The sequence below is a fragment of the Erwinia sp. S38 genome (assembly GCF_016624545.1).
GTDB classification, from domain to species: Bacteria; Pseudomonadota; Gammaproteobacteria; order Enterobacterales; family Enterobacteriaceae; genus Erwinia; species Erwinia coffeiphila.
The window spans coordinates 1-82418 of the sequence record NZ_JACVTS010000028.1; the positions used below are offsets into that span (position 1 = coordinate 1).

The window sequence follows — 82418 nt, forward strand, 5'->3', positions numbered from 1 at the left end:
GCGCAGGCGGCCAAAATACGTTATCGTTCATACGGATCGGGGCGGGCAATATTGCTCAGCGGACTATCAGGCGCTACTGAAGCGGCACAATCTGCACGGGAGCATGAGTGCCAGAGGGAACTGCTTTGATAACGCCTGCGCGGAGAGCTTCTTCCACTCGCTGAAGGTGGAATGCATCCATGGAGAACGTTTTACCAGCCGTGAAATGATGCGGGCAACGGTGTTTAATTATATAGAGTGTGATTACAATCGCTGGCGTCGTCACAGTGCCTGCGGCGGCCTCAGCCCGGAACAGTTCGAAAACCAGACCCTCGCTTAGGGATGTGTCCACATTACGTGGGTAGGATCACTTTCGGGGTCGAACTAAAAGGTACAAAGATCGAATTTTCGAATTGGGAGATACATATGCGTAAATATTTTCTGGCCTGTTTTTTTGCTCTGTGCACTTTTTCTGTGAGTGCCGGGCATGGTGGGGCTGGCGGTAAAGGTGGAGCCGCCGGTGATATGGGTAGGCAAGGTACAGACGGTGCTGACGGCGGAAATGGTTCGGATGGCGGCAGCGCAAGCAATACCCCCGGCAGGCCTGGTTGTCCGGGCGGAACAGACCCTGATTCTACTGGTAAATTTTATCTTCCGGGAACGAAACAGCAATGTAATCCGGGCAGGCAGGACTCGATGAAAAAACATCAGCCTGTGGTTGTCGGCGTCTGATTCGCAACAGACCGCCTTATGTTAAATCTATAAGTCCATAGGCGAGGATATTCCAATGACCAAAACTGTCGAAATCACCAATGCAATCGAACTTAGAAAAAAAGGATTTTTTGAAAAAAGTAGGAATGTCCTGTTGTCTTTGATCAGCAAAGGACAAGACTGCGGGATAATTTATCTCAATATCGCATGGGCATACGATAACCAAGGCTTAGAAGAAGAAGCTTTGGGTTATTATATGAAAGCCTTAAATGAGCCTTTATCAACAGACGATTATTTCGAGTCTAAATTTGGCCTTGCTTGTACTTATCGATGCTTAGGTGAGTTCAACAAAGCTAAGCTAATTTTCGAGGAACTTACTATTGAGTATCCCTCGAAAATAGAAATCATCCCTTTTTTTTCACTCTGCTTAATGTCTTTAGGTGAGAAAGATTCTGCATTCAAAATGCTATTGGAACTCTTGATAAAGTATCCGCCTACAGATGCTGTATCTAGCTATAGAAAAGCCCTTACAGGGTACGTCAATGAAATCTAAGAACTATTATGTTAAATACATTCGGGAAATTCCCGCGGAGATTAGTATTTTTAAATCACTCGGAAAATAAAGGATTTAATTCATGACATTAAGCATACGAGAAGCTGGCCTGACGGATTCAGTACTACTAAATGAACTTGGCTACAACATCTATCGCTCGAATTTCAGTCATATGTGGATCTCAGAATCCGAAATGGACGAATTTTTGGATGCTGAGTACTCATACCCAGTGCTTGAAAAAAGTTTGCAAGAAAGCGGTACATCCTGGTTTCTGGCAGAAGCAAACTACCCTGTCGGCTTTGCAAAAGTTACATGGGAAAGCCCCTGAGTCTGAACTGACCCCCGAGACTTACATTTCGGGTGTCTTGCTTAACAAGTTGTATCTGGCTCCGACAGAGACGGGTAAGAACTATGGGAAGATTATGTTTAAAAAATTTATAGAGCTTGCTCAGAGCCGTGGGAAAAAATATCTGTGGCTAGAAGTGCTTGAGCAGAACGAACGGGCTTACAGATTCTATGAAAAACAGGGGATGGTACACATCAAAGACACAGTCCTCAGAACTGCTTCACAAGAGAGCATTCTGAAGGTAATGGGAATGACCATTTGAGTTCGCTGCCGGGATGTTATGGTAAATCAGGTTGGGTTTCTTCCCAGTGCTTCATTTCTTCTGCGATAAACCAGTTAACAAGGTCTCTATAGATTTTTTCTATAAGGTCTGAGCTTAACCCCTGTTCTTCAGCCCAAGTTCTGCGCTCTTTCAGCATTGTGTCAAAGCGGGATTGAGCTTTGACCTGATCTGGTGATTTTTTGAATTGGGATGCCGCTTTAACAAATTCATACCGCTCACCAAGTAATGAGATCACCTCATGGTCGATACGATCTATTTCAGTTCTGATCTCTGACATGTCCATGCATTGGGTAGCTTTTTTCTCGCAAATTTTCTGAACCATGGTTGTCCTGTTGAGGTTTAGCTTATCGGTCTCGATAAGCTAACACAGCGATTTTGGTCAGAGTACGGGAAGTAGTGTTATGGTTAATGAGATAGCGTTCTTAAATTTCAGATTTTAGTAGGAATATAGTGGCCACTATAAACTGTGAAAAACGATAATTTATTTCTGTTGTTCCAGAGTTATTATATAATGCCACTTCACTGTTCAGTTAGGATATATCCTTCCATTGATACATTTTTTTTGTGGCAATCGAAAGTATTGAATCGCCACGGGTTTAACAGACACCTCGGAGTCATTTAAGATGGCTTAAAGAGAGGTGCCCATGAGCGGTAAGCGTTATCCCGAAGAGTTTAAAATTGAAGCAGTCAAACAGGTTGTTGATCGTGGTTATTCTGTTTCCAGCGTTGCAACACGTCTCGATATCACCACCCACAGCCTTTACGCCTGGATAAAGAAATACGGCCCGGATTCTTCCAATAATAAAGAACAGTCAGATGCTCAGGCCGAGATTCGCCGTCTCCAGAAAGAGCTGAAGCGTGTTACCGACGAACGGGACATATTAAAAAAAGCCGCGGCGTACTTCGCAAAGCTGTCCGACTGAGGTACGCTTTTATCCGTGACAACACCTGTTGTTGGCCTGTTCGCCTGCTCTGTCGGGTGCTGGATGTTCATCCCAGTGGCTTTTACGCCTGGCTTCAGCAGCCGCATTCACAACGCCATCAGACAGACCTGAGACTGACAGGACAGATTAAACAGTTCTGGCTGGAGTCGGGATGCGTCTATGGTTATCGCAAGATCCATCTGGATCTGCGGGACACCGGGCAACAGTGCGGAGTCAACAGAGTCTGGCGACTGATGAAACGTGCCGGGATAAAGGCTCAGGTCGGATACCGGAGCCCGCGGGCACGTAAAGGCGAGGCCTGTATCGTGTCGCCCAACAGGCTCCAGCGACAGTTCAATCCGAATGCTCCGGATGAGCGTTGGGTAACGGACATCACCTACATCAGGATCCACGAAGGCTGGCTGTATCTTGCCGTGGTTGTTGATCTGTTCTCACGCAAAATTATCGGCTGGTCGATGCAATCCCGGATGACAAAGGACATTGTCCTGAACGCATTGCTGATGGCTGTATGGCGGCGTAATCCCCAAAAACAGGTGCTGGTTCACTCTGATCAGGGCAGTCAGTACACAAGCCATGAGTGGCAGTCGTTCCTGAAATCACACGGCCTGGAGGGGAGCATGAGCCGTCGCGGTAACTGCCACGATAATGCGGTTGCAGAAAGCTTTTTCCAGTTGTTGAAGCGTGAACGGATAAAGAAAAAGATCTATGGAACGCGGGAAGAAGCCCGCAGCGATATTTTTGATTACATCGAAATGTTTTATAACAGTAAGCGCCGGCATGGTTCGAGTGATCAGATGCCACCGACGGAATATGAAAATCAATATTATCGACGGCTCAGAAGTGTCTAGATTATCCGTGGCGATTCATACAGTTATGATTACTATTATGACAACCACCGAAACAGCGCCTCTAACGAACATACCAGCCTGCACGTAAACGATAAATTCGTTCCCTACGGCGGCCTGCTATGGGATTTTTCCACTAACTACACCTGGTATCTCAGCTACGCCGATATCTACAAGCCGCAAAGCGAGCGGGACAACAACAACAATATTCTTCCGGCCATCACCGGCGTCAATTATGAAACAGGAGTAAAAGGCGAATTTCTGAATGGCGATCTGAACGCCTCACTGGCGTTGTTCCGCATCATTCAGTCCAACCGCGCCCTTTCCGAGCCTGACAGCTCGGTATGTATAGATGCCGACAGCGGCTGCTACAGCTCTGAGGGTAAGGTGCGCAGTCAGGGCGTCGAGCTTGAAATAGCAGGTCAGCTCACCGAAGGCTGGCAGATACAGGCAGGCTACACGCTAACTAACAGCAAATATCTGGAGGCAACTGAGAGTCAAAAAGCGGCTGGATTCAGCCCGCGCACTCCTAAGCACATGTTCAAACTTTACAGCAGCTACACGCTGCCCGGGGATTTGAGCAAGTGGACTATCGGTGCAGGTCTGACGGCGCAGACTGCTACAGCAACCTACATCAATCGTACCTATGGATTGTCTCAGGGTGGTTACACTCTGTTGAACGCCAACGTGAGCTACCGTTACAACGATAACCTGAGCTTCAACTTGGTGGGTAACAACCTGACTGACAAGATTTATTACCGCAATCTGGTTAACCGCCATCTTGGGGGCAACAACTTCTATGGTGATCCGCGCAACTTTTTACTGACCGCGAAATATACCTTTTAATTACCTCCTTACACCTGATGGAATGCGATCTGCTGCTGGCAGATCGCTGGTTTGATGCCTGATGCAATCACTTAAACGTTTTTATTATCTCATTTCCCCTTTCTGGGGGACCCGAAGAGCTGCTCTTAACTGGCTTTTACTACTGATGATTGTTGTCCTGACGTTATCGGTGGTGGCCATCAGCGTTTTGTATAATAACTGGAGCAAAGATTTTTATGATGCGTTGGCTGATTATTTTCAGCATGCATCTGTTGCTACCTTAGCTCAGCGCTATGCGGGCTATACAGGGCTGTTTGTTCTTACTATCGTCTGCGGAAACTGGCTGAAAAAGTTGCTAATCATACGTTGCCGCCATGAAATGACGCAGCATTTTGAAAAAATGTGGTTGACAGGCAGTGCCCACTATCGGCTCAGTATGACCAGTGAGCCCGACAATCCGGATCAGCGAATTGCTGAAGACATAAATCTGTTAATTGAACAAAGTCTGGGGTTGTTACTTTCGCTGGTAAAAAATACTGCTCGTCTGTTTTCATTCATCACTATTCTCTGGCAGCTTTCCGGCGTGCATACACTGCACGTCAGCGAGCATCTGATCATAACCATCCACGGATATCTGGTATGGATTGCGCTGGGATATGCCATTGTGAGCAGTGCACTTACTCATCTCTTCGGTCGTCGTTTGCACAGGCTTAACGTGGAACAACAACATGCTGAAGCAGACTACCGCGCTACGCTTCTGCGCGTGCGGGAACATGGCGAACAGATCGCTTTCTATCGCGGGGAAAAGGCAGAGAAAAAACGAATGCAGCAACGTTTTATGACCATTACGAAAAACTGGCGGAGCCTTATGGCTCAGGAATTCCGACTGGAGACTTTCACAACTTTTTACTTCCGGTTTAGTCTGATGATCCCGGTTTTCGCTGTACTACCATTGTACCTGTCGCGTCTGGTCTCGCTGGGTGCGATTATGCAGGCTCGGGCAGCTTTCGGCTATGTGCTGGATGCCTTTGGCTGGTTTATCGACTCTTATCGCCAGTTAGCACGATGGTCTGCCACCGTTGAACGTCTGTGGGAATTCCAGCACAGCCTGCAAGATTTACCGACTTTTCCGACAATTCCCTGTGCAGGTAAAGAGCTGAACATCTCAGGTCTGACGGTAATCAAGCCCGGCGGCACAACTTTGTTTTCGTCCTTTACAGCCAAACTAATGCCTGGTGAATGGGCCTTACTCTCAGCTCCCAGCGGTAGCGGCAAGACAACACTTTTGCGAACACTGGCCGGTCTTTGCCCTGCCGCATCGGGCAAGTGGTGTATTCCTGCAGGGGGCATGATGTGTCTGCCACAAAAAAACTATTTACCGCAGGATACGCTGAGTCGTGTGCTGAGCTATCCGCTGGCGCAAACCCCAGATAAATCGCAACTGTACCGGGTTTTAACCAGGGTTGGACTGGAATCACTCTGCCTTCGGTTGGATGATGTATGTGACTGGGACCGGGTTTTATCTGGCGGCGAGCAACAACGTCTGGCTCTGGCCCGCGCCCTGTTATTGCGCCCTGCTCTGTTGTGTCTGGACGAGGCAACCAGCAATCTGGAAGACGCAACTGCCATTAGACTGCTCAAACTGCTACGACAAGAAATGCCAGAAACGATAGTACTGGCCATCAGCCATCAGCCTGCCGTCCACGCACAATTTGAACATCACTGGCTGTTATCATCGCAGTACTGACAGCGGGAAAAAAGATGGTGCCCATGTGGATTCAGGCCCTCTGCCATCGTCTGTTGGCAAATGCTCAGGTCTCTGCAGGCAGGCTTGGCTGCTGGCTGCTGCATTGTTGATTTTTCGCAACCTCGGTTGGAGAAGCTGGATCCTTTGACAAATACAATTCATTTAATTATATTGAAAAATTCATTAAATTGAGCTTGCTGTTAATTTTGGCTCATAAATGAAATGCTTGAATAATAAATAACATGGAAATTTTTAGATGAAAAGAAAAATTATTTTAAAAGCGTTACTTGTCTCCACTATGTTATCTGGGTGTGGAATGGTTGATAATGCTATCAGAGGAGATGAAAACCTTAAAGAAAAAGCTGCATTTGCTTTGGGAACCACCTCAGATAAAATAACGATAAGCAACAGAAAGGCTGATATAGACTCGGTTAAATTCAATGCAACCACGAAAGGTAAAGTATATCAATGCTATTATACCACCGCAGGTATAAGTAGCGATGCATTATGTTCTCCAACGGACGGTTCCAGTTTGCCGGCTGGATCGCAATGTAATGCTTTACTTAAAGCAGCCAATAAGTGTTGATTTGTTTGTTGTTATAAATTTTAACATGAGCATACATTTCAGATGTTGGTAATGCATGCTCATATTAAAAATCCTGTTCTTTGAACTCCTATGAAAGGCCAGCTTCAGCCATAACAATATGTGTTTGTTATTTTTGCAACCCATTTAAAAAACAATCATCAATAGAAGTGTCCAGGATTTATCGTAGCAATGTACTTCAGGGTGTAAAATAAATAGTTGGCCCGAGGGGAATCCGGTACAGGTAACACACCCAAATAATTCATATATTTGTTCCTTACATGATTTAATTCTGCCATCCAGGTTTCATATCATGAAAATAAGATATGATTGCAGGGAATACAAAGACCTTTCATTGAAGTCAAATACCGTCAAGCAAAGCTCGTGGGACTGCTGCAGATGGCGCCCACAGAGAAATCACAACTGGAAGATCCTTTACAACGCCGCTGATGAGCGTAAGGGATAGTGCGCTGCAGTTATACCAGATTGCATGGTTATTCCATAATCAACTTCAGTTTTCTCACAACTGTAGCGCTTAGGCTGCATGGTTTCAAAATCGCTTCAAGTACAGGAAATTTTCAAAATCACAGTTCCTTGAGTGGAAAAGACAATTTTTGACGCGCAAAGACATTCATTATTCTGATGAACTTAAATAAGATGATTAAATCACTACCATGAACAGGTGCAACCAACCCTAAAAATATCTATCTTAATGCATACAAGCCCCCCTGTTTTTATAAATAAAAAAACCAATAAATGCATTCAACATTTCATAGTTGATGCTCGATAAACTGATGCACAGCAGGTCTGGTAATGAACGACTTTATTTTGTTGATTTCAGCAATAATTCTTGTTTTCATTTCTTTCTACAGTCTCTTTTCATATAGAAGAGATTTAAAACTCACCAGGTTCCCCAAAAGAAGAAGATAAGAAGTTACGAGGCATGATATCCAACAGGTCTTAATTTAAATGATCACCTTAATTGATTTTCTATTTTAATTTATTTATCTGACTTTTACTGAGGCGGGCTTTGGGATGAAATTTTCACCCAAAGCCTTTCAGTTCTGATCGCTAAATTAGAATTCTGAAAAAGTCAGTTATCTTGATGTATAAATATTCCAGAAAGTAAGAATTTAATCAACAACTATGGATTGTCGGTATTTTAAGAAAAAAAGGATATTTTTTTAATCAAATAACCCGAAATGAGTAGTAAACCTTCCATCCACATAACCCTCTAAAAGCAGTAACGAATTGGTTTCTAATATCGCTTATATCTGATAGTATTATCAGGATAAATATTCTCAACTTGTGGTATCCACGGAGATGCGGGAATTTACGATCTTCGGATCAGTTCACCATTACAGTCAGATCATTCGTCCGGCAATGACAAATGGCTTTTTCAGTGCAGGTGTCAATATTTCAGGGGACTATTACGTCATTCCAAAAGGACCTACCAGATATTTTACATCGTATGCAATCTGTTATGCGGTTCATGCCACTGCCACACTGTATAAAAAGTCAGTCATATTCCCTCGCTTCCGGTCTCATCACGCCACTTAGAGCTCGTTTTTACAGTAATATAAGGCTCAGCTCGTTCTTACCGACAGTGCCTTTAGAATTCATTAGTAACTCGTATTGTGGGAGAGAATCCACCGGAGTACTGTAAACCCATTCTGCTGTAACCAAACTGACATCCGGTGCATAAAGCTGTTTCAGACACGATGGTCTCGGAACGAGACTCTCGTTATGTAAAATTATTTGCTCGGATTTGTCGTAAAAAATACGGCCAGGGAATCAGTCAGGCATTGGAGAAGAACCGGGTTTAAGAGCAGACCACAAGTCTGTACAGAGCATTATCAGTCCGTTCAACAGCCTCAACAAAAGCCTTATGGGGTGACTCTGCAAGTCTGAACTCTCTTACCGGCGACGTACAACTCGTTTATTATATCATTTGTACTGAATGCTGAGAAAACAGAGTTGCTCGTAACAACTCTGTTTTCAGGAACTGAGGAGGGTCAGACCGTACCGGTGCCACCATCGGAGCACCAAATCTGACCAGAAGTGAAGCTGTTACTGGTTTCTGCGAAAGTGACATAGAGCGGTGCAATTTCCACCGGCTGGCCTGGACGGCCCAGCGGTGCCGTTGCACCAAACTGCTCAACTTTATCCTGAGGCTGCCCCCCGCATATCTGAAGTGGAGTCCAGTATGGGCCCGGTGCTACAGCATTAACGCGGATCTGCTGCTCACCCAGTTGCTTGGCGAGAGCTTTAGTAAATGCTGCTATCGCGGCTTTTGTCTGAGCGTAGTCCAGTAAAATAGCGCTCGGTTCATAAGCCTGTACTGAGGTAGTGTTGATGATTGAAGAACCTGCGGGCAGGTATTCGAGTGCTGCTTTAGTTATCCAGAACATGGCATAGACGTTGGTCTTGAAGGTCGCGTCAAAATCTTCTGAGGAGAGCGTAAGAATTGATTCGTTAAATTGCTGACGTCCGGCATTATTTACCAGAATATCAAGGCCGTTTAGTTGGCTGACAGCTTCTTTGACCAGTTTATTGCAAAAATCTTCGGACTGAATATCGCCAGGAATAGCGACAGCTTTTCGACCTTCTGCTTCGATTAGTTTCACAACCTCTGCTGCATCCTGCTCTTCATCTGGCAGATAGTTAATAGCTACATCAGCACCTTCACGGGCATAAGCAATGGCTACCGCACGACCAATCCCCGAATCTCCACCTGTAATCAGCGCTTTTCGGCCAGTCAGGCGCCCTGTTCCTCGGTAGCTGACCTCACCATGATCCGGACGTGGCTCCATTTTGCTGGACAGGCCAGGAAATGGCTGAATTTGTTTTGTAAATGGAGGGACTGCAAATTCCTGTGTGATGAGCGTTTTATTAGGGGTTAGTTTGGATATCGAAAATTATTGTACGTTAAGGTTGTTTTTTGACCTTTCTACTTTAGCGGGCCTCAGCCGACGGAATTTACCGGAAGCCGGTATCCGGTTGCTTTTCCAGATATAATCGCCTGTCAGATTGATGTGCTACCAGCCTAACGGCGACAAATGCGACAGCAGTTGTTCGTTGATCTTTAGTCCCTTACGCTTCAGGGCATCGATCGCCCTTTCCATATACACCGTACCCTCGGTGAGGCGCTGGTCATCTTCTCTTTAATGATGAGTATGACTGCCAGCGGGAACTGTCTGTAAGTACGGGGGACAGGTTGAGCATAAAAACCGGTTTTCCCGAACTTTTGTTAATTCTCATAAATTCCTCTACAAGCCAGAGTATCTCCGCATGCGTGATTCTGGAAAAAGCTTTCTGCTTTTGCGCCGTATACAGCCAGTTGATGATAAATCTTTTTCTCTGCGATTCCGTTTCAATAGGGATACAATTTTTGCGTAGCCGCAATGCTACAATCAGGCAGTAATAAAAATGGTTAATATCCCGCAAATCTTTTGTCAGGTTCATCACTGTTTCATCAATTGCCCCCCGAGGGAGGCAGTTAAAAGGTTACAGGAGCGATACCGCCGCATTAAACACGCGGTCCGCCGTGATACCAAAGATCCCAAACAGCTGTTCGGCCGGCGCCGACTCGCCGAAAGTGGTCATACCAACCACAACGCCGTTCAGGCCAACATATTTATACCAGTAGTCTGCAATTCCGGCTTCAACAGCGACGCGAGCAGTCACTCCTTTTGGCAGCACGGATTCGCGATACGCGGCATCCTGTTTATCAAACGTATCCGTCGATGGCAGGGAAACCACGCGGGCCCGCACGCCTTCCGCTGTCAGTTTTTCCCAGGCAGTGACGGCCAGTTCGACTTCCGAGCCTGTCGCAATGAGGATAACGTCCGGATCACGGTTACTGTCTTTGAGGACATACCCGCCACGTGCAATATTCGCCAGCTGTTCTGGTGTACGCTCCTGCTGTGCCAGGTTCTGACGGGAAAGGATCAGCGCGGTCGGGCCGTCCTGACGCTCAACACCGTATTTCCATGCCACCGCGGACTCCACCTGGTCACACGGTCGCCAGGTGCTCATGTTCGGTGTCAGGCGCAGAGAAGCTACCTGTTCGACCGGCTGGTGCGTCGGACCGTCTTCACCCAGACCGATTGAGTCGTGGGTATACACCAAAACCTGACGTTGCTTCATCAGAGCCGCCATACGTACCGCATTACGGGCATATTCCACAAACATCAGGAAGGTGGACGTATAGGGCAGGAAGCCGTCGTGCAGCGCAATGCCGTTAGCCATCGCGGTCATGCCGAATTCCCGCACGCCATAGTGGATGTAGTTCCCGCCAGTATCTTCGTTGATGGGTTTAGAACCGCTCCACAACGTTAGGTTGCTGGGGGCCAGATCCGCAGAGCCGCCGAGAAACTCCGGCAGGAGCGGGCCAAATGCTTCAATGGCGTTTTGTGACGCTTTACGGCTGGCGATCTTCGCCGGGTTTGCCTGCAGACTGGCGATAAAATCCGTCGCTTTCGCGCTGAAATCGGCCGGCAGGTCACCTTTAATGCGGCGTGAGAACTCTGCTGCCTCTTGCGGGAACGCCTTTGCGTAGGCAGTGAAGCGATCGTTCCAGGCCGCTTCTTTTGCCAGTCCGGCTTCTTTCGCATCCCACTGTGCGTAAATGTCTGACGGGATTTCGAACGGTGCGTGTGGCCAGCCAAGATGTTCACGCGCAGCAGCGATTTCGCTGTCCCCAAGAGGGGCTCCGTGAACATCATGGGTACCGGCTTTATTTGGCGAACCGAAGCCAATCACGGTTTTACAAAGGATAAGCGTTGGCATGGTCGTGATTGATTTGGCCACATTGATGGCTGCATGAATGGAATCTGCATCATGACCGTCCACGCCACGAACGACGTGCCAGCCATAGGCTTCAAACCGCTTCGCCGTGTCATCCGTGAACCAGCCCTCTACATGGCCATCAATGGATATACCGTTGTCATCATAGAACGCGATCAGCTTGCCGAGTTTCAGGGTACCGGCCAGGGAGCATGCTTCATGGGAGATCCCTTCCATCATGCAGCCATCCCCCATGAACGCATAGGTATGGTGATCAACGATGTCATGACCCGGGCGATTGAACTGCGCCGCCAGCGTTTTTTCCGCAATGGCCATGCCTACCGCATTGGCAATCCCCTGGCCCAACGGACCTGTCGTGGTTTCCACGCCTGCGGTATACCCCACTTCCGGATGTCCCGGGGTCTTCGAGTGCAGCTGGCGGAAGTTTTTAAGTTCGCCGATCGGCAGATCATAACCGGTGAGATGCAGCAGGCTGTAAATCAGCATGGATCCGTGCCCGTTAGACAGGACAAAACGGTCACGGTCAGCCCAGGACGGGTTCTGCGGGTTATGATTCAGGAAATCACGCCACAGAACTTCGGCAATGTCAGCCATCCCCATCGGGGCGCCCGGGTGACCGGATTTGGCTTTCTGTACGGCATCCATGCTCAGAAATCTGATTGCATTTGCCAGCGTTTTTCTGTCTTTCATAACCAACCTCTGTCATTTAAGGGATCATAATTATTCAAAATAATCGTTGTGCGCACGCCAGCCAGTCGCCTTTAAAGGGGCGTTTAAGGGTGGTCACCGCTTCGGTGATATCGTGATGAACGAGCTGCTCGTTGCAGATACCAATGCACCGTCCGCCGTAGCCCTGTAATAACAGGTCAACGGCATAGGCCCCCATTCGTGAGGCGAGAATGCGATCGTAGGGAACCGGTGCCCCGCCTCGCTGGACATGACCCAGAACGGTGGCTTTTGTTTCCCGGCCGGTTTTATCCTGAATGTACGTCGCTAGCGCATTCACATCACACATATGCTCCGTGACGACAACCAGCGCATGTTTCTTCCCTTTTGAAATCCCCAGCTGGATTTGTGTCAGCAAATCGTCCGGTTTAAATTCAATTTCGGGAACGGCAACAAATTCGCAGCCGCCAGCAATGGCAGCAGAAAGGGTCAGGTCACCGCAGTATCTGCCCATAATTTCAATGACATAAATACGCTGATGAGAGCTTGAGGTATCACGTATGCGGTCTATCGCTTCCACGGCTGTGCTCAGTGCCGTCATATAACCGATCGTGTAATCGGTACCCGCAACATCATTATCGATGGTACCGGGCAGGCCAATGCAGGGAAAACCCATTTGCGTCAGGCAATGGGCTCCCATGTACGAACCGTCACCGCCAATAACCACCAGGGCATTAATACCACGCGCTTCGAGATTCTGGATGGCGACCTGGCGGACAGACTCATCACGAAATTCCGGAAAACGGGCAGAGCCCAGGAATGTCCCGCCACGATTAATCACATCGGAAACACTGTATCGGTCCAGCGGGACCATTTTGTTTTCGTGCAGTCCCAGGTAACCGTCATAGATACCGAACACCTCCAGTCCTTCTGACAAAGCTGAACGGGTGACGCTGCGGATGGCCGCATTCATGCCGGGGGCATCGCCACCGCTGGTCAGAATCCCAATCTTTTTAATCACGGTCCCTCCTGAATCATTGTGTGTACTCAACTGATGGCAGCGTCTTCAGAAAAAGCTTCCTGCCTGTCACCTTGCAGAGACCGGTTCTCCTGACAATCAGGACTGCTCAGTCCAGAAAAAAACGATCCGAAGACGCTGATATCAGTCTGGTACGGCCGGTAGATTCTCTACCGGCCTGATTGCGTGTTACTGACGATGCAGACCATACGCATCGGCGGCCCGTAATGCTGCCAGAATACGTTCCGGAGTCACTGTATAAGGCTCATTGTGCATGGTCTCTCCTTCCTGGCAGGAAGCCGTTGCCACAGCCAGCAGCTGCGCATCACTGACATTCCCTAGACCAATCTGGGCCAAAGTGGTTGGCAGCCCGACGGATTCACAAAAGGTGTATACGGTGTCAATGAGCGCTGGTTCACGATCGGTCAGCATCAGCATGGCGAGCGTACCAAACGCCACTTTCTCTCCGTGCCAGTAACCGTGCGTTTCCGGTAAGACGGTCAGTCCGTTATGAATGGCATGCGCTGCGGCCAGGCCTCCACTTTCAAACCCGAGGCCCGACAGCAGCGTGTTAGCTTCAACAACATGCTCGAGGGCAGGGGTGACCATCTTCTGTTCACAGGCCGCTTTGGCGAGCACCCCGTACTTCAGCAGCACGTCAAAACACATGCGCGCCAGGCCAAATGCAGTCATCGGGCCAGGACGGGTTGTCATATTCCCCGCGCCCTTGATGCGGCAGTCTTCAGCTTCGAACCAGGTTGCCAGAGCATCGCCCATACCCGACACCAGGAAGCGTGCAGGCGCATTGGCGATAATCTGGGTATCGACCAGGACCAGCATAGGGTTTTGCGGGATCATCAGGTAGCGCTTGAATTTACCTTCACGGGTGTAGATCACCACCAGTGAGCTGCACGGGGCATCGGTTGAGGCCAGTGTCGGCACGATAACAATCGGGAGTCCCAGCGCGGCCCCGGTGGCTTTAGCCGTATCGAGGGTTTTCCCGCCACCAATCCCGACAATCACATCCGCTTCAAACGCTTTGGTTAAGCCTGAAATCCGCTCAATCTCTTCATCGCAGCATTCACTGCAAAAAACCTCTGATTGCGTGGCAATTTTGTTGGCCAGCAAGGCATCGATACGAGGCCCGATGAGTTTATTTACCGTTGGATCCTGAACAATAAATGCCCGCTTGCCCAGGCGTAAAAGCTCCTCTGCAATGCATTCATCAAGCGCGTTTGCGCCCTGTACATAACGTCCTGGGAAAATCGCTGTAGTTACCATAATAATTTCCTTAAGTAATCACTTGTTGGATTGTTTAAAAAATTTTGCGATGACGTTCAGCTCCGCATTGTTTACCACCACTGAATATTTCTCACACAGTGGCATGACATGATTCATCAGTATGCGATTGACGGGCGAGTCAGGTTCTTCCATTTTTTCAGGAGAGTTATTATTGTGCGTAGAAGACAGGCGGTCGATCAGACATGCCATGTGCATGCAGATACCGATAATCATATTACTTGTAACACTGATATTCAGATTTTCTGCGCATTGCTGAATAAAATGGCGTATCTCCGGAATAATTTCGACCGGAGAAATAGTATTAAGCATGCTGCGCAGAGGGTCGATCATCAGTTGTGCGGTGGTTTCCGTATCAATTAACTGCTGCAACTGACTGATTCCGGCATCGGTCGATGCGATATTGACATTAAAAACCGGAACCGATAAAGAAAGCTCTAATGGTGAGATGGCGGCGATAACAATATGCGTTGAGGCTATCTGGTCATATTCACGCATAAATTGATTTGCGTCGGTAAATTCCACCGGGATGACATCAAGATAGTTTTTCCGATATGAAAAGGATTCCTCAATAATATTCTGGAGCACTTTCGCGGCCCCTTCACCGGACGTACAAATCGTCAGAATGGCCAGCTTTCGTTCAGCCGCCGCAGCCGTTGCCACTGCGTCAGCAGGCTGCTCCAGAATGCTAAATACATTCAACACTTCGTTATACAGATCATCAGCTTTCAGACCGGAAATCGATTTTTGAACAGCCTCGATGACGTGCAGCGTACTGACAAGCTGAAGGGTTCTTGTTCGGATGCCTGTGTGTTCTTCGATGACTTTTCCAATGTGAGTTAACGATCCCATATCCACAAGAAGCAGCACATCAGAGATATGCTCTTCGCTGTTAATAAAGTCAATAATGTTATCCGTAATGAGCTGGGGTTTAACATCCAGCGGCAGATTAAATCCGTGGGCAATGTTTACTCCCATCAGATGATTTGCTGTTTCGGCGATGGAAGACGCAGCCGCTTCTCCGTGCATGACTACAATCACTTTCGTATGAGTATTTTTCCGGTTGCTGACTTCATCATACATCAGGATCATGGCCAGGAACCCTGCCTCGTCAATGGGCAGAGTGACTTCAAGCTGACGTTCAATCAGCCGTAAGGAATCCAGTGCAAGATTAAATAAGCGAGGCAATTCGACGCGAATTTTATTAAGATTTGGATGATATATTTTTTTATTCGCCTTCACCCTGTCAAGGGTGCTTTCAATATGCTTGGCGAGTGCATACTTGAATTCAGTGCGAAAACTTTTGTGTAGCTCCGCTTCACAGAGGGTGATGATATCATCAGCCAGTGAAAGAATATTTCCGCTGATCAGATTTTCAATTTTGTAGTTCGAATGTTTATTTGCATGATTATAGTTTTCCCGGAAGAAAGTCGTAATCGCGTTCTCCACATCAACCAGTTCAGGCATGTTCTCCGGAGAAGAGCTTTCAAATAATTCATGCAAAGCATCATATACGGAATTATCATCCAGTTCGGCAGCATAATCATAGGCCTGATCGGGGTAATAAACCGACACAGCCGTTTTGGCTGGCATATACCCATTCCAGACTTTCCGGTGCTCGACATTCTCAAGCAATGCGGCTTTCACATGCTCAGGAAGAATACGGCTGACAACTGAAATATTTGGTTTTTTACCTGATATATATTCAGCGTAGGCATTAGCACAGGCAAATTTAATGTCTGTGCGAAGCTGCCCAATGTTGCTTTCACACTCATAACTCATGAACGCATTCAGACTGTTTGCTGAAACATGAACAGGGGCATTCAGGTGCTGAGCTTCCGAATTTATGAAAAAATTAACGAGATTATTTTTTTCCTGAAAGGTTCTTTCCTTAAGGGAAGGCAACCGGATGATCATCGGGAAGCGACGGGTAAAGGTGCGCAGGAGATGGGATTCTGGTTTTTCCGTGGTCGCCGCGAAAATACGCACATCGGCCTGGCGCAAGGTATCCGTTTCCCCCATGCGACGAAAGGTGCCTTTATCAATAAAGGTAAAGAACATCTCCTGTCCTTCCGGAGGCAGGCGATGGACTTCATCAAGAAAAAGGATCCCGCCATGCGCCTTTTCAATTAGCCCCACCCGATTCTCATCCAGACCGGTATAGGCCCCTTTTTTACTGCCAAACAGCTGGGAAACCAGTAGCTGAGGGTTGTTGGCGTAATCAGCGCAGTTGAATACAATAAGATTAGAATTATTCTTAACCAGCTGATTATCTTTTGCAAAATCGTATAGTAATTCCGCAAACATAGATTTCCCGACCCCGGTTTCACCCAGAATGAGAATGTTCATACCATTCGGGGGATACAAAACAGCCGCTTTGGCCTGTTCAATCGCGGCGTACAGACTGGGATTATCTTCACTAAATTTACCCAGCACGGACTTTTTCTGCGTGTCGTTCGTGACTGCTTTCAGGGGGGCTGGGGCGGGTTTACGTTCATCATGAGGCTGTTCAACAGGGTAGAAGCGCACGGGTTTACCATGTACTTTCTTAACCTTACCGGACAACGTCAGTTTATTCAGCTCATGGCTGACATTTGCTCTTGAATAACCGAGTAAATCAGCAAGATCCTGGGCTGTCACTCCACCAGGTTCCTGCATCGACTGAAGTTTTTTAAAAATGCGGTCAATTCTCATCACAAATGTTCCATCCAACGTATAGATAACTCACTAAAACATAACCTAATTTTAATTGTTTTAATGTCAGGTTGGTAAAGCTTTCAGCATGTTTATGTCATTAACATTTGGCATGAGAATCCGGAGGAGATGATGGCCTCTCCTCCAGTAATGCTTACTCCAGATTGGCGTGTCGGGAGAACATTTCCTCATCCGTCATGTTTTTATGTACCTTGATAGTCAGGATGACGCTTTCACAGGCAAGCAGAAGCAACTGTTCGAACAACGAGCCCAGGGGTTGGATTGTTTTCACTATGCCTGTCCCAAGCGCGCTCTTTTGTGTGGAGCCCGGCAGGACAATGGTGGTGGAAGACAATTTACCGATGGTGGAGTCAGGATAAATTGTGATCAGTGCAATATTTGCCTGTTTATCAGCCGCTTTGCGGGCCATGGTGACAAGACTGCCCGTTTCACCCGATCCGGAACCGATAATTAACAGATCCCCTTTCTGTATGGATGGTGTGGTGGGCTCACCCACGAAAAAGGCCGTGTATCCCAGGTGCATCAGGCGGTTGACGAAGGCTCGAACCATAAAACCTGAACGACCCGCTCCGGCTACAAAAATGCGGTTCGACTTTTCAATCAGATCGGCAAGATTATCAACGTCTTCCTGTTTCACCAGCTTTACTGACTGCTGCAGTTCTTCAATAATCGATAACAGTACGGTGTCAGCCATCTTATTTAGCCCCCATCATAATCTGTTTGATTGCTGCAGCTTCAGCGCGCGGATCTTTCTGATGGGTGATACCGGTACCGACAATCAGAATGGACGGTTTAAGATCAACGTATTTCTGTGCAGTACGTGAGCTGATGCCACCGGCAACAGACATCTGAGCTGATTTAACATGCTGAGCCATCACGCGAAGATCGTCAATTGGCTCGCGTCCTGCGGCCTGCTGGTCAGCCCCGGTGTGAACGGCCAGAATATGGGCGCCAGTGGCTTCCATCTGGGCAATTCTTCCAGGCATGTCTTCGACGCAGATCATATCGACGACGATTTTGCGATTATATTTTTCGGCAACCTCGACGCAGCCTTTTACCGTCAGAACGTCGGTCACACCCAGTACAGTGGCGTACTCAGCGCCAGCTTCGAATGCCAGTTCAGCTTCATAATAGCCAGCATCCATGATTTTCAGGTCGGCAAGGACTTCTTTTTCTGGGAAGAAGCGCTTGATTTCGCGAACAGCCCGCATCCCCTCATCGATCACAAATGGCGTACCAACTTCAATAATGTCGATGGAGTCATGAACCAGCTCGATCATACGCAGAGCTTTAACCAAATCCAGGTCATCTAAGGCAAGTTGTAATTTCATGATTTTCTATCCTTCTATTCAATGATTAAATTTTTTGAATTCAGCCAGTACTTTGTTGAAAATGGAAGAACCATTTTCCAGCCCGGTGAAATGAGAAATTGCGTTTTCAATCCCATGTGCAGAAATATAATCCTGCAGCTCTACCGCCTGAACATCTTCACTGTTCTTAAACATGAATACTGCGGCAATCGCTTTTGGTAAATATTTTACTTCGCCGACCAGCGACTCATAGGATTCGCAAGGTGCGACCAGTCTGTCGGTTTTATCAAGTTTACGGACTGGTGAGCGACAGACACGCTTAATATCATCCTGCACCACATCCATTGTGAAACGTTTAATGTTCTTCTTAATAAAATAATCAAGCTCATCAAACTCAAAGCCGAATTTTCTGATTAATGCATCGGCTGATTCGTACATCATCCCTTTGACATCTTCAAAGATTGCTTTATCGGCAAATGCCTGTTGTACATACTGATAACCTTTAATAAACCCTAAATACCCGGCCGCAGCATGTCCGCAGTTGCAGATATAAAGTTTTCTTTCCAGGTACATTGTCAGATTATCTGTGTAATCAGCGCCTTTAATAGGTTCGGCTTTGGTATCGACCAGACGATTCTGCTCAATGACCAGCTCGAACATGGTATCAATATCGAGATATTCCACACCCTCTCTGACATTCGTCAGCGCCAGACGGTCAACCGAAACGTTGGCGAAGCAGGCGATTGCATCCAGTTCTGCTTCTGTGATGATATCTGTATGTTTCAGAACTTCGTTCCGTAAGCGATCAGAAGCGTAGAGGGCATTTTCACAGGCCAGTACGTTGACCTTCGGCATACCTTTCAGTTTTCTCGCTTTCAGCCCTTTAGCAAGAATGGCTGAAATTTTCGGCAGATTATCTGCCCAGACAGAAGTGGTAATCAGATCCGCGGCCACGACGGAGGCTACGACGTCTTCAGGATTCGTGACCGGAGAAACGGCATTAACGTTAGTGATCGTTTTTTTCTCATATCCTTTATCGAGAAAATAAATATCGTAGGAGTTAGTTGCGTTCAGGCTGTCAACGACTTTCTGACCAACTTCAACAAATGTAATATGGTAGCCGCTGTTGTGAAGCAAGTCGCCAATAAACCCACGCCCGATATTTCCTGCTCCGAAATGTACTGCTTTCATTCTTCATACTCCTCGAAAATTTTCACGATTTCTTCAGCTGATTCTGCGCTCAGTAATTTCTCGACATTATCTTCGTCGGAGCACACCATGGCGATTTTCCCGAGAATATCCATATGTGTTCCATCTTTACCTGCAATGCCGATAACGATTCTGGCCTCATCATCATCACTCCACTTAATAGTCTTAGGAAGACGAATCAGAGAGATGCCGGATTTGTTAATCAATCCTTCGGACCCTGCGATGCCGTGAGGAACAGCAACGCCGTTGCCAACATATGTCGAGATAACACCCTCACGTTTTAGCATTGCATCAATATATTTCACATCGACATAGCCATTGTCGGAGAGTAATTTACCAGCGACAATGATTGCATCTTTTACTGTATCAGCGTCGGTGATCAGATTGATGTTTTCGGCGTTGAAAATCGTCATACTTTCCTCGTCAATTATCCGTTTTTCTGTACGTGTTCTAAAACACGGTCATATTGCTTAGCTTCAATGAAATTCTTTATGGAAATAAACTGAGTTTCCGGGTTTTTATTATTTTGACGCGCCCGATTTAGAAGGTCTGCGTGTGTCACAACTAGATCCGTGTCCTCCGGAATGCTGCTGACTGACGCGTTAGCGACGGTAACGTTCAGCATGGCTTTTTTGGCGCGCGTTCTCAGGACTGAGGCCCCCATGGCACTCGAACCCATACCAGCATCGCAGGCGACGATGATCTTGTTGATTTTGCGTTCTGTCAGATGCTCACCACCCGCAGTCACCCCATTTTCACTGGCTGCCGCGACAGAAACGGGAGCTGAAGCGAGGTGTGGTGCGTTAGATTCTTCCTGATATTCTTCACCGTCATCGACAGGTGACTTATCCAGTTTCAACAGGATCCCGGCCACAATGGCAGAGACAATCAACCCTGCAAAATAGCCAGCCAGGTTAACCGTGAAATAACCTTTTGGCGTCATCATGGCAAATGCAATCACACTACCTGGCGAAGGTACGGCGACAGTACCCCCGTCAAAGGTCTGGAAGATAAACAGGGAGACCATACTGCCCAGAATCGGAGCAAGAACCAGCTTCGGTTTCATCAGAACATACGGGAAGTAGACTTCAGCGATCCCGCCAAACATCACGATAATCGTTGCCGCCGGTGCGGTCTTACGCGCCAGGCCTTTCCCAAACAGGCAGTAAGCAACCATCACACCTACTAATGGGCCACTGTTACCTTCCACGAGGAACAGGATAGAGCGACCATGTTCAACCACTTGTTGTATTCCGAGCGGAGCCATAATGCCGTGGTTGATGGCGTTGTTAAGGAAGAGAACCTGTGCGGGTGCAACGAAGATACTCGCCAGCGGGAGCAGACTGTGGCTCAGGGCCCAGTTGACGCCGGCAGATAAAAATCCGAGGATCATGGAGAAGATGGGTTCAACGGCCGCATAGCCAATTATCATCAGGATCCCGCCGATGATACCGATACTAAAGTTATCAACCAGCATTTCAAAGCCGGGCTTGACGCGTCCAACCAACCAGCCATCAAACTTCTTCATGATCCATGCCGCCAGTGGCCCCATCACCATACCGCCAATCAGCATGGTTACAGATGAACCGATTACAACTCCCATGGTTGCCAGCGCACCGATGACCCCACCCCGGCGGCCATGAACTGCATGACCACCGGTGTAACCAATCAGAACGGGTAACAGATAAGTGATGGTTGGACCAACGAGCTTGGCCAGATATTCATTCGGATACCAGCCGGTTGGAATAAACAGAGCGGTGATGATACCCCAGGCAATGAACACACCGATATTCGGCATGACCATTCCGCTGAGGAATGCACCCAGTTTTTGAATCTTTAATTGTAAGGTATTCGGTGATGAACTCATTGTTTTTTACCTTTTTAAGGTTGGTTTGTATTCTTAAGTCCGTATCAGAGTTATTGGTTGTCAGTTATTAATTGAAGTAACTGATCACCGTCCATAGTTGCGTATATGTAGTACGGGATGACTGTTAGTTTCCCTTTCAGGTGATACCGGGAGGGAAGGTCTTCCTCGAGAAAAGAAAGATGAGGCCCGATTAAAATATGGTCGTAGGTCTCAATATCTTTGGTTAGCGATGTTTCAGGGCATACCGACACTTCAATATGTAGTCCTTTGTCCTTCACAGCAGCCCGCAATTTCACCGCCATAAAACTGCTGGATGCTCCTGTACCACATATTAAAGCGACTTTAGTCATGGTCAGTTCTCAGTCTGGAGAGTTATTCGCCAAGTCCACTATCAATACCTTCACTGATCGCTGCCAGTGCATGCTCAGCATCTTCACCTTCAAGGGTGATAAGAATTTTGTGACCGCATTTAATTCCGCATGTCATCAATTTCATCAGGCTTTTGGCATTGGCTGGTTTGCCCTGTGATGTCAGATTGGTAATAGTAATTTCGCTGTCATATTTTTTTGCGATATTAACCAGTACCGCGCCTGGCCTGGTGTGAAGACCACTTTTGTTTGCGATTACGAATTCTGCTTTCAGCTGCATAGCATTCTCACTCATCTTTAATTTCCAATAAAAATTGAATCAGTTGCTATTCATAAAGCAATTTGCGTGCCAGTTTTTTTAATCTAATAAAATCAATGAAATAAAATGATGTGTTTCATTGTGGTTAGTCTGTGTTTCATTGCGATGAGTGATCTATTTCACAAACAAAACGATTGATTCGATGTGATTAGCGTCACATCTGAAACGCTTATGTCTGTCAACTGTCAGGAATGAAGGACAATAAACATTCACTCCGCATCGACGGCAAGAAAAGAGAGAATCGAATGTTTGTCCAAAGTGCTGGGCTGCGTTTGGGAAACGTACAATATTGTACGGCTGCATTATCGCAGTAGGGGCTACTCCCACGCTACACGCAGCGTGGCTAGTATTTTGAACTAGATTGGTTAAATTATGCTCTTAACGTACAATAATTTTCGATATTCAAACTGCCCCCAGTAATGACACTTAGTTCTCAGCTGGACGGTCCGCTGTGTGCCAAGAGCGGACGTTGCTAGCAGTACCGTATATTATTCAAGAGAGGGTAGATTGGTCATTGCCAGCCCAGCCCAGTCCAGCCCAAACCAATGCCATACCTTCGCTTGCTGGGCGAACGTTTTTAAAACCGAATTTTTCATACAGCTCCGGGACGTCGGCTACGAGAGTAATATAGGCACCTGGTGACACATGCTTTTCAAACCAAGACATTAAATTCTGCATAATCTTGCGACCAAGACCGTTTCCTTGGTGATCCGGATCAACAGCAATATCGACAATCTCAAAGTTCAAGGCTCCATCGCCGATGATGCGCCCCATTCCGACAATTAGCCCAGCATACTCAATATGAACCCCGTAACAGCTACCAGGAAGTGCGCGTTTAGCAGCATCCAGAGGACGAGGCGTTAAGCCGGATATGACGCGTAAACGGCAGAAATCTTCTACAGGTGCAACAGTGTTAATGAAAACGTATTTCGTATGCATTCTCTACTTCCAGCACAGTTAGTCATTTTGGTATTTAACAATACACTAACATTGCTGAGTTCTAAATAAGGTAGCTGTCCGTCAGGCCTGCTCAAAAAACAGGCTTAACGTAGGATATTTTCCGTCTTCCAAGCGGACCCCCGTCAGAGCAAGCGGCGAATGGCATGATACCTGGATCAGCAAAAAAGGCCTTAAAGAACGGCTCTGGACTGAAAAAGCGATATCAGAGTTTCTGGGAAAACCAGAGAAAGCTGGCCCGATCATGGCCTGGAAGCGTAAAGATATCTACAGGGTCGAAAGTACGGCGGCGTTTCAGGCCTGGCTGGTAAGGCGCAGGGAATGGCTTGCTGCACGTGGTAAATCACCCGCAACCATTCCACCATCTGAGTAGCCACGAGTTCAGTGGCAGCGACGCGGTGTGGTTTCCCGTGTTTCTCGATGTCCTGGGAAAGAGAATGTTTTAGTTCAGTAAACCACAGGGAGCAGGTCCCACCCGTTTATTGTGTTACGATAAATTTTTATGGAAGGATCATCCTCATGGATTATTTGTTTTAGTTCTTCCGCACGTGAATCTTCCATTCTCGCACCAAATGTAACTGACCTTACAGCCCCTTTCCCGAGAGGCAGATAACGTCCATCTTCACCCGTTCCCTCTTCTTTCCTGAAAGCGATCCTCAACTCTTTTTCATATTTCCAGTCCTCATGTTTTGTGAATATAAACTTATTGGCTAACATCTTCAGTCGCTGAGAAAAAATGACTGCACGGTCACTTTCACCCGAATCCGCTTCGCCGAAAGGATTGATTAAAAAATCACATGCAGCAGAACTTACCAGTTTGTTTGCTTCGTTATCATATCCGTTACCAGTGTAGGATACTTCAAATGGATCGGTTTTACAGAAACGTGGATTTAACTCTACCATGACACCCTTGTGACTGTCAGCATAATGGGACCACATCAGCCTGTTATAAGGATCTGATGTGAGACAGATAACAAAAAGATTACTTATTTCTTTTTTCAGTCCCGTCTCTACATGTTCTATAAGGTTAAAAGTAATGGCTTTTGCTTCTTGCACACGAAATTTAAATTCTTCTTTCGTTGTCCCTGTTGACTTCAGGAAGTCTTCAAACGCAGATAAATCGATTCTGTCTAATTTTAAGGTGCAATCAAACGGGTCATTAAAATCTTTAATTTCAGAACCACGAATGGTTTGTTGCCTGGTTAAACAACAGATGTACGTACTATTCATATATTTAAATAATGAATCAGACCCGTACTGTTTTTTACTCACATTTATCTCCTGAAACGATGATGAAATAAAAAAAACTGAGTTCGAGAAAATCTGACAGCTTTTCATTGGCTGTTATTCTGAGCAGAAATCAGTGTGAAAAAACTCACGGAATCGCCTTTCTATCTTCATTTTAACCATACCCAGATGCACTATCTGCTTTTCGGTAGCACTTAAAAGCGACAGCCACCGACACCAAATCAATCCATTACGTACCTGAGTTGGTTGAAAAATGCGCATGACGAACAAAATTTTCCGATGTCCAAACTCCTACCCACTATTTCATTTTTTCATGATTATCGCACCGGACAGTATATTACGGCAGCGAACAATATCTTTAATCAGTCGTTCACGTGATACATCATCCGTGTCACCTTTCAGCAGTTGCTCAATTGTTCTGTCCAGTGTTCGTATAATACTTTCAGACAAGTCAGGTGAGTTTACTAAGTGAGTTGATACATTACGTTTTTCATGTGATGAAGTTGCTCCCTGCATTTCAGGAACTGACGGCAGTTTTTCTCCAGAAGTTTCAGATTTCGTATCAGTCCGGTCACGTTTCTTGTTCGGATTTAAGTCATCTGCTAAAGCAAGGAAAAAGTATACAACAATCATAGCCATAAATGGGACTATAGACATCGTGATTAAACTATCCATTATATCTCTCCGTCGACCGAAATTTATTACATGTGTGCATGCTGTTCTCTCAGATTAATGTCACGATCACTGTGATTTTTCATCCTGCGGCTCCAGTCCCTGATTCACCTGGCACCTCACCGGCAGGCCCGCTTCAAAACAGGTCTGATACCATTCAGCTACCTGCACGGGATCGCCGTTGAATACCGTTCTCCTGCCGTCACGGTGCCACAGCTGCAGGCAGGTCGTGCCATCGAGGCGGACAACGAAATCGCCCCGCCACACGGCATATTCTCTGCCGTCGAGCATGATGTTATGTACCGGGCGGTAACTGCTCTCCGACCGTTCATGCAGCACACGGACACCGGCTGCGCGAAGCTGTGCCTGCACGGCTTCCAGCTCGCTGTTTAAAAGCGGTAAGGCGACATCAGCTCCGGAATCAGTGAGTTCAACTGCCAGCTGCAGATTAGGAGCACGCAGGATACGCAGCCAGCCTGCGGCGTTCATCCGTTTGCAGGAACCACGCAGGTTATTTGCATAAACGGGCTGAACGGAACCACGTTCCAGCATGTTCTTCAGATCACTGATGGCCACCGGACCCGGCCTTTTCTGGCTCAGGGCGGCCAGCACGATAAGTATCCGTTTCTGTAGGGGCGATGTCCGGCGTGCAGTTTCAGCCGTCTTCGGCAGTCCGCCGTGAATATTCAGTCCGGGCGCTTTGTCTGTCATAGTATTCTTAAGTGTCATTTGTGAATTATCATTGCTGGTATGATTAGTACTTATCTGGAAGTAATCATATCAGGAGTGATTAAGCGCGACTAATTTTAAATCACTTTTCTTTCTCTCTCTTTGCAGCGCAGATCCGAAAACCCCAGGAAGCGGATCTTCCCCTCCCGGCGGCGGTTTTCTGCGCACAACACTGTATGTAGTGGTTCTGTCAGCTGCTTCAGGCACCATATGTAGTGTCAGGCCTGCCGGTGCGGGCTGCCTGCCGGGGCTTTGCTGTGCCCTGACAGCGTGGTACGCTTCCGGAAACCGGTAAATCAGGCAGAAGTCGGATCATGCCAGAACGACGAAACGGTAATTGCGCGGGTAATTATTTACCAGTGTGACTTTTACCGTACTTTCTGTCACTGCGCGGTCAGTTCAGTGCCTGCTGCCGGTTATACAGTTTTTATCCCCCGTTTCTGTGGATAAAACAGTCACGGCCGCAGTAACGTCAATACAGCAGAGGAAGCAGACCATGAATCAGGGCATCAACACCGCACAGCTGCCTGAGCCTCTTCAGGCGGCACTGACCGCCGCCGGTGCAGGCAGGGTGGATTACCCGGAACGCGAGGCGCAGCTGCTGCGCATCAGAAGTTACCTGCAGAACGGTGACTTCTTCACGGCAGAGAGTCAGCTGAACAATCTGATAGGGGTCAGTTTGGATATAGAAAATTATTGTACGTTAAGGGTGTTTTTTGACCTTCTTACTTTAGCTGGTCTTAGCCAACAAAACTTACCGGAAGCCGGTATCCGGTTGTTTTTCGCAATATAGTCTCCTGTCAAATTGATATGCTCCCAGCCTAACCGGGCATGTTGTTCAGTAAAACTGTGAGCACACCTACAACACAAAAGCCATATCGGCTGAGCGCCGGTAAAGCGAAGCTGTTACCGATGCTGCCATAAATGACCTATGACTGAACGGATATAACGTCTCTGTAAGCTCCCGGGCGATCAAACATTTTTCTCTCTCTAACCGGGCCAATAAAAACCATCAGGCCGCAGGCGCGCACCAAATATCGCCTGTCCGACTCGTACGACCGTGGCACCTTCCTCAATGGCAATCTCAAAATCTCCGGACATACCCATCGAAAGTGCCATTGCTCCGTGTGATTCTGAAAGCTCATCGCGAAGTTGACGCAGCCGTTTACAACATGCTCTGACGCGCCCGGCATCACTGGTAAACTCAGCGAGGGTCATCAGTCCCCGAACACGCAGGTTTTCATAAGTTTTAATCTGGCGCATAAAAGCGTCAACATCTTCTGCAGGCAGGCCATATTTGCTGGGCTCGCATGAGGTATTAACCTGGACAAAAACGTCAAGTGCCCGGCTCTCAGTATGAAGCCGGCGATCGAGCACTTCAGCAACATGCAGGCTATCCAGTGCCTGAAACTCAGATGCAAATTTTGCAACCAGCTTTGCTTTATTAGACTGTAGATGTCCGATCACCGACCATCTCAGCCCTGATATATCGGCCAGCGACTGAGCCTTTCTCCATGCTTCCTGAACTTTATTTTCACCCAGTTCAGTACAACCTGCTGCGCAAGCCAGTCTGATGTGAGCAGCGTCCATAGTTTTGCTGACAGGAAGAAGCCTGACTTCGTCTGCTGAGCGCCCTGAGCGCTGGCAGGCTGCCTCGATTCTCAATTTTACTGCGGCAAGATTCTCACGGAAGTCATCTACGCTTTCTGCGCGGGGCCACTGATTGTGCATGTCATGGCGGGGCTGAGTTAAAGGGGATGATAGCGATGCTGCCTGCAAATTTTCTTTTGATTTCATCATATGAATACTTTGACGGTGTTAATTTTTCCGGATGTAAAGTATGCGCAGATAAAGAAAAGCGCTGTGACGGTAACAATCTTTATACAGCTCTGGTTCCGTGCAGCCCGAGAGAGTATTTTATCTGATGATATTACTTCAGATTAAGTTCAGACATTACCAACGCCACTTCATCCCGATCTTCCCGGGTCAATCCTCTCAGCGGGAGGGGTAAACAATCCTCTTTCGTCAACCCCAGCAACGTAGCTGCCGCCGCCATAACACGAATACTTCCACCATGTTTGCTAAACAACGCCCAGAGGGGCGCCAGTCGTTCAGTCAGCTCAGTAACCCGCTTTTTTTCTCCCCGGACAGCCGCATCAGTAATCGCTTTCGCCTCACGGGGAAACAAACCACCACAGACTGAATACCAACATTCACAACCAGCATTAAGCCCAAAACCGGCAAATGCATCACCACTGACGCCAATAGTTATACCGTCGGGCAATTTTTCCCGGAGCCGTTCAACACGGGATATCGCCTGATTCATCTCTGCCGGCACTCCCGGGATCTTTATTGATGCAATACCTCGCAGGGAGGCAATCCTGGCATGTAAGTCATCAGAGAAAGTGAAATGGGTGGTTCCAGGATTGTCATACACACAAACTGGCACCGATGAATGCTGTGTCACGCTCTCGTATAACCCATACACTTCATCATCCGTCAGTTTCTGGTACGACACAGGCGGTAATAACAACGCTTTAGCTCCGGCCTGCTGGGCATCATCCGCCAGATGCAATACCTGTGTGGTGCTTACCGCACCAATGCAAGCCATTACCGGGATCCCTTCAGCGTTTTCAACGGCATGACGTACCACCATGGCACGCTGTTCGCGGGACAAATAAGCATAACTACCTGTTGAACCCAGTACGCCGACAGAATCGACCCCAGCGTCAACCAGTCGTTTCATAATATGCAGAAAGCCCTGCTCATCCACTTTCTCATTATTGACTGGTGTTAACGGAAAAGCACTCAAACCTGTAAACATCATCTGTTTCTCCATTTTACTGTAAAATAAATTTAATATGCTGCTCGCGTTTCTCTGTATTCCCTGATTGGGGACGCAATATCACGTACCGATCCCAGACCATTCACACCACACAGTCCGTGTTTGTTGTAGGAATAAAAAAGCCTGGAATTCCCAACCGGGCGTTCATCAATCTCCACTCCGACTGTTGGCAGCCCTGCTACCTGAAGGGTAAAGTCATACTGATTGCTCCAGAACCAGGGAACCGCATCAAACGGTACCTGCTGGTCCAGTACATTTCTGGCAACCACATCTGCCTGCTCTTCCGCATTACGCCAGTTCTCTGTACGTAAAGGTTGACCATAACGTTCACTGTCATAACAACACACATCACCACAGGCAAAAATATGCGGATCAGGAGTCTGAAGATGGATATTTGTTCTGATACCGTTATCAACAGGCAGTCCTGCTTTACTGGCCAGCCCGGTATTTGGAGTGACTCCCAGGCCATAGATCACAACATCGCAGGGAAGAATTTCACCTGTTGTTAATCTTATGGAATCTACCGAAACTTCACCTTCAAGTTGCGCAACCTGCGTGTTAAAATAAAAACGTACACCTTTTTTCATATGTTCGGTGATAAGTGCAGCCGATACCAGAGATGGCAGACTTCGACTCATCGCCTGAGGTCCTCTCTCAAGTACTTGTACGGAACATCCTTTGGTGATGGCTGCCGCTGCCACCTCCAGACCAATGATACCAGCGCCAATGATCACAATACGTTTACCCGCTTGCAGGCAGGCCGCAACTGCGCGGGCATGGGACAATGTTCTCAGTGGCCAGACATTTTCTAATTCAGCCCCCGGTAAAGAGAGGGGATTTGGTGAAGAACCGGTAGCCAGAATCAACGTGTTATAGGAAACAGTTTTTCCCTGAGTCAGCACAACTTCACATTTTGCGCGATTAATATCCACCACCGGTTCTCCCGGGTGGAGGGCAATATTGTTATTTTCATACCAATCAGCAGGGAAGAAACGGCATGCTTCAACTGATTTGGTTCCCAGCAGAACAGCCTTAGATAGAGGCGGACGGTCATAAGGTATTTCTCCCTCATTACCGAAAATATCAATATTTCCTGACCAACCATGTTTGCGTAATGCTGCTGCGGTTCTGATCCCGCTATGTCCTGCCCCCACAATAACAACCGATGCCATGTTATTACCTCCTATTTCTTTTTATTCCGGCCAGCGACTACTGCCAGCATGGCATCACCGATCAAGTGTGCTCCCCTTTCTTTTAGGCCGTTTCCCGCCCCTTCTACATCCCTGTTTTCTTTGTTCTGACTGAGTTTTGACTTTCCTGTCAGCCGAGTAATTTCAATTTCTATCCCCACAATTGCTTTCAACATCGCATTAATATAATCCCTGGGACCGTCAGTCATTTTCCAGGGATCTGCCTGAAACGCTTCATGTATACGGGTCAGACGGGCTACAAGCCCCCGCACATAGCGCTCATCATCACGAATGGTTACTCGCCCGTACGCATGTACAACCTGATAATTCCAGCTGGGAACCTGTTTATGAAATTCATGTTTACTCGGGAACCATTGCGGAGAGATATAAGCATCACCCGCCCGAAAAACTACATGGGAATTGCCAGAGGAACGGTTATCGGCGCATTTGAACAGTTACATGCTGAGGGGGTACTTGAGACGAAACCGGCTTCAGGTACCTGTGTAGCCCGTTCGTTGGCAGACAGTTCCCACAGCCGTTCCGTCAGGGAATCTGCTTTCTCTGACTTGAATTCTATTCCGCCAGCCCGTGCAACAACCTTTGCGAAGGTATATGACGAGTTTTCTCCGCTACCTCAGGTTCCTTTTGCAGTATCGGTTCCTCAGGGGCTTGCCCTTCCTGAAGATGCCTGGCGTAAACTGGGAAACCGCATCCGGGCACGGGGACCTGGTGCACCTTCAGGATATGATGATCCACAAGGCACATCTGCCCTTCGGGAGGCCGTTGCGGAATACGTCCGGCGATCACGTTCTGTGCGCTGCGAACCTGAGCAGGTCATTATTACCAGCGGGATACAGCAGGCACTTTATCTTTGTTGTCAGCTTTTTCTGGAAAAGGGTGATCAGGTATGGGTTGAGGATCCGGCTTACAGGGGGCTCACTGCCATACTTGAAAGTGCCGGAGACGAGAGTTCCATGGTTCGTGTTCCGGTCGATGCAGAAGGGATCCAGGTCGAAACCGGCATCAGGCTGGCACCGGATGCCAGGGTCGCTTTTGTCACACCATCGCATCAGTATCCCCTGGGAATGCCGATGAGTATGTCCCGACGAAATGCCCTGGTCCGCTGGGCGAATGACCATCATAGCTGGATTGTCGAGGATGATTATGACAGTGAACTGCGCTATGCAGGTCACCCCTTTCCGTCACTACAGGGGCTGGCTCCTTCCCGTGTAATTTACCTCGGTACATTCAGTAAAATCCTGTTCCCCTCATTACGTCTGGGTTACGCTATCGTGCCAAAAGGGCTGGAAACTGCATTTTGTGGCGCAAGAATCCTGATGGATCGCCACCCCCCCAGCGCTGACCAGCATGTACTCGCAGCATTCATCCGTGAAGGCCATCTGGACCGCCATATCCGTCGTATTCGCGGGATCTATGCGGAGCGGCGTGACCAGCTTGTTGAGATGATTCAACGTCATATACCTGCAACACGGGGATGGTTACAACCCGGAGACCAGGGTATGCATATGGTTTTATGGTTGTCGGAAGACATTGATGATCGCAAGACAGCCACCGCTGCGCTGGCTGCAGGTGTAGCGGTCCGGCCCGTTTCCTCTACTTTCTCAATAGCCCGGAAACGACCCGGACTCATCCTGGGGTTGGGCGATTTTTCCCTGGCTGACATGGAGTCAGCGGTGCACGTACTGGCCCGCATTATTACTTCGGTTTAATGGAGAAGTAATGACTTCACCGCAAAATGGCCGGGGGATCAAATTATCTGTGAAAGTTGGCGTATCCCGTCCCACAGTTCCTGTGGGGAATGGTTAGCAAAACCAAGCAGGACCCCTTTGTCGGGCAGGGAACGCTGGCAGTAGCGTTCAAAAGACTGTATTCCCATACCAAGCTGGTTGGCCTTTGCCTCTATCTCTTTTCCACTGATGCCATCATTCAGCCAGCAAACCAGATGAATACCTGAGTCGGAGGAATGTACAGTCATTTTACCCGGTAGATAATGTTCGATTGCTGCAGTGAGTGCGCTCTTACGTTCGTGGCAGGCTTTACGTATCCGCCGTACATGGCAGGCATAATGTCCTTCACTGATGAAACGAGCCAGAACAGCCTGTTCCAGGTAACCCGTGCAAAGAACAGAAAAATACTTGCTGGTAATAAACTGTTCCTGCAATGCCTGAGGAATGATAAGGAAGCCCAATCGAAACTCCGGGTACATCATTTTAGAGAAGGTTCCTGCATAGATGACACGATCGTGCTTATCAAGACCCTGCAACGCCTGTAATGAGCGGGCCGTATACCGAAACTCACTGTTATAGTCATCTTCAAAAATCCATGCCTGATTAGCTTCAGCCCAGTCCAGAAGAGCCAGCCTGCGTGCGAGGCTGAGGGTTCCTCCCAGGGGAAACTGGTGGGACGGCGTTGTGTAAACCAGCCGGGCCTCCGGATAATGTTTGATACCATCATGAATATCCATTCCGTTAATATCGACCTTTACTGGCCTGACAACAGCGCCAGCAGCGGTAAAAGCTCCACGGGCCCCGTTATATCCGGGATCATCAAGCCACACCTCACTCCCCTGTGAAAGTAATGCCTGTGCCGTGATATTAACAGCCTGCTGGATACCGCTGACAATCATGATCTGGTTTTCATGACAAATAACGCCCCGGGTTGTCTGAATATAATCACATATAGCCTTACGCAGTGGTTTATATCCGGCAGGATCGGTGTGTAACCCCAATTCCTGTCGTGACTGTCTCCAGACTCGTCCAAGCAGTCGTCCCCATAGATTATGGGGGAAAAGATCTGTACAACCAACGCCAACACTAAAAAGACGTTTAGCATTGTTCCCTTTCTGGCTCTCAGAGCATAACCGACGCAATGAAGTCACATCAGAATTAAGCCTGCCCACAGCAGGTTTTTCCTTGGGCTGCTTAATCTGCTGATAATATCCACTGACAGTGCTATCAGGAACACAATCGCTCACGAAGGTACCAGATCCCCTGCGGGTCACCAGATATCCTTCATCCATCAGACGATCATAACCCGCAATAACGGAATTTCGGGATATGGACATCATTTCGGCCAGAGTCCGGCTTGAAGGAACACGAACTGCTGCGGGTAAACGCCCCTGGAGAATGGCATCACGGATAACGTTGTATACCTGATTTTTTATGACACCGTCTTGTATGAACAGCTCCTGGAACAAAGGCGGAACGGGTTTGCTCGTTGACAATGACAGTACCTCCGTAACAAAAGTGGATCCTATAAATATACAAGAAGTGTCACTTTTCAGGAACCAGAATAGCAATTAATCTGCTTAAAAGAAAAATGGGTAATATATGAGAAAATGAGGATGTAATATGGATAAGAAAGATACGGCGCTTAAATCACCTGAAATAAGTATTCAGGCAGTAACAGAAGATGATTATTTCCAATGGTTTCCTTTGTGGATAAAATATCAGGAGTTTTATCGCGTAGATATTCCTGATAATGTGACCAGATTAACCTGGGAGAGGTTTTTAAATCCCGTTGAGCCTGTGTTTTGTCTGGTGGCAAAATATCAGGGCGAAATTGTTGGGCTGGTACATTATCTGTTTCATCGTTCTACATGGGCTGAAACGGAGTATTGTTATCTGGAAGATCTCTATGTAGCTCAGGAGATCCGGGGTAAGCATATTGGTAAACGGCTCATCGAGCATGTACAGGTAAAAGCAAGAAAACGTCATGTTTCAAGGCTTTACTGGCACACACACGAAACAAACCTGCGTGGACAACGTCTTTACGACTGGCTGGGTAAGAAAAGCGGGATGATCGAGTATCTGATGCCAGTACAATAGTCAAAACTATGTAAAAAATTAATGAGATATAAGTATCTGGCGGGAACAGGTTCGCCAGATATTTTTGATATATAGCTTTATTTGAAAATACAGTAAACAGATATCGAAGATAAAAATATTTAACTATTTTATTTCCCCATTATTCACCTGTTTCATAGTAGCCAGTTAATTGGCTGTAACATGAATATGTTAAATAAATGCCATTCTAGAAAGAGAATGAATATTAGATTTCATTTATATCCTCTTTTTTATAAATAGATTGTATTCTGCAAACCTGAGAAGTACTGTAACCTGTTGCATCAGCTGTTTCGCGAATGCTCAGTTTCTTGACCTGTCGGTAGTACAGCACTTTCTGGTGACGCTCCAGGTCAGCCTGCTTACCACGGTATTTACCGAGCGAATGTGCCCGCTCAATTCCCTGCTTCTGGCGCTGGCGGCGGCTCAGCCAGTCCTTATGAGACATTGCGGCCATCAGGTCGATAAGCATGTTATTGATGGCAGTTATTACTGCGCGGGTGATCGGGTCGGCCTGCGAAGGGTCTTTATCTGACAGTGCCTGCCATGATGTGGGCACATCAAGACTGACAATCCGCAGCTCATGGTGTTCTATCTGCTTTTTCAGCGTCATCCAGTCGCTGTTACTCAGACGGGTCAGGCGGTCTATCTGCTCGACCAGCAAGATATCATTGCGATGACTGTCCATCAGTAAGCGTCCCAGCTCCGGGCGGTCAAGTTTTGTCCCGCTGATATTCTCCCGGTAGTAGCTGGCGATTTTATGCCCCCGTTTCTGAACGAACCGCTCCAGCATCTCTTTTGCCCGATCGGCGAACTGATCTTCCGTCGATGCCCTCAAATAAGCTCTGATGAACATTTTTCCACCGCGTTATCGCATTTAGGTTATTGCATTTAATCTATCGCATATAGGTTATGTCATTCATCGTGTGCCGTCACGTTTTGATTATGGCGTCAGGGTGTACCCTTATGCGATAACTACTTTTGTTAAAAATACCGCACAAAATAATTTATAAGGAAACTATATGGCACGGAGGCAGATCCTTTCGCTGTCGGAAAGAGAATCATTACTGGCATTACCAGACGATGAGTTAACGCTGACCCGAATGGCGTATTTCAGTGAACATGACCTGGCGCTTATCGGTGCTCACCGTAAACCCGCCAGCCGTTTTGGTTTTGCCGTCCTGCTTTGCTACCTGAAAAATGTCGGCTTTGCCCCGGATAAAAAAATTCCACCCTCTGATGCGCTGCTGAAGCATATCGCCAGCAGGCTAAAACTCACCGTGGATCTCTGGCCAGCTTACCTTTCCGGCAGGGAAACCACGCGACGTGAGCATTTAACCGAGCTGTACCGCTATCTTGGCGTAAAAGCGTTCACCGGCAAAATACAGCAGGACTGTATTACACACCTGCTGCCGATGGCGACGCGTACCGATAAAGGTATTCTCCTGGCCGAAGAACTGCTGGTCTGGCTCCGGCAGAACAACGTGATAACCCCCGCGATTAATGTCGTGGAGCGCACCTGTGCGGAGGCCATGGCTGGCGGCGATAAAATCGTGTTTCAGACCCTGAATGCCCCGTTAACCCCGGCTCACAGGGATGCTCTGGATCGCTTGCTTGAGTCATCAGATAATCTTCCTTCCCGGCTGACATGGCTTCTGCAACCGCCGGGTAAAATCAATGGCAAGAACGTGCTGCAACATCTTGATCGGCTGAACAGTATTGAATCGCTGGCATTACCGGAGGGTATCGATCGTACCATTCACCAGAACCGGTTGCTGAAACTGGCGCGGGAAGGCCGAAATATGAGCAGCCGGGATTTGACCCGATTTTCAGCAGCACGGCGTCATGCGATCCTGGTGTGCGTGCTGGAAGAAGCCAGAGCCACACTGACAGACGAAGTGATTGAGCTGCATGAGCGAATGCTGAACAGCCTGTTCAGTAAAGCCAAAAGAACACAGGCTGAGCGCCTTCAGCAGACCGGCAAGCTTATCCAGTCAAAACTGAGGCAATACATCGATGTCGGTCAGGCTCTGTCTGAAGCCCGTGATTGCGGTGGCGATCCATGGCTCGCAATAGAAAACATACTGCCATGGACTGAATTTGTCGCCAGTCTGGAGGAAACACGCTATCTCGCCAGAAAGAATAATTTTGACCCGCTGCATATTATTACCGAGAAATACAGCACATTACGGAAATATGCCCCGCGCATGTTGTCCGCTTTGCAGTTAGTCGCCACCCCGGCAGCGCAATCTCTGGCCGATGCGCTGGTTGTGATCAAAGACATGTACCGGAAACAGTCCCGCAAAGTACCGGCGACGGCACCGCTTGAGTTTGTCCCTGAAAGCTGGCGCAAGGTGGTGATGACTCCGGCGGGTATTGACCGACAGTACTATGAATTTTGTGCGCTCAGCGAGCTTAAGGGGGCGTTGCGTTCCGGGGATATCTGGGTCAAAGGCTCGCGCCGCTACAAAAATTTTGATGATTACCTCATACCCGAAAAGGACTTTGAGAAACTCACACCGGCGCTGTCACTGCCCGTATCTGCTGATTATCATGAGTACATTGCCAGTCGTATGACCCTGCTTCAGTCCAGACTTGAAGAGGTCAATGACATGGCTGCCCTTGGTGAGCTGCCCGATGTGGAAATATCTGACAAGGGCGTAAAAGTCTCTCCGCTGGATAACTGCGTTCCGGTGCAGGTTTCACCGCTGGCAGAACTGGTTTACAGCATGCTACCGCGACCTAAAATCACGGAAATTCTCGACGAGGTAAACAGCTGGACAACGTTTACCCGTCATTTTTCGCATATAAAAAATGACATTACCCGTCCCGATACCCGCCAGCTCCTCACCACCATTCTTGCGGATGGCATCAATCTTGGCCTGACCAAAATGGCAGAAGCCTGCCCCGGTAGCACCAAATCATCACTCGAAGATATTCAGGCATGGTACATCCGCGACGAAACCTATTCAGCTGCTCTTGCTGAGTTGGTAAATGCGCAGGGAAAAAGGCCACTGGCGGCATTCTGGGGAGACGGAACAACGTCATCATCAGATGGACAGAATTTCAGAACAGGCAGCTCAGGCCGCTACGCAGGGCAGGTTAACCCGAAATATGGGCAGGAGCCCGGACGTCAGTTTTATACCCATATTTCGGATCAATACAGCCCGTTTTATACCTGCATAATCAGTCGGGTCAGGGATTCAACGCATGTTCTCGATGGCTTGCTGTATCACGAAAGCGACCTGGAAATCAGGGAGCATTACACCGATACCGCTGGTTTCACCGATCATGTCTTTGCCCTGATGCATCTGCTAGGCTTTGCGTTCTGTCCGCGAATCAGGGATCTCCACGACAAGAAGCTGTTTATCAAAGGGAAAGCTGACCAATACCCGGCGCTTCAGTCACTGATATCAACAACCAGCCTGAATCTGAAAGAGATCGAAATTCACTGGCGTGAAGTGCTGCGTCTGGCAACCTCGATAAAGCAGGGAACCGTGACGGCATCCCTGATGCTGAAAAAGCTTGCCAGCTACCCCAAGCAAAACGGACTTGCCAAAGCACTGAGAGAAATTGGCCGTATTGAACGAACGCTGTTTATGCTCGACTGGTTCCGCGATCCAGCACTTCGTCGGCGGGTTCAAGCGGGACTGAATAAAGGAGAGGCCCGTAACGCGCTGGCGCGCGCGGTATTCCTGCACCGTCTGGGTGAAATAAGGGATCGTAAACCGGAAAATCAGAGCTACCGCGCCAGCGGTCTGACACTGCTGACGGCAGCTATCTCGCTGTGGAATACCGTCTATATGGAAAGAGCGGTCGATGCCCTGAAGCGTAAAAGGATAAAGATCAACGAGCAACTGCTGTCGCATTTGTCCCCGCTAGGCTGGGAACACATCAATCTGACAGGCGATTATATCTGGAAAAGCAACCGGATACCGCCTTCCGGTAAGTTTCGTCGGCTGAGGCCAGCTAAAGTAGGAAGGTCAAAAAACGACCTTAACGTACAATAATTTTCGATATCCAAACTGACCCCTATTAGTAAATGAGTTCATCTGTATCTCCTTTTTGTCAGTCATAAAAGCCTGGCAAAAATGTGACATTTGTCACGCCGTGTACAAAAAAACTTTGTGATGTTCAGGCACAGGGCCCTGCGTGAGCGATGAAAACATTCTGCATCGGTTAACTTCCTGATTTGAGACCGGGTCTGACAAATAGTTACCTCTGCCCGAAACTGCTTAGAGGTCCTACCTGTGCCACATTTTTGTGAAGACAGTCACATTTACTAAAACCTGACTATACTCCTGACTTTCTTTACCAGGTAGTTACAGTGAGCAAGGCAATCATGGATGTTCAAAAAGAAAACCATACCCAGAACTCATCGAGTGAGAACGATTCTTTAAATTTATCTGTGCAGCAACGCCTTTTTTTCATAGTGTTAGTGGCCACCATGGGGGCGCTGGCGTTTGGTTATGATACCGGGATCATATCAGGTGCTTTGCCCTATATGACATTGCCGGTCTCTCAGGGAGGTCTCAATCTCACCCCCTTTACCGAAGGCATGGTGACTTCTGCACTAACTTTTGGCTCAGCAATCGGAGCTTTTGTCAGCGGATACGCTTCTGACCGCTTTGGCCGCCGGATTACCCTTCGTAGCCTTGCTGTGTTGTTTGTTGCCGGTGCATTAGGAACAACTATTGCTCCTGACGTCGAGATCATGGTGCTGATGCGATTCATTCTCGGTTTCGCAGTAGGTGGCGGGTCGTCAACGGTTCCTGTTTTCATCGCCGAAATCGCCGGTCCCAAGCGTCGCGCACCACTGGTTAGCCGAAATGAGCTTATGATCGTTTCCGGTCAGCTACTGGCTTACATAGTCAGTGCGACAATGAGCCTTCTGCTTGAAAACCCTGGAATGTGGCGTTACATGCTGTCGCTGGCAATGATCCCCGGTGCGTTACTTTTTATCGGTACCTTTTTTGTACCTGCCTCTCCACACTGGATGGTAGCTGAAGGGCGTTTTAACGAGGCGCGTCGTATTATGCGTAAACTTCGTGAAAATCCACGCGAAATTAAAAACGAAATGGCTCAGATGCGCCAGAATGCGCGTGATGCACGTCGGGGGCCGCCTGCGAAAGAACTTTTGAAAGAAAAATGGATACTGCGGCTGGTGATGCTTGGATGTGGTATGGGGATCGTTGCCCAGTTCACTGGCGTTAATGCCTTTATGTATTATACGCCGATCATTCTCAAAAGCACCGGGCTGGGCACCAGCGCATCAATTGCAGCAACGATAGGAAATGGTGTAGTTTCAGTGATTGCTACTTTTGCAGGTATCAGAGCGATTAGCAGGTTCGGCCGGCGTCCAATGCTGATGGCAGGCCTGTCTGTGGTCATTGCAATGCAACTGGCACTGGGAGCCGTTCTGGTGCTTATGCCGTCTGGTATAGAGCAAAGCCTGCTGTCACTGGGATGTATCCTTGTATTCCTCTTCTTTATGCAAATGTGCATCTCTCCCGTGTACTGGCTGCTCATGTCAGAGCTTTTTCCTATGAAGGTTCGCGGTGTATTAACCGGCTCAGCTGTAGCTTTCCAGTGGATATGCAACGCTACCGTAGCACTGGCATTCCCCCCGTTGCTCTCTCAGCTAGGTAATTATACATTTTTCATCTTTGCAGGAATTAATGTGGGATCGCTGATTTTTGTCGCGGTTATGTTGCCCGAAACCCGTGGCAAGTCGCTGGAAGAAATTGAAACGCACATGCGTGCGCATTTCGGTGAAGAATAAGCAGGGACCACAGCAATGTAGTGGTAAAACTGAGTGCCCTTTTTAAAGGGCATTTTCAGTCCTGACGGGGACTCATTTTTACCAGCAGAAGAGATGACTGGTACAGTTTATTAGAAGGACTTGAGATGTCATGGCAGTGAATTTAAAATTGAAGACAACCATTATGAAAAATTAGAGTCGATTACTTCAACGGGGAAAATGACAATAAAAACTTTCCCAACAAAAATATACACCCGAAATAAATATCAGTTCTGGTATACAAGCATGCAATATCAAACATAAATTAAACAGATATAAAACCTATGTTTCGATCATTTTTCATGCCGCATCCTTGCGAGCCGGAACGCGAACTATACATTTTCCTTTACTTCTGGCCAGGCTAAAATGCTCCCATCTTTCAGGAATAACCTTCCCTGAAAATTCGTAACACCGGCAGCTTCCAGCCACATCCACTCTTCAGCTTTTTCTATCCCTGATACAATGACTTTAATTTCCAGAGCAGAACAGCAACGAATAACAGATTGCAAAATGGCTTGTTTAGGGCCACTGCTGTGGATGTCACGTATCATCTTCTCACCAACTCTTATCCTGTCAGGCTGAACATAGGCCAGTAAGGAGAGTCCCGCGGAACCCTCGCCGAAATTATCTATGGATAAACTGATGCCTGCCTGCTTCAAAAGTTTTACTGAGAGAGAAAACTGAGCAAGATTAGAAATGACCTCTTTCTCACTGACTCCAAGCAAAACCTGTTCCGGAACAAGACCTGATTGATAAATACAGTCTACAAGCTGACTGACAGAATCCTCGAAGATCACCAGAGTCATTGGAAGAATACTTACATAAAGAGGCATTCCTGACGGACATGACATGCCGGCACTGCGAAGTGCTTTCTTTACAGATTTGAGATTATAGAGGTGCCTGGTAAAATCGTCCTGCTCTTTACTGTCTGAATTTGGCACTGCCTCAATACCTGTTACGGTACGACCCAGAGGATCTATTATAGCCCTGAAAGTTATTCCCTCTGAACCCCCTGGTTGATGATGTGAGTGAGGCATTTCCTCAGCAACAAAATCCCAGTAATCAGCGGGCAGAACTTCAAAGTAATTTTCCCTCTCCCTGGATTCGACAAAAGTTCTCAGAAATTGTAATCCTCTGTCATCATAGGTAAGACGATATTTAGTCGTTCCTCTGTCAAGAACTTCCTGAAGCAAAGTATCAGTATTATGCTGACGTAAATCAAAGAGCTCCATGCCATGTTTACCAAAACGGCGTGAAGGAGAAAAATCTCGCATCAATTCAACGATGTTGTGGTGTCGCTTATCGTTACATATACGCGAATATATTTCATCGACTCCTGCTTCAGGCCCCTCAAGGATCTGAAAAAAATGTGTTCCATTGAAGAGAAGGATACCCGTAACATTAAGCTGAGCATTTTGAACATTTGCACGAGCTACCATTTCTGGAAGGATGTTTAAGGGAGTATCATCATTAATGTGACTACGGTAAATAATTGTGTTCAGCAATTATATTACTCCGGACTTAGGGGACAGTGACCGCTACACTACCAGCAGTGATGATTTTTTTAAACCTGAAACTCCCTGTAATTTATGAAATCTTAGACGTTCTTCTACCCTTTGAATGGATCAGTTTGTCAGGACTTAGATTCGGACATATCATTGTTCCGCTGATGTTGATGCTTAATTATCACTGGCTTAAATATCTGATTTAGAACGATAATTTAATGAAAGATAGAGTAATAAGCAGAACCAGACCATTTATAATTTAAGTTCTGGTGTTTAGACCTGTGGATGCTGCTTGAATGATAGAAGATAAAGATTCATTTTTTTACAGCTACCACGTCAGTTTTGTCGGTAACGCCCTCATTAACCTGCACACCTCCTGCCAGTCCCTGAGAAAGGGCTGCACGGTACCAGCCTGCTACTGTTGCCGGTGAGCCTTCAAGAGTCCACAACTCACCTGATGCATTATGAAACTGAAGGCAGGTAGAACCGTCTTTACTAATTATAAAATCAGCGCGGCATGCCTTGTAATCTTCTCCTGCAACATGAATCAATCTTTCCGGTTTAAGAAGGGTACCAGTGTTGAAGGGAAGAATTATTGGCTCTTCAGGGTTTCTGTTGATAGATTCCATTCTTTTCATGCCCTGAGGGGACTGGAGGTAATCAAGGCATGCATATCCAGCATCAGTCATGGATATATTGCTGGGAGTGCCGCAGTGATAATCTGATTTGATAAAGCCAGAAGAGTTAAGCCACTGAAGACACTGGCGCACGTTAGATCTGAAAATTCTCTTGTTGTAATCACGCTCAAGTTTATTAAACAGAGGAGTAAGCGTTACGCTTGATAAACCACTTCCCTGAAGCTCTTCAAGAGTAAGCAATATTCGCAAACCCAGACTGGAAACTTTGATTGTTTTAAGATCATTCAAAAGAACCTCCCGTTAAAAAATTAAATTTATTTCTTTATCCACAGTTTATTATAGCACACGAGCTTTATCTGTAATGTTGCCAGCTTAACATTCCTGACGTAGAATCTTATTCCTGCCTGACTCCTTCGCCTCGTAAAGGAGACGGTCAGCTTCAACCAGAGCCTGCATTACATCGTCTTCACTTATCTTCAGGTTAACTATGCCTGCTGAAAATGTAATGTTCTCATTATCTGAAAATTTTAGCTTATACATTTCACCCTGAAGTTTCATAGCCATTGCACACGCTGCGTTGATATCTGTTCCGGGAAGTAGAGCAACAAATTCTTCACCTCCGAAACGAGCAATGAGAGCATTTTTTTTGAAAGAATTTTTTATAAGTGATGAGAAATTCATCAGCACCCGATCACCAGTCTCATGTCCGTAACTGTCGTTTATTTTTTTAAAATGATCTAAATCCATTAAAATCAGAGAGTTTGTTTTACTTTTCGACTGGTTAACAAGCGCGCGAAAAAAGCCTCGTCTGTTCAAAATTCCTGTAAGAGGATCCGTAGCAGACTCCTCTCTGAATTTCTCAGCGCGTTGATTCATATCCATTAAACGATAATATACTGCACTGGTTAATTGATTCGCTTCATAGAACCATGTTCTGACTCTCGGTAATTTTTTCAATAAGGATTTTCCATCTGCACCTTCAGTTATTTTAGCAAGTTTCTCTAACGGTTGGGAAATTTTCACAGAAATAAAGAAAACCACAAAAAACATTGTAAATAATATAAAGAATATCAAAGGAAGCGATTTTTTTACAGAAGCGTAAAGCATGTTGGTCGCTGTTTGTTTGGGTGTTGAAATCAAGACTATCCATTTTAATCTATCTACGCATGCAAATCCTATTGTAAAAGAGGATAAATCCATACTTCCAGATACACCCGAATCGCATAACGAACTGAAATTTTTTCTTATTGATAGAACATGGCTGTCATAATCATTGAATATAACACTATCAGAAGAGTCAAGTATTGTAACCTTGGTATTAGCTCCATAGAAGTGCTGACCTATAATCCGGCTCAAAATACTATCAGTAGTTAAATAAATTGTACCACCGATAAATCCCTGATAATTACCCTGAGAAGAAAAAACTGGCTGGGAAATCATTACAACTAAATTGCCCACAACCGATACAAATGGAGAAGATATAAGAGGTATTTTATTGATAATGTTATTTTTAACATTAAGGGTGTTTATGTATCTACCTTCCATATTTCCTGCCTGGTTGGTTGTTACTTCAACTTGACTTTCTTTGTTAATATAAAAAACAGAATTGAAATAATCTGATTGACCAGAGATGTGTAAAAATTGTTTCTTTACATCATCTTTTTCAAATGTGTTTGAAATAAGGTCAGCGCTCCATTCAAGTTGCTTTTGTGCTGACGCCAGATACTGATCGGTGGTTGATGCTATCTTTTTGGCATAGGCCTCATTACTGAAAGCAATGTAATCCCTGATTTCCTCCCGCTGGTACCAGAAGATGCAAAAAATTATCAGACATGTCGTCAACAGCATGCTACCTGCTGACAAAAAAAGTATAAGCGTCCTGAGTCTGACTTTCATTATGGGCATACCTGCCTGTGATAAAGTAAATCATTAATTAATAATGGTGTTTATTATTATACCTGAGATGATAGATATGCGAAGTTTATTTTTAAACATCGTTAACACTTACGAATTAAGGTCTGCATCATTGGTTTTGACAACTAATTTAATGAGTTCTGGAATGATAATTTCTTAGTCCCGTAAGTGATTAGTAAAGCTGAAGTTTAAGGCGTAGATACAGACCCAATTTTCAGCAGTTAAAACGGTGAACTGAAACGCACTGATTCATAAATTATGGTTACTTATTAACTCACGTAACAGATAGTCAGGTAACTACATATCGCATGAGATCCTTGATTGTGTATATGAATGAAATAACATACTCCACTAAATTTTAGTCTTCCATGCAATATATAAAACTTTAATAAATGAATCAGCGAAGATAAAAAACTAAATTTACATCACTTGAATAGAAATGGAAATGGCAAAAATCACCTCAGCATTTCAGAAATTAACCTTCTTTCCAGTCTTTTTCGACTTCAGGCTTAGTTAATTTTAAAATGACCTTGTTATCATCAACTCTGTCGACCCAGGATAGTGGAATTATGTGATGAATACCGCCAGCTTCAGGTTCATTCCTGACAAGTTTTATACTATCATCCCCTTCTAAGTGGTCCACCACGCCAACATGAATACCATTTTTGTCGGTAACCTGTGCGTGATCCATGATTTCAGCTTTGTTTACCATAATTGACTCCTTGCATAAGATCCTTAACTATAGGAGAGAAAATAAGAATACACAAACCAAACTGGCAGAAATAAACAGAATAACATCACAGTAATATTTCAAACCACAGATGATGTTTCCGAACCAACCTATTGAAAAACAGATTTCAACCATCTGATTTTAAGATAAAAAACCTGGTTTTCTTAAGATTCTTACTGCGTTGATGTTCCAAAAAACACAAATATATTTTGCTGCAGAATTATCTTAAAATACCCCTTGATTTTAATGATTGATGATTTGTTATGTAACACGACCCGGAACTACTTTGTCCCAGCTATAATATCGTAAATCTTTGCACCCAGAACCTGACTACTGTCACGCAGTGATTCATCGGATGTTTTCACTGCTATCCGGCACAAAGCAACGCGCAAATTCCTAAGGTATTCAAGGCTTAAGTCTGAGCCACTGGAATTACAAACATGTTCTGCAAGTAAAATTATGATCTCTGATATCTTCTTCTCATTTTCTGTCATTTTTTTCCATGATTGATGATTCAGGACGTATACAAAGTACAATTATGGATTGCTATACAGTTTAATGTGTGACACAGGATGATTTTTTCAACTTTAGTTCAGGTTTAATGAGTGCTCAGTCATGATGTAAAAAAACTGGTGAATCCTGTTACTATTAAAAATCATCGAATAACAAAAATATTTGAGTCTGTAGCAAAGCTAAGAAACTGGCTGCTCATATTTGTTTGTTGCAGCAGCAACTGAATTACCCTGTATAATCATCAGCATTACCAGTGTCAGTCCCGACGGAGGTTATCTTGTGACGCATGCGTTACGGACTTCCCTCCCATTGCTGCGTGGACAGTTCCGGATTTCACCGTTTTACCCGTAAGGCGAACGTGCCTGAAGGCCTGCTCAGTAGAGTAACAAAATTACGCCATGATAAACGCCCCTTAACGGACATTGTCTTGGTAGAAACTCGCTATTCACCGGCTGCGGATTTTCTCTGTTGTTCACCAGGCCTGCATGCACGGCTCACGAAGGTGCTGTCCGAAGCCTTGCTTTCAGGTGACTATTGGGCGAAAGCACTCGCGACAGATCAGAAGCGCGAAACGTGATGTTGATATCGGATGCGACAGTCTGTCGCATCGTCCTGACTGCAGATTTACAGGTTAATCCCTGTCGGTCTGCTGCTATAACTCTCATCATGCGGCGGCTGGTGCGCTTAAATCAGGACGCATCACTCAGCTGGATGTAGTGTACAGACTTTCTGGCAACGGCCGCACAGGGCAGTCACAGCGCCGTGCATGGTATCATGCTAATCACAACTCGTTTGCTGCTTTAATCATCTGAACGTGTCTGGTGTTAAACGATTACGACGCCATAGAAAGCTGGCAACAATATGTCTGCGTCTGCTGAGCAAGTCGGCGACAAATATGGCATACCGATGGATTTCGTCATGGATGCTCTGGCTACAGGACACAGGTTCAAATGCCTCATCTGCATCGATGATTTTGCAAAGGAGTGCCTGACGTTCACTATTGCCTTCAGGAATTCAGGCGTGCAAGCCACGTGTAATCTGGACAGCATTGCACTGCTTCGTGGCTGTCCGGCAAGGATAAGAACCGATCAGGGCCCGGAGTTTACCTGCCATGCGCTATATCAACAGGCCTTTTAGCATGACGTGGAGCGAGGAGCTGCTGCTTATCCAGCCCGGCAAACCGAAACAAAACGAACTTATTGATTCTCTTACGGCCGCTTTCACGATGAATGCCTGAATGAACACTGGTTCATTGATATCAGTCATGCCAGAAATACCATTTGTGAATGGCGTCAGGTGTGAAGCGACTGTCCCCACATTCCACGCTACATTATAAGACGCGATGTTAATCTGGGGCGGGCTGGGGAAAGGGTGATTCGGATAGTAAAGGATCCGACATTACTAAGTAAGCATTGTATCTGATCCTGCGGGCAGGTAAGGAGAATCCGGCCATCAGCCTGTAATCGGTGACAAAAATTGCAGGTAGCTGAATTGCAATGAAAATAGAAAAATGACATCAGTAGTTAATACAGGCTGACATATGAGTATTGAAAGTTCTTAAGAGGTCACGTTTATTTGGCGGGGGTTATTACTGACAGATGAGCAGATAATATGATGGACACCTGATAATTTTCTAGTATGAACACCCGGGACAGTACACGGGTGTTCATATTAATGAGATTTTTACAAATCTCCAATTCGGAGGTGTTCAGGATTTTGGTGAAACATTCATTTCAAGACAACAACTATCGTTACTTAAGATTCATCGAACATCAAAATCCGATATCGTCGTCTGTACGGCACAAAATCAGTTCCAGCGCATTACGCAGTATATCCTGCTCAACAGCGTCGTTTGAAGTATCTAACATGTTGATTAATTTTATTATTATGGCTTTATTGGTAACGCTACCATTGAGGGTGATCTGTTCTCTGATTATTGCCCCGATGATTTTACGTTCATCTTCAAATTTTACAGTAGAAGAACCAAATAATTCGAGGAAGGCGCTATGTTCGGTATGATGCATGTAATCTCCCGGATAATATAGAGTTAAATGTTCTGATTTAAGTGAAATTGAGTTGCGTGTTCAATTTCATGCTTCAATGTTTTTTATCTTCGGGCTCCTGCCCTGAATACGAATCAGAAAATGTGCTGTGTGATTTTTTTACGTTCTGTCTGGCCACTGAAGTACTGTTCTTCACGTCTTCGATTGCACGGTGGATAGCATGCTGACGTTCCGGATCAGGTTCAGTCCCTGACATAATGTTCAACGTATCCAGAACTGTGCTTATGGATATCCGGGAATCACTGCTAATCAGTTTAACTATAGCCTCCCCGAGCACGGTGTCTACAAGCATTTCTTCTTTATTACTGTACATATTAAATCTCTTGCTGCTTAACGACGTAACTAAAATACAAAAAAACAATTAATTCATATAGATAATAAAAAAATACTTAAGGTAAATTCAGTCACAATCACGGCCGAAAAGCAGAGCAATCAGTTGATGATAATGATTTTCTTCATCACTGCTGGTAACTGTTTCAAGCTTTGATAACAGTGAGGTACAGATTGCCTTACGGCTCAGCGTCTTACCAGAAACCAGAATCTCGGTAACAATCCTGCCAAGTGTCTCCTGCTGGGATGGCATCGTGGCGTTTTTAAAATACTGAGAAATCTGTTCTGCAGCTTTGGAATTGCGTTCGCGATGGCGCATCAAGATACTCCAGGATGATAAGGTTATAGGTTTACACCTCTACAAGTTATACAAAAAAACAATTTCTGTACAGAAAATAATAATCCTACCAGAAGCATTTTAACTAATACCCCTAATAAATCATTTATTTCAACAAGTTAAAAACAAGTCATTGATGCGTGCTTCCGAAAGTTGTACAGGGGGAAATTGCCTAAAAAAACCCATCTGCAACACGGTGAATTCTGCTCAGAAGCTGTTATAGTGACCCTATGGATACCTGCTGGAAAGCTAATTGAAACATGATATTGTACAAATTGATGACGTTGAGACAGTCATCGGAAATGCCATAACCCGTCTGTTAAAAATCGGCGAGAGTCCGGAAGCTGAAAATATCATAAATATGATACAACTGATGAGCATGGTCAGCAGTGATCAGAATCTGAAGGCACGTTGTGAAGAAGCAAAATGTTTGATTTTAAAGCATCTGAAAACTAGCTGAATCTGATTTCTAAAAGAAAGAGCGTCGGGCCATTACTGGCATGGCCCGAAAAATTTACCGGAGTGAACCAAATTAAAACTCCGTTTCTGACTTCGAAGTATCAGAACTGATGACAATCAACTGAGCATCAGAGACATTACTCTGTTCAAGCTCCTGTGATGTTCTGAATCTGGTACTCGATGAGGCTCCTGGTCTTTTATAATCTCTCAGCCAGCGGCAGGTATCATTAATAAGTAGTTCACGGTCAGGATCTTTGACATCAGTGGCCTGTAAATTCAGTTCCTGAATCAGACTGTCAACACTGACCTTTTGCCTTTTAAGGATTAAGTTCATTGCAGCCTCACCAAGCAGTCTGGCTTGTTTGTCTTCATCTGTAATGTTCAACTGAGCCTCCTCAATGGTGAAAGTTTGATTCCACTAAAATATAGCATATACCGATAATAGCTAAGATATCAATAGTTTATTTAATATCAGTTATTACCATTTAACAGTGTACCGGACAGTTTTGTGGCTTTTTACAAGTTAAGTAAATGAATATTGACGTTCAGGAGGGGTAAGCCAATGAATTATATTGATAAATCCAGAAAAAAGGAGTTATTTTCTCAGTGTATAGCTGAAAAATTTCTTCAAATTCTCTCATAACTCCGCTGAAACTCATTAATTTGATAGTTTATTTTACTGATTGAAATCATTAAACCTGTCAATGAGACTCACCTGAAATAAAAAATTTATATTTTCTCAGGGCACCTTGATAATTTATGTTTATTTACTATTGTTGATATGTGTGTCCCTGTTACTCTCTCCTGCGAGCACCCTGCTCATTATATATTTTGCCCGAGAATATCGGGCTTTTTTTATTTTTTTTACAAAAAAAACCAGCCCTACCGGGCTGGCTAATAAATAAAACTTTTTTATTATAAACACAGTCGCGGAATTATCTCCGGACCGGTTTGTTAACGGGATGTCGAGGTTGTAGTGGTAGTTGTGGTCCCGGTATTAGAACCATTACCACCGCCAGCAGAAGCAATGGCAATTCCTGCTAAAGCAGCCACAGCTCCCACACCGATCGCATCAGTTGCACCTTTTGAAATGGCTGCTGCATCAGCGCCCGCCGTCACACCATCACCAGGAGCAGCATGTACTCCAGCAATTAGTGAAGACAGTACCAGTAAAACTGCAAATTTTGCCTTCATGATTGACCTCACATTAAATAAAACCAAACATTCCATCCAGGAAAGTGCAAATCAAATCTAGCACAAGTAATAAAAAACACATCGTTTAATTTTTAAAAATTTTCATAAATTCTGGTTTTAAAATTTACACCTTCTGATTCATTGAGTTAACCAGACGAGCATCAGATAAAATCTCAACTAAATCAATCTTTCACACTTTTCCAAGCTCAACACCTGCAAACTGTCCTTCTCTGCAAAGCAGGACATCTGCATATCAGCTGTCAGAACATCAGCAAATACCTGTGAAAAAAAGCAATCCGGATTATTTCAATCCAGTGAATTCATGCATGCAAGGATGCTGTGATCTGATATTTTAAGGTTTAACGGCGCTTTAATCCGGTAACTAATTCTTATTCATTATTGATGGTGAAAGTTCTGTTGCACTACGTCAGTTCGCCACAGAGTTGCCCGTGAAGTAACAAAAAGGAGTAATTCGAGCCATGAGATATCCTGCGAACGGCTGAATATTCAAAATTCACTTCCTGCCAGGTTGATTTTTTTACAACATTTATTAAGTACTTACATAGGAAATGCGATATCTTTAGTAATTTTCATCCTGCTCATGAGCCGATGCGTCTGCTGGGTGTACCCGGGTTGCTCAGAAGGAAATTCATGGGCGTCCATTTTTCATAAAATCTCTATCTTTAGATTTTCTTGATAAGATTTTTTAAATGCGTGGAGACCTTCGCATGTAAAATTCTCCTGACTGTACGAAAAAAAATCATGGTTGATTATTTTTAAAAAAAATTTCTTTATCATTTTTTTTAATTACTTCAGTATGCGACCATGAGGAAAAATTAATCCAGATCTTTACTAACTTCATACCTAAACAAGTATATAATTATAAAAATAAAATTACGGACGTGAATATTATGGTATGGACGCTCATAATTTTCAACTTTACCGTCTGTAAAAATTAATCTTGACATCAACCCCTGTCGAAAATACTGTATCGATTCGTTCTGGACTTCAACCACAATTTATCAATTTTAAAAACACAAGTAAAATTGATTTTATTATAAAATAACATGAGCAATCAATTAGTTAAACCCTCCTCGCAGGCTAATCTACCTCACATAAATTTGATTTATCCAGTTAATTTTTCTTCACATAGATTTTTATTAATATACGATTTATCGTTATTGAGCCATATGACAGAAATGGATGAAAAATTACTTATTGTCATTTTTACCCTTCCATTATTATATCAATCTGAAGTCAGACAGTACTGACAAAGAAATTTGTCCCGAAAAATTACGTTCAGCTTTTTTTATAATGTGCTGACATTTTTTTCGATTTATCCTCATCACCCGAGCCAACCGGTTGGAGCTGAAACCGTCAGACACCAGGTCCGGGTTTGCTTTACAGGAAAAATCTCTTCACCTTCTCCATCTGGATCACATACAGGCTGTAGCCTGAAACCGGGGAGTATGTTCTTTTACCGACATCTCAGTGTGATGACGGTTCACACTTCGGATCGTATATGCACACACTCACTATGTATAAAAGAACAACTTTCTCTTAAATCTTTAATCATCCAGGTATGCACCCCAGAGTGCCTGGAAGGTCCCTCCCGCGGCCCAGCCGGATTTTTTTACATATAAAACAGTTTATTACATGTCTTCTCATATGCCCTGCCCGTGCAAACAGCCTTCTTTTAATTTATTCCCTGCCAGGTTATTCTCCCCATAACGGGGAAAAGCCGAAAAACAGATCAAGAGAGGATCTGCTGAGGATCGATTTATTGCAGTGGTTTTCTCTGGACAAACCGGGGAAAATACGTTCCATGACCGCAGACAACGGAGAATGAAAAATTGAGTACTTTACCCCTGCTGCCGGCAAAGAATTCACACAGCGACACCGGTGTGCAAATTTCGACCAAGCCGGTTGCCGCACGTTATTTTGACTACGAAAGTGCCGTGGCGTTGAGAAACCTCGCTGCCGCGTACGGTACCGACATGCCGCGCTACCTGCTGGCGCCTGAAGTTGCCGTGCTGCTGTCAAAGGTGACCGATCTCCGTAAACGACTTTTTATTGACACTCTGTGGAACACGGGTGGCCGGCTGAATGAGATCCTGCCACTGAACCGCGATGACTTCGTTCTGGATTCCCCTGTCACAGGTTCACCTCTGGGTTCTCCTTTTGTGGTACTGCGCACCCTCAAGCAGCGCCGGCTGGAAGAGGCCTCTGTGAACCGCAGCCGTCGTCGTGGCAGGCCGACGAAAGACGAACAGCAGGCAGAGCGCGAGGCAGAAGCACTGATCCGTGATAATCCGCCGCGCGCGGTGCCGCTGACCGATACCGGATATGTACAGCGACTCCGGGAATGGTTCGCGACCGTACAGCCAGCACCCGGGACACGGCTGTGGGATATAAAAAGCGAGGACACCGCGCGCAGCTGGATAAGTCAGGCAGTTGCCGCGGCCACGCGTGACGGTGTGACGTTTTCCATCCGGCCGGTGACCCCAAAGACGTTCAGGGACTCATTTGCGATGCATCTGGTTCAGCATCAGGTGCCACAGAAAGTCATTCAGACGCTGATGGGGCATAAAGATGCCAAATCAACCGAGTGGTACACGCGTGTGTTTGCTCTGGACGTCACCCGCCAGCTCGGTGTTCGGTTCTCCATGGATGCAGTTGAAGCCCGTGCACTTCTGGATCATCGCTGATTATGCAAGTACCGGAACGTGTGAAAGATTCGGATAAAAAGATAAGGATATTTCCATCAGAGCCCTTGAAGTCCTGCTCAGTAACGGAACCTGTTCATGAGTGAGGGCTCCGGCACTGGCTTGTACAGGCCAGCGATGTCTTACACATGAAGCTGTAATGACTGTCTTTCGGTACCTCACAGTACAGATGTCAGTTTCACCTTATTTTAAGCAATCAAAGCCGATCATTATCAGCAGGTGCCTCACAATGATCTCATCTTTCCCGCAACGCTCTTCGTCATTTATGTCGAAATAATACCTGGTTACAGAAATATCTAACTGTCATCAGGTTAATACTCATATCTGTTCCAGCTTTGCAAAAGAAAAAGGAAGGAGTGACCTGTAAAACCTGAAATATATAAACTGATCAAGAAAACACTGTGTTAAGTGAACACTTTCAGCAGTCTGTGGCCCGGGAAGAGACAGTACCGGTGAATTTTCGCTTCCTCGTTTATTCCCGGGCTGTACCCGGTCATTCCCTGCGGCGAGCGCTGTGGATACATTACAATAAAAATTTCAGCAATCTCACTCATGTTAATTTATAAATGACAGATGTTTTCTGACTACAGAATACGGTTATTAAAACCACCGTCATGTTCAGATATAAAATCAGGTGGTTGTTCAGATACGCCGGATGTATGGAACGGTATTTATTCCGGATATCCATACAGATTTATCTTTCCAGACAGGTATTCACCAAGGTAAACCTCACTTATTTTATCGAAACCCTGCTCTTTTATTTTTTCGTCTAACCACTCTCTGTCTTTATTAATTATTTCAAGCAGATCATGATTAGCAGAACCATCCACGATTATTGGATAACGGATGTTTTCATCTCCAATCTGGATAATGGTAAGTTGGCCATTCTGTTCAAGAACAACACGTTTAAGCTGTTCAACTTCGTAAATCCCGTTAGACCTTAACTTGAACATCAGATCGTTGGCTGAAACCCCGTTTCTCAGGCACTCTCTTACATTTACGATCCCATTATGTACGAGAGTGACAGGTTTTCCATCTATGACCCTTTTAACTAATCTGTTGTTTTCCTTCATGAATTTAAGCAAGAAAACAAGCAAGGTCCAGATAAGCAATACAAGAACAAACTGCAGAACTGTAATGGACTCATTATAAATAACACCACCTATGATACCGCCAAGAACATAGTTCTGAACCTGGTCCATTGCTGATGTCGGTGCAAGGTTTCCTTTTCCCATCAGATTAATCTGTACTATCAGACACAATATTCCAAGCCCAAGCTTAATGAAAATGGGTGTGTAGATGATCATGGTTATCCTTATTTTTCAGTTACTGAAATATCTGTGGTTAATAACCAGGTTTTATCCAGGCTGTAAGTCTTCTGGTCTGCACTTAAGTTAACACGATAGTAAGAATCATTGATTTTAATGATGACACCATCTGATAACTGCACCGAACTGGAGTAAATTGAATTAATACTTGCATTCTTATCTTTAGATAACAGTTTTACAAAATTTACCATCTGAGATGATTGTGAGTGTACGTTCTGGCTGTTCGTGTAGTCTGAGTACTGAATTCCGGATGTGAGAAGTAAAAAAAGGAGAGCAATGATTGTTAAATCTCTGTATTTTGTTTGCAATCTGTGACGCATATAAAGACTGAAAACCAGTATTAAAACGAAAAGCGAGCTAAAAATAAGAATGTATTTCAGGTAGTCATTGATGCTGGATTGCATTTGCAAATATTCAATCCCGTAAAATTTCATAAAATGATTAGTCCTTATTCAATTAATTCATTTTTCAATTATAGTTAATTATTCAAATTTAGCACGGTTCTATTATTATTCATTATCCGTAAGTTGTCATCTAAAAAATTTTTAGTTAAATAAATGTTGATTATCTATATTAATCCCAGGGATTAATTTTAGTAAATTTGACCGCCGGAACGTATGCAGAATACAGTTCTTCCGGATAATTTTAAACTGCTTCAGCTGTAAAGAACTGCCTTGTGATACCGAGCAGCCTCCAACACTGACAGGTTTTAAGTATTCAGCTGTGAATTAGCAGAGAAATTTAATTTCACTTTTCATCCGGGTACAATTCCCATCAGATCTTTTATAGAATTTTTAACCGGTTAAAAAACATCCTTTCTCTTTTGGCCGCCCTGAAATCAGACTCACAAAAACCCAAATATCTTATTGAAAAAAAACAATAAAATCCAAATTCAGTGCATTTCCTTTCAGTTTTACTGTTATGTCAGATTTGATCCAAATCCATAAGTCATTACTATTTTAGGCAAATGATTTTTTTCTGATTACCCCATCAAAGAATAAATGTCTTCTGTCCACTATCGTGGTCTGTTCTTATTCTCTGCAGACAGAAAGGGGTATTTCAACCTTGTCCAGAGGAAGGGATAACGGAGGCAAAAATAATACAATATGCGCTGTAATTCAGTTTTCTGAACCGGAAAAGTCAGACTTTTCGGTAATGTCTGGCAGTGCATATATCAGTTAAGTAAAGGCATATACTGGTGATATGATCCCTTTATGAGCTCTAACCGGACATTCAGCCTGGTAAGTACGGCTACCCGTAACTCTGCGTTACGTGAACGGGAATATCCTCCTGAACGTTCTTCCGGGAGCCTGGCTTACCCTCACACATCTTCTACGTTACGGCATGATTTAACATTACTGAGATTGATAATTGCATGATATTCAGTCATGCGGGCTTCACATATTGCTAACACTGATTTTGTCAGTTTGCCCGTAGCTCTTTGTGTGAGGGCTGGCAGAGAGCAATGATTATAGTCAGGCTACATAAGCTATAGTGAGCAACAGCACTCTCGCATAAGCTATAGAAAGCAAAATGACGCCCTGCTATTCTTGCGCGCTGACTGAATAAATATATCAATAATAACATATACATAACCATTTTTAATAAGCTGTATCAAGTAGGGTTGTCTGACATTTCTCATTTCCCCATATGCAGGCCATCCCAGTTCTGTTCTGGATATGACTTGCATTCAAAATATAATTTAAACCCATTTTTCAAATGGTTATAATTTTATGGCCTGTGGAAATCAGCTAAAAAACGGACTGTTGCTTAACGTGCCATGCTGCGCCGGTTGGGTGTTAAGGTGTTCCATCAGAGATGACTGATAACCGTAAAGAAACAATGCTACTTAATAATAAAAAAATTAAAAATCAATAAGATAGATATACTACATAAGCTACAGATTGTTCATTACAGGACTGCCCGAATTAAGCACAGACATGCTGTTACTCCGGAGACAGGTGCTGGTTTGTCTTACAATATAAGCTACAGTGAGCACTCGCTGATATGCCATAAGAAAAAAACAATATACGGATCAACAAATTACTTAAAAAACATAAACTACAGCGAGCACAAAACTTCAGCAAATCCTACCGCATACTCACTACAGCTTATTCTCCTCCGTTTTTGAGGAGAGCTGCCAGGTCCTCCATGGTGATACCCAGTTTACTGAGAATTTTCTTCTTTTCCTGAAGAGTCGCATTGACACTGTTTTTATTCACCACGGGCTTCGGATTCTCAGTACTGGCGTTCCCTGGAGCTTTCAGTTTTGGCCTGCGATAATTCACCTGGATGTAAACCGTGTTACCCCGTTTGAATTCGGTGTAATCGAGATAGCCGATTTCCCTCAACTGTTCCAGTGCACGCCTGACTGTCTGGTTTTGCGAGAACACCGGTGACCGAAGATTCAGCCTTGCGCGAAGCCGGGCGAGTGAGATAGGCACAGGGTTCTGGGGCAGGCTTTCAATATAGGTATATAAGGCCTGAGCCGATTCACGCCGTTTAAGGGCATTAATAGCCTTAAGCTGCAACAATACTTTGTGATCGAACTGATACAGCTCAAACAGCTTAGGGTCGGCTTCCAGCACCACAATGTCTTTCTTTGTATCGTAAAGCGCTGACTGTACGAGGTGCGTTATGTACTCCCGTGCGTCTTCACCTTTCTCACTACTGAACGAAATAGTCGTCGCGGCAATACGCTTCAGAGAGGGGCTTATACGCTCTCTGAGCTTCCTGGAAGAGCGGCTGGAAGGAATACCACAAAGTCTTGCGAACTCCACGAAAGACAGTTCTACGCGGTTCCCTGAGACCTTATGCTTGGCAAAGGAATGGATGATGCCAACCCACGTCTTGAAATCATTGTCCATATCGAGCCGGGGCCCGAGGATCTCAATGTTGGTATAACCTTCGGCCTTGGCAAGCGTCAGTTTAGACAATTCCTCTGTCGCATCTGTTCTGGATGTTGCATCTTTGGTGCTGTTTTTCAGGGATTTAAGAGTTGGAACGAAAACCCCCAGTCGCATCAGAGCAACCGGCTGCACCGTTTTATTCTCATTCGGTTTCAGTGTGACTATTTCACCAGTACGTTTGTCAATTTCTTCAAAGAAGGTGTCCGGGTTGAGCGTTTTTTCATCCATCAGCAGTCCAGGTCAGGTTGTTACTATCGTTTTGATCATCGCAATCAGGGATGTGGATGACTGAAATACAACATGTCACGAAAGCACCGAACCAGTTGTACTTTCAGAGGTTTTTTATCCACAAACCAGACGCTCAACATCTTGAATCTCTCACTATAGCTTATATGATTGGCCATCTACAGCTTATGAATTACTTTCTACAGTTTATCGTTCACTCCCTACAGTTTATTTTTTACTGCCTGTAGCTTATTCGCACATGCTTCAAAGCCAGTAGCAGCGCGGCTTGCGAGAATCCTGGATCTCTTTTGATCTTCTAAGGATCTCATCTGGATCTTAATTATTGGGATCTGTTCTGTTGATAAGTGGATAACTATCGAAAACGACAGTTTTTTACTTCTTTCCCGCTAAAGATCGTTACAGACTGCAGTTGATTATGAGTCTTCTGTTCCTGGGTTCGTCGCCTCTCCGTTATGAGAGTATCTGGGAAATTTTGAAGTGATATCTCTTCTGTCTGCCCCGTGGAGATGTGTACATTCATTCTGTAATCCAGAGGCTTTCAATCTCCAGGTTCTGCTGCATACCTGAAATGTATGTCTAAGCGGTGATCCAGTCATTGCAATGGTTGCATGATGCAACTGACCGGCTCACGCAGACTTTTACCAGTTTAAATCGTCGTAAAGCTGAATCCTTATTTCGGGCAGGAACTCTGCCACATACATGCTATTCCTAACGCTTCTTTTACACCTGGCCTAGAAGATTAGCGACCTGGAAGTACCCGAAATAAACTGGCTTAATCCGTCAGAAGACAGGAATGCCCGCCTCAGCAAGCCGTTCACTGAAATCATGCCGGTTGAGGGGGGCTTCAGGTGTCTTCTGCCGAACGTTCTGAAGACAGAACAGATGCAGGAAGCCATGGGAATCACATGTGAGGCCGCAGGTTACCAGTTATGATGTGCCTGCCGGCATTTTTTCCCTTTCAACCTGCGGTTATCCGGCCCAGGCAGGGAACTTACGCACAGCTGGCACCTGAATGCCGTCACTTTTTAACGGCAGTATATGGCAGCTCCTGCATCCGGGGGGCATTAACGCTAACCACAGCTTATGTACCGTATCCTGGTGTTTAGTAGCAATTAACCCAGCTGGCCGGCCAGCGCAGATCTACTGTGAGTTTCGACAGGTTAATTCGGGATGAATCCCTGAGTGATCACTGGTTCAGAGATATTCTTCATACCCGTAAGATAATTAATGCCTTCTGGCAGGATTAAAGCCCTAAAATAAGCACTCCTCTATCCTGTCAATTGGGGTATTTTGCTTTCTTTTTTTATTACGTCTGGATCTTAATCAGGTCATCGCATGAGTGGCCAGCGTATGATGCCAGTGTCATTGAGGCTTGGACGGGAAAACAAGAATCCCTGAAAAAGATGGATACCTGTGGATTCAAGCCAGTACCATTCCTCCATCAGCTCGACCCCCTCGGCGACAAGCGTTATCCCGAGTTCATCACAACATTGAGCAATCGATCGCACGATTGCTTGTTTTACTCCGCTCAGATGTATGTCCTCAATCAAAGCTCTGTCTATCTTAATTTTGTCTGGCTGGAACTTTGTAAGGAGTGCAAGTCCTGAAAAACCGGCGCCAAAATCATCAATGGCAAGGCCAATACCGGCAACCCGAAGTTCTTTCAACGCCTGATGAAAAACATCCTGATCAGTAATTGCCTCGGTCTCAGTGACTTCAACTATGATCTGTTCTGGTCTGAGTCCTGCATCGCTGATTTGTTGAATAAGAATATTTACAGCCCCCGGGATCGAATAAAGTACTCCGGGTAGCAAATTCACTGATAATTTCTCATTATGTTTCAGCAGCTGTTTTGCCAGTTTAAATGCATAGAATTTTGTTTCAATATCGAAAAGATAAAGCCTGTCAGCGGGTATAGACTGAAACATTTTAAATGGCGATCCTCCTGAAGGGCTTCTGATAAGAGCTTCATAGGAAGAAATCTTTCCAGTGAGTGCATCGATGATAGGTTGCAGGGCAAACTGACAGGGTTGTTCCGGGACAGGAGCAGGCCATGAGGATATTTCAAAGTTTTCTCTGCCTTCAAGATACCAGGAAGATGGATTAAACTCTGGCGAAGTTATATGTAACCCAATCCCGCCAAGAAATTTTCTCGTAAGCCTCATTATTCTGTCATCCTGAAGATAGTTTCCTTTAAAATGACTGAAGTTGAGTATGTCCTTGATTATAGACTCTTCAGTATGACTTGAAACATCGAACAGACGCATTCCTGTATCCTGAAATCTTCTGTAAGCGGAGTAATCCTGCATAAGTAATACTACAGAGCTATGCCGCTGGTCAGTTGCTATTCGATTGAAGAGTGCATTGACAACAGCATCCTCTCCCTCAAGTACCTGAAAAAATTCAGTACCATCAAATAGTAAAATCCCCGTAATACTGCTAGCCCTATTTTTGTCAAGAGCATGCTGGACAAGTTTGTGCACATTTTCCTGTCCTGTCTCAGGACTCACCCTACTACGGTATATCAATGTGGTCAGCATACATTAACTCCACTCATGATTTAACCCAAATTGATATATTAAAAACAGCGCATTTCAAATTTTCTGAGGTAGCAATGTTTCTAAAACGAGTATAATAATTTAGTTATAAATTTTTTAAGTTACTCATATCTTATTTCTCAAATCAAACCTTTGTCAAATATATAATTTTCTATTAAATTTTAAAAAAATTCAATAATTCCAGCGCAACTATTCCTGATTGATTAACAAGTTCCAGTTCGCCTGACACGTTTTTTTGTTGCTTAGTTAGATATTAAAACCAGTACCAGGATTTTGCTTAGATCGCGTCCGATAGCTGAACTATGGCGGTATCCCACTGATTTGATGCGCCTTTGGCAGTCCCCGCAGGCGTAACCAGGTCCAAATTAATTGTTGGTAATTTTTACATTTTTATCAGTTGCACCTGCATTAAGAAACTTCTTGAAAAATTATCTCATGAGCCCTGAGGTTCTGCTGATTAATCATCAGAGAAATTTATAATTACATCTCAACCCTGAACGTAGTGGTAAGGATAACTTATTTTGACTTTGGTGGTTGGAAATCCGTGTCTCTACGGCATTATCACGTGGCTAAAAATAACCTATTGCCAGTGACCGCAACTTAATCAGGTTACTTCATGGAGTAAAAAATAACCCGGTTGCATTCCCCTCTGTATCTTCATGGTGCGAGTTATGAAGTATTTCTGAAATCAGCAGGCCTCAAGCGGGTTTAACCCTTTGTACAGCGGAACTGATATCGTACAAGCAGAAAAATATCTGGTTCCAGCAAATATCCTGCAAACCTGCATGTACATCTGTTCTTCACTGACAAAGTGGGGCCAATGTACTGTAATATTTCAACAAAGATTTTACGTCATAGTAACTTGAGGATAAGCAAAATGATTCTGGAAAAACTCAGACTGTTTGAATGCAGTCTTCACGGCGACAGGCGTTACGACAGAGAGTGGCTTGAGCAGCTTCTACATCCTGAATTTCGGGAGATAACCCGATCAGGCGTTATGGTTGATCGTTCATAGACTATCAGTTCGCTGTTAAGCGAGAAAAAAGACTTACCTCTTTTAAGCAGCGAGTTTCGGCTTACTGAAATGGGGAGAGGTTGCTTCATGCTTCACTACCGGACGTGTTGTGTTGACGGCAGTTGCCCTGCATGGCGTTCCTCGTGCTGGCTTTGTTCAGAAGAAGGACTCTGGACTCTGTTTTTTCACCAGGGTACACCAGCGGGAGATATTGCGCAGGTTTGTAGGTAAAATAATCAGTCAGAGAGGATGTTTATATGCGGAAAATTATTGTTGTGCCATACGATCATAGATGGCCTGAGATGTTTGAAGCTGAAAGTTCACTGATAAAGATATTGCTCGGTGGAGTGGCTAGAGATATACATCACATCGGAAGTACGTCAGTTCTTTGCATCTCGGCAGAGTCTGCTCGGCCATAAGAGCACAAAATCAACAGAGGTCTATATGTGGGTGTTTTCGCTGGATGTGGCCGCCCGTCATCAGGTAGGGCTTCATATGTATGGGACTGATGCAGTCGCCATGATTCGGAACCGTTAAGGTAACAACGAGTCCGGCTAATTTCCTGGTCTGCCGTGTTATTTAGTATGCCAATACTGCCGCCATCTTAATACTTTTCCCTCCTCGCTCTGCTGCGGTACGCTCAGTATTAAAATGGTGCTCAGTTTCCTTTAAGGTTGAGGAGCGCAGGCAGACCTGAGTCCATTAATTCCTCTTCTGGAGATGATTGTTCTGGTCGCTTCAAAGTTTGATCCCCGCCGCTGGGCATCGGGAAGCCGTTACGTTCTGTAATCTCTTCTGGGACTCTTATTTGTCTAATAACATACGAGAAAAGTCTCATCACTGCGGCTGCGGCGTAAAATTTAGCATCCGACCGCTCGGGCCAGAGCAATACTGAACAAACCAGATGATTATACAAATCAGTCAGGATGATGCTGCGGATGTTCTTTATCAGTATGGCCTGCGAATCGGCTGAAAAGTCCATCATTTAACAGCTGATTACGCTGGCGCAGCACTGGCCGGGGTAGTCCTGACCGTTGTTGTGGGTATTGGCCTGACAAGGTGGAAAAGCACGCTGGACCTCAGCAATGAATACGACGTCAGCGGTCTGACCTCTGCTATATCAGTACACAACTGATTTTTGTCCTGGAAGAGTTTGCTATGCGGTGTGCTGATGTGGCTGCTGATAAAGGCAGCCATATCAGCAGGCGCGCCCGAATGAGCAGGTTTTACTCGAGGCGGTTTATCCTGTACCGTCTCTCAGCTTCAGCAGTGTTGATGGCAACTGGAAGTCACTGGACGGTCTGGTCATGCTAAGAACGCTTGAACTGCCGGTATTGCTGCAGGATGCAATTACCACCCGTGCCAACAGAAACGCTAATCTGAATCCTGGCCTTGATTGCAAACAAATTTTCCGCAGCCGACAGAAGATGTTCACGCCAGTCGGATTGCGTGCTACCTCTGTAGCAAGCAGACTCAGAAGGGAATGTGGTTTTCCTGAGTCGCCTCAGTCATGCGCAGATTGATCAGCCTGGGCTGTGCCAGTGAAGGTTTGCAGGAGATCGGTAAAAGAGATGGTCAAGTATCAGTCAGCAGAAAATGATGAGATATAGTCTACGAGCATAATGAAGTCAGCAGTATTAGGCTGAAGTTATAGGGAAATAAAAGTAATACTTCATGTTTATTACTTGTGAAGTATTACTTGTTAAGTGTTAATTATTATTTATTGATTTTTAAATACTTCTCCAATGCTGCCCTAATCAGGGCACTCACGTTTTTTGGTTCAATGCCATTGCGCTTATTACTGAGTGCCGTGTCTTCGCACTGGCGAAGCAGCGCTTCAGGTAGCGATATGCTGGTTCTTGCCAGTTTCTCTAACGGTTCTTCCTGACGTTTTTCATCACCATAAGGTTTGTCGGCCAGCTGGCTGGCCAGCCGGTCAGCCTGGTCTTCAGTCACCGCATCAGCTGCACGCAGACTTCTGTTTTTATCACTGGGTTTTTTTAACATCCGAACACCTCATTCAGCAGCGCGAGCACTTCTTCCCTTGCTTTCAGGTTATCTGTCTCAAGTACAGATTTACCCTGCGACATCACGTCCCTGTAAACCTTTCGGTAACAGCCGACGGAGGAAAGAGGTGTAATAGTTTCAAACTCGGTCACGAACTCCAGGAATTCATGGCGTTCATTTCCCTGCAGCAGTGGGTTAGTCGTCGCCATCGTCTGGTAGCAAAATACCTTTAACTCAGAGTTCAGATCACGGATCGCTTCAATTTGCAGGCGCAGCTCTTCCATCGTGTCGAGGTCCAACTGTGAACACTGATGAGGGGCAATTATCTGATGCGCAACCGTCCCGCCAGTGATCAGTTCGCGGCTGTTACGGCCAGCCACGTCTACGATGACGTGTTCATACTTTTCATCAAGATTACGCAGTGTGGCGGAAATATTATCTCTTTTTTCTATCAGGGTGATGCGCGGTTCCAGATCAGAGTCTTCCCTCTCAGCATACCATCTAGAAGCTGAACGCTGTGCATCAGCGTCAACCAGGCATACGTCTCCGCCACGCATTGCCAGTCCAACAGCAACATTGATGGCGGTAGTTGTTTTTGCAGCACCACCTTTGTTACACCCAATAATTGTAATCATTTCAGCACCATAGGGTTGTTTGGTTGTGGGTTTTTTATTCTATATACTCATCATAACTCACGCTTCATACGTAGTAAATATTATGTAATAAGTATTACCATGATAAGTATGAAGTAGTAAGTATGAAATATTGGGTATGAAGTGTTAGGTATGAAGTGTTAGGTATGAAGTGTTAGGTATGGAGTGTTAGGTATGGAGTGTTAGGTATGGAGTGTTAGGTGTGAAGTGTTAGGTGTGAAGTGTTAGGTGTGAAGTGTTAGGTGTGAAGTGGTAAGTATGAGGTATTAAATGTTACTGAGTATGGTTTTTAACTGATGCAGGGTGTCTTCTGTGAGGCATGTCGCTGCTGTAAAGGTGTTTATAGCTTTGCTATCGGTATGTCTTTCCATCGGGTTGTCCAGGATGGCGAGAGCATATCTCGCTTCATCTGCCATTCTGGTCTGATACCCTGGCCTGCAAACCATACGTTCCCCAGCGCTGACCTGTTAATGTTGTCCATGACTTTCATCAGCTGAGCGCTGCAGGGCCGTGGACGGCTTTCGTCAAACAGGCCCAGCTGGGCCTGATCGCTGGTACTGAAGTCGTTCAACATTATCCCGGCTTTAGCGTAGCGATGACCCGGACGCCAGACTTTATCCAGGCCTCTGACCGCAGCGGCGATCACGTCCCGGGTATCCTGTGTAGCCAGCACAAGCTGCTCGCCCGCAGCATTGGCATAATTAGGATTCATGCGGGCTGAATGGGGAAGTCTTGATAAACACGGAGACATGCCGGCAAAACTGCCTTTCCCCACGCAGCTTCTCCGCTGCGCGCTCTGCGTATCTGCAGACCGCCTGGCGCAGCTCGTCATAGGTTTCAATACGTGCACCAAAGCTGCGGCTGCTGACGATTTGCTGCTTGGCCGGTGGGTTCTCTTCAAGTCCGATACATGCCTCACCACGCAGTTCACGCACGGTACGCTCCAGAACGACACTGAAATTCCTCCGTATAAAACGGGTGTCCGCGCGTGACAGATCAAGTGCAGTCACAATACCCATTGTGGCTAGCTTTTTACTGATCCGGCGGCCACATCCTCAGACTTCCTCTACTGGCTGCAGCGAGAGCAGCTTTTCTCTACGTCGGGGATTATCTGGCGTCAGTGCCAGTACACCGCCGAACTGAGGCCATTCCTTTGACGCCCATTGCGCTGATTTTGCTGAAGTTTTTAAAATTCCTATGCCAACACCAACGGTCAGGCCGGTGTGCGCAAAGACGGTCTTTCTGACCTGCTTACCAAAGTCTTCAAAATTCATACAGCTGTCGATTCGGTTTATGTCCAGGAAACACTCATCAATCGAGTAAAGTTCTGTGCGGGGGGCAAGACTTTCCAGCACATTCATCACACGCGCTGACATGCTGGCGTACAGCTCATAATTACTGGAAAAGGAGTAGATCCTGTCCGGGAAGGACTGCTCTTTCAGCTGAAACCAGGGTACACCCATTTTTATGCCGAGCCGCTTCGCGGCTGCACTACGTGCGATCACGCAGTCGTCATTGTTGCTCAATATAATCAATGGCTTACCTTTAAAGGCGGGGCGGAAAACCTGCTAGCAGGAAGCATAAAAACTGTTCACATCGGCAAGAGCGAACAAAACATCACCTCCGCGTCGAATGGACGAAATGCATCACCACGTCGAAAATTTCCAGTGCGTCAGGATCGGGATAAATCGGCGAAAAGGCGGCGTTCATAGGTTTCAGGGCAAGCCGGGGTCTGAGTTGCAGCCGCTTGACGGTAAACTCCCCATCCACTGCCGCTATCACAATATCGCCGTGTTCCGGTGTGATGGATTTATTGATGGATTTATCGACAACAAGTAGTTCACCATCCCTCAAGCCCGCGTCATTCATGCTGTTGCCGGAGGCTCGCAGAAAGTAAGTAGCAGAAGGGTGTCTGATGCAGTATGAGTTCAGGTCCAGTTCTGCTTCCATATAGCCCTGCGCGGGGCTGGGGAACCCTGCAGGGACACTCTCTGCATACAATGGCAGTGACACGTTAAGTGGAGTTGCCGTGGCTGAATGAATGACAAAGTCGCGCATGGGTTACCTGTGGTTGCTGTTTATATATACAGTTGTTTAGTGTAAGCCCGCCGCTGGATAGCACAACTGTTTCCCGCAGCATTTACCCTTCTGGACCTGTCTGCTTAATTAATAATTCTCTGAAAAATCTCTTTTTTTTCTCATTTTTGTCTCGTTGTGTGATTTTTAAATCCCAGGTGTCCACGATTTAACTTTATTTTTCTCTAACTTTTCTCTATTATTTCTCTTGTTCTCATATTTTTCTCTTTTAAATCTCATTTGCGTTCCATTTTGTTCTCAGACAAGCTAAGGTGCAGGTATGAAAATTTTTGTAGATGACGGTTCCACTAACGTAAAAATGAAGTGGTCAGATGCCGAAGGTAATGAACAGACTCTTCTGAGTCCTAACAGCTTTAAGCGGCAGTGGTCCGTTCCCTTCGGTGCTCAGCCGGTTTATAACTATGTGATCAACGGGGAACAGTTCTCATATGATCCTGTTACGCCGGATGCGGTTATCACGACGAACATCGCCTGGCAGTACAGTGATGTTAATGTTGTGGCAGTACATCACGCTCTTCTCCTGACCGGGTTAAAACCCGCAGAGGTGGATATCACGGTTACGCTGCCCCTGAGCGAATACTACGACCGCCAGAACCAGCCAAATGCAGAGGCGATAGAACGCAAGAAGCAAAGCCTTATGAGGCCGGTGGAACTTAATGGCGGGGAGACGTTCACCGTCAAAAGTGTGGAAGTCATGCCGGAGTCGATCCCTGCAGGTTTCAGTATTCTGAACGACCTCGATCCGCTCGAATCACTGCTGATAGTGGACCTGGGCGGAACAACGCTTGATATCTCTCAGGTGATGGGAAAGATGTCCGGGATTTCGCGTATTTTCGGGGATTCTTCGGTCGGCGTGAGCATGATGACAGTGGCCGTTAAAGACGCCCTGAAAATAGCCCGGACGTCAGGAAGCAGTTACCTGGCGGATGATATTATTATTCACCGCCACGATCGTGATTACCTGTCACGCAGGGTGAACGATGTAACCCGAATGGCTGACATTCTGGAGACGCTGGAAAGCTCTGAGAAACTTCTGACCCGCCGGGTGCTGGATGTGGTCAGTACCTTCAGTGGATACACTCATGTGCTGGTTATCGGCGGTGGCAGTGAAATTATCGCGGATGCACTGCGTGTTCACTGCAACCTGAGAAACGAGCGTTTTTACAAATCATCGACGTCCCAGTTTGACCTGGTAAACGGGATGTTCGCAATCGGATAAGCAGATGGATACTCGTCGCAAAATTCTTTTTTATATTAATCCCGCTAACAGCCAGGCCGATCAGTTTGCCAGCCTGGCGCTTGACTCCGTAGTTCAGGGGGAGCGGGGCCGGTTACAGCGCGCATCGATGCTGGCCGGTCTTGCTTTGCACAAAATCGATCCGCGCCTGCCGTTTCTGCTCAGTGAGTTGCTGACTGAAACCACGACAGAGGACGAGATTATGCAGGTCATATCCGTTCTGTTACCAAAGGGTATCCATAAGCCAGATACGCCGGCTCAGGAAACGCAGATACCGGCTCAGGATGTACCGAAGCCAGTAGTGGAGAGCGCGGACGAGGATGAAACCCGCCGGAATGCGAAGGCCATGTTCAGGCCTGGTTAACGGATTGTATAAAATAGAATTTATCTGATTTTCGTTATTGCATGACAGGAGAAGAACATGGACACAGATAAGTTGTGCGCTGTGCTGATACTACCTGCAGCTATAGTGTTTGGCTTTGCCGTGGCCGATATCCTTGAAGTGGGTCAGGCTGAAAAGAGTCCTCAGAAACATGTAGGCGAACTGAAAGAAATAAGGATTGTTTCCGGCGAGAAAAATCAGATTACCCTCGAAAATGGGATGGTTTACCTGGTTAAAGGGGAGATCAGCCAGTACCAGCCCGGTGATGAGGTTTCTGTTCCGGTTGATAATCCGGATAAGTACGTTTGTCTGCGAACCGGTTGCATGCGTCTTTTTTAAATCCTTCCTGAATTGTCTGTCACGGGGAATGAATGTTCCCCTGCAACAGATCTGTATGTACCACGTTTTCCGGGTATTTCAGTAATACGAACTCACTGACCCCCTCCGGCTTCCCGGCGAAGCCCTACTACGCTAACCGGCAGAGCCGGTAAGCTCCGCCGAACCCCGTAAACGGGTTTCGGGCCTGCCGGCTGGGGTCTGAAGGCGAACGTCCAAGGCTCTGCAGCTGGCTGGCGCCAGCGCGTTTCACTGGGCACATAAAGACGTGGCCGCTGAGGGGCACGCTGTGGCGTGCAGGTGTGTTCCTGCTCATCTCCGCTGCCGTGGCCATGTTCCGGCTAGTCCGGCGCGGAGGGCTGGTCGTAACACCCCCGGTCAGCTGCTGCAAGGGGGAAATGCACGCTGCGCGCCCCTGCAGCACCCGCCCGGCGTTGCTCCTTTGCCCTCTGCCGCGACGAACTCACCGAAACATGAAGATAACCACTGAAAGGAGAACCAGCATGAACACACACAACGTCAACACCGCCGCTTCTGAATCTTCCAAAACATGGGTGGAAAATCAAAACAATCAGAACCTGCTTTCTTCATTACTTATCCGCGATGATGCGGGTAATTACGCTATGGCATCCCATTCGCAGATCCTCTCAGAAGCAGCGAAAGTTATCGATCTTCGCTATCCGTCGGGTACCGCATTTACAAAGAATGAGGTGGCTGAAGAGTTTTTCAGGGCCAAACTGGCGGGAAGCGAGCGTGAAGTCTTTGCCGTGGCATTCCTCAACAACCAGAACGAGTTAATCGCATATCGCGAACTCTTCCTCGGCAGCATCAACACGACCTGTATTTATCCACGCGAAGTGATGCGTGCTGCTATGACGTTTAACGCGGCAGCCCTGATCCTTGCTCACAATCACCCGTCTTTTTATCAGGAAGCTTCTAGGCAGGATCTTGAGGTTACGCGAAAGATTGTTGATGTGATGAATGCGGTTGATGTGATGAATGCGGTTGATGTGAGGGTACTGGATCATATCATCGTCGCCGGTAACACCTGCGTATCGATGGACTCCCGGGGGCTGATGTGATCTTTCCGCCGGGTTATCAGCGCTGCCGGGTCGATACCTGGTAGCTTTAACCGGGCGGACGTACTATAATTATACGTAATTTCGTATGTGCGGATATGTAATGAGAAAAAAACTCAGCTTCATCGATACCAGTCTGGATGATCTTCGCGCCTTTCCTCACGATATGCGTACAGAGATGGGGTATCAGCTGGACAGGGTGCAGCAGGGAATGGACCCTGATGACTGGAAACCATTTACCACCGTTGGTGCTGGCGTGCGGGAAATCCGGGTAAAAGACCAGAATGGGATCTACCGCGCGATGTATGTTGCGAAGTTTGAAGAAGCTGTGTATGTCCTCCACTGTTTCCAGAAAAATCACAGGCGACCAGTCAGCATGATGTGCAACTGGCCAGAAAACGTTTTAAGGAACTGACTCGGGAGCGGGATAAATGAAAATTCATGATTTCGAAAACGTATGGGATGCGATCAGTGATACCCACGAAGAAGCGGAAAATATGAAAATCCGCTCTCAGCTGATGACCATCATTAATGCCTGGATTGCTCGCCACGGGTTGAGCCAGGAGGAAGCCGCCAGAGCGCTCGGTGTGACTCAGCCGCGTATTTCAGAACTGGCACGGGGCAAAATCGCCCTTTTCAGCGTAGACAGACTGATCACTATGCTGGCTAATGCGGGTCTGCATATCGTTAATATTGAGATCAGTGAAGCTGCGGCCGCCTGATCAGGTGTCTGCTCCGTGCGTGAAATCCGGTACGGAGCGGGCAAAGCGGGCGGGCCTGCGGCCCGGGGGTGAACAGTGCTGACGCACTGTTTTTCCCCCTTCGCCTGCGCTTCTTCTTCCTCTCTCTGCCGTCTTCTCTTCTCATTCTGTTATGCCGGCTCTCGCTTTTGCGTTTTCCGTTAAGCAGCTGCAGCAGCTTAACGTCCTTCAGAACCGTAAACCACAGTATGGCCCCCTGCGGCTCCCCGGCGTTGCCGGCTCGTCAGCCCCACTATGCTAACCGGCTGTGCCGGTAAGCTCCGCCGAACCCTTGCGGGTTTCGGGCCTGCCGGCTGGGGTCTGATGGCGAACGTCCAGGGCGTGCAGCTGGCTGGCGCCAGCGCGTTCACTGGCCACAAAAGGACGTGGCCGCTGAGGGGCACGCTGTGGCGTGCGGGTGTGTTCCTGCTCATCTCCGCTGCCGTGGCCATGTTCCGGCAAGTCCGGCGCGGAGGGCTGGTCGCAGCACCCCCGGACGGGTGCTCCTTTGCCCTTTACCGCGACGAACTCACCGAAACATGAAGATAACCACTGAGAGGAAAACCAGCATGAACACACATAACGTCAACACCGCCGCTTCTGAATCTTCCAAAACATGGGTGGGACAGATCAACATCCGTAACCTTTCCCCTCGGCTGGCAGAAGAAATGCGTTTTCTGGCGTCACTCTGTGATAAAGAAGAACGCATGTTACACATTGAACGACTGGAACTGATTGACGGTGCCGCACTTCACATCGCTGACCTGGTGTGCGATTCAGTCACTGACTGGTCAGTACCACATCCGTTAATTCCGTCCGCTGTTGTAGCTGCCTGGCTTCTGGCCAAAAAAATGGTGACCTCTGCGTTTGAAGAAGGAGGAGAGGCTGAGTGGGATAGTATCGAGAAGTCTCTGTGCGCGGACCTCATTATGGGGTACTACCATCCCTGACTCTGTGCGGGCAGGTATGCAATAAAGCTACCTGCCTGATATCCGGGAAATGGCATACCCATTGAAAGTGTTTCCCGTTGAGAAACGTATGGTATAATGTTCCTCAGAAGGAAACAGGAGGCAGTACGTGATAAAAAGCTGGAAGCATAAAGGGCTTCAGAAACTGTTTGAGAAAGGCGACGCCAGCGGCGTTCAGGCTCAGGACGTGGATCGTATCCGGCTGCGCCTGCTGGCGATCGATGAGGCCGTGTCGATCGATGATTTTCGTCTCTATCCTGGTTTCCGGTTTCATCCACTCAAGGGTGACAGGAAAAATATCTATTCGATCACCATCCGGGCAAACTGGCGTATCACATTTGAATTTACGGATGGCGATGCCTGGATACTCAATCTGGAGGACTATCACTGATGTCAATGTTTAATCCCCCGCATCCGGGCGGGCTGATTACAGAATACCTGGAAGACTACAATGTCTCGCTGCGTTCTCTGGCGAAAAGTCTCGGTGTTTCACCCGCTGCGTTAAGTAAACTGGCGGCAGGAAAGACGTCTGTCAGCGCGGAGATGGCGGTACGCCTGGAGGCCGGTCTGGGTATTTCAGCGAGGCTCTGGCTGGCGATGCAGGCAGCCTGTGATCTTAATAAAGCGCGGGAAGTCACGGATGTATCCCATGTTGTGCTTCATCCGGGGCAGGGACCGGATCTGGCCGCTAAAGTCTGATGCCGGGCCTTTAAAGGATTTCGTTTATCCCCACCTGGTCTAGGCGGGTTTACGTCCGGCTGGTAACTGCCGCATGCCGTTCCGTCACCGGATAAAGGCAGCGCTGACGCGCAGCTCTGCTCCGTTCGCGTGAGATTATTTCTGTGTGACTGCATCATCTTTACTGTACTGCTTTTACTTCCTCTTCCTCTCCTGCTGTTTATCTCCTTTCTCCCGTCATGCAGCTGCTGCAGCTGAACGTCCTTCAAAACCGTAAACCACAGTATGGCCCCCTCCGGCTCCCCGGCGTAGCCGGCTCGTCAGTCCCCATTGCGCTAACCGGCTGTCCCTGAATGTAACCTCACTCAAACGCATAACGTCAAGCGCAGGCAGTGAATCGGCGCTTTACGATACCGGGATAAATTCGCCTGAGCGTTACATCATCAGCCGCAGCGGCACCATCCATAAACGGCTGGGTAACCTCTTTACTGCGGCAGCCATTCACCGGCGAATGGTGCTCGAGATCCTTACCAGGAATAACACTGTGTTCATGGAAAAACTGCACGAAGCACTGGCGGCCGGGCTGGATCTGTATGTCGCATCGTCGGTTGCAAAGGGGCACATCCCACTGGAGAAGGCTCTGCATCCGGACCGCAATTTTTATGACACATCAGCGCACCCAAAAGACTGTGATATTCCGTTCTGAATAACAGACGGCCCGGTCGGGCCGTTTTATTAAAATTAAAGGAGGGCATTAATAATGAAAAACACTCAGAAAAAGCCTCTGGTAGTCGGCCAGGTTATCAGTACGAATCTCTATAATAAAGGCCGTGGGGCTGTTTTCGCGATTGAGGGTGAACAAAATCCGGAAACAGTCGGTTCCGTCAAAAGAATAATGACGCGTGGCGGAAATGCTAAATTTGATATTGCATTCTTTAATGGCAGCATTTCCCGAAGTCTCCCTGAAAGCATTCTTCACGGTGTGCAGTGGTCTGTGACAGATGAGGTCATATCCGGGAATGAACTGGAGCAGCTGGTATCACACTGCCTTCAGGTAGAAGACAATAAGCGTAAGCAGATTGACAGAGCTAAGGTGATTTTTGAAAACCTTTGTCTTCAGCTGAAAACAGATAAACGATACAGTCATCTTACACAGGAACAGTCCGGCGCGAATCAGGTTACAAAAAACATCAGAAAAGAACTTAAATCACAGTTCCCCGGCGTGAAATTTTCAGTGCGTAAAAATCATTATGACAGCATCACGGTTTCCTGGACTGACGGGCACACTGAGGAAAACGTTAAATCCGTTACTGAAAAATACAGAGACAGCTTTTTTGATTCGTCACAGGATATGTCCGTCTCCTGTCGTTCTGCTTTCAATGTGGTTTACGGCGGCGTGGGGTATATTTCTCTGAAAAGGGAGTTTACCGATGCAATCCTCGATAAAGCACTGTCGGAGATTCATAAGAAATACGGTGCAGAATTTGAAGGGGTTAAAATTGATAAAGAGAATTACAAATTAGGCGCACTGTACAGAACGGGGCAGGCGCTTTTCTGGCACAGTCAGGGTTTTGACGGCGAGATAAGACGAGTTATGGAGGTTACGGAGTGATTTATAAAAGGAGCCGCAAGGCTCCTTTATCGCCTTCTGTTTTTATCCGGCATCGAACCGGATAAAAGCTGAAACGGTTCCAGAGATCGCAGAGCTGTCAGAAGAAAACTAAACCATTCAGACAGTCAGTTTCTCTCAATGACCTTTCGCGGAATTTTTCCAGCCCTGATATCTTTGTAGTGGCCATCGATGAGCATCGCATAGCGGTAACGATTCCTGATGGTAATCTCCCTGTTCTTAACACCTGCATTATACATTCCGACAGCAAGCCACCCGGCTCCGTACTGATTGAAATTTCTTCTCAGCACCATTGCACCGACATAAATGTTGAGGCAGGGATCGGCCCGCATTTTTTCCGGGGTGAGTGCCGGGCATTCTTTCCTGAAGTTTCTGAGCGTGGCGTCATTGATTTGCATGATGCCGTAATCGGTACTGGTTATTTTACCTTTCGCGTCCCGGTTATAATTGATGGCCTTCGGATTGTAGCGGGATTCCTGCTAGGCGATAGCGCGCAGATAGTCGGGATAGATTGAGTACCACTGGCCAGCCTTAATAAAACAGTCAGCAAGAGATTTTGATATATTGAGTCCTGACGCCAGCAGGGCGATTGCAAGAATAATAGATCGCATAAGGCCACCGGTTTTTAAAGGGAAAGGGACGAGATACAAAACTATAATATCACGATGTCGATATTTTGACACACCACTCGCAAAATAAATTTTGCCTGTAAAGCCTTTAGAATCAGATGCATGAAAAAAACAGGTTGTTTTCTGTACAATTGAGAGTTGCCAGATGGCATTCATGTGGTGGCCAGATGGTTGCTTTCCGGGGGCTTTTTGGCATGTATATAAATTTCAGTAGTTTAAATGATTATTGAGCACCTGAGCTACCGGTAAAATGCCTACTGGATGCTTGTGTGGGGCCACAAGGCTGCCATGTGGTTGCCAGATGGTGGCCAGATGTGGCGGAATTCAGCTACCAAGAGGAGAGGGAACCCTAAGTGCCGGAGCATGCTCTTCATCGATAATGCGGAAAAAAGGTAATTAAATATGATTGATAATGAAATGTCTAAAAGAAACAGGGTTTACCTTACCGTGCCTTACTCATTGCTTGAGAAAGTTGATATGCATGTTGAGAAGAGACTGGAAGATGGTGAGTCACGAGATGTAGCTAACCGTTCATCATTCGTTATGGAAATGTTTAAGCTGGGTTTGAGAGTATATGAAAATAAAATCAACAAGGATGAATCAGAGAGAACTCTGGATGACAAACTTGAGCTGATTGCTAAAAATGTCCTAATAAATGGCTTTATGACAGATGCTATATTTGGGATAACAAAAGAAGTGATTGATAAATCTTTAGTTGTCAGGAATGCCAGTCTTTTGGAACCAGACTGGCCAAAAGAAATGAAACAAATGGTAGCGGGAAAACTTCTAGAATACTTTAAGTAATTGAAGGGGGCAGTACGTAAGCCTCCTAGCTCACTGTTTTCTTCAGTGTTGAATTTTATTTTTATTCTGATTTTTTCTCTGATTTCGTCAGTTTATTTTTCAAGTGACTTGCGAATATACCTGCGCAGTGTCAGTGCATTAATGCCGTAGTACGTATATGTCTGCTTTCTGGTATGACCGCCGATCACAACAGCATTGACTGCCTGATCTCTGACGCGTTTTTAAAGAAAGTGCTGGCTGTCATGTTTCATCCGTCTTCATTCACTATCAGAATTGTCCTTGAATTCCCTTTATGCATCCTTAATATACTGGATGTTTACACCAATACTTTCAGCCGTTTCTTCTGTTGTTTACCCATTACCCTGATTCTGACAGTTTTTTAAAAACGACTTGGGAATTGAATTTTGTGAGGGGTTGTCGATATATTTAATCAGTGCTCTGGCTGTTATCTTGTCCTTTTTAAGGATGTCTTTTCTCAGCGCACCCTGAGAAAGCTTTATTTTTATATTTTTAATATCCTGCGATGACGGTTTTCTTCTCTCATTTTTTCAGGAGGTTGATTTTTTTCTTTTCTTCACTTTCCTGATAGCGTGATAAACCTGAGAATGACTGATCTTGCAAGTTTCACTAATTTCTTTCAGCGCTTTTCACGGATTTTCGCTGTAGAGGTTTGATATTAATTTCCAATGCCTTTGTCTGAATTCCATTGCAGATATCCCTGTCTTGTGGAAGACGGCCTTATAAAAAAGATTCCGAGCGCGACTGTTCGGTGGATATGTCACCAACAGGCCAGTCCTGATAAAAATGCGACATGATTATTTAGCATTGCTGTATTTTTTTAGCATTCTTCGGAGAGGAGTCATCGCCTGATGGCTTTTCATGTTCTACATTCTCTTCAGCTACCCCAAGTAAAAAAATAATTTTTCGTATTTTGAAAAAAACTGACTGAGCTTTATTTACCGTTGCTGAGGATTTTTTGAATAATCGGAAATCATGCTGTTCGGGAAGAAATATTTTGGTAGATGATGCTTTTGACTTATACGATAATAATCCCGATGATGGCTTTAACCTACTGGTTTTAAGTTGCGGAAGATCGGTGCTTTTGAAGGGCCGTATTATAATATACCCGTGATCATTGAAAATGCTTGATTTCATGCTGTCAGGGTTTTGTTTAATAAATCGAACTTTTGTTTAGTTGAAGGATCAGATCACGCATCCTCCCGACAACACAGACCTTTCAGTGGCAAAGAAAAAGTTCAGAATTACAAACTGGCCCACCTACAACAAAGCCCTTATCAACCGTGGCTCCCTTACTTTCTGGCTGGATGATGACGTTATTCAGGCCTGGTATGAATCAGCAACGTCTTCACCACGGGGAAGGCCTCAGCGCTATTCTGACCTTGCCATCACCACTGTCCTGGTGATTAAACGCGTATTCCGGCTGACCGGGAGTAATGCGCGGTGGAAATGGACAACAGATTACAACCGTCGTTCGATAGCGGAAACGGCGATGTACAGGGTAAAACAGCTGTTCGGCGGTTCACTGACGCTGCGGGATTATGATGGACAGGTTGCGGAGGCTCTGGCCATGGTACGTGCTCTGAAAAAATGACGAAGTCAGGTATGCCAGAAAGTGTGCGTATCGCCTGAAAACCCAACCCGCTGCAGAGATGCTCGCCCTGAATCTGATTTATTCAACAAAGCCTCAATTAGGTTCAAAATAGTTCAGCTCAAATATTTCCCTGTTATTGCGACAGTACACTTTTCGAAATCAATGCTTAATGGAATACCCAGAGGTAAAGTAAGCATTGGATGTGTATGACAACAGTCAAACCCGTCTATGAGCGGTAAAGGCTTATTTCCCAAAACTTCCTGTAAAACCTCTGCAGGCTGACGTCCGGTATTTGAGCTATCAAAAAGCTCATGTTTTCCTAAAATTATTGCGCTCACTTTATCCAGTATGCCGTTAAGTTTTAACATAGAGAAAGAGCGTTCCACTGTAGCAATATCCTTCAGGCTGTCTTCTATGAACAAGATATCGCCTTCCTGGATTTCAGGCATCCATTGACTGCCCATAATTCCTGAAAGCGTGTTTAAGTTACCACCTATCACTCGCCCTTCAATGATGCCGGCGCCTAAAAATCGACAGTTGTTCTCGTAAAGTATTTTAGGTCTGACTGGTTCAGCGTTGTCCCAGTTCAGACGTTCATCAGTCCATTTTTGTGGCAGACGATAATGATAGGGGCCTGAACGAGGCTGCATCAGTAGTTCGCAGAACGACTGGTAGGTCTCATTAACTAAAGGAGGAAATTCACCAAATGAAGCAACCAGTGCGGGTCCGTAAAATGTAACCAGCCCTGTTCTGGCGTAGATACCTGCAAGCAGTGCAGTAGCATCAGAGTAGCCGATGATTATTTTTGGATTTTCACGAAGCGTTTGATAGTCAAGATATGGCAAAAGTGAGTTGCTGTTACTTCCACCGATAGTAGACATAATACAGCTTACTTCAGGGTCGCGAATGAGCGCATTAAGCTCGTCTGCTCTCTCTTTAATAGTCCCTGAGCGATAGTAATCTGACAGTCCGGTGAGATTACCTGCCTTCAGTATGAACCCTTTTTTTTCAAGGAAGGATTTAGCGCGATTAAAGCGGTTAGGTGCCGTCATGGTTACGGGAGATGATGGTGAAAAGAAACCAATCGTATCACCAGTACTTAATGGAGGAGCGAGCAGCGTCTGCTTTGAATTCATATTTCCTTATCCTCAACTTAGGGGCATTGATACATCCACACGTAGATAAAATTCGAGCTAGCACTACCAATATTTTGATTGCTTACAAACCGTATCATTCGTTGACCTAGCGCTCGAGGCAATAAAAAGAAGCACTTACTGCTCGTAACACTTTTCTCCGCCTTTCTCAATGTCCACTCCTCGCTCAAAGCTGCCTGTCACCGTGATCGATCGCCCTTACCGCGGCCTGGAAGTACAAAAAATGGCCTTAACGTACAATAATTTTCGATATCCAAACTGACCCCTTTAAGGACAAGCTGGTCATGAGCAACAGTCGCGGAGAGAAGGTACATGTAAATCCTGACGCACCACTGTATGCCGACTACGGGTATACGGAATCGTTCGGTGCAACCCGCCGCGCGCAGGGGAGCGTTATCGCCGTACTGAACGGGAGGGACGTCAGTGACGCCACAGTCAACATGCTGAAACGAAGTGGTGACAACGTCACAGCCTTTACGAGTCTTGATGAACACACCATGACGAAACGTCTTGAGGAAAACAAGCCACTGGTCACCATCACCGACAGCCTGAAATCACTGAGCGGTAAGGATGATCTGACAGATGCGCTGCGGGAACTGGGCGCGCGTAAAATGTCACTCAATGAAAGGGGGGGCAGGCTGGCAATAGAAAAGGTGACAGGAACCAGTGTGACCTTCAGTGAAACAGCAGTTCGTGCTGAGATAGCCACCGATAACGTTATTCTGGCGCAAGACCTTTCCCATCATATCGCGCTGCTACAGAACCGGGGAGAAATCATCCCGCTGAGTCCGGAACAGGGTGCTGCCGGTTTGTTTATTTCCCGCGATAACTTCGATAATGAGCTGAGCATTCTTCGTCATGTGGCGGAAGGGAAAAATGCGGTCAGCCCGCTTATACCGGGAGGACTTACCGCAGAACACTCCGGCAGGCTGCCGGAGACGGTAACCGGGTCGTATTGCAGCGCGGTGAAAAACACGGGGAAATACTGGAGGCTGAAGACATCAGGCAGGCGCTGACGCTGATGGAAGCCAATCCCGACAGCCCGGTGGTCCTGACCACCGGACGTACAGAGGAGAGTGAAAGCCGTGCGCCGGAGACAGCGGCCGCATCGGCGGGCGAGGAGCTGCAGGTGAAGGATGAAGAAGCACTGGAAAAGGCCATCCGTAATGCGCTGGGCAAAGAAGAGGTTCAGGAAAGCGATGAACAGCGGAGTGCAGATGAGCGCGAAGGACTGACGGACAGTGATGACGGAGAGAAAGACCGTCACGGACTGAAAGACATTGCAGAACGCGAGCTGGAAGAAAGCAGGCTGGCACGGTACGGGCAGGATAAAACGGATGACGTTCTGCATGACCGTGATTTCCGCAATGATGAGGTGAATATCGTGCGACACGGACGGGTTCATGCCGAACCGGAACCGAAACCTGCACCACAGAAAACGCTGGAGTAATCAATGGGTCTGTTTCTTGTTATGGCCACCGCGGTGGTGGCCCTGCTGATACTGTATTTCGTACGGCCTGAACGGAGTGATGAAGGAAGTCTGCTGAGGCGGTGGAGCCGGGATAACTCCGGTGATACCGACAGTTTGACTGACAGTATCATATCAGAGCACATCCTGCGTTTTACCTGTGAACACGGCCTGTCGGAAAGCGAAAGCAGACTGCTGCAGGGGATGCGCACCAGACCGGCAATGATGCCGGTGACATTACTCCTGCATCCGGGGCTGGTGCAGCGTGAAGGAAAACGGTTTGTCAGGAGTGTCCGGCAGAACACGTTGATCGGAGCGCTGGTGACTGTTGCCGTGATATTCCCGCCGGTTAGCCCCCGCAGTACGTCCCCGCAGCCGCACATGGTGGAAACTGTTCAGCCTGGTGTCGAAGTGGCACTGTGATGTGGTGATCGTGGACCGTGCAACGTTTGAAGTTGTCGCCGCCGTGGAGCTGGACGACCGTTCTCATCTCAAACCGGCCCGTCGCCGGCGCGATATTCTGCTTAAGGAAGTGATGCGTCAGGCAGATATTCCCCTTCTGCAGAGCTATGGCCGGGAAGAGCTGCAGGAACAGATCCTGAGTTTTCTATCATCCCGGCACACAACGGCACCCGCTCCGTTGTAAAAAAGGGCGGAGCAGACACCCTACCGCCCTCTGGTTGGCGGGTCGGGGATCTGCAGGGATTAAAATCCCGACAGTTCCCCGACCTGATACTTAAATGTCTTTTTTCAGTATTAACTATATGAAAAATTTGATGATCTGGAAATGCTCTTCCGGGCACACTATTAAACTCTCAGACAGATAACGTCCCGGTTCAGACCGGAGCTGCACATATCTTCAGACCACGCGCCAACGTGCGTCTCACTTCAAATCCAGGACAGTCGCCGAACATCCAAAACTGTAGTATCCTTCGGAAATGACGAAACAATTTTCTGAAGGAGACGGTATGTCGCAGGCATCAGACACAGAACCTTCTTCAACAGCCAAACGGCTTTACCGTAAAGGTAATCCCCTCTCAGCGGCTGAAAAGCAGCGGCTTTCTGTTGCACGAAAAAAAGATACTCACAAAGAATTGTGCGTTTTTATTCACAACGCGCATAAAGAGGGTTTTCAAAAACTCTGCGAAGAGCACGGTGTAACTCAGGCTCGGATGGTTGAAAGACTTATTGAAGCAGAACTGGCTAAGAAAGCTGATCCCCTCAAAAAGTAATGGAATGACATTCTTGCCAGATTCAGGTGTGAATGATAGATTGCAAGGCGTTAAGACATTCTGGCGGGCCACGCCGAAAGATGGCAGGGACTGAAGTAACTGGCTGACAGGCTTCAGAAAAGCAAAAACCCCGATAATCTTCTCATTTCTTGGCGGAGACGAAAGATTAACGGGGTCCTATAAATCCACATAGAACTGTTGTCCTATGTGGAGGAGTATAGTGCCATGCAAAGGAAAACTCAATACCTGCAACGGCCACTCCTTCTGCGCAACATAAGTGCAGGGGGCTGTGCCTGAATCATCAGCACCAAATCATCAGTATGTATACCGTCCGTCCCGCCGTGGAGAGGCTAACCGTCTTCGCCGTGGCACATCAAAAACACACCGTCACCTGACGCCAGTTTTTACCGGCAGCGTACCGCGCGGAACCGCATCAAAAGTGGTGGCCTGTTTCCGTCAGCATGACTGGTGCCGTAACAGCGATCTGATCGCGCTGCGCCGCACAGGCTACACGCCGTATGGTCGCATTTTCGATCCGTCCTTCCGCCCGAAACCGATGCGCATCACGCCGCGTTCTGAAAGCCGTGAAGCGCTGACCGCGCTGTCGCTGGTACTCGCGGCCAACAGTGATTACAGCCCTGACAGCGACTACATGTTTGAAGTCATGCTTCCCCTGGAAGAAATCGCCAGGCGCATGAACGCGCTGCATGTGTACGAGAGCGGACGGAAGGCGTATGACGTGGCCCTTCATGCGCTGCGGGTGCTGGAAGAACTGGACTATGTCGTTGTGCACCGCGACAGGGATACGGACTCCGGCCAGAACAAACCCGTGCGTATATTCCTGACCGAGCGCTGCTTTACGTCGCGTGGTATCGCCGTGGAAGATATCCGGCAGTGGCTGCACAAATACCGCCAGTGGGCGGTGACAAAAGGTGTCGCGCAGTCACAGCGGGAAAAGTACGAACGCCATCTGTTACGCATGGCGCGGCTGGGCATGGATATTGATAAACACCATTCGCTGAAAAACCGCCTGCGGCAGATAAAACGCTGGGTGGTCAGTCCTGAACTCCGTGCTGAACGTCGCCAGCTGGAGAACGACCTGGGCGCTCAGCTCGATCGTCACAGCGCAAACCTGGTGCAGCTGCGCGCGGCAAAGCGTGATAACACGCCTAACCGTACCGGCTGGATGCGCTGGGTGGCCAGTGGCCAGTGTACGACCGCGCAGCAGCTGCATGCAGAGCATGCGGTGAAGGCACTGCATCCACAGCTGCATCTCTCCGACCCGGAACGCTATTACGCGCTGCTGCTTGAGCAGGCCGGCATACCTCTCTGATACAGGCTCTTTAAATTAACCGCGTATATCGCGGTTTCTGTGCTGGTTTTTTGCCGTAACAGGCTGCCCGGCAGGGACGTTCACGCCTTTTTCCTGCCATCAGTCCCGTATCCGGTGCGCATTTTCCTGATGACCGCCCGGCGGCCGCTTCTGAACGGTGGTTATTCATGCAGTTAAATTCGAAGGAGATATTCCTCACCAGATTAACTTCGAAGTGACTGTTCATCATGGGTTTAACTTCGAACGACTCTGTCTGGAATTGCTTAATTTCGAACGTTACTTCTGAACCAAACATGCCCTTTAAAAAGGGAGTATTCGGAGCAGCTCAACGCTGCATCCGGGATAGCTCCTTTCACTGCGTTCAAGGCAAAAACCGTGCTCCCGAAAAACATCAGAGCCAGTTGCAGGAAACATATTAAGCACGTACCCGCACCAGGTGCGGAGCAGAAGGATTAGTTACAACACTCAAATCCGGAGCCTCAACATCACGACGGAGCGAAACATCAGCGCCGTGCCTCTGTGTTGCCCGCCGGTTTTCCCCGCCCGGGGCCAACGGCCCCGGACAGGAAAAACAGACGGATGCTGTAACTAAAGTGCGTTACCCCCTGTAAGCGGCCGCCATGCGCCCGCTAACACTGCGGAAAAGATTTCCCGGCGAGCTGAAGCTCACCGCCAAATCACCGCAGTTCGAAGGTAAATAATCACAGAGTCGCTGCCGGGCCGGTCGGGTCTGACAGGGAAGGGGCCGGATTGCGGTATATTCGGGCCTGCAACCGCCTCCGGCGGGCTGACGGCGCCAGGTGGCATCAGTGTTGTCCTCAACGGTTTATGGCGCCTCCATGCCGCTGGCGCGGCATTCACAGCGTGGCTGCGCACTGCTCGCCACCCTTCAGCCATAAGGGTGTTCATCTGCCCGGTTCCTGTTTACAATCGCTGCCAGGCTCTCCGGATAACTGAAAGGACGAACAACTGGATAACAGAAACCTCAACGTCAGCCACCTTGCCTGGTGCGGACTTGTGGCACTTCAGAACGCCCGTAATGACGGGCAGGTCAGTTCACCGGCGCAGGAAAACCTCTTCCTGGTGCGCTGGCTGGCGCTGGCCGAAAAACAGCGGCGATTTCACCGTGAATTCGCAGAGGATATCCGCTGGCTGCTCAAAACGGGAAGGAACAAGGGTGTACATGCCGACCTGCCGGGCAAGCTGAACTATCTGTGGCGCGCCGGCAGCGGCAGCCTGAAAGAGCAGAATGACCTGTTCCGGCTGCAGCATGCCCTGCAGGCGGTAAAGCTGACGGGATGGGTGTACAGGGTTCTGTCAGTGTCAGAATGGAGCGGACGCAACAGAGTACGTCTGAATCCTTGCGTGTCGGGTATGTACCTGAACAAGGCTGCCCTCGATAACGGATTTGATGAGACAGGCACGCAGCGCTCCCCGCTGCCGGTGCGTATCACCGGTAACCTCGCCGGTCTGGATGAGCTGCTGAAGCAGTCGGGCTGGCGTCGTGAGCCTGTGGCCGGTGACGACGCGCAGCTGCACCATCTGCTGGCCAGTCAGATGTGAGATTTCGTTCAGACAGGTGCCAGACACTGTTTAATCTCTCCGGGTCTATTTCCCCGGAGCTGGCGGCGATAATCTCTTAATGCTAATGTACGCATACATTAGCATTAAGAGGAATTCGACTTATGCGGAATGAAACGAAAAAGGCCATGCACATGTTTCTCGGCGGCAGATGTTATACAGCAGAAAACCTCGAAAGGGATTATCTGGCAGAAGTGGCCGGGTACAGTAACGACCTGTGGGAAGCTCCGCAGCGTGCTGCGCGTCTGGCGGCGGCGGTAAAGCGCTACAAGACATCAGAAATGCTGCGTTTTATTTTTGCCACGATCGCATACGACCCCGACCCGGACTTAACCCCGCTGGCCGTGAAGCGGCTATGTAATGCCCTGTTCGGCAGAACGGGTAGTCAGTGGCTGGTTGTGGAAATTTTCGGTGAGAAGGGGCGGCTGAGGCGCAGCGACGACAGCAGCCCGGAAGCCGTGGAAAAAATGGCCGCCAGATACCGCCGTTCGGCCGGAGAACACTGGTCGGCAACGCTGGCCGAAATTGAACGGGTAAAGCGGCTTTATCAGGCGGGAACTAAAGCATCCAGAAAAGAAGGGGGCTAAATAGCTGATCCTAATACCGCTACACTTTTGCGAGACCATGTCGGCC

At 46.7% G+C, this 82418-nt stretch carries 78 protein-coding genes and 9 pseudogenes; 41 read left to right on the forward strand and 46 right to left on the reverse strand.

Features of this window, described 5'->3' with window-relative positions; translation table 11 throughout:
• The 5 genes from IBT46_RS23605 to IBT46_RS27445 all read left to right on the forward strand — a co-directional run.
• Positions 1-319, forward strand: a 319-nt coding sequence (locus IBT46_RS23605) for an IS3 family transposase (RefSeq protein WP_200547634.1), incomplete at its 5' end; no start/stop codon positions are given.
• 86 nt (positions 320-405) lie between these two features.
• On the forward strand, positions 406-711 hold the full coding sequence (locus IBT46_RS23610; protein WP_200547635.1) for a hypothetical protein: 306 nt from the start codon (positions 406-408) through the stop codon (positions 709-711).
• 55 nt (positions 712-766) lie between these two features.
• Positions 767-1243 carry a lipopolysaccharide assembly protein LapB gene (locus IBT46_RS23615; protein ID WP_200547636.1) on the forward strand — a complete coding sequence of 159 codons (477 nt, stop codon included), beginning with the start codon at positions 767-769 and terminating at the stop codon, positions 1241-1243.
• 82 nt (positions 1244-1325) lie between these two features.
• Positions 1326-1571, forward strand: coding sequence for a hypothetical protein (locus IBT46_RS27440; RefSeq protein WP_234480264.1), 246 nt, complete (start codon positions 1326-1328; stop codon positions 1569-1571).
• Between the two features lie 94 nt (positions 1572-1665).
• Complete coding sequence (locus tag IBT46_RS27445; RefSeq protein ID WP_234480265.1) at positions 1666-1851, forward strand: N-acetyltransferase; 186 nt, start codon at positions 1666-1668, stop codon at positions 1849-1851.
• A 16-nt stretch (positions 1852-1867) separates the two neighbouring features.
• Here the strand turns inward: IBT46_RS27445 and IBT46_RS23625 are convergent, their stop codons facing one another.
• Positions 1868-2194 carry a chorismate mutase gene (locus IBT46_RS23625; protein ID WP_200547637.1) on the reverse strand — a complete coding sequence of 109 codons (327 nt, stop codon included), beginning with the start codon at positions 2192-2194 and terminating at the stop codon, positions 1868-1870.
• 322 nt (positions 2195-2516) lie between these two features.
• On the opposite strand from IBT46_RS23625, the gene IBT46_RS23630 reads away from it, so the two are divergent.
• From IBT46_RS23630 to IBT46_RS23645, 4 genes are all read left to right on the forward strand, one after another.
• A protein-coding gene (locus IBT46_RS23630) for an IS3 family transposase (RefSeq protein WP_200547638.1) occupies positions 2517-3664 on the forward strand; the annotation gives its coding sequence in 2 pieces (ribosomal slippage) (positions 2517-2754 and positions 2754-3664; 1149 coding nt in all).
• Positions 3665-3667: 3 nt separating this feature from the next.
• A complete protein-coding gene (locus IBT46_RS23635) occupies positions 3668-4507 on the forward strand; it encodes a TonB-dependent siderophore receptor (RefSeq protein WP_370569522.1) in 840 nt (279 codons plus the stop codon).
• 61 nt (positions 4508-4568) lie between these two features.
• Positions 4569-6233 carry an ABC transporter ATP-binding protein/permease gene (locus IBT46_RS23640; RefSeq protein WP_200547639.1) on the forward strand — a complete coding sequence of 555 codons (1665 nt, stop codon included), beginning with the start codon at positions 4569-4571 and terminating at the stop codon, positions 6231-6233.
• Positions 6234-6489: 256 nt separating this feature from the next.
• On the forward strand, positions 6490-6819 hold the full coding sequence (locus IBT46_RS23645) for a hypothetical protein (RefSeq protein ID WP_146114177.1): 330 nt from the start codon (positions 6490-6492) through the stop codon (positions 6817-6819).
• A 2012-nt stretch (positions 6820-8831) separates the two neighbouring features.
• On the opposite strand, the gene IBT46_RS23650 is transcribed toward IBT46_RS23645, so the two are convergent.
• The 18 genes and pseudogenes from IBT46_RS23650 to IBT46_RS23735 form a co-directional block, all read right to left on the reverse strand.
• Positions 8832-9728, reverse strand: coding sequence for an SDR family oxidoreductase (locus IBT46_RS23650; RefSeq protein ID WP_200547694.1), 897 nt, complete (start codon positions 9726-9728; stop codon positions 8832-8834).
• A gap of 16 nt (positions 9729-9744) precedes the next feature.
• A pseudogene (locus IBT46_RS23655) lies at positions 9745-9950 on the reverse strand (Tn3 family transposase); the annotation flags it as partial.
• Between the two features lie 19 nt (positions 9951-9969).
• Positions 9970-10281, reverse strand: a complete 312-nt coding sequence (locus IBT46_RS23660; RefSeq protein WP_200547640.1) for a hypothetical protein — start codon at positions 10279-10281, stop codon at positions 9970-9972.
• 42 nt (positions 10282-10323) lie between these two features.
• Positions 10324-12315 carry a transketolase gene (gene tkt, locus IBT46_RS23665; RefSeq protein WP_200547641.1) on the reverse strand — a complete coding sequence of 664 codons (1992 nt, stop codon included), beginning with the start codon at positions 12313-12315 and terminating at the stop codon, positions 10324-10326.
• Positions 12316-12349: 34 nt separating this feature from the next.
• Positions 12350-13312, reverse strand: a complete 963-nt coding sequence (gene pfkA / locus IBT46_RS23670; protein WP_200547642.1) for a 6-phosphofructokinase — start codon at positions 13310-13312, stop codon at positions 12350-12352.
• A gap of 186 nt (positions 13313-13498) precedes the next feature.
• Positions 13499-14590, reverse strand: coding sequence for a glycerol dehydrogenase (locus IBT46_RS23675; RefSeq protein WP_200547643.1), 1092 nt, complete (start codon positions 14588-14590; stop codon positions 13499-13501).
• 18 nt (positions 14591-14608) lie between these two features.
• A complete protein-coding gene (locus tag IBT46_RS23680) occupies positions 14609-17302 on the reverse strand; it encodes a sigma-54-dependent transcriptional regulator (RefSeq protein ID WP_234480269.1) in 2694 nt (897 codons plus the stop codon).
• 154 nt (positions 17303-17456) lie between these two features.
• Positions 17457-18017, reverse strand: a complete 561-nt coding sequence (gene hxlB, locus IBT46_RS23685) for a 6-phospho-3-hexuloisomerase (protein WP_200547645.1) — start codon at positions 18015-18017, stop codon at positions 17457-17459.
• A 1-nt stretch (position 18018) separates the two neighbouring features.
• Complete coding sequence (hxlA, locus tag IBT46_RS23690; protein WP_047368025.1) at positions 18019-18654, reverse strand: 3-hexulose-6-phosphate synthase; 636 nt, start codon at positions 18652-18654, stop codon at positions 18019-18021.
• Positions 18655-18672: 18 nt separating this feature from the next.
• Positions 18673-19824: a mannitol-1-phosphate 5-dehydrogenase gene (locus IBT46_RS23695; RefSeq protein ID WP_200547646.1), complete on the reverse strand. Its 1152-nt coding sequence runs from the start codon at positions 19822-19824 to the stop codon at positions 18673-18675.
• Entirely contained in the window at positions 19821-20255 is a 435-nt protein-coding gene (locus IBT46_RS23700; RefSeq protein ID WP_200547647.1) for a PTS sugar transporter subunit IIA, read from the reverse strand. The genes IBT46_RS23695 and IBT46_RS23700 overlap by 4 nt, the downstream gene beginning before the upstream one ends.
• A gap of 14 nt (positions 20256-20269) precedes the next feature.
• Entirely contained in the window at positions 20270-21709 is a 1440-nt protein-coding gene (locus IBT46_RS23705) for a PTS mannitol transporter subunit IICB (protein WP_200547648.1), read from the reverse strand.
• A 50-nt stretch (positions 21710-21759) separates the two neighbouring features.
• Positions 21760-22059: a PTS sugar transporter subunit IIB gene (locus tag IBT46_RS23710; protein WP_200547649.1), complete on the reverse strand. Its 300-nt coding sequence runs from the start codon at positions 22057-22059 to the stop codon at positions 21760-21762.
• Between the two features lie 22 nt (positions 22060-22081).
• A complete protein-coding gene (locus tag IBT46_RS23715; protein WP_200547650.1) occupies positions 22082-22372 on the reverse strand; it encodes an HPr family phosphocarrier protein in 291 nt (96 codons plus the stop codon).
• A gap of 516 nt (positions 22373-22888) precedes the next feature.
• A complete protein-coding gene (locus IBT46_RS23720) occupies positions 22889-23335 on the reverse strand; it encodes a GNAT family N-acetyltransferase (RefSeq protein WP_200547651.1) in 447 nt (148 codons plus the stop codon).
• 465 nt (positions 23336-23800) lie between these two features.
• Positions 23801-24625 (reverse strand): DUF2971 domain-containing protein, encoded by an 825-nt coding sequence (locus IBT46_RS27780; RefSeq protein WP_200547652.1) that lies wholly within the window; start codon positions 24623-24625, stop codon positions 23801-23803.
• 279 nt (positions 24626-24904) lie between these two features.
• On the reverse strand, positions 24905-25276 hold the full coding sequence (locus IBT46_RS23730; RefSeq protein WP_200547653.1) for a hypothetical protein: 372 nt from the start codon (positions 25274-25276) through the stop codon (positions 24905-24907).
• Positions 25277-25342: 66 nt separating this feature from the next.
• Positions 25343-25984 (reverse strand): hypothetical protein, encoded by a 642-nt coding sequence (locus IBT46_RS23735; RefSeq protein ID WP_200547654.1) that lies wholly within the window; start codon positions 25982-25984, stop codon positions 25343-25345.
• Between the two features lie 514 nt (positions 25985-26498).
• Between IBT46_RS23735 and IBT46_RS23740 the strand changes: the two genes are divergently transcribed.
• A complete protein-coding gene (locus IBT46_RS23740; protein ID WP_200547655.1) occupies positions 26499-26795 on the forward strand; it encodes a hypothetical protein in 297 nt (98 codons plus the stop codon).
• A gap of 197 nt (positions 26796-26992) precedes the next feature.
• On the opposite strand, the gene IBT46_RS23745 is transcribed toward IBT46_RS23740, so the two are convergent.
• The 4 genes from IBT46_RS23745 to IBT46_RS23760 all read right to left on the reverse strand — a co-directional run bounded on the left by IBT46_RS23745 (position 26993) and on the right by IBT46_RS23760 (position 30492).
• On the reverse strand, positions 26993-27799 hold the full coding sequence (locus tag IBT46_RS23745; RefSeq protein ID WP_370569523.1) for a YggS family pyridoxal phosphate-dependent enzyme: 807 nt from the start codon (positions 27797-27799) through the stop codon (positions 26993-26995).
• 133 nt (positions 27800-27932) lie between these two features.
• Positions 27933-28826, reverse strand: a complete 894-nt coding sequence (locus IBT46_RS23750) for a dihydrodipicolinate synthase family protein (RefSeq protein WP_200547696.1) — start codon at positions 28824-28826, stop codon at positions 27933-27935.
• A gap of 32 nt (positions 28827-28858) precedes the next feature.
• Positions 28859-30019, reverse strand: a complete 1161-nt coding sequence (locus IBT46_RS23755; protein WP_200547656.1) for an NAD(P)/FAD-dependent oxidoreductase — start codon at positions 30017-30019, stop codon at positions 28859-28861.
• A gap of 11 nt (positions 30020-30030) precedes the next feature.
• A complete protein-coding gene (locus IBT46_RS23760; RefSeq protein ID WP_234480271.1) occupies positions 30031-30492 on the reverse strand; it encodes an FMN-binding negative transcriptional regulator in 462 nt (153 codons plus the stop codon).
• On the opposite strand from IBT46_RS23760, the gene IBT46_RS23765 reads away from it, so the two are divergent.
• Positions 30385-31767, forward strand: a complete 1383-nt coding sequence (locus tag IBT46_RS23765) for a PLP-dependent aminotransferase family protein (RefSeq protein WP_370569519.1) — start codon at positions 30385-30387, stop codon at positions 31765-31767. The genes IBT46_RS23760 and IBT46_RS23765 overlap by 108 nt on opposite strands.
• Positions 31768-31805: 38 nt before the next feature.
• Here the strand turns inward: IBT46_RS23765 and IBT46_RS23770 are convergent, their stop codons facing one another.
• Positions 31806-33281 carry a PLP-dependent aminotransferase family protein gene (locus IBT46_RS23770; protein ID WP_200547657.1) on the reverse strand — a complete coding sequence of 492 codons (1476 nt, stop codon included), beginning with the start codon at positions 33279-33281 and terminating at the stop codon, positions 31806-31808.
• A 127-nt stretch (positions 33282-33408) separates the two neighbouring features.
• On the opposite strand from IBT46_RS23770, the gene IBT46_RS23775 reads away from it, so the two are divergent.
• Entirely contained in the window at positions 33409-33885 is a 477-nt protein-coding gene (locus IBT46_RS23775; protein WP_200547658.1) for a GNAT family N-acetyltransferase, read from the forward strand.
• A 223-nt stretch (positions 33886-34108) separates the two neighbouring features.
• Here the strand turns inward: IBT46_RS23775 and IBT46_RS23780 are convergent, their stop codons facing one another.
• Positions 34109-34756, reverse strand: coding sequence for a recombinase family protein (locus IBT46_RS23780; protein WP_200547659.1), 648 nt, complete (start codon positions 34754-34756; stop codon positions 34109-34111).
• A gap of 166 nt (positions 34757-34922) precedes the next feature.
• On the opposite strand from IBT46_RS23780, the pseudogene IBT46_RS23785 reads away from it, so the two are divergent.
• Positions 34923-37900 (forward strand): annotated as a pseudogene (locus tag IBT46_RS23785) (Tn3 family transposase).
• A gap of 342 nt (positions 37901-38242) precedes the next feature.
• Positions 38243-39682: a sugar porter family MFS transporter gene (locus IBT46_RS23790; protein ID WP_200547699.1), complete on the forward strand. Its 1440-nt coding sequence runs from the start codon at positions 38243-38245 to the stop codon at positions 39680-39682.
• A gap of 350 nt (positions 39683-40032) precedes the next feature.
• Here IBT46_RS23790 and IBT46_RS23795 read toward each other — a convergent pair whose 3' ends face one another.
• From IBT46_RS23795 to IBT46_RS23810, 4 genes are all read right to left on the reverse strand, one after another.
• Positions 40033-41205, reverse strand: a complete 1173-nt coding sequence (locus tag IBT46_RS23795; RefSeq protein ID WP_200547661.1) for a diguanylate phosphodiesterase — start codon at positions 41203-41205, stop codon at positions 40033-40035.
• Positions 41206-41519: 314 nt separating this feature from the next.
• Positions 41520-42131, reverse strand: a complete 612-nt coding sequence (locus IBT46_RS23800; RefSeq protein WP_200547662.1) for a hypothetical protein — start codon at positions 42129-42131, stop codon at positions 41520-41522.
• Between the two features lie 84 nt (positions 42132-42215).
• The gene (locus IBT46_RS23805) at positions 42216-43739 is read right to left on the reverse strand and encodes a sensor domain-containing diguanylate cyclase (protein ID WP_200547663.1); all 1524 of its coding nucleotides are present in this window, start codon (positions 43737-43739) and stop codon (positions 42216-42218) included.
• Between the two features lie 493 nt (positions 43740-44232).
• The gene (locus tag IBT46_RS23810; protein WP_105594541.1) at positions 44233-44469 is read right to left on the reverse strand and encodes a DUF2171 domain-containing protein; all 237 of its coding nucleotides are present in this window, start codon (positions 44467-44469) and stop codon (positions 44233-44235) included.
• Positions 44470-45484: 1015 nt separating this feature from the next.
• Here IBT46_RS23810 and IBT46_RS27785 point away from each other — a divergent pair.
• Positions 45485-46349 (forward strand): annotated as a pseudogene (locus IBT46_RS27785) (integrase core domain-containing protein); the annotation flags it as partial.
• A gap of 423 nt (positions 46350-46772) precedes the next feature.
• Here IBT46_RS27785 and IBT46_RS23815 read toward each other — a convergent pair.
• The 3 genes from IBT46_RS23815 to ycgZ form a co-directional block, all read right to left on the reverse strand.
• Entirely contained in the window at positions 46773-47024 is a 252-nt protein-coding gene (locus IBT46_RS23815) for a biofilm development regulator YmgB/AriR family protein (protein WP_200547664.1), read from the reverse strand.
• A gap of 73 nt (positions 47025-47097) precedes the next feature.
• Positions 47098-47376, reverse strand: coding sequence for a hypothetical protein (locus tag IBT46_RS23820; protein WP_105594538.1), 279 nt, complete (start codon positions 47374-47376; stop codon positions 47098-47100).
• An 87-nt stretch (positions 47377-47463) separates the two neighbouring features.
• A complete protein-coding gene (ycgZ, locus tag IBT46_RS23825) occupies positions 47464-47712 on the reverse strand; it encodes a regulatory protein YcgZ (protein ID WP_105594537.1) in 249 nt (82 codons plus the stop codon).
• A 271-nt stretch (positions 47713-47983) separates the two neighbouring features.
• On the opposite strand from ycgZ, the gene IBT46_RS23830 reads away from it, so the two are divergent.
• Positions 47984-48190, forward strand: coding sequence for a hypothetical protein (locus tag IBT46_RS23830; protein WP_200547665.1), 207 nt, complete (start codon positions 47984-47986; stop codon positions 48188-48190).
• 72 nt (positions 48191-48262) lie between these two features.
• Here the strand turns inward: IBT46_RS23830 and IBT46_RS23835 are convergent, their stop codons facing one another.
• Both IBT46_RS23835 and yjbE read right to left on the reverse strand, forming a co-directional pair.
• Entirely contained in the window at positions 48263-48574 is a 312-nt protein-coding gene (locus IBT46_RS23835) for a hypothetical protein (RefSeq protein WP_200547666.1), read from the reverse strand.
• A gap of 569 nt (positions 48575-49143) precedes the next feature.
• Positions 49144-49419, reverse strand: coding sequence for an exopolysaccharide production protein YjbE (yjbE, locus tag IBT46_RS23840; protein ID WP_370569520.1), 276 nt, complete (start codon positions 49417-49419; stop codon positions 49144-49146).
• Between the two features lie 1817 nt (positions 49420-51236).
• Here yjbE and IBT46_RS23845 point away from each other — a divergent pair.
• Positions 51237-52091, forward strand: coding sequence for a tyrosine-type recombinase/integrase (locus tag IBT46_RS23845; RefSeq protein WP_105594532.1), 855 nt, complete (start codon positions 51237-51239; stop codon positions 52089-52091).
• Between the two features lie 689 nt (positions 52092-52780).
• Here the strand turns inward: IBT46_RS23845 and IBT46_RS23850 are convergent.
• The 4 genes from IBT46_RS23850 to IBT46_RS23865 all read right to left on the reverse strand — a co-directional run bounded on the left by IBT46_RS23850 (position 52781) and on the right by IBT46_RS23865 (position 59132).
• The gene (locus IBT46_RS23850; RefSeq protein ID WP_200547667.1) at positions 52781-53416 is read right to left on the reverse strand and encodes a DUF421 domain-containing protein; all 636 of its coding nucleotides are present in this window, start codon (positions 53414-53416) and stop codon (positions 52781-52783) included.
• Positions 53417-53424: 8 nt separating this feature from the next.
• Positions 53425-53871 (reverse strand): DUF3290 domain-containing protein, encoded by a 447-nt coding sequence (locus IBT46_RS23855; protein WP_105594530.1) that lies wholly within the window; start codon positions 53869-53871, stop codon positions 53425-53427.
• Positions 53872-55548: 1677 nt separating this feature from the next.
• The gene (locus IBT46_RS23860) at positions 55549-56532 is read right to left on the reverse strand and encodes a RepB family plasmid replication initiator protein (RefSeq protein WP_280523290.1); all 984 of its coding nucleotides are present in this window, start codon (positions 56530-56532) and stop codon (positions 55549-55551) included.
• A gap of 1388 nt (positions 56533-57920) precedes the next feature.
• Positions 57921-59132, reverse strand: a complete 1212-nt coding sequence (locus tag IBT46_RS23865) for a diguanylate phosphodiesterase (RefSeq protein ID WP_200547668.1) — start codon at positions 59130-59132, stop codon at positions 57921-57923.
• 1335 nt (positions 59133-60467) lie between these two features.
• Here IBT46_RS23865 and IBT46_RS23870 point away from each other — a divergent pair.
• Positions 60468-60584, forward strand: coding sequence for a GrpB family protein (locus tag IBT46_RS23870; RefSeq protein ID WP_234480274.1), 117 nt, complete (start codon positions 60468-60470; stop codon positions 60582-60584).
• Positions 60565-60702 (forward strand): annotated as a pseudogene (locus IBT46_RS27465) (phage integrase family protein); the annotation flags it as partial. The gene IBT46_RS23870 and the pseudogene IBT46_RS27465, both read left to right, overlap by 20 nt.
• Positions 60703-60823: 121 nt before the next feature.
• Here the strand turns inward: IBT46_RS27465 and IBT46_RS23875 are convergent.
• The 5 genes and pseudogenes from IBT46_RS23875 to umuD all read right to left on the reverse strand — a co-directional run bounded on the left by IBT46_RS23875 (position 60824) and on the right by umuD (position 64883).
• Positions 60824-61150, reverse strand: coding sequence for a hypothetical protein (locus tag IBT46_RS23875; protein ID WP_200547670.1), 327 nt, complete (start codon positions 61148-61150; stop codon positions 60824-60826).
• A gap of 731 nt (positions 61151-61881) precedes the next feature.
• Positions 61882-62172 (reverse strand): hypothetical protein, encoded by a 291-nt coding sequence (locus IBT46_RS23880; RefSeq protein WP_200547671.1) that lies wholly within the window; start codon positions 62170-62172, stop codon positions 61882-61884.
• Entirely contained in the window at positions 62166-62807 is a 642-nt protein-coding gene (locus tag IBT46_RS23885; protein ID WP_200547672.1) for an AAA family ATPase, read from the reverse strand. Before IBT46_RS23885 ends, IBT46_RS23880 begins: the two co-directional genes overlap by 7 nt.
• A 358-nt stretch (positions 62808-63165) precedes the next feature.
• Positions 63166-64438 (reverse strand): annotated as a pseudogene (gene umuC, locus IBT46_RS23890) (translesion error-prone DNA polymerase V subunit UmuC).
• 4 nt (positions 64439-64442) lie between these two features.
• Complete coding sequence (gene umuD, locus IBT46_RS23895) at positions 64443-64883, reverse strand: translesion error-prone DNA polymerase V autoproteolytic subunit (protein WP_200547673.1); 441 nt, start codon at positions 64881-64883, stop codon at positions 64443-64445.
• Positions 64884-65181: 298 nt separating this feature from the next.
• Between umuD and IBT46_RS23900 the strand changes: the two genes are divergently transcribed.
• From IBT46_RS23900 to IBT46_RS23950, 11 genes and pseudogenes are all read left to right on the forward strand, one after another.
• Complete coding sequence (locus IBT46_RS23900) at positions 65182-66141, forward strand: plasmid segregation protein ParM (RefSeq protein ID WP_200547674.1); 960 nt, start codon at positions 65182-65184, stop codon at positions 66139-66141.
• Between the two features lie 4 nt (positions 66142-66145).
• Complete coding sequence (locus tag IBT46_RS23905; protein ID WP_200547675.1) at positions 66146-66523, forward strand: plasmid partitioning/stability family protein; 378 nt, start codon at positions 66146-66148, stop codon at positions 66521-66523.
• Positions 66524-66580: 57 nt separating this feature from the next.
• Positions 66581-66880, forward strand: coding sequence for a hypothetical protein (locus IBT46_RS23910; RefSeq protein ID WP_200547676.1), 300 nt, complete (start codon positions 66581-66583; stop codon positions 66878-66880).
• Positions 66881-67380: 500 nt separating this feature from the next.
• The gene (locus IBT46_RS23915; protein ID WP_200547677.1) at positions 67381-67959 is read left to right on the forward strand and encodes a RadC family protein; all 579 of its coding nucleotides are present in this window, start codon (positions 67381-67383) and stop codon (positions 67957-67959) included.
• A 100-nt stretch (positions 67960-68059) separates the two neighbouring features.
• A pseudogene (locus IBT46_RS23920) lies at positions 68060-68391 on the forward strand (type II toxin-antitoxin system RelE/ParE family toxin).
• Entirely contained in the window at positions 68388-68678 is a 291-nt protein-coding gene (locus IBT46_RS23925) for a helix-turn-helix domain-containing protein (RefSeq protein WP_200547678.1), read from the forward strand. The pseudogene IBT46_RS23920 and the gene IBT46_RS23925 overlap by 4 nt, the downstream one beginning before the upstream one ends.
• Before the next feature lie 587 nt (positions 68679-69265).
• Positions 69266-69646 carry a hypothetical protein gene (locus IBT46_RS23930; protein WP_200547679.1) on the forward strand — a complete coding sequence of 127 codons (381 nt, stop codon included), beginning with the start codon at positions 69266-69268 and terminating at the stop codon, positions 69644-69646.
• A gap of 127 nt (positions 69647-69773) precedes the next feature.
• Positions 69774-70055 (forward strand): type II toxin-antitoxin system RelE/ParE family toxin, encoded by a 282-nt coding sequence (locus tag IBT46_RS23935; RefSeq protein WP_200547680.1) that lies wholly within the window; start codon positions 69774-69776, stop codon positions 70053-70055.
• A complete protein-coding gene (locus tag IBT46_RS23940) occupies positions 70055-70363 on the forward strand; it encodes a HigA family addiction module antitoxin (protein WP_200547681.1) in 309 nt (102 codons plus the stop codon). Before IBT46_RS23935 ends, IBT46_RS23940 begins: the two co-directional genes overlap by 1 nt.
• Positions 70364-70886: 523 nt before the next feature.
• Positions 70887-71048 (forward strand): hypothetical protein, encoded by a 162-nt coding sequence (locus IBT46_RS23945; RefSeq protein ID WP_200547682.1) that lies wholly within the window; start codon positions 70887-70889, stop codon positions 71046-71048.
• Positions 71049-71102: 54 nt separating this feature from the next.
• On the forward strand, positions 71103-71954 hold the full coding sequence (locus IBT46_RS23950; protein ID WP_200547683.1) for an LPD29 domain-containing protein: 852 nt from the start codon (positions 71103-71105) through the stop codon (positions 71952-71954).
• 125 nt (positions 71955-72079) lie between these two features.
• Here the strand turns inward: IBT46_RS23950 and IBT46_RS23955 are convergent.
• Positions 72080-72439 (reverse strand): annotated as a pseudogene (locus tag IBT46_RS23955) (lytic transglycosylase domain-containing protein); the annotation flags it as partial.
• Positions 72440-72451: 12 nt separating this feature from the next.
• On the reverse strand, positions 72452-72757 hold the full coding sequence (locus tag IBT46_RS23960; RefSeq protein ID WP_200547684.1) for a hypothetical protein: 306 nt from the start codon (positions 72755-72757) through the stop codon (positions 72452-72454).
• A 246-nt stretch (positions 72758-73003) separates the two neighbouring features.
• On the opposite strand from IBT46_RS23960, the gene IBT46_RS23965 reads away from it, so the two are divergent.
• On the forward strand, positions 73004-73405 hold the full coding sequence (locus IBT46_RS23965) for a relaxosome protein TraM (protein WP_200547685.1): 402 nt from the start codon (positions 73004-73006) through the stop codon (positions 73403-73405).
• Between the two features lie 1195 nt (positions 73406-74600).
• Positions 74601-75055, forward strand: a pseudogene (locus IBT46_RS23970) (transposase).
• A gap of 75 nt (positions 75056-75130) precedes the next feature.
• Here the strand turns inward: IBT46_RS23970 and IBT46_RS23975 are convergent.
• Complete coding sequence (locus IBT46_RS23975) at positions 75131-76153, reverse strand: S66 peptidase family protein (protein WP_200547686.1); 1023 nt, start codon at positions 76151-76153, stop codon at positions 75131-75133.
• A 302-nt stretch (positions 76154-76455) separates the two neighbouring features.
• Between IBT46_RS23975 and IBT46_RS23980 the strand changes: the two genes are divergently transcribed.
• The 9 genes and pseudogenes from IBT46_RS23980 (at position 76456) to IBT46_RS24020 (ending at position 82372) form a co-directional block, all read left to right on the forward strand.
• Positions 76456-77187, forward strand: coding sequence for a hypothetical protein (locus tag IBT46_RS23980; RefSeq protein ID WP_200547687.1), 732 nt, complete (start codon positions 76456-76458; stop codon positions 77185-77187).
• Positions 77127-77621, forward strand: a complete 495-nt coding sequence (locus IBT46_RS23985; protein WP_370569521.1) for a conjugative transfer relaxase/helicase TraI domain-containing protein — start codon at positions 77127-77129, stop codon at positions 77619-77621. Before IBT46_RS23980 ends, IBT46_RS23985 begins: the two co-directional genes overlap by 61 nt.
• Before the next feature lie 3 nt (positions 77622-77624).
• Positions 77625-78062, forward strand: coding sequence for a hypothetical protein (locus IBT46_RS23990; RefSeq protein ID WP_200547689.1), 438 nt, complete (start codon positions 77625-77627; stop codon positions 78060-78062).
• Positions 78001-78285: pseudogene (locus IBT46_RS23995) on the forward strand (DUF2726 domain-containing protein); the annotation flags it as partial. The gene IBT46_RS23990 and the pseudogene IBT46_RS23995, both read left to right, overlap by 62 nt.
• 322 nt (positions 78286-78607) lie before the next feature.
• Complete coding sequence (gene repA, locus IBT46_RS24000) at positions 78608-78871, forward strand: replication regulatory protein RepA (RefSeq protein ID WP_200547690.1); 264 nt, start codon at positions 78608-78610, stop codon at positions 78869-78871.
• Positions 78872-79096: 225 nt separating this feature from the next.
• The gene (locus tag IBT46_RS27790) at positions 79097-79168 is read left to right on the forward strand and encodes a hypothetical protein (protein ID WP_370569524.1); all 72 of its coding nucleotides are present in this window, start codon (positions 79097-79099) and stop codon (positions 79166-79168) included.
• Positions 79161-80204: a Replication protein gene (locus tag IBT46_RS24010; protein WP_200547691.1), complete on the forward strand. Its 1044-nt coding sequence runs from the start codon at positions 79161-79163 to the stop codon at positions 80202-80204. The genes IBT46_RS27790 and IBT46_RS24010 overlap by 8 nt, the downstream gene beginning before the upstream one ends.
• Before the next feature lie 969 nt (positions 80205-81173).
• Complete coding sequence (locus IBT46_RS24015) at positions 81174-81767, forward strand: DUF2913 family protein (RefSeq protein ID WP_200547702.1); 594 nt, start codon at positions 81174-81176, stop codon at positions 81765-81767.
• 122 nt (positions 81768-81889) lie between these two features.
• Positions 81890-82372: a hypothetical protein gene (locus IBT46_RS24020; RefSeq protein WP_200547692.1), complete on the forward strand. Its 483-nt coding sequence runs from the start codon at positions 81890-81892 to the stop codon at positions 82370-82372.
• Positions 82373-82418: the final 46 nt, after the last annotated feature.

Excerpts from the sequence above, each read along its gene's own strand:
- IBT46_RS23660 (WP_200547640.1), bottom strand. The coding sequence starts at position 10,281 with ATGAACCTGACAAAAGATTTGCGGGATATTAACCATTTTTATTACTGC.
- repA (WP_200547690.1), top strand. The coding sequence starts at position 78,608 with ATGTCGCAGGCATCAGACACAGAACCTTCTTCAACAGCCAAACGGCTT.
- IBT46_RS23880 (WP_200547671.1), bottom strand. The coding sequence starts at position 62,172 with ATGTTAAAAAAACCCAGTGATAAAAACAGAAGTCTGCGTGCAGCTGAT.
- IBT46_RS23755 (WP_200547656.1), bottom strand. The coding sequence starts at position 30,019 with ATGGCATCGGTTGTTATTGTGGGGGCAGGACATAGCGGGATCAGAACC.
- IBT46_RS27440 (WP_234480264.1), top strand. The coding sequence starts at position 1,326 with ATGACATTAAGCATACGAGAAGCTGGCCTGACGGATTCAGTACTACTA.
- IBT46_RS23950 (WP_200547683.1), top strand. The coding sequence starts at position 71,103 with ATGAAAAACACTCAGAAAAAGCCTCTGGTAGTCGGCCAGGTTATCAGT.
- IBT46_RS23750 (WP_200547696.1), bottom strand. The coding sequence starts at position 28,826 with ATGTTTACAGGTTTGAGTGCTTTTCCGTTAACACCAGTCAATAATGAG.
- IBT46_RS23790 (WP_200547699.1), top strand. The coding sequence starts at position 38,243 with ATGGATGTTCAAAAAGAAAACCATACCCAGAACTCATCGAGTGAGAAC.
- umuD (WP_200547673.1), bottom strand. The coding sequence starts at position 64,883 with ATGCGCGACTTTGTCATTCATTCAGCCACGGCAACTCCACTTAACGTG.
- IBT46_RS23810 (WP_105594541.1), bottom strand. The coding sequence starts at position 44,469 with ATGGTAAACAAAGCTGAAATCATGGATCACGCACAGGTTACCGACAAA.
- IBT46_RS23980 (WP_200547687.1), top strand. The coding sequence starts at position 76,456 with ATGAGCAACAGTCGCGGAGAGAAGGTACATGTAAATCCTGACGCACCA.
- IBT46_RS23940 (WP_200547681.1), top strand. The coding sequence starts at position 70,055 with ATGTCAATGTTTAATCCCCCGCATCCGGGCGGGCTGATTACAGAATAC.
- IBT46_RS23705 (WP_200547648.1), bottom strand. The coding sequence starts at position 21,709 with ATGAGTTCATCACCGAATACCTTACAATTAAAGATTCAAAAACTGGGT.
- hxlB (WP_200547645.1), bottom strand. The coding sequence starts at position 18,017 with ATGGCTGACACCGTACTGTTATCGATTATTGAAGAACTGCAGCAGTCA.
- IBT46_RS27445 (WP_234480265.1), top strand. The coding sequence starts at position 1,666 with ATGTTTAAAAAATTTATAGAGCTTGCTCAGAGCCGTGGGAAAAAATAT.
- IBT46_RS23765 (WP_370569519.1), top strand. The coding sequence starts at position 30,385 with ATGAAATTCATGTTTACTCGGGAACCATTGCGGAGAGATATAAGCATC.
- IBT46_RS23885 (WP_200547672.1), bottom strand. The coding sequence starts at position 62,807 with ATGATTACAATTATTGGGTGTAACAAAGGTGGTGCTGCAAAAACAACT.
- IBT46_RS23965 (WP_200547685.1), top strand. The coding sequence starts at position 73,004 with ATGATTGATAATGAAATGTCTAAAAGAAACAGGGTTTACCTTACCGTG.
- IBT46_RS23675 (WP_200547643.1), bottom strand. The coding sequence starts at position 14,590 with ATGGTAACTACAGCGATTTTCCCAGGACGTTATGTACAGGGCGCAAAC.
- IBT46_RS23645 (WP_146114177.1), top strand. The coding sequence starts at position 6,490 with ATGAAAAGAAAAATTATTTTAAAAGCGTTACTTGTCTCCACTATGTTA.
- IBT46_RS23875 (WP_200547670.1), bottom strand. The coding sequence starts at position 61,150 with ATGATGGACTTTTCAGCCGATTCGCAGGCCATACTGATAAAGAACATC.
- IBT46_RS23850 (WP_200547667.1), bottom strand. The coding sequence starts at position 53,416 with ATGATCATCTACACACCCATTTTCATTAAGCTTGGGCTTGGAATATTG.
- ycgZ (WP_105594537.1), bottom strand. The coding sequence starts at position 47,712 with ATGCGCCATCGCGAACGCAATTCCAAAGCTGCAGAACAGATTTCTCAG.
- IBT46_RS23930 (WP_200547679.1), top strand. The coding sequence starts at position 69,266 with ATGAACACACATAACGTCAACACCGCCGCTTCTGAATCTTCCAAAACA.
- IBT46_RS23615 (WP_200547636.1), top strand. The coding sequence starts at position 767 with ATGACCAAAACTGTCGAAATCACCAATGCAATCGAACTTAGAAAAAAA.
- IBT46_RS23870 (WP_234480274.1), top strand. The coding sequence starts at position 60,468 with ATGTTTGAAGCTGAAAGTTCACTGATAAAGATATTGCTCGGTGGAGTG.
- IBT46_RS23720 (WP_200547651.1), bottom strand. The coding sequence starts at position 23,335 with ATGCATACGAAATACGTTTTCATTAACACTGTTGCACCTGTAGAAGAT.
- IBT46_RS23610 (WP_200547635.1), top strand. The coding sequence starts at position 406 with ATGCGTAAATATTTTCTGGCCTGTTTTTTTGCTCTGTGCACTTTTTCT.
- IBT46_RS23820 (WP_105594538.1), bottom strand. The coding sequence starts at position 47,376 with ATGTACAGTAATAAAGAAGAAATGCTTGTAGACACCGTGCTCGGGGAG.
- IBT46_RS23745 (WP_370569523.1), bottom strand. The coding sequence starts at position 27,799 with ATGAAATCAAAAGAAAATTTGCAGGCAGCATCGCTATCATCCCCTTTA.
- IBT46_RS23915 (WP_200547677.1), top strand. The coding sequence starts at position 67,381 with ATGAACACACACAACGTCAACACCGCCGCTTCTGAATCTTCCAAAACA.
- IBT46_RS23990 (WP_200547689.1), top strand. The coding sequence starts at position 77,625 with ATGGGTCTGTTTCTTGTTATGGCCACCGCGGTGGTGGCCCTGCTGATA.
- IBT46_RS23625 (WP_200547637.1), bottom strand. The coding sequence starts at position 2,194 with ATGGTTCAGAAAATTTGCGAGAAAAAAGCTACCCAATGCATGGACATG.
- IBT46_RS23680 (WP_234480269.1), bottom strand. The coding sequence starts at position 17,302 with ATGAGAATTGACCGCATTTTTAAAAAACTTCAGTCGATGCAGGAACCT.
- IBT46_RS23905 (WP_200547675.1), top strand. The coding sequence starts at position 66,146 with ATGGATACTCGTCGCAAAATTCTTTTTTATATTAATCCCGCTAACAGC.
- hxlA (WP_047368025.1), bottom strand. The coding sequence starts at position 18,654 with ATGAAATTACAACTTGCCTTAGATGACCTGGATTTGGTTAAAGCTCTG.
- IBT46_RS23865 (WP_200547668.1), bottom strand. The coding sequence starts at position 59,132 with ATGCTGACCACATTGATATACCGTAGTAGGGTGAGTCCTGAGACAGGA.
- IBT46_RS23975 (WP_200547686.1), bottom strand. The coding sequence starts at position 76,153 with ATGAATTCAAAGCAGACGCTGCTCGCTCCTCCATTAAGTACTGGTGAT.
- IBT46_RS23805 (WP_200547663.1), bottom strand. The coding sequence starts at position 43,739 with ATGAAAGTCAGACTCAGGACGCTTATACTTTTTTTGTCAGCAGGTAGC.
- IBT46_RS23715 (WP_200547650.1), bottom strand. The coding sequence starts at position 22,372 with ATGAGTGAGAATGCTATGCAGCTGAAAGCAGAATTCGTAATCGCAAAC.
- IBT46_RS23775 (WP_200547658.1), top strand. The coding sequence starts at position 33,409 with ATGGATAAGAAAGATACGGCGCTTAAATCACCTGAAATAAGTATTCAG.
- IBT46_RS23910 (WP_200547676.1), top strand. The coding sequence starts at position 66,581 with ATGGACACAGATAAGTTGTGCGCTGTGCTGATACTACCTGCAGCTATA.
- IBT46_RS23700 (WP_200547647.1), bottom strand. The coding sequence starts at position 20,255 with ATGACGATTTTCAACGCCGAAAACATCAATCTGATCACCGACGCTGAT.
- IBT46_RS23640 (WP_200547639.1), top strand. The coding sequence starts at position 4,569 with ATGCAATCACTTAAACGTTTTTATTATCTCATTTCCCCTTTCTGGGGG.
- IBT46_RS23900 (WP_200547674.1), top strand. The coding sequence starts at position 65,182 with ATGAAAATTTTTGTAGATGACGGTTCCACTAACGTAAAAATGAAGTGG.
- IBT46_RS23925 (WP_200547678.1), top strand. The coding sequence starts at position 68,388 with ATGAAAATTCATGATTTCGAAAACGTATGGGATGCGATCAGTGATACC.
- IBT46_RS23855 (WP_105594530.1), bottom strand. The coding sequence starts at position 53,871 with ATGAAATTTTACGGGATTGAATATTTGCAAATGCAATCCAGCATCAAT.
- IBT46_RS23815 (WP_200547664.1), bottom strand. The coding sequence starts at position 47,024 with ATGCATCATACCGAACATAGCGCCTTCCTCGAATTATTTGGTTCTTCT.
- IBT46_RS23710 (WP_200547649.1), bottom strand. The coding sequence starts at position 22,059 with ATGACTAAAGTCGCTTTAATATGTGGTACAGGAGCATCCAGCAGTTTT.
- IBT46_RS23695 (WP_200547646.1), bottom strand. The coding sequence starts at position 19,824 with ATGAAAGCAGTACATTTCGGAGCAGGAAATATCGGGCGTGGGTTTATT.
- IBT46_RS23740 (WP_200547655.1), top strand. The coding sequence starts at position 26,499 with ATGAATCAGGGCATCAACACCGCACAGCTGCCTGAGCCTCTTCAGGCG.
- IBT46_RS23780 (WP_200547659.1), bottom strand. The coding sequence starts at position 34,756 with ATGTTCATCAGAGCTTATTTGAGGGCATCGACGGAAGATCAGTTCGCC.
- yjbE (WP_370569520.1), bottom strand. The coding sequence starts at position 49,419 with ATGGAATGTTTGGTTTTATTTAATGTGAGGTCAATCATGAAGGCAAAA.
- IBT46_RS24020 (WP_200547692.1), top strand. The coding sequence starts at position 81,890 with ATGCGGAATGAAACGAAAAAGGCCATGCACATGTTTCTCGGCGGCAGA.
- IBT46_RS23960 (WP_200547684.1), bottom strand. The coding sequence starts at position 72,757 with ATGAATGCCATCTGGCAACTCTCAATTGTACAGAAAACAACCTGTTTT.
- tkt (WP_200547641.1), bottom strand. The coding sequence starts at position 12,315 with ATGAAAGACAGAAAAACGCTGGCAAATGCAATCAGATTTCTGAGCATG.
- IBT46_RS23735 (WP_200547654.1), bottom strand. The coding sequence starts at position 25,984 with ATGACAGACAAAGCGCCCGGACTGAATATTCACGGCGGACTGCCGAAG.
- IBT46_RS23730 (WP_200547653.1), bottom strand. The coding sequence starts at position 25,276 with ATGGATAGTTTAATCACGATGTCTATAGTCCCATTTATGGCTATGATT.